General features: G+C 31.9%; 114 protein-coding genes and 1 pseudogene (2 of these 115 running past the window's edge). 16 read left to right on the forward strand and 99 right to left on the reverse strand.

What is annotated here, in order from left to right; all coding sequences use genetic code 11:
* Positions 1–248, reverse strand: partial view of a glycoside hydrolase family 25 protein gene (locus NLG42_RS01390; protein ID WP_257682796.1) — the start only. The gene continues 610 nt to the left of window position 1, outside the view; 248 of the gene's 858 nt are visible here — the first part of the coding sequence; it begins with the start codon at positions 246–248; its stop codon lies beyond the left edge, outside the window.
* A gap of 10 nt (positions 249–258) precedes the next feature.
* A complete protein-coding gene (locus tag NLG42_RS01395) occupies positions 259–975 on the reverse strand; it encodes a CDP-alcohol phosphatidyltransferase family protein (protein WP_257682797.1) in 717 nt (238 codons plus the stop codon).
* A gap of 192 nt (positions 976–1,167) precedes the next feature.
* Here NLG42_RS01395 and NLG42_RS01400 point away from each other — a divergent pair, with 192 nt between their 5' ends.
* Both NLG42_RS01400 and NLG42_RS01405 read left to right on the forward strand, forming a co-directional pair.
* The gene (locus NLG42_RS01400) at positions 1,168–2,235 is read left to right on the forward strand and encodes a putative type IX sorting system protein PorV2 (protein ID WP_470303273.1); all 1,068 of its coding nucleotides are present in this window, start codon (positions 1,168–1,170) and stop codon (positions 2,233–2,235) included.
* A 37-nt stretch (positions 2,236–2,272) separates the two neighbouring features.
* Positions 2,273–3,409, forward strand: a complete 1,137-nt coding sequence (locus NLG42_RS01405; protein ID WP_257682798.1) for a DUF4105 domain-containing protein — start codon at positions 2,273–2,275, stop codon at positions 3,407–3,409.
* Here the strand turns inward: NLG42_RS01405 and NLG42_RS01410 are convergent, their stop codons facing one another.
* The 49 genes and pseudogenes from NLG42_RS01410 to NLG42_RS01650 all read right to left on the reverse strand — a co-directional run bounded on the left by NLG42_RS01410 (position 3,410) and on the right by NLG42_RS01650 (position 57,747).
* On the reverse strand, positions 3,410–4,804 hold the full coding sequence (locus NLG42_RS01410; RefSeq protein WP_257682799.1) for a sugar transferase: 1,395 nt from the start codon (positions 4,802–4,804) through the stop codon (positions 3,410–3,412).
* A gap of 66 nt (positions 4,805–4,870) precedes the next feature.
* Positions 4,871–6,208 carry an O-antigen ligase family protein gene (locus NLG42_RS01415; RefSeq protein WP_257682800.1) on the reverse strand — a complete coding sequence of 446 codons (1,338 nt, stop codon included), beginning with the start codon at positions 6,206–6,208 and terminating at the stop codon, positions 4,871–4,873.
* 4 nt (positions 6,209–6,212) lie between these two features.
* The gene (locus NLG42_RS01420; RefSeq protein WP_257682801.1) at positions 6,213–7,283 is read right to left on the reverse strand and encodes a glycosyltransferase; all 1,071 of its coding nucleotides are present in this window, start codon (positions 7,281–7,283) and stop codon (positions 6,213–6,215) included.
* A complete protein-coding gene (locus tag NLG42_RS01425; protein WP_257682802.1) occupies positions 7,280–9,112 on the reverse strand; it encodes a glycosyltransferase in 1,833 nt (610 codons plus the stop codon). The genes NLG42_RS01420 and NLG42_RS01425 overlap by 4 nt, the downstream gene beginning before the upstream one ends.
* A 1-nt stretch (position 9,113) precedes the next feature.
* The gene (locus tag NLG42_RS01430; protein ID WP_257682803.1) at positions 9,114–10,493 is read right to left on the reverse strand and encodes a CDP-glycerol glycerophosphotransferase family protein; all 1,380 of its coding nucleotides are present in this window, start codon (positions 10,491–10,493) and stop codon (positions 9,114–9,116) included.
* A 9-nt stretch (positions 10,494–10,502) separates the two neighbouring features.
* A complete protein-coding gene (locus NLG42_RS01435; protein ID WP_257682804.1) occupies positions 10,503–11,384 on the reverse strand; it encodes a hypothetical protein in 882 nt (293 codons plus the stop codon).
* On the reverse strand, positions 11,384–12,817 hold the full coding sequence (locus NLG42_RS01440; protein WP_257682805.1) for an MBOAT family O-acyltransferase: 1,434 nt from the start codon (positions 12,815–12,817) through the stop codon (positions 11,384–11,386). The genes NLG42_RS01435 and NLG42_RS01440 overlap by 1 nt, the downstream gene beginning before the upstream one ends.
* A gap of 148 nt (positions 12,818–12,965) precedes the next feature.
* Entirely contained in the window at positions 12,966–13,628 is a 663-nt protein-coding gene (locus NLG42_RS01445) for an acylneuraminate cytidylyltransferase family protein (RefSeq protein WP_257682806.1), read from the reverse strand.
* A 1-nt stretch (position 13,629) separates the two neighbouring features.
* Entirely contained in the window at positions 13,630–14,721 is a 1,092-nt protein-coding gene (locus tag NLG42_RS01450) for a glycosyltransferase family 4 protein (protein WP_257682807.1), read from the reverse strand.
* Positions 14,722–14,774: 53 nt separating this feature from the next.
* Positions 14,775–15,776 (reverse strand): glycosyltransferase family 2 protein, encoded by a 1,002-nt coding sequence (locus tag NLG42_RS01455; protein WP_257682808.1) that lies wholly within the window; start codon positions 15,774–15,776, stop codon positions 14,775–14,777.
* Between the two features lie 4 nt (positions 15,777–15,780).
* Positions 15,781–16,725: a glycosyltransferase family 2 protein gene (locus NLG42_RS01460; RefSeq protein WP_257682809.1), complete on the reverse strand. Its 945-nt coding sequence runs from the start codon at positions 16,723–16,725 to the stop codon at positions 15,781–15,783.
* Positions 16,726–17,589, reverse strand: a complete 864-nt coding sequence (locus NLG42_RS01465) for a hypothetical protein (protein ID WP_257682810.1) — start codon at positions 17,587–17,589, stop codon at positions 16,726–16,728.
* Positions 17,582–18,874, reverse strand: a complete 1,293-nt coding sequence (locus tag NLG42_RS01470; protein ID WP_257682811.1) for an ABC transporter ATP-binding protein — start codon at positions 18,872–18,874, stop codon at positions 17,582–17,584. The genes NLG42_RS01465 and NLG42_RS01470 overlap by 8 nt, the downstream gene beginning before the upstream one ends.
* A gap of 39 nt (positions 18,875–18,913) precedes the next feature.
* On the reverse strand, positions 18,914–19,780 hold the full coding sequence (locus NLG42_RS01475; protein WP_257682812.1) for an ABC transporter permease: 867 nt from the start codon (positions 19,778–19,780) through the stop codon (positions 18,914–18,916).
* Positions 19,781–19,874: 94 nt separating this feature from the next.
* Complete coding sequence (locus NLG42_RS01480; RefSeq protein WP_257682813.1) at positions 19,875–21,842, reverse strand: polysaccharide biosynthesis protein; 1,968 nt, start codon at positions 21,840–21,842, stop codon at positions 19,875–19,877.
* Between the two features lie 83 nt (positions 21,843–21,925).
* Positions 21,926–22,810, reverse strand: coding sequence for a glucose-1-phosphate thymidylyltransferase RfbA (gene rfbA, locus NLG42_RS01485; protein ID WP_257682814.1), 885 nt, complete (start codon positions 22,808–22,810; stop codon positions 21,926–21,928).
* 110 nt (positions 22,811–22,920) lie between these two features.
* Positions 22,921–23,766, reverse strand: a complete 846-nt coding sequence (gene rfbD / locus NLG42_RS01490; RefSeq protein WP_257682815.1) for a dTDP-4-dehydrorhamnose reductase — start codon at positions 23,764–23,766, stop codon at positions 22,921–22,923.
* A complete protein-coding gene (gene rfbC, locus NLG42_RS01495; RefSeq protein ID WP_257682816.1) occupies positions 23,766–24,314 on the reverse strand; it encodes a dTDP-4-dehydrorhamnose 3,5-epimerase in 549 nt (182 codons plus the stop codon). The genes rfbD and rfbC overlap by 1 nt, the downstream gene beginning before the upstream one ends.
* 15 nt (positions 24,315–24,329) lie before the next feature.
* Positions 24,330–25,457, reverse strand: a complete 1,128-nt coding sequence (locus NLG42_RS01500) for a DegT/DnrJ/EryC1/StrS family aminotransferase (RefSeq protein WP_257682817.1) — start codon at positions 25,455–25,457, stop codon at positions 24,330–24,332.
* Positions 25,457–25,879 carry a WxcM-like domain-containing protein gene (locus tag NLG42_RS01505; RefSeq protein WP_257682818.1) on the reverse strand — a complete coding sequence of 141 codons (423 nt, stop codon included), beginning with the start codon at positions 25,877–25,879 and terminating at the stop codon, positions 25,457–25,459. Before NLG42_RS01505 ends, NLG42_RS01500 begins: the two co-directional genes overlap by 1 nt.
* Positions 25,869–26,840, reverse strand: a complete 972-nt coding sequence (locus NLG42_RS01510) for an MraY family glycosyltransferase (protein ID WP_257682819.1) — start codon at positions 26,838–26,840, stop codon at positions 25,869–25,871. The genes NLG42_RS01505 and NLG42_RS01510 overlap by 11 nt, the downstream gene beginning before the upstream one ends.
* The gene (locus NLG42_RS01515; protein WP_257682820.1) at positions 26,840–27,739 is read right to left on the reverse strand and encodes an NAD-dependent epimerase/dehydratase family protein; all 900 of its coding nucleotides are present in this window, start codon (positions 27,737–27,739) and stop codon (positions 26,840–26,842) included. The genes NLG42_RS01510 and NLG42_RS01515 overlap by 1 nt, the downstream gene beginning before the upstream one ends.
* Positions 27,740–28,531 carry a glycosyltransferase gene (locus NLG42_RS01520; protein ID WP_257683969.1) on the reverse strand — a complete coding sequence of 264 codons (792 nt, stop codon included), beginning with the start codon at positions 28,529–28,531 and terminating at the stop codon, positions 27,740–27,742.
* Positions 28,532–28,649: 118 nt separating this feature from the next.
* Positions 28,650–30,095, reverse strand: a complete 1,446-nt coding sequence (locus tag NLG42_RS01525) for a glycoside hydrolase family 55 protein (protein ID WP_257682821.1) — start codon at positions 30,093–30,095, stop codon at positions 28,650–28,652.
* A complete protein-coding gene (locus NLG42_RS01530; protein WP_257682822.1) occupies positions 30,092–31,003 on the reverse strand; it encodes a hypothetical protein in 912 nt (303 codons plus the stop codon). The genes NLG42_RS01525 and NLG42_RS01530 overlap by 4 nt, the downstream gene beginning before the upstream one ends.
* On the reverse strand, positions 31,000–31,833 hold the full coding sequence (locus NLG42_RS01535) for a glycosyltransferase family 2 protein (protein ID WP_257682823.1): 834 nt from the start codon (positions 31,831–31,833) through the stop codon (positions 31,000–31,002). Before NLG42_RS01535 ends, NLG42_RS01530 begins: the two co-directional genes overlap by 4 nt.
* 9 nt (positions 31,834–31,842) lie before the next feature.
* Positions 31,843–32,595, reverse strand: a complete 753-nt coding sequence (locus NLG42_RS01540) for a glycosyltransferase (protein WP_257682824.1) — start codon at positions 32,593–32,595, stop codon at positions 31,843–31,845.
* An 86-nt stretch (positions 32,596–32,681) separates the two neighbouring features.
* Positions 32,682–33,731, reverse strand: coding sequence for an EpsG family protein (locus NLG42_RS01545; protein WP_257682825.1), 1,050 nt, complete (start codon positions 33,729–33,731; stop codon positions 32,682–32,684).
* A gap of 369 nt (positions 33,732–34,100) precedes the next feature.
* On the reverse strand, positions 34,101–35,159 hold the full coding sequence (locus NLG42_RS01550) for a glycosyltransferase (RefSeq protein ID WP_257682826.1): 1,059 nt from the start codon (positions 35,157–35,159) through the stop codon (positions 34,101–34,103).
* A gap of 42 nt (positions 35,160–35,201) precedes the next feature.
* Positions 35,202–35,939, reverse strand: a complete 738-nt coding sequence (locus NLG42_RS01555; protein ID WP_257682827.1) for a glycosyltransferase family 2 protein — start codon at positions 35,937–35,939, stop codon at positions 35,202–35,204.
* A 237-nt stretch (positions 35,940–36,176) separates the two neighbouring features.
* Positions 36,177–37,385: a glycosyltransferase gene (locus tag NLG42_RS01560; RefSeq protein WP_257682828.1), complete on the reverse strand. Its 1,209-nt coding sequence runs from the start codon at positions 37,383–37,385 to the stop codon at positions 36,177–36,179.
* Between the two features lie 3 nt (positions 37,386–37,388).
* Entirely contained in the window at positions 37,389–37,802 is a 414-nt protein-coding gene (locus tag NLG42_RS01565) for a GNAT family N-acetyltransferase (RefSeq protein ID WP_257682829.1), read from the reverse strand.
* 1 nt (position 37,803) lies between these two features.
* Positions 37,804–38,898, reverse strand: coding sequence for a DegT/DnrJ/EryC1/StrS family aminotransferase (locus tag NLG42_RS01570; RefSeq protein ID WP_257682830.1), 1,095 nt, complete (start codon positions 38,896–38,898; stop codon positions 37,804–37,806).
* 15 nt (positions 38,899–38,913) lie between these two features.
* Complete coding sequence (locus tag NLG42_RS24395; protein WP_307774297.1) at positions 38,914–39,429, reverse strand: acyltransferase; 516 nt, start codon at positions 39,427–39,429, stop codon at positions 38,914–38,916.
* A 49-nt stretch (positions 39,430–39,478) separates the two neighbouring features.
* Positions 39,479–40,828 (reverse strand): oligosaccharide flippase family protein, encoded by a 1,350-nt coding sequence (locus NLG42_RS01580; protein WP_257682831.1) that lies wholly within the window; start codon positions 40,826–40,828, stop codon positions 39,479–39,481.
* Positions 40,829–40,890: 62 nt separating this feature from the next.
* Positions 40,891–41,961 carry a GDP-mannose 4,6-dehydratase gene (gene gmd, locus NLG42_RS01585; protein ID WP_257682832.1) on the reverse strand — a complete coding sequence of 357 codons (1,071 nt, stop codon included), beginning with the start codon at positions 41,959–41,961 and terminating at the stop codon, positions 40,891–40,893.
* A 72-nt stretch (positions 41,962–42,033) separates the two neighbouring features.
* The gene (locus NLG42_RS01590; protein ID WP_257682833.1) at positions 42,034–42,984 is read right to left on the reverse strand and encodes a GDP-L-fucose synthase family protein; all 951 of its coding nucleotides are present in this window, start codon (positions 42,982–42,984) and stop codon (positions 42,034–42,036) included.
* 9 nt (positions 42,985–42,993) lie between these two features.
* A complete protein-coding gene (locus NLG42_RS01595; protein WP_257682834.1) occupies positions 42,994–44,076 on the reverse strand; it encodes a lipopolysaccharide biosynthesis protein in 1,083 nt (360 codons plus the stop codon).
* Positions 44,077–44,088: 12 nt separating this feature from the next.
* Positions 44,089–46,593 (reverse strand): SLBB domain-containing protein, encoded by a 2,505-nt coding sequence (locus NLG42_RS01600; protein ID WP_257682835.1) that lies wholly within the window; start codon positions 46,591–46,593, stop codon positions 44,089–44,091.
* A gap of 49 nt (positions 46,594–46,642) precedes the next feature.
* Complete coding sequence (rfbB, locus tag NLG42_RS01605; RefSeq protein ID WP_257682836.1) at positions 46,643–47,692, reverse strand: dTDP-glucose 4,6-dehydratase; 1,050 nt, start codon at positions 47,690–47,692, stop codon at positions 46,643–46,645.
* Positions 47,693–47,698: 6 nt separating this feature from the next.
* A complete protein-coding gene (locus NLG42_RS01610) occupies positions 47,699–48,706 on the reverse strand; it encodes a mannose-1-phosphate guanylyltransferase (protein WP_257682837.1) in 1,008 nt (335 codons plus the stop codon).
* Between the two features lie 30 nt (positions 48,707–48,736).
* The gene (locus NLG42_RS01615) at positions 48,737–50,050 is read right to left on the reverse strand and encodes a nucleotide sugar dehydrogenase (protein WP_257682838.1); all 1,314 of its coding nucleotides are present in this window, start codon (positions 50,048–50,050) and stop codon (positions 48,737–48,739) included.
* 272 nt (positions 50,051–50,322) lie between these two features.
* The gene (locus NLG42_RS01620) at positions 50,323–50,787 is read right to left on the reverse strand and encodes a UpxY family transcription antiterminator (protein WP_257682839.1); all 465 of its coding nucleotides are present in this window, start codon (positions 50,785–50,787) and stop codon (positions 50,323–50,325) included.
* An 85-nt stretch (positions 50,788–50,872) separates the two neighbouring features.
* A complete protein-coding gene (locus NLG42_RS01625) occupies positions 50,873–52,264 on the reverse strand; it encodes a UDP-glucose 6-dehydrogenase (RefSeq protein WP_257682840.1) in 1,392 nt (463 codons plus the stop codon).
* A gap of 22 nt (positions 52,265–52,286) precedes the next feature.
* On the reverse strand, positions 52,287–53,270 hold the full coding sequence (locus NLG42_RS01630; protein WP_257682841.1) for an SDR family oxidoreductase: 984 nt from the start codon (positions 53,268–53,270) through the stop codon (positions 52,287–52,289).
* Positions 53,271–53,278: 8 nt separating this feature from the next.
* Positions 53,279–55,729: pseudogene (locus NLG42_RS01635) on the reverse strand (polysaccharide biosynthesis tyrosine autokinase).
* Positions 55,730–55,744: 15 nt separating this feature from the next.
* The gene (locus NLG42_RS01640) at positions 55,745–56,536 is read right to left on the reverse strand and encodes a polysaccharide biosynthesis/export family protein (protein WP_257682842.1); all 792 of its coding nucleotides are present in this window, start codon (positions 56,534–56,536) and stop codon (positions 55,745–55,747) included.
* A 65-nt stretch (positions 56,537–56,601) separates the two neighbouring features.
* The gene (gene recR, locus NLG42_RS01645; RefSeq protein WP_129054127.1) at positions 56,602–57,222 is read right to left on the reverse strand and encodes a recombination mediator RecR; all 621 of its coding nucleotides are present in this window, start codon (positions 57,220–57,222) and stop codon (positions 56,602–56,604) included.
* Between the two features lie 159 nt (positions 57,223–57,381).
* Positions 57,382–57,747: a CoA-binding protein gene (locus NLG42_RS01650; RefSeq protein ID WP_089055315.1), complete on the reverse strand. Its 366-nt coding sequence runs from the start codon at positions 57,745–57,747 to the stop codon at positions 57,382–57,384.
* Between the two features lie 153 nt (positions 57,748–57,900).
* Between NLG42_RS01650 and NLG42_RS01655 the strand changes: the two genes are divergently transcribed.
* Entirely contained in the window at positions 57,901–58,530 is a 630-nt protein-coding gene (locus tag NLG42_RS01655; protein ID WP_089055316.1) for a MarC family NAAT transporter, read from the forward strand.
* Between the two features lie 79 nt (positions 58,531–58,609).
* Here NLG42_RS01655 and ctlX read toward each other — a convergent pair whose 3' ends face one another.
* The 37 genes from ctlX to rpsL all read right to left on the reverse strand — a co-directional run bounded on the left by ctlX (position 58,610) and on the right by rpsL (position 82,209).
* On the reverse strand, positions 58,610–59,545 hold the full coding sequence (gene ctlX / locus NLG42_RS01660; protein ID WP_257682843.1) for a citrulline utilization hydrolase CtlX: 936 nt from the start codon (positions 59,543–59,545) through the stop codon (positions 58,610–58,612).
* A 69-nt stretch (positions 59,546–59,614) separates the two neighbouring features.
* Entirely contained in the window at positions 59,615–60,529 is a 915-nt protein-coding gene (locus NLG42_RS01665; RefSeq protein WP_257682844.1) for a dimethylarginine dimethylaminohydrolase family protein, read from the reverse strand.
* Between the two features lie 63 nt (positions 60,530–60,592).
* Positions 60,593–61,870, reverse strand: a complete 1,278-nt coding sequence (locus NLG42_RS01670) for a citrate synthase (RefSeq protein WP_089055319.1) — start codon at positions 61,868–61,870, stop codon at positions 60,593–60,595.
* A 156-nt stretch (positions 61,871–62,026) separates the two neighbouring features.
* Positions 62,027–63,319, reverse strand: coding sequence for a phosphopyruvate hydratase (eno, locus tag NLG42_RS01675; RefSeq protein WP_089058807.1), 1,293 nt, complete (start codon positions 63,317–63,319; stop codon positions 62,027–62,029).
* A gap of 102 nt (positions 63,320–63,421) precedes the next feature.
* Positions 63,422–64,540, reverse strand: coding sequence for a glutamine-hydrolyzing carbamoyl-phosphate synthase small subunit (gene carA / locus NLG42_RS01680; protein ID WP_257682845.1), 1,119 nt, complete (start codon positions 64,538–64,540; stop codon positions 63,422–63,424).
* Positions 64,541–64,783: 243 nt separating this feature from the next.
* The gene (gene rplQ, locus NLG42_RS01685; RefSeq protein WP_257682846.1) at positions 64,784–65,275 is read right to left on the reverse strand and encodes a 50S ribosomal protein L17; all 492 of its coding nucleotides are present in this window, start codon (positions 65,273–65,275) and stop codon (positions 64,784–64,786) included.
* 62 nt (positions 65,276–65,337) lie between these two features.
* Positions 65,338–66,330 (reverse strand): DNA-directed RNA polymerase subunit alpha, encoded by a 993-nt coding sequence (locus NLG42_RS01690; protein WP_008464329.1) that lies wholly within the window; start codon positions 66,328–66,330, stop codon positions 65,338–65,340.
* A gap of 21 nt (positions 66,331–66,351) precedes the next feature.
* The gene (gene rpsD, locus NLG42_RS01695) at positions 66,352–66,957 is read right to left on the reverse strand and encodes a 30S ribosomal protein S4 (protein WP_029272055.1); all 606 of its coding nucleotides are present in this window, start codon (positions 66,955–66,957) and stop codon (positions 66,352–66,354) included.
* A gap of 89 nt (positions 66,958–67,046) precedes the next feature.
* Positions 67,047–67,430: a 30S ribosomal protein S11 gene (gene rpsK, locus NLG42_RS01700; protein ID WP_053470832.1), complete on the reverse strand. Its 384-nt coding sequence runs from the start codon at positions 67,428–67,430 to the stop codon at positions 67,047–67,049.
* Between the two features lie 8 nt (positions 67,431–67,438).
* Entirely contained in the window at positions 67,439–67,813 is a 375-nt protein-coding gene (gene rpsM / locus NLG42_RS01705) for a 30S ribosomal protein S13 (RefSeq protein ID WP_012022478.1), read from the reverse strand.
* Positions 67,814–67,815: 2 nt separating this feature from the next.
* Entirely contained in the window at positions 67,816–67,932 is a 117-nt protein-coding gene (ykgO, locus tag NLG42_RS01710) for a type B 50S ribosomal protein L36 (RefSeq protein WP_002987490.1), read from the reverse strand.
* A 12-nt stretch (positions 67,933–67,944) separates the two neighbouring features.
* Complete coding sequence (infA, locus tag NLG42_RS01715) at positions 67,945–68,160, reverse strand: translation initiation factor IF-1 (RefSeq protein ID WP_007136545.1); 216 nt, start codon at positions 68,158–68,160, stop codon at positions 67,945–67,947.
* A gap of 7 nt (positions 68,161–68,167) precedes the next feature.
* Complete coding sequence (gene secY / locus NLG42_RS01720) at positions 68,168–69,514, reverse strand: preprotein translocase subunit SecY (protein ID WP_089055323.1); 1,347 nt, start codon at positions 69,512–69,514, stop codon at positions 68,168–68,170.
* A 13-nt stretch (positions 69,515–69,527) separates the two neighbouring features.
* Positions 69,528–69,980, reverse strand: coding sequence for a 50S ribosomal protein L15 (gene rplO / locus NLG42_RS01725; protein ID WP_026982954.1), 453 nt, complete (start codon positions 69,978–69,980; stop codon positions 69,528–69,530).
* A gap of 11 nt (positions 69,981–69,991) precedes the next feature.
* On the reverse strand, positions 69,992–70,174 hold the full coding sequence (gene rpmD, locus NLG42_RS01730; protein WP_056068811.1) for a 50S ribosomal protein L30: 183 nt from the start codon (positions 70,172–70,174) through the stop codon (positions 69,992–69,994).
* A gap of 11 nt (positions 70,175–70,185) precedes the next feature.
* A complete protein-coding gene (rpsE, locus tag NLG42_RS01735; protein ID WP_085950926.1) occupies positions 70,186–70,710 on the reverse strand; it encodes a 30S ribosomal protein S5 in 525 nt (174 codons plus the stop codon).
* A 3-nt stretch (positions 70,711–70,713) separates the two neighbouring features.
* The gene (gene rplR, locus NLG42_RS01740) at positions 70,714–71,064 is read right to left on the reverse strand and encodes a 50S ribosomal protein L18 (protein WP_089058805.1); all 351 of its coding nucleotides are present in this window, start codon (positions 71,062–71,064) and stop codon (positions 70,714–70,716) included.
* 11 nt (positions 71,065–71,075) lie between these two features.
* Positions 71,076–71,618: a 50S ribosomal protein L6 gene (gene rplF, locus NLG42_RS01745; protein ID WP_089058804.1), complete on the reverse strand. Its 543-nt coding sequence runs from the start codon at positions 71,616–71,618 to the stop codon at positions 71,076–71,078.
* An 18-nt stretch (positions 71,619–71,636) separates the two neighbouring features.
* Positions 71,637–72,035 carry a 30S ribosomal protein S8 gene (rpsH, locus tag NLG42_RS01750; protein WP_029272051.1) on the reverse strand — a complete coding sequence of 133 codons (399 nt, stop codon included), beginning with the start codon at positions 72,033–72,035 and terminating at the stop codon, positions 71,637–71,639.
* Between the two features lie 104 nt (positions 72,036–72,139).
* Positions 72,140–72,409 (reverse strand): 30S ribosomal protein S14, encoded by a 270-nt coding sequence (rpsN, locus tag NLG42_RS01755; protein ID WP_031456037.1) that lies wholly within the window; start codon positions 72,407–72,409, stop codon positions 72,140–72,142.
* A 3-nt stretch (positions 72,410–72,412) separates the two neighbouring features.
* Positions 72,413–72,964, reverse strand: a complete 552-nt coding sequence (gene rplE / locus NLG42_RS01760; RefSeq protein WP_017495015.1) for a 50S ribosomal protein L5 — start codon at positions 72,962–72,964, stop codon at positions 72,413–72,415.
* A 2-nt stretch (positions 72,965–72,966) separates the two neighbouring features.
* A complete protein-coding gene (gene rplX, locus NLG42_RS01765; protein ID WP_007803650.1) occupies positions 72,967–73,281 on the reverse strand; it encodes a 50S ribosomal protein L24 in 315 nt (104 codons plus the stop codon).
* Between the two features lie 11 nt (positions 73,282–73,292).
* Positions 73,293–73,661 (reverse strand): 50S ribosomal protein L14, encoded by a 369-nt coding sequence (gene rplN / locus NLG42_RS01770; RefSeq protein ID WP_007803649.1) that lies wholly within the window; start codon positions 73,659–73,661, stop codon positions 73,293–73,295.
* 2 nt (positions 73,662–73,663) lie between these two features.
* The gene (rpsQ, locus tag NLG42_RS01775; RefSeq protein WP_007803646.1) at positions 73,664–73,924 is read right to left on the reverse strand and encodes a 30S ribosomal protein S17; all 261 of its coding nucleotides are present in this window, start codon (positions 73,922–73,924) and stop codon (positions 73,664–73,666) included.
* 17 nt (positions 73,925–73,941) lie between these two features.
* A complete protein-coding gene (gene rpmC, locus NLG42_RS01780; protein WP_008464297.1) occupies positions 73,942–74,133 on the reverse strand; it encodes a 50S ribosomal protein L29 in 192 nt (63 codons plus the stop codon).
* Positions 74,134–74,145: 12 nt separating this feature from the next.
* Positions 74,146–74,571 carry a 50S ribosomal protein L16 gene (gene rplP, locus NLG42_RS01785; protein ID WP_017495016.1) on the reverse strand — a complete coding sequence of 142 codons (426 nt, stop codon included), beginning with the start codon at positions 74,569–74,571 and terminating at the stop codon, positions 74,146–74,148.
* A 19-nt stretch (positions 74,572–74,590) separates the two neighbouring features.
* Positions 74,591–75,349, reverse strand: coding sequence for a 30S ribosomal protein S3 (gene rpsC / locus NLG42_RS01790; RefSeq protein WP_012022487.1), 759 nt, complete (start codon positions 75,347–75,349; stop codon positions 74,591–74,593).
* A 5-nt stretch (positions 75,350–75,354) separates the two neighbouring features.
* On the reverse strand, positions 75,355–75,768 hold the full coding sequence (gene rplV, locus NLG42_RS01795) for a 50S ribosomal protein L22 (RefSeq protein WP_007803631.1): 414 nt from the start codon (positions 75,766–75,768) through the stop codon (positions 75,355–75,357).
* 6 nt (positions 75,769–75,774) lie between these two features.
* The gene (gene rpsS, locus NLG42_RS01800; RefSeq protein ID WP_012022488.1) at positions 75,775–76,053 is read right to left on the reverse strand and encodes a 30S ribosomal protein S19; all 279 of its coding nucleotides are present in this window, start codon (positions 76,051–76,053) and stop codon (positions 75,775–75,777) included.
* A 6-nt stretch (positions 76,054–76,059) separates the two neighbouring features.
* Complete coding sequence (gene rplB / locus NLG42_RS01805) at positions 76,060–76,884, reverse strand: 50S ribosomal protein L2 (protein ID WP_035650459.1); 825 nt, start codon at positions 76,882–76,884, stop codon at positions 76,060–76,062.
* 9 nt (positions 76,885–76,893) lie between these two features.
* Positions 76,894–77,184, reverse strand: coding sequence for a 50S ribosomal protein L23 (rplW, locus tag NLG42_RS01810; protein ID WP_012022489.1), 291 nt, complete (start codon positions 77,182–77,184; stop codon positions 76,894–76,896).
* 7 nt (positions 77,185–77,191) lie between these two features.
* Positions 77,192–77,821 carry a 50S ribosomal protein L4 gene (gene rplD, locus NLG42_RS01815; RefSeq protein ID WP_065450855.1) on the reverse strand — a complete coding sequence of 210 codons (630 nt, stop codon included), beginning with the start codon at positions 77,819–77,821 and terminating at the stop codon, positions 77,192–77,194.
* Positions 77,821–78,438 carry a 50S ribosomal protein L3 gene (gene rplC, locus NLG42_RS01820; protein WP_057124294.1) on the reverse strand — a complete coding sequence of 206 codons (618 nt, stop codon included), beginning with the start codon at positions 78,436–78,438 and terminating at the stop codon, positions 77,821–77,823. The genes rplD and rplC overlap by 1 nt, the downstream gene beginning before the upstream one ends.
* A gap of 403 nt (positions 78,439–78,841) precedes the next feature.
* On the reverse strand, positions 78,842–79,147 hold the full coding sequence (rpsJ, locus tag NLG42_RS01825; protein WP_007803605.1) for a 30S ribosomal protein S10: 306 nt from the start codon (positions 79,145–79,147) through the stop codon (positions 78,842–78,844).
* A 10-nt stretch (positions 79,148–79,157) separates the two neighbouring features.
* Positions 79,158–81,314 (reverse strand): elongation factor G, encoded by a 2,157-nt coding sequence (fusA, locus tag NLG42_RS01830; RefSeq protein WP_089058803.1) that lies wholly within the window; start codon positions 81,312–81,314, stop codon positions 79,158–79,160.
* 10 nt (positions 81,315–81,324) lie between these two features.
* The gene (rpsG, locus tag NLG42_RS01835; protein ID WP_071635232.1) at positions 81,325–81,801 is read right to left on the reverse strand and encodes a 30S ribosomal protein S7; all 477 of its coding nucleotides are present in this window, start codon (positions 81,799–81,801) and stop codon (positions 81,325–81,327) included.
* 24 nt (positions 81,802–81,825) lie between these two features.
* Positions 81,826–82,209, reverse strand: coding sequence for a 30S ribosomal protein S12 (gene rpsL / locus NLG42_RS01840; RefSeq protein ID WP_007136570.1), 384 nt, complete (start codon positions 82,207–82,209; stop codon positions 81,826–81,828).
* Between the two features lie 182 nt (positions 82,210–82,391).
* Between rpsL and NLG42_RS01845 the strand changes: the two genes are divergently transcribed.
* The 7 genes from NLG42_RS01845 (at position 82,392) to NLG42_RS01875 (ending at position 92,018) form a co-directional block, all read left to right on the forward strand.
* On the forward strand, positions 82,392–84,089 hold the full coding sequence (locus tag NLG42_RS01845) for a BamA/TamA family outer membrane protein (RefSeq protein WP_257682847.1): 1,698 nt from the start codon (positions 82,392–82,394) through the stop codon (positions 84,087–84,089).
* A 439-nt stretch (positions 84,090–84,528) separates the two neighbouring features.
* Positions 84,529–87,726, forward strand: a complete 3,198-nt coding sequence (locus tag NLG42_RS01850; protein WP_257682848.1) for a SusC/RagA family TonB-linked outer membrane protein — start codon at positions 84,529–84,531, stop codon at positions 87,724–87,726.
* Between the two features lie 16 nt (positions 87,727–87,742).
* Positions 87,743–89,170: a SusD/RagB family nutrient-binding outer membrane lipoprotein gene (locus NLG42_RS01855; protein ID WP_089058800.1), complete on the forward strand. Its 1,428-nt coding sequence runs from the start codon at positions 87,743–87,745 to the stop codon at positions 89,168–89,170.
* A 114-nt stretch (positions 89,171–89,284) separates the two neighbouring features.
* The gene (locus NLG42_RS01860; RefSeq protein ID WP_165768075.1) at positions 89,285–89,809 is read left to right on the forward strand and encodes an immunoglobulin-like domain-containing protein; all 525 of its coding nucleotides are present in this window, start codon (positions 89,285–89,287) and stop codon (positions 89,807–89,809) included.
* 15 nt (positions 89,810–89,824) lie between these two features.
* A complete protein-coding gene (locus NLG42_RS01865) occupies positions 89,825–90,358 on the forward strand; it encodes a lipid-binding protein (RefSeq protein WP_165768074.1) in 534 nt (177 codons plus the stop codon).
* 85 nt (positions 90,359–90,443) lie between these two features.
* Positions 90,444–91,178: a 23S rRNA (guanosine(2251)-2'-O)-methyltransferase RlmB gene (gene rlmB, locus NLG42_RS01870; RefSeq protein WP_129054140.1), complete on the forward strand. Its 735-nt coding sequence runs from the start codon at positions 90,444–90,446 to the stop codon at positions 91,176–91,178.
* 39 nt (positions 91,179–91,217) lie between these two features.
* Complete coding sequence (locus NLG42_RS01875) at positions 91,218–92,018, forward strand: DUF2490 domain-containing protein (protein ID WP_099720383.1); 801 nt, start codon at positions 91,218–91,220, stop codon at positions 92,016–92,018.
* Positions 92,019–92,020: 2 nt separating this feature from the next.
* Here the strand turns inward: NLG42_RS01875 and NLG42_RS01880 are convergent, their stop codons facing one another.
* Together NLG42_RS01880 and NLG42_RS01885 are read right to left on the reverse strand one after the other, a co-directional pair.
* Positions 92,021–92,524, reverse strand: a complete 504-nt coding sequence (locus NLG42_RS01880) for a hypothetical protein (RefSeq protein WP_257682849.1) — start codon at positions 92,522–92,524, stop codon at positions 92,021–92,023.
* Positions 92,525–92,575: 51 nt separating this feature from the next.
* A complete protein-coding gene (locus NLG42_RS01885; RefSeq protein WP_257682850.1) occupies positions 92,576–93,352 on the reverse strand; it encodes a rhomboid family intramembrane serine protease in 777 nt (258 codons plus the stop codon).
* A 159-nt stretch (positions 93,353–93,511) separates the two neighbouring features.
* Between NLG42_RS01885 and NLG42_RS01890 the strand changes: the two genes are divergently transcribed.
* Entirely contained in the window at positions 93,512–94,789 is a 1,278-nt protein-coding gene (locus NLG42_RS01890) for a replication-associated recombination protein A (RefSeq protein WP_089058793.1), read from the forward strand.
* Between the two features lie 13 nt (positions 94,790–94,802).
* On the opposite strand, the gene NLG42_RS01895 is transcribed toward NLG42_RS01890, so the two are convergent.
* Genes NLG42_RS01895 through radC form a run of 3 tightly spaced genes read right to left on the reverse strand, consistent with a single transcriptional unit; the run spans position 94,803 to position 96,931 of the window.
* A complete protein-coding gene (locus NLG42_RS01895; RefSeq protein WP_089058792.1) occupies positions 94,803–95,549 on the reverse strand; it encodes a hypothetical protein in 747 nt (248 codons plus the stop codon).
* Between the two features lie 2 nt (positions 95,550–95,551).
* Positions 95,552–96,238 (reverse strand): YjjG family noncanonical pyrimidine nucleotidase, encoded by a 687-nt coding sequence (locus NLG42_RS01900; protein WP_257682851.1) that lies wholly within the window; start codon positions 96,236–96,238, stop codon positions 95,552–95,554.
* Positions 96,239–96,241: 3 nt separating this feature from the next.
* Positions 96,242–96,931: a RadC family protein gene (gene radC, locus NLG42_RS01905; protein WP_099720379.1), complete on the reverse strand. Its 690-nt coding sequence runs from the start codon at positions 96,929–96,931 to the stop codon at positions 96,242–96,244.
* A gap of 159 nt (positions 96,932–97,090) precedes the next feature.
* Between radC and NLG42_RS01910 the strand changes: the two genes are divergently transcribed.
* A complete protein-coding gene (locus tag NLG42_RS01910) occupies positions 97,091–97,723 on the forward strand; it encodes a DUF1287 domain-containing protein (RefSeq protein ID WP_257682852.1) in 633 nt (210 codons plus the stop codon).
* A 104-nt stretch (positions 97,724–97,827) separates the two neighbouring features.
* Here the strand turns inward: NLG42_RS01910 and NLG42_RS01915 are convergent, their stop codons facing one another.
* Positions 97,828–99,183, reverse strand: a complete 1,356-nt coding sequence (locus NLG42_RS01915; RefSeq protein WP_257682853.1) for a UDP-N-acetylmuramate--L-alanine ligase — start codon at positions 99,181–99,183, stop codon at positions 97,828–97,830.
* A 214-nt stretch (positions 99,184–99,397) separates the two neighbouring features.
* Between NLG42_RS01915 and NLG42_RS01920 the strand changes: the two genes are divergently transcribed.
* The gene (locus tag NLG42_RS01920; RefSeq protein ID WP_257682854.1) at positions 99,398–105,880 is read left to right on the forward strand and encodes an alpha-2-macroglobulin family protein; all 6,483 of its coding nucleotides are present in this window, start codon (positions 99,398–99,400) and stop codon (positions 105,878–105,880) included.
* A 76-nt stretch (positions 105,881–105,956) separates the two neighbouring features.
* Here the strand turns inward: NLG42_RS01920 and NLG42_RS01925 are convergent, their stop codons facing one another.
* From NLG42_RS01925 to hpt, 5 genes are all read right to left on the reverse strand, one after another.
* Positions 105,957–108,101 (reverse strand): S46 family peptidase, encoded by a 2,145-nt coding sequence (locus tag NLG42_RS01925; protein ID WP_257682855.1) that lies wholly within the window; start codon positions 108,099–108,101, stop codon positions 105,957–105,959.
* A gap of 174 nt (positions 108,102–108,275) precedes the next feature.
* Positions 108,276–109,277, reverse strand: coding sequence for a GTPase ObgE (gene obgE, locus NLG42_RS01930; protein ID WP_089058785.1), 1,002 nt, complete (start codon positions 109,275–109,277; stop codon positions 108,276–108,278).
* A 218-nt stretch (positions 109,278–109,495) separates the two neighbouring features.
* The gene (locus tag NLG42_RS01935) at positions 109,496–110,770 is read right to left on the reverse strand and encodes a hemolysin family protein (protein ID WP_089055343.1); all 1,275 of its coding nucleotides are present in this window, start codon (positions 110,768–110,770) and stop codon (positions 109,496–109,498) included.
* Between the two features lie 220 nt (positions 110,771–110,990).
* The gene (locus NLG42_RS01940; protein WP_089058784.1) at positions 110,991–111,563 is read right to left on the reverse strand and encodes an adenylate kinase; all 573 of its coding nucleotides are present in this window, start codon (positions 111,561–111,563) and stop codon (positions 110,991–110,993) included.
* A 74-nt stretch (positions 111,564–111,637) separates the two neighbouring features.
* The gene (gene hpt / locus NLG42_RS01945; RefSeq protein ID WP_089058783.1) at positions 111,638–112,168 is read right to left on the reverse strand and encodes a hypoxanthine phosphoribosyltransferase; all 531 of its coding nucleotides are present in this window, start codon (positions 112,166–112,168) and stop codon (positions 111,638–111,640) included.
* A 97-nt stretch (positions 112,169–112,265) separates the two neighbouring features.
* On the opposite strand from hpt, the gene NLG42_RS01950 reads away from it, so the two are divergent.
* The 3 genes from NLG42_RS01950 to NLG42_RS01960 form a co-directional block, all read left to right on the forward strand.
* Positions 112,266–112,817: a hypothetical protein gene (locus NLG42_RS01950; protein WP_257682856.1), complete on the forward strand. Its 552-nt coding sequence runs from the start codon at positions 112,266–112,268 to the stop codon at positions 112,815–112,817.
* A gap of 214 nt (positions 112,818–113,031) precedes the next feature.
* On the forward strand, positions 113,032–114,183 hold the full coding sequence (locus tag NLG42_RS01955) for a 5-(carboxyamino)imidazole ribonucleotide synthase (protein WP_257682857.1): 1,152 nt from the start codon (positions 113,032–113,034) through the stop codon (positions 114,181–114,183).
* Positions 114,184–114,265: 82 nt separating this feature from the next.
* A protein-coding gene (locus tag NLG42_RS01960; RefSeq protein ID WP_257682858.1) for an AAA family ATPase crosses the window boundary here: on the forward strand, positions 114,266–115,343 show its 5' portion. 233 nt of this gene lie beyond the right edge of the window; 1,078 of the gene's 1,311 nt are visible here — the first part of the coding sequence; it begins with the start codon at positions 114,266–114,268; its stop codon lies beyond the right edge, outside the window.

Genomic DNA, 115,343 nt, shown 5'->3' on the forward strand with positions numbered 1-115,343 from the left:
TTATGATTTTCAAGAACTTGAATATTTCTAACGTCTGAAAGGTGTTTATCTACCGCATCTTCTTCTAAAACTTTATCTGACTTAAAACCTAAATAATAAGCCAATCCTGAACGATAATGATAAATTGTTCCAATGAAAATTAATCCTAAAAAACTAAATATAATGAAACGGAATAATTTACTAAAAACAGATCTGGCAGGTTTCGTTTTTCGTGTGTAAGAAGTTCGTCGTGTCGTTTTTCTTGCCATTCGAATAAAACTACTTTTTCAAAAACATATTATTTATGATCGATAATAGCACATAAAAAATAATGATTAAGGGAACCGCTCCAAATTGAAACAATAAAAGTAATACCAAAGAAATAACTAAAAATCCAACTTGCAATGCATTATCTTTAAGATTGAATTTCTTGAATTTTAAAGAAAATAACGGAATTTCGGCATTCAAAATATAGGCACTGCATAAAGTAATTGCAAGCAAAACCCATTGATTACTCAGAATTTCTAACAGCATTAAAGAATCTGAAAATTTAAGAACCAAAGGGAGACTCAAAATAAAAAGAGCATTTGCTGGTGTTGGCAAACCTATAAAAGAATCTGTTTGTCTTGTATCAATATTAAAATTTGCTAAACGGTAGCAAGAGCCTAATGTTACAATAAATCCTAAAAAAGGAATAAACTCGGATCCAATTATATCATGTGGATGTGCACTTTTTACAAACAAAGAATACATTACATATCCTGGAGCAACACCACTGGTTACCATATCTGCAAGTGAATCTAATTGAAGTCCAAGCGGACTCGAAACTTTAAATAATCTGGCAAAAAAACCATCAAAAAAGTCAAAAAAGATTCCTAAACAAACCATATAAAAAGCCATTTCATAATTAGCTTTAGAAATAAAGACAACAGCTATACAACCACAAAAAAGATTAATTAATGTAATTAAATTTGGAATGTGCTTTTTAATATTCATGTTTTATAAATTTTGATAATCTTGGTCAACAAATTTAGCATAATATGTCCATGAAAAACGTGTTTTTACAATTGTTTTTTAATACAAATTAAAGCTTGATCAATATTTCTCGAAACGAAGAAATTAGATGCATAAATTATCATATTTTTGAAAAAAAATAAAAACAGGCTCTCGTCTGCAAAAAAATATCAGTTGAAGAAACTTTTAGCGTTTTTACTATTTTGGAGTTTTACTTCTCAGTATGCACAAACTGTTCGAAAATACTCGAATGAGTTTATGAATATTGGTGTCGATGCGGCGGCGTTAGGAATGTCGAGTGCTGTTACTGCGTCTACAAATGATGTTAATGCGGTTTATTGGAATCCTGCTGGTTTAACGCATCTAGAAGATCATCAGATTTCATTGATGCATGCCAGCTATTTTGCCAATATTGCTCAATATGATTTTATAGGTTATGCAAGCCCAATTGATGATCAAAGTGCTTGGGGAATTTCGATGATTCGTTTTGGTGTTGATGATATTCTTGACACAACACAGTTAATCGATAATCAGGGAAATATTGATTATAATCGAATTCGTTTATTTTCTACGGCTGATTATGGTTTTACTTTTTCTTATGCCAGAAAACTGCCTGTTGACGGGTTCCAATATGGTGTTAACGCAAAAATAATTAGACGAATTATTGGAAAATTTGCAAATTCTTGGGGTTTTGGTTTTGATGTGGGATTGCAATTCGAACGCAATAATTGGAAATTTGGTTTAATGCTTCGCGATATTACTACTACTTATAATGTCTGGAATATTGATGAAGATGAATATGCCAAAATTGCAAATGCTATTCCGGGCGAAAACAATGAATTACCAGAAAGTACTGAAATTACTTTGCCAAAAGCGCAATTAGGAGTTTCTAAAAAATTTGAATTCCATAATGATTACAGTCTTATGGCGGCGGCCAATTTAAATATGCGCTTTGAGCAGACAAATGATATTATTTCATCAAAAATTGTTAGTATTGATCCCGCAATTGGTTTTGAATTTGGCTACACTAATCTGGTTTTTCTAAGAGCCGGTGCTGGAAACTTTCAAAATGTAATGCAATTAGATAATACTGAAAAATTAAATTTTCAGCCTAATATTGGACTGGGTTTCAAATACAAAGGCATTCAGATAGATTATGCTTTAACCGATTTAGGAAATCAAAGCGCAGCTTTATACTCAAATATTTTTTCACTAAAAGTAGATTTAGGTATCTTTAGATAATTTTCTCAAACCGTTCAACTTTTTAAAATTTTAAATCATGAAAAATGTCCTTTTCAAAAAAACACTTTTTAGTTTACTATTATTACTAAGTTTTATTGGTTACAGCCAAAATATTCCTTTATCGAAAGATGCTAAAGTAAGTGTGATTACTTGTGGTTTAGGTAATGAAACCTATTCTTATTTTGGACATACTGCGATTCGGATAGCTGATCCTGCCAACAATATTGATGTTGTTTACAATTTTGGCGCTTTTGATTTTAGAACTCCAAACTTTGTAGCAAAATTTGCGAAAGGTGATTTACAGTATTTTGTAATTACACATTCTTTTTCAGAATTTCTAAACGAATACAATGAGGACAAACGAAGTGTTTTTGAGCAAGAGCTTCTTATTTCTCAAGATTTAAAACAAAAACTTTTTGATAAACTAAATTCTGTTCTATTATCTGAAGAGCGTTATTATACCTACAAGTTCATTGATAAAAATTGTACTTCGATGGTGGTTGATATTATCAACTCAACTTTAAATGGAAATGTTATCGTTAAGAAAGAGGACACAGATAAAACATATCGTTCTATTTTATTCCCTTATTTTAATGGTCATTTTTATGATCAATTAGGAACTAGCATTATTTTTGGAACTAAAGTTGATCAATTGGGAACCAAAATTTTTCTGCCTTTTGAATTAAAAAATAGTTTAGCGAAAACTACTTTTCAAAATCATCCTTTAGCAAAAGAGAGCCAAACTCTTTTGAGTTTTGAAAAAGAAACACCATCCTCATGGTGGAATAATATTTATACTTATATAATTATTTTAGGTTTTGTCGTTTTAGCTCATAACAAAATTGTTGATAAAATCTATTTATTCATTTTGTCTTTAATAGGAGTATTTTTTGTTGTAATGGGCTTTTATTCATTTCACCAAGAACTGGCAATGAATTACAATGTATTGCTGTTTAGTCCGCTATTATTGATTTTAATTCTTTTTTCAATTGCAAAAAACAAAAGATGGACTTACCGATTTGCGATTTTACATTTAATCTTCTTGATTGTTTATGCAATTTTCCTAATCAATAAAGCACATTTTTTAATTGTTTTACCAATGATAATTACAAGTGGTTTTGTGCTGGTTCGAGTTGCGATAAGAAACAAAAAACGCATCCCGATAATAATCTAATTATTGTCCGCGATAAAATAAAACGGTAGTTATAGTTTTGAAAGTGATACTTAAATCTAGAAAAATACTTCGGTGTTTAATATAGTATAAATCATACTGCAGTTTTATCAAACTCTCGTCTATAGATTCTCCATAAGAATAATTAACTTGTGCCCAGCCAGTAAGACCCGGTTTTATAACATGACGCGTTTCATAAAAAGGCATTATTTGAGCGATTTCCTTAACAAAAAAAGGTCTTTCTGGTCTTGGACCAATTACTGCCATATCTCCTTTTATAATATTGATAAACTGCGGCAATTCATCAATCCTTGATTTACGCATAAATTTACCAAATGGAGTTATCCGTTCATCATTTGAAACTGCAAAAACTGTGCTTTGCATTTCTTGAGCCTCAACCATGGTTCTAAATTTGTAAATTTTAAAAACGGTTCCATTTTTTCCTACTCGTTCTTGCGTATAAAACAGACTTCCTTTATTTGCAAAAAAATTGGTCAAAGAAATAAACGGTATAAAAACAATGCAGATTATTAAACCTGCAAATGAAAAAACAAATTCTAAAAGACGGATTAAAGACAAATACAATTTATTGCTATTGCTGCGGCTAAACGGAAAAAAACGATAGAAGTCTCTTGCAATATAATGCAATGGTATTCGCTGTGTTTTACTTTCATAAACCTGTGTATACTCTCTAATACTATTTCCAGATTCTAGTAAATGGAGCAACTGTTGATACAAATCGGTATTGATTCCATCTGTTTTTTGAGATGCAATAACAATTTCAGAGATACTGTGATTCGCGACGAAATCTTCTAGTTCATTTTTCTTAATTTCTTTTACGTAATGAAAACCTGTATTCTCCTCAGAAACAGAATCAGAATTAACGAAACCTACAATTTTATAATGCGGATCGACATTTTCGAGTCCTAAAACCAATTCTTCAACCTGATTTTGACCGCATATCAATACAACATTTTGTGAAAAACGATGAGACGCTAAAAAGAAGGCATAAAAAAAGCGCCACAGTAATACGGTAATTAATATTGTGAAATAAAAGATTAAGATAACCAGTCGCTGTTTTGAAAGTTCAGGCGATAAAATCGGCGTGAGAATATAAGTTAAAACTGTAATTGAGACCGCTCGAATAACATTTTTAAATATTTGAAACGGATTACTCGCCACCTGCAAATTATAAATCTCAAAGACTACTCCAAAAACAGAGAGATAAGTGATAAGAATTATGGGATGATAGAAGGACTTTTTTTGAAAAGCAAGATAATTACAATCAAAAATGTTGTTTAATAAATATAAAGCTGTCAAAACAAAAAAGATATCAAAAACAAAAAGTAATACTTTTCGTTCTGAAATTTCAAAGTGCATTTTTTTATTTGAGGGCATTTACTTTTTAGCAGATTTAAAAACTTTACTTCGAAGCAAATGTACCGCAAAAACATAAACTTTATCTTACAAATGTGTTGTTTTTTCTGGAAGTTTTATTTGTACAAATAAAAGTGTTAAAGCATATATAAATGCAGGAGCTGCTGTTCGCATGGCCGCATGATTTATTGTAAGAAACCAAAAAATAAAAAAAGACAAAAAATACAGATGTTGTCGATTGTTGACATATAATACAAACGGAGTAATAAGTAGTATCAAAAGTCCAAATATGCCAAATACACCATGTTCGCTTAGCATTCTTGTTATTTCGTTATGAGAAGCAACTTCTTGTCCTAATGAATCTTTTCGCAATTCTTTTCCCATTCCTGCTCCTACTCCAGTAATGGGGTTGTCAAAAAACATTTTAAGATCTGCACTCATAACTGCTTCTCTCCCACCAAATCGATCTGTTTTCTGTCTTCCTTTAGCATCTTGATTAGCATATCTTTTTTCGATTAATCCGCTGGTTTGCGAAATAGTATATCCCCAAATACCTATTCCTAAAAGGCAGGCCAAAATTACAACTAAACCAACTTTAGCTTTTCCAAGAGAATTCGAGATGTAATAAATTACAACCATAAGACAGACAATCATGGCAATTCCAGTAATAACACCACCTCTCGAAAAGGTAACAATTGCTCGATAGCTTACCAAAATCAGAAGAATTCCATTTAAAATAATTTTCTTTTTTGATTTTGAAAACAAAAGCAATTGAGAGAAAAAGACAAACATTCCTAATCCTAAAATAGTAGAAACTTGATTAGGTCCAAATCCTCCTGAAGTTTCAAAATTAGACTGCGTACCCGTAACAACATCTTTTACGCTTGGATTATACAAGAAAAGATAAACTACTGTTGAAATAATAGGAAGTCCCATTACTAAAATAATATTTTGAAGATCTTTAAACAGAATTTTTCTTTTAAACATATAGATTGAAGAAACTGCTAAACACACTGGACCTGATAAATTAAATACTAAAGCTTTTTTAATATCTATATTGAAATCAGCTGTACTTACAGAAACAAAAATCCCAGGTATTAACAACAATAAATAAAAGAAATAAACGAATGATTTAGTTGAAACAGTACTATAAAACATGCCTGTTAACATAAAAAAGACAACCAGCGTTTTTACATATTCGTTACTGAAATTACCTCCTGTCATTCGCAAAAAAACTTCAACACCTATGAAGTAAGCACTTACATAAAGAACTTCGTTATTCTTATTCTTGCTTCGAAAAACAACAAAGAGGCCAACAACTGGAATTAAAAGAGCATAAAGCATTGACAAAAAAGGTAACACAAAAACCATCAATGCAATTATAACATGGACTAAAATAAGATAAGAAAATGAGATTCTTTTCATTAATTTAATTTTTATAAAACTGTATTACTTTTTTGATTACAGCTGATTTTGAATATTTCTTTACAGCTGATTTCGAAAAATTTACTACTAATGTAGTTCTCAATGCTTCATCGTTAGTTAGTAATTTTAACTGATCCTTTAATTCTAAATAGTTTAACGGGTCAAATAACAATCCGTTAAAACCATTTTCAATAATTTGCGAACAATATCCAATATTTGAAGAAAGAACTGCCAATTTTTCTGATGCGTACTCTAATAAAGTTATTGGGAATCCTTCGTTTGTCGAAGCCAAAACTCCAACTGAAGATTGTGATAATATATATTTGATATCGTTCCTCTCTCCGTACAAATGAATATAGCTTTCTAATGAATTAAATCTTATAAACTCCTTTAAACAAACTGAATAAGAGTCGAAATAATCTTTTCCAATTAAATGTAAAGTCCATCCTGATTCCTGTAATCTTAAATTTTGAAAAGCTTTAAGCATCAGAATGTGATTTTTGGGTTCTTTTAAATTTGCTAGAAAAACTATTCGCCTGCCTAGAATTCCTTTTAGTTTTGTTGTTTGTAAATTATCTTTTGTATCTAAAATGAAATTTGGAATAAAAAAAACGTTTTTACAAAACATATTTTTTTTGCTCCAATCTTCTAATTGCAGATTTGCTGCAAAAATGGAAGCAAAAAAGAAAGAACAAAAAATCAACATTTTATTCTTACTCTTCGATTCAACAGCTCTATTTCCAAAATGATCGTGCCAGAAAATCTTAGTTCTGGGCAATGTCAATTTTACTAAAACTGCGCTAAAAAAAGAAGTACTGTGCGCATGGATAATTTCGATTCTATTATTTAATATATACCTTCTTAACTTTAAAACAGCTTTAAAATCAACTTTGCCCTTTTTGTTTAAAAACAAATACGAAACATTTTCATTTATCTGATCAAACAATTGTCCCTCTTTTCGAGTTACAATCAACCCTGAAAAAGTCACTTCTTTTGATAAAGCATTGGCATAATTCACCGCCATTCTTTCGGCACCACCCATTTGAAGTGAATCTACAATTTGCACCACTCTCATTTCTCAAGTACCTTTTTAAGTTCTGTTTCGAAGATTTCAATTGTATAATACTGTGACCAATCAGCAGCTCTCCTACTAATTTTTAGAAAAAGTTTTTCATCTAAAAAATCAATTATTTGATCCCGATCTTTCTCTAAATTCATTCTCAATACTATTCCTCTTTTTCCATAATCTAGCATAAATGGAACACACGAAACTTTTGTCGCAATAGGTATACAGCCCCAAAACATTCCCTCGGCAATAGCTTTTGGCCATCCTTCACTCTTTGAAGGTAAAATAACAAAATGGCTTTTTTTGTAGACTTTTTTTAATGTTTCTTTATCTTGATTACCATGCAAAAAAACAATATTTTGGAGTTGATTTGCTACAATATATTTTTCTAAAGAATCTCTTTCATTTCCTTCTCCGTATAAATTTAAAACCGCTTTATTTCCTTTTTTCATAAGTTGTTCGATTAACTTAACAGCATATATAGGATTTTTACCTTCAACTAAACTGCCTGCAAATACAAACTCAATTGTTTGATCTAAACTCTTTTTTGTGATCAATTCTTTTTCAGACTCTGAATAAGTTGCGGTAAAAAACGGTCTTATATTTTTTGATTGATTTTCCCAGTCTCCGTAAACCAAAACCTGTACATTCCTGCTCAAAAAAGTATTAGTTAAAATATACTTTTGTAAACGGTATGTCCAAGGCTGTTTACTTTGAGGGTCCCAATTCCCTGCATACTTCGCCGATTTTATTTTATTTGGAAAAAGTATTTGAACAAAACAGCCCAATAATCCAATATTTCCTGGACATCGCAAATGTATATGATCAGCATCTTTCATAGCCCAAAAGAGTTGCCAAAGGATAAATGGAATTTTGAAAATCGATAAAAAACTGTTTTTAAAACTAGTAAAGCTAAAGTTGGAAACGCTCCTAAAATCAATCTTGCTATGTTGATAAGCGCTGTCAATTTTTGTTATCCTGTTTTTTTTTAATGGAGCCAAAATAATAACCTCATCAACAGGAATATCTTCAAAAGGAATCGCTCCGTGAAAATGAATATGTCTTGCTAATTGTCCTAATTGAGATAATTCCTTTTCTTTAAGCATCTGTATGTAAGAGCTTCCATCTGGAAAAAACCAATCTCTTCCATAAATTTCTAATGAAACATTAGGAAACTTTTTATTTACTAACGGAAAAGCCTGAATCAACTGCCGGATTCCTTTTTTCTCGCAAACCGTCCCAACAAAAACAATTTTGTTCTGAGATTCATTTTCATTTACAGGTTTAAAAAAATCCGTATCAATAGGGTTACTTAAATATACTAGTGGTTTGTTATTGTAACTCAAATACTTTTCGGTATGATTTTTTACATAATGAGAAACTGCTATAAATGCATCACTTTTTTTGAAAGATCTTTTTTCCTGAAACCCTTTCCATTTGTCAATTTTTCTTTTTTCACTTTCTGCAAAAAAATGATGACCTCCATGCAGACGTATCACATATTTTACATCTGGCAGCTTATTTATAAAAGAGAGACCAAGCTCAGATGATTCAACAATTTGTATTGAATTACTTTGATGTATTTCTTTGATTTTATTATTTATAGATTTAGAGTTTAAATACCACGTAAAGCCTTTTACTGTATTTTTCTTTAATCTATAAATTTCTACACCCTCAACAATTTCAGTTTCTTCTGTTGCAATGTAATTTATCCCAACAACTGACACTTTCATTCCTTGTTTGACTAGTGCTGGTGCCAATGTTCTAACAAAACTTCCTATTCCTCCATGTGGGAAACCTTGTTTCGGAAATTCGTTTGTTATAAAACAAATATGCATCTTAAACAGCAATCAGCTTTTGTCTTATGTTATTTGATGCGTTTTTATAATCACCAAGTATTTTCACTTTCCATTCTTCCATAGCAGCATTTTGACTTGTCTCTAAAACTATTTTTTTTGAAATTTCTTCTTTGCTGTTCAGCCAAATAACCGCTTTTTTATTTGGCATACTCTTAAAATGCTGAAACTGATAGATTGTCTTTACGGACCAATTTTTTTCTTTTTTATTTTGCTGATCGTAATTAATGAAGATGCAAGGTTTATTAAACATCCAAAAATCAAATGCCATTGTTGAACCAACATTTACAACTAAATCAGAATAAAAAACGGTGCTGACAAGCAGTTTTACATCTTCGAGAGATGGATAGACAGCATTCCATTCCTTTGATTTACTAAAATACCATGATGGTGAAGCTTCTTTTATTAGATCTTTAAATTCATTTACAACTTCATCAAATCTTCCTGAAAAATCAACTGGACATCTTCTAAATAGTATTTGATACTGGTGCTGTAAATTTGCTTTAATAATTTCTTGAGCAAGATCTTTTAAGTAACTCGGATCATCTGGAGATGTTTTTAGATCATCTCCTGAAAAACATATTATTTTCTTATTTGGATCTAAATTATATCTTTTATAAAAGATCTCTTTTTCAATTATATTTTCTGCTTTTTGATAAAACTCAAACTGAGGTGTTCCTGTGACAGAAATTTTATCCACAGAAATTTCAGGATAATATGTATTCAGCTCATTTTTCATATAATTTGACCAAACTAAATAATTATCGGCTCTTAAAGCTAAACGGGCTTTGGGCAGATTATCCCAAGAATAAATTACTGTTGTTGTTGGAATTCCTAAATCTGATGCCGCAGCAAATATTGCTGCTGCTTTTAAAGCTCTTTGATGGGAACAGAAAACAGCACTAGGCCGCTCTTTTTTTAGAATTGTTTTTACCTCATCGTAAAGAGGATTTTGACGAAGGGCATTCTGATATCTTTGTTCTAATTTTAAAATGCTGGAATACTTTTTAAAAAAAGGAGCAATACACTCAATTACTTTGTAGAAAATCTTTTTAGAAAATGTCTTTTGATTCCAATTCCAGTTACTTAACAAAGTTGGATTCTTCACCTGTTTCTGATTGTAATACAATCTTGATAAACAAATTAATTCCCTCAGAAATTTTTCCTTTACAGACTCTTTATAATCAGGAATTACAATTTCACTTTCTATTGCAACATTCTTCTTAATTTCTATTATGGTCTCTGGATCAAAATTATGAAACAGAATCAATTCTTCGTTTATATTAATAAATGTGTCTGAATAAAGGTAATTTCTAATTCCAATTCCATCGGGAAAGAATAGTAAAATTTTATTCCTCTTCATTAAAAAAACCTACTTATTAAAAAAGTCTTTCAAAATTCTAGCCGTAAAAATTTTAGCACCTTCATCTGTCATATGTCCGCAAGACGAGAAGTACTTATTTTCGATCACTATGTTCTCGTAATTATGAATCTCGGGATAAGCTTTTTTAACTTTCTCAAAATAATTCATTCCCACAACGTTTTCGCACATTGGCGTCATTACTGCAATAAAATTAATGTTGTTTGCTTTGCAGATATTTTTAATTTCTTCGTAATATTTATTATGAAGAAGCGGATTTAAATTGACAATATTATTTTTCATATTGCCGTTTTTATGTTTTTCTAATGGATAATATCCTAGGTTATCTAATGCATTTGTTTTTTCATTTTTAATGATTTTACAAACTTCTCTAAAACCAATTTTGCTATCAAACTTTATGAATCTATAAAATGGAATATAATAGAGTTCATTAAAATTTTCTTGAGATTTAAACTGATTTTTTATTACTTCCGAATTATGAATGTAAGGTAAAAACTTTGCCGAAACGCCATCAGATTCTTTGTCGTTTGACAAATTTAAATCGGCTTCAAGAACAACATTTTTAATTTTGTATTTTCTTTCAATCATTAATTTCAGCATCAATGAAGCTTCAAATAAATGTCCGCCGCTCATACCATAATTAAAAGTTTTTAGCCCTTTTTCTTCAAACATTTGCGAAACAAAATGATTGTTTGCTCTTGAGGAACCTAGAATAACTACATCATAGTTTTGAGGTTTAGAATTGACAACTGTTTCAATTTTTCCGCGATTTTTTGATTGAAAAAAAACTGCTGTATAAAGTCCATCCAAGACAACTGCTATTAGAGTTGTTATTAGAATAATTTTAGCGGTATAGGTTAAAAAACGTTTCATTAAAATTGAAAATATATAAATTCTTTATAATCAGAGAAAGTTCCAAACGCAAGTATTGCTGTAATAGCCAATGCAATTTTAAGCATACTATTTCGTCCTGAAAGCGGTTCGATCTTAGCACGGCTATTCCACTCTACTGCAACAAACAATACTACTAAGAGTATTAATTCATAATTATATCTTTCGTTATCTAAATATTGAAAACTAAAATCTTGATTTAAAACTAATCTTTTCAGATACAACAAAGCATCTGATATCGTTCTTGCTCTAAAAAACACCCAAGCGATACATGTAATTATAAACGTTGATAAAATACTAAGGATTACTTTTACAGAGTCTAAATCTCTTTTTAAAACTATTGTATCAATGTTATTTCTGTTACTTTTTGCCAGAAGCAGCGGTAAAAAATAAACAGCATTTATGAATCCCCAAGCTATATAAGTCCAATTTGCTCCATGCCAAAATCCGCTGACAATAAAAATTATAAACGTATTTCTAATTTTCATCCAAAGTCCGCCTTTACTTCCTCCTAATGGGATATATAAATAATCTCGAAACCATGACGAAAGCGATATGTGCCATCTTCTCCAGAACTCAGCAATATCTCTAGAAAAATAAGGGTAATTGAAGTTTCGCAACAAATCAATTCCAAACAATTTTGAAACCCCTAAAGCAATATCTGAGTAACCTGAAAAATCTCCGTAAATTTGAAATGCAAAATAAACGGCTCCCAATATCAATGAAAAAGAGTTCATCGTTGAATAATTATCGAAAATGGCATTAGCATAAGTTGCGCAAGTATCGGCAATAACTACTTTTTTGACTAATCCCCAAATAATTTGACAAACTCCATCTTTTGCAGTTTGAAAATTAAATTCGCGTTTTATTTTTACTTGCGGAAGCAAATGTGTAGCTCTCTCAATTGGACCGGCAACCAGCAAAGGAAAATAACTTACAAACAAGGAGTAATCTACAAAGTTGTATTCGGCTTTAATTCGTTTATAATAAATATCTATTACATAAGACAGTCCATGAAAAGTGTAAAACGAAATACCGACCGGAAGAATCACATTTAACAAAATTGGACTTGCTTTAAATCCTGCTGCACTTAACAAATCTGCAAAAGAGGCTGCGAAAAAATTATAGTATTTAAAGATTCCCAAAAATCCAAGATTAACAATAATACTTAACCAAAACCAAAATTTCCTGCTTTTTTCCGATTTCCCTTTCTCAATTTGAATTCCTGTATAATAATCTAAGAAGGTTGAAAAAACTAATAAGAATAAAAACCTCCAATCCCAGCAGGAATAGAAATAATAACTAGCAATAATTAATACAAAATTTTGGGTGCTTTTGTTTTTATTAAAAACGAACCAATACAATAAAAATACTATTGGTAAAAAAACAGCAAAAGCTATGGAGTTGAAAAACATAAGTGCTTAAAAGTGGAAATTAATAACGAAACATATTTAAATATCTCTAAATTGTTTTTGATGATTGAGCGGACAAATATCCGATTTCTGCAGACAACTAAGAAATAATTTGGTAATATTTCTATATACAGACTCATTGAGATGTAAATCAATACATATTTTTAAATAAAAATGCAGCGTAATCAAAATCCTCTTGGGTATCAATATCAACATTCGCGAACGTATGGTTTACTTCGAATGGTAATGCATCTTTTGAAATAATTATATCTTCAAAAATTAATCTTGCTTTTGTAATATAAAGTAATCCATTTTCAAAGAAAAGAGGTTCCAAATCTTGGCTCCTTTGTCCGATTTTATAAGTAAACGGAATAAATTTATTATCAACTATTTTTCCAAACTTTTTATCATTCCCAGTAACCGTAAATAAACTATCATACCGCTCTCTTTCATATGCCCTAAAAGCATCTTTCAATAAATTTTCTGGTCTTAATGGATTTGTAGGCTGCAGTAAAATAACATTTTCAATATCAACATTTATTGTCTCTAAAACATGCTTCAATGCAGTTACGGTTGGTTCTAAATCTCCTGATAGCGATTCTGGTCTGTCTATAACTTTTGCTCCAAATTGTAATGCAATCTTTTTTGTTTCTGCATCATTAGTCGAAACATAAATTTCATCAATTATTTCACTATTGGCTTGTGCATACAAAATACTATGCACCAGTAAAGGAATACTGCCAATTAGTTTTATGTTTTTTTGATACAGCCTTTTGGAACCTCCTCGTGCTGGAATTATGGCAATTGTTTTCACTCTAAGGCATACTGTTTTTAGCTTTGGTTATAAGTTCATTCATTCTAATATTCCATTTTTCTGAAGAATACAATTCTGAAGAAAATTCAGGAAGCTCAAATTTTCCATCCAAAAAATCATTTATTGCATCGACCCATTCTGAAACAAAATCTGGATTTTGGATGAGTCTTCCCAGCTTTCCATATTGTAAAACTTCTGGGACTCCTCCCATTGCAGAGGCAATGCAATAATTACCGCAGTGCAAAGCCTCAATTAAACTTAGGCCAAAACCTTCTTGGCATAACGTTGGAAAAAGATAACAATCTGACGCTTGGTAATATTCTGGAAGATCATGATTTGGAATTTTACCCAAGAATTTTACGCCATCTATATCTTCTTGAGCTTCGCAACCAATAACTATTAGGACTATATTTTTTTCTGTTTTATATATTTTTTTCCATGCTTCTAAAATAATATGTAATCCTTTTTTGGGTCTGTCTTGAGAACACCATACAAAGGCTTTTTTATCATCAAACTCGTATTTCTGTTTTAGTTCTTGCTTTTTTAAAATCGAAACTTTTTTAAATTTATTAGTATCGATGCCATTATAAAGTATAGAAAAATAGCTGGGAAGAGTAGTAATTGTTTCTTTATGCTGTTTATAACTATCATTTGTTAATACGATCAATTCATTTATCAATTCATAAAAATTTGATTTTGAATTTAGCTGAGCATATGGGGAGAAACCATGATAAAAGAACTGAATGTAACAATTCTTTGAAACTCCTTTTGAAAGAAGATACTCTTTAAGTGGTTTAACCATTCCGTAATTATCAACAATTTGAATTATATAGTTTTCGTTTCGAACTATTATCTTGTCTAAAGCGCTTAAATATTCTATGTTTTTTTTCTTGAAAACTTTGTTCTGAATGCTGCTCCAAAGTGTTGCTTGTATAAAACTATATTTTACTCCCTTAAACAAATCTTCTGACTTAGGGCAAACTATATAATCTATTTCATTATTTTTCTCTAGGTAATTATTATATAGGGTTGTCCAACTTCCAATCTTTGAAAAAGGCAGCGGAACTTGCGAAAGTAAAATCACTTTTGCCATTAAACTTTTCTCATTAATCGTTTCGACATTTTTGCACTACATTATATAATTATTTAGTCTTTAATTCTAATATCAAATCTTTTCAGATGTATTAAACGAAAACCTTTTTTGGTTAAAATAATTGTCGTAATTCCAACATAAAGTCTTACTGCATCATAATAGTTAAGATTTACATCCTTTAAGTTTTCTAAAATGAATTTAAAATTTCTTATGCTTTTATTAAATTTTAACAGCAATCTTATCTCGTAGAAAAAATGCAATTCTCTGTATATTATATATTTCTTAAGCTTTTTGATTTTATCTTCTTCTATATTACATTCATTGGAATTTAAAACTTTATAAACTTTTTGAAAATAATCAAGTTGTGATTGCAAACTGATTGGATTAGTTGATGCTTCGGAATCAATACTTTTATGTCCTCTTCGCACAAAAAACAATACGTCTTCAATATAGTAAAACCTCACATTTTCGACCAATCTTCTAAAGTTAAAATCAGTTTCCTGAGCATTTGACAAAGTCTCATCAAAGAGTTCTTTATTATTTAGTACTTCTCTTCTCCAAAGTGAAGATGGTGTTAAAAAATAAAGCTCACCTATTATAAAATGAAATAAGGCATTTTTATCGTAAATCATTTGAGGGATAAAGTCCTCATTAGCATCGTGAATTGTTTTTGTGAATATTTTCGAAAACGCTGCACAAAATCCTAATTCCTTATTTTTATTTAAAACACCAACTTGTTTTTCGAGAAAATCAGAACTCATAATATCATCGCTGTCAAACCATTTTATATATGCCCCCTTAGATAACTCGAAACCAAAGTTCCTACAGGCATTTGCACCTTTTATTCGATCTATTGGTCTTTGATGATATTGAAAACGTTTATCTTTATATATGTAGCCAGCAATCAAACTAGCTGTTTGATCAGTGCTTCTATCATCAATAATAAGGCATTCCCAGTTTGTATAAGTTTGGTTTACTATACTGTTTAACGTTTCAACTATTAAATCTGCTCGATTAAAGGTTGGAATGATTATAGAAACTAACTTATTGTGCATTTGATCAAAAGATAAAAAGAGCGCATTTTGTAACTTTCATGTATTTCTTAACAATCTTTGTAAAGTGGTATGCAACCGATTTTATAAACTTCAAATAATTTATAAAGGAATTATAATTGAAGTAGAGCCAACTTATTTTTAAGAAATAAACGATTTGCTTTTTTTCATTTATATAACAATTTGAAATTTTGGAAACTAAAATTTGTCTTTGCTTTTTTGAAAAACAATTTGTTCTTCTCGTCAAAAGAAAATAATAAAATGTAAACTTTGCTTTGTTCTTGATTCTTTCTTTTGTTACATCTCCGGAAATACTTAGAGATGAAAATCTCACAAAAATGACTGCGTTATTAATGCTATAGACATTTTTAAATTCAGAAAACTCCAAAACGGCCGTGTCGTCACTATACCACGCTATTGGATAATCTCTAAAACCAATCTCTAAAGCCTTTTCTTTCTTAAAAACATACTCACTTAATGAACTGCGAGTTTTATTTGTTATTTTTCTAATCAGGAAATCGGTTGATTTTTCTATTTCTGGATGTGTATGTACATCCGAAATGGTTTCATTTCGCTCATTGATTAATTGTGTCGAGTACCTTATAACATTAATCTTTTCATCGATTTGGGACAGACTTTTATAGAACTCCGCAATAGCATTATTACCCAAAACATCGTCATCGCCCAAAACCATAATCCATTCTTCATTTTCTGAAAAATCAATACAGCGCTGCCACTGTTTTGTTAATGACTTACTCCCTAAATTTTCATTAAAACGATAATAGTTAACATCAAACTTATCCCGATATTTTTCGATTATTCTTTTTGGACACTCAGGACTTGCATCGTCTCCAATATAAACCTTAAATCTTTTATCCGATTGATTAGCAAGTGATTGAATTGTTTCTTCAAAATAAGCTAATTTGTAAAAAGGAATTATAATAGCCAACATTTACTTAAGCCTTATTAATCTTTTTAAACCGGCTTTAAAAACCATTTTATTTGATAACAATAGTGGAATTTGACCATTATTAATTTCAAATTTTGCGATAAAATCATCAATAGAATTTGACGGCATAAATTCTAACACATTCCATACTTTTGGTGTTATGGGGTGAATATCTTTAAACTCTTTGTAATTAGAACTATTTAAGCCTTTCCAAAACTGAAAATATATTTCAGTATCAAAATCATCTCTATGTCCCCAATTTTTAATCTTTAAATGAACTTGTTCTTCACTTCTAGCCCAAGATTGATGAATTACTTTAATATTCGAAAAATGATTTTTGATTTTATTATTTCCTCTTGTATGTGTATTTATTGTCTGATTTGTAATAAACGGAAATTTCTCTTCATTATCAATATACAAATAACCATCTGGCAATTCTCGAAACAAAGTAATCAGATTTCCTTGAAAACAAATTGGTGTAAGTTTAGGAAACAAATTCAGATACCAATACTTGTTTAAATACTTCGTGATCTTTTTAAAATCATAAATGTATTCATCAACATCCAACTGAATTTTCCAACCTTTCCCTAATTTCTTCAGTACCATATTTCGTTCTCTCGATTCGCATTCCATTGGGGTCAAATCTGACATATAAAATTGATCAAAATAGAATTGAATTTTATCCTTCTTATCAAAAATTTTAACTTCATCAAAAAAAGAATCGGGTATTTTAAATGTATTTCCACTCCATGTTTTACTTTCACTGTCTATTGCTAAAACAATTTTATCGACATCATCATACAATTGTTTAATAGAGGTAAGCAACATAGCATAATCATAAGAGACTAAATAACTCACACTAATCATTCTCTGTAACTTTTGAGTTCCACTTTGTGGGTAAATACATTTTCGAATGTTTAGGCAACGGTTTTGTCCTTTTTGTGAAACTGCTTTGTTCTAAATAAAATCCCACTAAGTTTTTAATGGTATAAAAAGTATCAAGCTGACCACTTCCAATCCAAAGATTAATAGTATAAAAACCAGGAATAAATAACAAGTGATCTGTCTTAACGTGAATTGTAATTTCCTTTCCTTTTTCTAACTTCTGAAACAGCAAACCATCATCTTCATTTGTAATATGAGCTACTAACTCTTGATTTGCATTTAAAACATCCATCGCAATAGATAAATCTGTAACACGATCTAAAATCTTAAAGTTAATTTCAAATTCTAATTTATCTCCCAATTCAATAATCTGACCTTGTAAAATTGGAATATTATTATTTGTGACTTTAAAATAATTAAATTCTATTCTATTTAAACGAGATTTATGAATACACTCTGACAAGAGTTCTTCTGTTGTTATTTTTGAATAAAAATCTATGCTTTCGCTAATTTCACCTTCAAAAACAACCTTTCCGTATTCTAAAACAATTCCTCTTGTGCATAGGCTCTTTATGGCAGCCATATTATGGCTTACAAATAAAACAGTTCTGCCTTCGCCTTTTGCAATATCTTGCATCTTACCGATTGCTTTCTTCTGAAATTCTACATCACCAACTGCCAATACCTCATCAACAACCAAAATTTCAGGCTCTAAAAAGGCTGCTACAGCAAATGCCAAACGAACATTCATTCCAGAACTGTATCTTTTTACGGGAGTATCTATATAACGTTCACAGCCTGAGAATTCAATAATTTCATCAAGTTTTGAAATGATCTCTTTTTTGGTCATTCCAAGAATTGCTCCATTTAAAAAAATATTTTCTCTTCCTGTCAATTCTCCATTAAATCCAGTACCAACTTCCAATAATGAAGCGATACGTCCTCGAGACTTTATTCTGCCTGTAGTTGGGGCAGTAACTTTTGATAATATTTTAAGAAGTGTCGATTTCCCTGCTCCATTTTTACCAATAATTGCTAAAACTTCTCCACGTTTAACTTCAAAATTTATATTTTGCAGTGCCCAAACATAATCTGAAGTTCCTTTAACAGAGCGATAATTAGTTTCTCCTATTTTTAAATAAGGATCCTCCTTGCCTCTTATCTTGAGCCACCAACGATTTAAATCATGGCTTATGGTTCCGGTACCAACTTGCCCTAGACGATATTGTTTAGAAATATTCTCGACTTTTAAAATAATGTCTTTCAATTTTTGAATAAACTAGATTTAATAAATATCGAACTCTTTTTAAACTGTATCTATAAAACTTTTCTCGGTTCTATTAAAAGTTAAAAGACCAATAAAAAAAATAACAATCGTAACAGCAACGGTATAAATTAATCCTAAAGCTGATACTTCACCCACATTTAAAAGAATGTATCTTGAAGTTTCAATTATAAATGCCAGCGGATTGTATTCAACAATCCATCCATATTCTGGCAGTTTATTTTTTACTAATCCCATTGGATACATTACAGCTGACAAATACATTAATAATTGGATTCCAAAACTTACCAAATAACTAAAATCTCGATATTTAGTAATCATCGAAGAAATCAACATTCCTAATCCAAGCCCTAAAATCCCCATGATGATAATTAGAAAAGGAAAAAACACTGCAAATCCATTTAAAATTAAATTCACATCTTTTAAATAATAAAATATATAAAATGCAATAAAAATTAAAAATTGGATTCCGAATTTAATTAAGTTAGAAATCACAATTGATAATGGAGTAATAATTCTTGGAAAATAAACTTTTCCAAAAACACTTGCATTCACTTTAAAAGTATCAGAAGTTCCATTCAAGCAAGCTGTAAAATAATTCCAAATCGTAATTCCTGTCAAATTAAATAAAAAAGGCGGTACAGAACCCGTATTAATTCCGGCTACGTTATTAAAAATGATGGTAAAAGTAAGCGACGTAAATAATGGTTGTATCAAATACCATAACGGCCCCAAAACAGTTTGTTTATAAACCGTTATTATGTCTCTTTTTACAAAAAGAAATAATAGATCTCTATATTGCCAAACTTCTCTAAGATTTAATGATAGAAATTTGTTCCTTGATTTTATAACAAATAACCAATCCTCTTGCTCATTTTCACTGTCCATTATCAAAAATATTTAACAATGGAAAAAGGCGCTAAAAAAGCACCTTTTTTCTTACAAATTATATTTGTAGATAACATCCTATAGTTTATCCATATTATTTATCCAAAACTTCAAAAGTTGAATTCATACTCTTAAATTCAGGAACAATCTTTTTCATCTTAGCGACAATATCGTCATTGTCATAAAAATCAGCAATTCCAATTAGCTCATCGATATCAATATGCAAATTTTCGTATTCATCTTGTATTTCTTGAGCAATCATAATTTTATTATGATAAGTTGGCAGCGTTTTAGAAGTATCATTCAATAACTCTTCATATAATTTTTCGCCTGGTCTTAAACCTACTATTTTTATTTTGATTTCTTTATCAGGGATAAAACCTGCAAGCTTAATCATTTTTCTAGCTAAATCAATAATTTTGACTGGTTTTCCCATATCAAAAATATAAATTTCTCCACCATTACCCATTGCTCCAGCTTCTAATACTAACTGACAAGCTTCTGGAATAGTCATGAAATATCTAATAATGTCTTGATGTGTAATTGTAACTGGGCCGCCTTCAGCAATTTGCTTGGTAAATAAAGGGACTACAGATCCATTAGAACCTAAAACATTTCCAAAACGAGTAGTAATAAACTTTGTTACCCCTGGAATATTTTCACTTTGATTTTTTAAGAATAAAGACTGCACGTATTTCTCTGCAATACGTTTACTTGCCCCCATAACATTACTAGGGTTAACTGCTTTATCTGTTGATACCATGACAAATTTTTTGACATGATACTTACAGGATAAATCAGCAAGATTCTTAGTTCCTTTTATGTTAGTTAAAATAGCTTGCGAAGGGTTGTCCTCCATTAATGGCACATGTTTGTATGCTGCCGCATGAAAAACAACATGCGGATTATGGTTTTTAAATACCTTCTCTAATGCTTTTTTACTTTTTACATCAGCAATTACGGCAATTATTTTTGTGTCTGAATTCATGGCTAATGTCTCCAAACATAAGTTATGAAGCGGCGTTTCAGCATGATCCAAAACAATCACAGCCTTTGGATTAAAACCAAGAACCTGTCTCACAATCTCACTTCCTATTGAACCAGCGGCTCCAGTAATAAGAATTGTTTTGTCTTTTAATTGCTTAGAAATTGATTTACTGTCTAGAACAATTGGTTTTCGTTCCAGCAAATCTTCAATTTGAATATTTTTTACTTTTTGCGAAATCTCTTTTTGATTTTCCCAATCTGAAATCAATGGAACAGTATAAACTCTATAATTAAACTCCAAACATTGATCAACAATGATTAACTGTTCTTCCTTAGACAAACTTTTATCTGCAATAATCACACCTTCTGCAGCTACAGAACGCATTAATGCAGGTAATTTTTTTCGTAAAATCAATATCGGAAGATCCAACATTCTCTTAGATGCATTCTGATTATTTTTATCGACGAAACCTACAATTTTAAATCTAGAAGGAGTTTCAAACTTCAAAGCATTGGCAACAGAGATTGCATTTGCATCTGTACCATAAATTACTGTTCGAATAAGTTTAGAATTTGTCTTTTCTGAAAAGTACATTTCAAAAGTTTGTTTTACGACTACTCGGTACAAAAACAAACTACAAAAAGACAAAACCAAATTAATAAAGAGTCCTGTATTCAAAAAAGCCTTATGTCCTGTATACAATTCAAAAACTAAATTGAAAAACAAAAAGAAAACTAAAACTGACATTTGAGAAAACAACAGTTTTATAGCGTCAATAAAAGAAGAATGCCTAATAATACCTGAATAGGTCCTAAACAACCAAAAGAAAAATATGTTTACAACCAACAAACTAACAACAAAATAAGATTGATGCGATGTAATAATATATCCTAATCCTGTTCCTTCAAAAAGCATATAGGTAAAGGTGAAGGAAAAAATCAGTACCATTACATCAATGGCAATAATAATCCATCGAGGCAAATAACTAAGGCTATTGATATTTGCTCTCAAATTCCTTGGTGAAAAAGAATTGTACAATATAGAGGCTATTTTGGTTGGTTGATCTGTCTCCAATTTGGTCTGATTTCGTTCTGTAAACTTTGTATGTCTTACAAAAATACAAATTAAAGGGTTTAAAAATTTATTTCTAGAATAAATTAAACTTTAACTCCTCTTTTCTTTTGTTTTAAAAATTCTATTAAATACGCCCCGTATCCCGATTTCACCAACGGTAATGCTAATTTCTCAAGTTGAGCATCATCGATGAATCCTTGTCTCCAAGCAATTTCTTCAATACAACCAACCTTTAGACCTTGCCTTTCCTCAAGTACTTGAACAAATTGACCTGCTTGCATCAAACTATTAAAAGTCCCTGTGTCTAACCAAGCCGTACCTCTACTTAATATTCCAACTTTTAGCTTTCCTTTTTCAAGATAAACTTTATTAACATCTGTGATCTCATATTCACCACGAGCACTAGGTTTAATATTTTTAGCAATTTCAACTACAGAGTTATCGTAAAAATACAATCCTGGAACAGCGTAATTTGATTTAGGCTCCAATGGTTTTTCTTCAATTGAAATCGCTTTTTTGTTTTCGTCAAATTCAACAACACCATATCTTTCAGGATCAGAAACATGGTACGCAAAAACAACCCCTCCTTCTGGATCAGCATTATCTTTAAGCAATTGTTGCATGTTTGTTCCAAAGAAAATATTATCCCCAAGCACTAAAGCGACCTTATCTTTACCTATAAATTCCTCTCCAATGACAAAGGCTTGTGCTAACCCATTTGGATCTGGCTGTTCAGCATAACTAAACTTGCAGCCAATTGAACTACCATCTCCTAAAAGTTTTTTAAAATGGGGTAAATCGTGAGGGGTAGATATAATCAAAATTTCACTTATTCCTGCCATCATCAAAGTTGACAACGGATAATAAATCATTGGTTTATCGTAAACTGGCATTAGTTGCTTGCTCACCGCTAATGTTAATGGATGTAATCTCGTGCCAGAACCTCCAGCTAATATAATTCCTTTCATCTTTTGTGATTTTAGATTTTAGATTTTTAGAAGCAAGATGTTAGAAGCAAGACTTTTGACTTTTACCTTCGTTAGAACATTAATGCTAAAATCTATATATAATCTTTTCTTTAAGTAAACATTTTTTTTAAACTCTCTTTGTAATCCGGCACCTCAACCTTGTAAACGGACATTATCTTTGACTTATCTAATAGTGAAAATTCAGGACGTTTTGCTGGAGTTGGATAAGAAGACGATGGAATTCCTCCTACTTTGCAACTGTAATTTCCAAGTTCTTTAATACTTAACGCAAATTCGTACCAGCTAATTTCACCTTCATTTGAGTAATTATAAATTCCTGGAATCCATTTAGAAGATTCAACTATATCCATCATTGCAAGTGCTAAATCTGCTGCATACGTTGGCGAACCAATCTGGTCATAAACCACATTAATTTCATCTCTTTCCTGCATTAATCGTTGCATCGTTCTTACAAAATTATTTCCAAACTTACTATAAACCCAAGAAGTTCTAATAATAATAGATTCGGGATTTTCTTTTAAGCAAGCTATTTCACCTGCCAACTTACTTTCTCCATAAACATTTATAGGGTTAGTTTCTGCTTTTTCATCCAAAGCAATTGACGAAGTTCCATCAAATACGTAATCAGTTGAAACGTGAATTAATTTGACATTATTTTCGAATGCATATTTTGCAATTAACTCAACTGCCAAATGATTTATAGTAAAAGCTAATTCTTTTTCCGTTTCCGCTTTATCAACTGCCGTATATGCACCACAATTTAGAATTATATCTGGTTGAATTTCGCCTAACTGTATTTTCAGAATCTCTAAATTATCTAATGTGATTTGAGTTCTATCCGCAAAAAACCAATTGCATTGTGTGTATTCTGACGATAAAGCTGATAATTCAGATCCTAACTGCCCATTGGCACCTGTTACAAGAATTTTTCTCATTAAAATAAACTATTACAATTTTCAATAAAAGGGAGAATTTGATCTTTTTCCGAGACAATAGCCTCCTCAAGATTCATTCCCCAATCAATATTCAAAGATGGATCGTCATATTTGATTCCTCCTTCAGAAGCTTTGTTATAAAATTGATCACATTTATACATAACCGAAGCCGTTTCACTAATAACTGAAAACCCGTGAGCAAATCCCTGCGGTACTAATAATTGTTTTTTATTATCTGCTGATAATAAAACACTAAATGATTTCCCATATGTAGGAGAATCTTTTCTTAAATCTACTGCAACATCAATAATTTCTCCTTCTAAAACACGAACTAGTTTTGTCTGTGCGAAAGGAGGATTTTGGTAATGCAACCCTCTTAAAGTTCCCTTTTTTGAGAATGATTGATTATCTTGAACAAATTCAATATTAATTCCTAAATCTTCAAATTTAGTTTTACTATAAGATTCAAAAAAATAACCTCTTTCGTCTCCAAATACTGTTGGTTCTACAACTACTAAGTCTTTTATAAATGTTTCCTCAATTTTCATTTTAAAATTTTATATTCATTTAAAGAAATTAATGATAACTTCTTTTATTCTATTTTTATCGGTATTCGTTAAATTTGATCCTGATGGCAAACATAATCCTTTTTTAAATAACTCTTCAGAAATCTTATTACCATAATATGGATATTCTTTAAAAATTGGCTGCAGATGCATCGGTTTCCATAATGGCCGACTCTCAATATTAGCTTTTTCAAGAGTGAGTCTTAAACTCTCTTTCATTTCTTCTGTTTCTAGTAGTATTGCATTAAGCCAATAATTAGAAAAGAAAACATTCTTTATGTTTTCAAAAAGTTTTACATTTTCAACTTCTTGAAATATCTTTTTATAAAATAAATGATTTGCTTGTCTTAAATTAATATTCCTTTCTAAGATTTTAATTTGTCCAAGACCAACTCCTGCGCAAATATTACTCATTCTATAATTATAACCTATTTCGCTATGCTGATAATGTACAGCTATACCTTTTGATTGGGTAGCATAAAAGATAGCTTTCTTTTTTATTTCATCTGAATTCGTAATTAATGCTCCTCCGCTAGAAGTAGTTATAATTTTATTTCCATTAAAGGACAAAATACCAAAAAAACCAAAGCTACCACATTTTTTACCTTTATAAGTACTTCCAAGAGCTTCTGCACTATCTTCAATAATTGGTATTCCATATTTATCAGCAATTAAATGTACATCATCTACTTTATAAGGCATGCCGTATAAATGAACTGCTATAATTGCTTTTGGTTTTTTTCCTTTTTTTATTCGATCTTTTATTGCTATTTCAAGATTTTCAGGACAAATATTCCATGTATCAATTTCACTATCTACAAATATCGGACATGCATTCTGATATAAAATTGGATTTGCTGAAGCCGAAAAAGTCATGCTTTGACAAATAACCTCATCACCAGCTTTTACATCTAACAAAATTAATGCTAAATGTATCGCAGATGTACCAGAATTTGACGCGACAATAAAATTTTCATTTTCAAAATACCTCTGAAGTTCATTTTCAAATTCATCTACATTTGGCCCTCCTGAAGTAATCCAATTTGACTTTAGAGCTTTCTGAATATATCCTTCCTCAAACCCACTTTCTTGAGACAATGATAAATAAATTCTTTCGTTTTTCATTATTTGAAAAGCCAATAATCTAATGGATAACGAACATCATCATCGCTTACATTTGCTAATGGCAATGTAGAAAAGGATATTAGTTTTGAATTTTCTTCAAGAGATTCTATTGCATTTGCATAGCCCGCAGGTATATGAACAATTTTGCTTTCAGATTCAGAAACAAAAACAGTCTCAATAATTAAATCTTTCGAAGGATTCTCCCAATTATCAATTTTTATAAAATGAATATTAAAAGAACCTGAAAGACAATAAAAATTTTTAGTATCTAATTTATGCCCCTGCCAAGCTCGGATTGGATTTTCCTTCGAATTACTTATAATATAAAACCTTTCGATATCGGCAAAACTAAAATCGTTTACATACGATATACTTCCTCGATGATCTAAAAATTTTCCTCCTTGAATTATTTTAGACGCCATGATTCAATCGCGAATTACTTTTGTTTATTAAATAAAATTTTGATGAATAAAGCAACAATAAGGGCAAAATTACAATTAAGAATACAAGTGAATCTTGAACTTTTTGATAAAGAAAAATCACTACTAAAGAAATTCCTGTCTGAACTAAAGCGTAAAGAAGAGATACTAATCTATGCTGTATTTTATATTCATTGCTTAATATTTGATATAAGTGCAATCTATGTGCCTCAAAAATATTCTGCTTTAGATAAAGCCTATGTAGAATTGTACAAACCGCATCAACTCCATATACTGCTAAGAACAATAGCCAAATAAGTGATTCTGTAACAAGAATTAGTTTTACAATCAAATAAATTATCCAAAAAGCGACGGCAATACTTCCAACATCTCCAGCAAAACATTTTGCTTTTTTTCTATAATTAAAAAACAAAAAAATTAAACTGGCCACCATTACATATTTTATAAACATTCCATCAGTAAAAAACTGGACTTTTGTATTGACATACAACAATGATCCCATTACTACTAAAGTATACAGTCCAGTAATTCCATTGATTCCATCCATGAAATTATACGCATTTATGAGTCCAATAGCCAAAATATATGCAATGCCAACTCCCCAGATAGGCATTAAATGGAATAAATTCAAATCGACAAAAATCAAAGTGATTGCAAAGAAGTGAATTGAAATTCGGATCTTGTTTGACAAATTTTGAATATCATCCCAAAAACTAACTAAGCTAACTAAAGTAATACCAGTAAAGAAAAAATAATTATTTTCTATATGTTGCATAAAATAAAGTAGCGCTGAAAACCAAAATATGATCCCGCCTCCTCTCAATGTTATTTCTGTATGCGAACTCCTTTGGTTTGGTTTATCAATTATATTAAAATGATTTGCCACTTTAAAATAAACTAGCAATATAATTATTAATACTATTCCTAAAATTGTGTATTCCATTATTTATTTATAAAACTTTTTATAGTTTTTTCAAGTCCTTGCTGAGCTGTATTAGGTAACTTTTCAACTCCAACAGCTTTTTTTATTTTCAGATTAGAAACCCTATAATTCTCTGTTAATTTTTGAATGGTTTCTGAATTTAAAGGAAATTTAATAAAATCTCCCAGCTTAGCCATACCATTAATTAATCTCTTAGGAATTGCAATGGATACGTTTTTCTTGTTTGAAGCCAATGCAATTATTTTAACCAACTCGTTTGTCGACAAAACTTCATCATCTGCAAAATTATAAACACCTGAAATAATATTTTTATTTTCAAGAATTTCTTTAATCATGAAATTCAAATTGTCAATTCCTAAAAATGATCTTTGATTTTCAAAAGCTGCTAAAGGATAAGGAACTCTTTTCTTTACTAAATTATAGAGCAAGTTTAAATTTCCTTTATTCCCCGGACCATGAATCATGCAAGGTCTTATTATAAAAACTCTTTTACCGTCTGGAATTTCTTTTGATAAAATATACTCTTCTGCTTTTAATTTAGATTTTCCGTATGCTGTTTTAGGATTCGGTTTAACATTTTCATACAAAATTTCAAACACATCATCAGCAACAGCTTTTACACTACTAAAATAAATAAAGTCTTTAATATCACTTTTTAAAAATGCATTAAATAATTCTTCGGTCAAATCTGTATTTACTTTAAAATACTCCAAAGTATCGCTGGTTCCTTTTGTATCATGAGCTTTACCGGCGAGATGAATAATTGCATCAGCTGTAAAATCATTTTTCCAATTTAAATTTCTTAAGGAAATTTTATCAACTAAAAAAGAATAATTAGTTAAATAATCAGATAGATTTTTGCCAACAAAACCAGATGAACCTGTAATCTTTATTTTCATTTATTTGAATTGTTCTAATGCTTTTTTATTTATTTTCTTTCTTTCTGAATCAAAAAACCATCCCCATTTATTAAAATAAGTAATAGCAGAATTTACAAATATTTTAAAAAGTCTTTTACTTTTATTTGCCCCAGATTCATATTCATGGACAACTGAAACATTGGGAAAATAAATCGTTTTATAATATTGGTGTATTCTTCTAGACAAATCCCAATCTTCAAAATACATAAAAAAATCATCGTCATACATGCCAACTTTTTTAACAGCATCGAGGTTTAGTAGCGTAAAACAGCCTGAAAGTACTGGTGCATTATAAATAAAATCTTTCGGAACTTTTCTTAGTTCATATTCATCTATAAATTTCTGATAGGCTTTTAATGGCCACTTAAGTTTTCTCCAAAATATACTAAAAGGAGACGGCAAAAGCTTAGGTAAATACTGAATACTTCCATCCATATTCAAAACCTGAGGCATCATCATTCCAATTTTAGCATCTCTATCCATATATTCGATCATACGTGTAATTATATTATTCTCAAAATAAACATCTGGATTAATGATAAAATGATACTTCGATCCTAATTCTATTGCTTTTTGAATTGCTACATTATGAGAAGCACCGAATCCAGGATTCGATGGATTATGAAAATATGAAATTCTGTCATCTGTTTTTAAAATTTTCAAACAATCAATTGGTGAATTATCAACTAAAAACAAATGAACTTCTAATTCAGAACTTAAAAAGGATTTAATTATTTCTTGTAACATATTGACATCATTATTAAATAACACAATACATGACGTTACTCTTATTTTCAAAATAATATTTTTAATTTATATAGTTATTTTTTCGATCAAACATAAGCACTAATAATCGATTATAAAACTTCTTGTTTAGTGCAGAAAAAATTTAATTTAAAATTTTAATCAGAGGTTTTTTCGTCTTATTCATTAACTTTATATTCTTAATGTTTTTATCAACATTAATTTGCTTTAAATTAACTTTTTCTACCTCATAATTTCCATTATGAACTGAAGATGAAGGTAGCATAAAATTTAAATTTTCATTACCAGTTTTCCCTATGACTTCACCAATTAGCACATTTTGCATTCCATAAAAATCTACTGAGTGGCTTTCTAAATTTAACCTATCAATTTTTACAGTTGATAAGATTGAATTATCCAATAAAGCAAATTGGGCAGCAGAAGATTTATAATTTCCAGATAATTTAAAATTTTTAATTAAAATATCACATTTACCCAGTAGAGAACCTCTTAGTCCCTTATTTAAACAACCTTCTCTCCCACTTTCAATATCTAGATTATTAATAGTGACTTTCCCTCCTGCAGAGTAAATATGTATTGCTGAACTATCGAAATTAGAATCTCTTTTATCTCTCGAAGTTATCTTAATTTTTAGATTGTCAATTGTTGCAGTTTCACATCTTTCAAACCACATCCCCCCAGAGGGATTGTTTGAAAAAACAAGTCCGGAATAGTTGTATATTTTGATTTTGTCTGCAGTAAAATTTTTATTTCTATCTGCGGTAACAGCAGTTGACCCATAATTGACAACTTCTAAATTATGAGCTGTATAATTTCCATGGCTGACAATAAAATTAAATGAAGCTTGTGGCATCATTTGCAAGCTAACTCGATCATAAAATTTTCCATCAACCTGAAGTTTAACTGGTAAAACTCCAACGTTTTCTGCATATGCATTTGAAACAATTGTCTCTCCTCCAGAAGTTTTCCCATCATCTATCGAATGGTAAACATGAAATGTTTTATAACTAAGATTTTTAAAATACAAATCATTAAGCATTACTTTTCCTAAACTATAAATAGTTATTGCCGACATGGCATGAAGATTTTTTACTGAAAATTTATTTACCTCTATATGAGCCTGGTTATCCATTGCATAGAAATAAAAAAAATCTGGTCTACTTGGGCAAATACTTTTTACATTGTTTTCAGTACTAAAAACATTCCATTTCTCAATATCATTTGTAGTATCTCTTTGTCCATCAACAGTAATATTTGTTAAATTAGCTGTATTTGTGATAATGTGAAAATTTCCTTGCTTATCATAAGTTTTACCGACAACAAACCTACAATTAATTAAATTCATTTCTTTTAAAGTTACATCTACTGTACCTTCAACTAAATAAACGAATCCTTCTCCATCTAACAATTCACCTTCCTGGCATGCTAATAATGCCTTCTGAATAGCTTCTGTATCGTCAGTCACAGCATTACCTTTTGCACCGAAAGATTTCAATGTCCTTGTGACTGCAAATAAGGAAAATGAACTAACTAGCAGAAGTAAAAAAAAAATATTTTTAATGGCACTCACTTTCCAATCTCATTGATTATATTAGGATTATCACAAGTCAATCTTATATCCCCATGTTTCAAAATCCAACGTTTAAATCCGTTATCAAAATAATTATTTTTTCCAAATTTAAAAACTGACTTATCTTCTAAAGTAACAGCTAAATTGTACCCAAGCTTTTGGACTAATTTAGAGATTTTAATTTCTCCGTCTCTTATTAGCAATCTTTTATAAACAATACCTTTTCCAGGAAATTTCCCTCCATTTTTAGCAACTATTTCATTTAACACCTCTATAGTTGTCAGTAAAAAAAAACTTTGTAAGTGTGGCGTAAAATTGTTTCTAATGATTGATTGCCATATTTTGGAACAGTAGGAAACTCCCATCATTCCAACATCAGGATTCGCTTCCATATAGGAAATATAATTTTCTAAAAATTCCGTCTGAATAACGTTGACAGAAGTATTGCATAAAAGTACATATGCATTTGGTTTGTCCTTTACTAGATTATAAAATTCAGAATAACCCGAAAAATCCATACCTTCATTACTCACTGATACAATCTTATCGACACTTTTTTCAATTTCTATTTTATTTTTAAAAAGAGATATTTCAGAAATCGTTAAATAAATCTCGCTTTGTATCTTTTTACTGACTTTTGAAAATCTTTCTAGGTGTGCTTGTAAACCACAAGCAAATTCTTTACCTGTTTTAATTTTTTTAATTCTCGTAGAGGGATAACCGCCCCATTCATGTATGTTAATATAAATCATCTTGGAATCAATACCAGATCTTATCTTTTTAACTTGAGATGCATTTTTATTACTAATTTCATTTTTAAACCATTCCCAAAAGTATAAAAATGGGAAAAACAAAAGTTCTAAAAAAATAATTAAGAAAAATTTAAATTGCTGCGATAGTTTTTTCATAACTTTCTCAGGATGGTGTAATACAATTTATAATAATAATACTGAAACGCATTTAAACCATTAATTTTTTTTAAAAATTTTATATGTTGTGAATGGCCTTCCAATGTTTTTTGTAGATCCTTTATTTTATTAAAAAAATAATAGAATGAAATATTTCGAGCACCAACTTCATTATTCCCATGTTGTCTATATAGAATTGTTGCAGCTTCGAGATGCTTAACTACTCCTCCTTTTTTAATCGTTTGCAAAGCAATCCACCAATCATGCATTGGTGCCTGATCTACATATGGAAAGGTAATTCCTTTTACCTCTTTATTAAAAATCATTGTACAGCCCGTTACACAATTAAATACCTGGATTAAATTCTCATTTTGAATAATCTTAGGCTTAATGGCAGACATTTTCCAAAAAGAAGGTTTTATAACCTCTAAATTTCCATTTACAACTTTTAAATCAGTATGAACTATTACAGGTTTATTCGGATGGTCAAATTCTGCTTTAATAATATTTGCTAACGATATTTCAATCTTATTAGGAAGCCAAACATCATCATGATCACAAAACATATAATATTCAGCATCGACATTTTCTAATAGATAAAAAAAACTTTTCATTGCCCCTAATCCTTTATTAGAATCGTCCAAAACAACTATGTTAGGATACTGCTTTTTATTTATTTCAATAATATTTAATGTATTGTCGGTCGAGCCATCATCCCTTATGTATAAAATCCAATCTTTATTAGTTTGATTTTGTAAAGAGGCTAACTGCTCTTCGAGAAACTTTTGGCTATTATATGTTGCTAAAAGTATAGCGAGTTTACTTTTCATAAAGGTATATTATAGATAATACTTAACATAATAATCAAATATTATCTTTTTTCTTGTTTGTAATATTAGTTTAATTGTTCTTATGAGTGCTATACGTCCATAATAATAGTTATCTTTCCAATTTGTTCGATCGAAATTTTTAACATCTGTTAGAAATATTTTAAATCTTGGAAGTATATTATCTAAATTGGTTTCAAATAAAGAAAAATCTTGTTCAATCTCAAGATTTAATACATAAAAACGAGTTCCTACTTTTTTTTTAAATCTTTCAATAAATTGAAAATCCGCTCCGTCCACTTTAATTTTTTCATTATAACAGCCCGCAAGAAAGTAATCACTTAAAGAAATACACAATCCACTATTTACAGGTACATAATTATCTAAAGAATGTACTCCATGCGATATATAATCTATTAATTTTCCCCACTTTTTTGTATATAAACAAGGCGACATAATCTTTCCACCTTGAATTTTCAAAATAGGTGCAAACAACTTAAAATCATTATTATTAATACTTTCTAAATAAACATTAAGAGAATTCAAAGGAAATTCAGTATCTTGATCTAATAATAGCAAATATTTTTTATTATTATTTTTTGCGTGAGAAGCAGCCTGATTATATGCCTTACTTAATCCACTATTAGTTAAGTCACTTTCATAAGTAATATTCCAATATTGGTTAAATAATAATTTTTCTTGTTCATATGGACTATTGTCATAAACATATAAATCCGCTTTAGAAAATTGTTCTTCATTTTTCAAAGCTTTTGTAAGAGAAAGAAATGTCACTGAATCTTTGAGCTCACATTTATAGAGAACAATTGTAAACTGTATATCTGAAATTAAGATCATTCGAATATTAATAAAGTTTTAGCACGATAATGAAAAAACAGTAGAATAGCAGAAAAAACGATTAAAAGCAACCTTAAAAAAATTCTGTTTTTGGGTTCAACAGTGTATAAGATTAGAGGCAAAACTACAAACTCCACTGTTAAAAAAAACTCGTTAAAACGTAATGCGATTGCTGAAGTTTTCGACATAATTATAAGAATTGATATCGCAATTATGTAAATTTTCACCAAAAGAATTGCATATTTGTTTGCAAGGCTAATAACATCTATATTTCTTAAAATATAAATGATAAAAAGAATCCTCAATAACACCAATGTACTAAAAACATTTACTTTGTCATCTTCATTTGCTTCCTGCAATAGTATATATGTTTGCACTTTAGCTTCTATCCCAGCAATTGGTATTAACTTATAAAAATCAATAGGTGAAATAGACAAGAAAAGAAGCGCGTAACTCATTGGTATTACCAAAATCCAAACCTTCTTATTTATTTTATCACTCTTTAAAAAATATATCGGCAACAAAACAAAAGCACTAAAGTGAAACAAGATTGCGCAAAAAACTATCCCAAAAAATTGATACTTATTTTTATTTTGTAGGGGTATTAAACTAAACAGCATTAAACCAGAAGCTACACCTGCTCTAATTTGTGTTAAATCATGAAGAATATAAATACTGCTGAAATAAAGTAATAAACTAAGAAATATATAATCTGTTAATTTGGTAATACTATAAGTTTTAATAGTAATACCTAATATTGCAAATATCAAAAAAAGCAACACAACAGAATTGGCGAAAAATCTCACGAAATAGGTGATAAATACAAACCCAGGCTCAACAAAATACGTACTATTTTTATCCAACGATAAAAATATTTCTTTATATGTAACATAATCCCAATCGAGACCTTCTCCTCTAAAACCCGAAATTAGTATTAGAATAAAACTAATTATTACGAGAATAAAATTTTCAACAACTCTATCCTTAATCTTAAAAAGAGAAAAGAATGAAAGAATTAAAAATATTAAAAAAAAAATTATAACCATTTATAAAACATCATAAAAAAATAATCCCTTTTTTAAGGATCCTATTAGGTTTACAAAACCAAATCTCTAAATACAATTCATAAGACGGCGTAAAGTATCGATATCTGAAATAGTCTTCACTATTTTAGATTAAAGCATCCTATATTATTGAAAGTATCTTTATTAAATAAGTTACGGAAGAGGTCTTTCTCTATTATTTACTATAATACCATAATTTCGAACTAAAGAATTAAACTTCAAGGATAAAAAATTTACCACGTCAAATCAGAATTTTCTAAATTAAATAAACCTACAAACTACATTACTAATTCTTATTCTCAAGTGAAATTCGATTTAAACTAGAAACAGGTAAAAACAATTTTAAATATCTTACAATTCTAACGAATCAAGCAAAGTAGCCCACTGAAAATCAGTCGCTTGGCTTTCAGCAGCATCTCTCATAACTTCTAATTTAAAATCATCAATACCATCCAAATAATTCTTCCATTCATTAAAGATCACAAACTCAATACTCTTAGAGTCTTTAAACACATTTTGCAACTCCTTCAAAGGGGTTGAAAGCACTGGTATTCCTGCGGTAATATAAAATGATACTTTTGTTGGATAACATAAATTATAATAGAACTTGGTATTGTCATATGGTAAAAGCCCAATATCACATAAAGAAGCAATTCTATGAGCTTCATGTTCCTCAAAATTACCTAGATAAAAAATATTGTCAGATAAAGAGCAATCTTTTAACCAATTTCCATCGGTTCCTATTAAAATTAAAAACAAATCGTTTTTCTTCTCAAAAAGAGAAATTAAATCTCTAATATTTCTTCCTTCATTTAAACTCCCTGCGTAAATAATCTTAATTTTATTTGTCTGTTTAAAAACATCATGAATCATTGCATTTTCTGCAATTAATCTGGGCCCTCCATTAATCAGAACCTGCGTAAAAGATAAATCTATTTTGTATTTTGAACATACAAAATCTCTCATAAAATTTGACGCAAAAATATAATTTGTGTCTTTAAGGGAATAAATTAGATCTTCAAAAATAATATACTCTTTCTTTACTTCTAATTGCAAATCTATAGCTTGCTCGTGTGGTAAATCGTTTACTTCTATAAACAGTTTATTTTTTTTTGATACATATTTTAGAAAAACAAAAAATACTTTTCTAAACAATTTATATCCAAATAAAGAAATAGGAAATAAAATAAGTATAGATCCCTGATGTAAAAAAATTTTTTTCTCCCTCGCAAATGTCATCAACAATACTGCTCTGAAAAAGAATAAAACTCTACGGATTTTATTCTTGTTATAAACATGATAGATATTCTTTGTAATAGATTTAAATCTAATAAAAAACGCATAATTTCTTGCCATACCTCCCTCATATACTTTATCGGTGAGATACGCAAAATAATAAATACCAGGCATTTTTTTTTGTAAGTAATTAATATGTAAAAATTTATTAATGAATTAAGACAAACGAGTTACGTTATGAAAAAACTGACATCTTAAAAAAAATAGGCTAACTTTTAGTTTCTTTAAAAGACCTACTGTATTCATTAAAGATACTTTTTTATATTCTTTTATTAAATGACTATGATTCTGAGCCGAAAAACCATTATTATCATACCTACAGATGATTTCATCAATATCTCTAAAAACTGCTTTAGCTTTTTTAAGTTCATGATATTGTTTATAATCTGCCGCAATTTTAAAAGAAATATCAAACAAATTTAATCTTAATAATTCCCTTTTTATGATTACACTTTGATGGCAATAAGGCATCGTTCTCCAATCAATATCTCTAGATTTTGATTGGAGAATTACCTCTTTATTATCAGAAATCATACAGGTGTCTCCATAAATAACATCCTCATCATTTGATAACTTAATAATATTATTTAATGTCTCCTTACTATAAAACTCATCACCCACATTTAGGAAATAAACATACACTCCAGAGGCTGCAATAATTCCCTTATTCATTGCGTCATAAATTCCTTTGTCTGGTTCACTAATCCAATAAGAAATTTTGTCTTGATATTTCTTAATGACTTCTAATGTACCATCAGTGCTCCCTCCATCAATTACGATAAATTCGTAATTCTCGAAATTTTGATCAATTACATTTAATATAGTCTGTTCAATATTTTTAACAGTATTATAAGAAACCGTTATTATCGAGATTATAGGAACGTTATTATTCAATTGTTTTTTATTTAATAAATTATTATAAATCTTTACCGTTTTAACTTACCAAATTCTTGTGAGAGAATTAATCGATTTTTCAAATATTTAATTGTGAATCCTTTTTTGAATAAATAACTTAAAAAGATTCAGGAGCTAATAAAAAAACTCACAAGATAAAGAATTAAGTAATCAGATTATCTATACATCAAATAGAATCAAATTAATTTTAAATATCAACATTTCCATCGCTTGAAATTAGTCTAGAATAGTCTGAATAATTTGTTGCCCCATACTCAGCATTCTTTTTTCGTTTCGCATTTTTAACTCTTCAAATGTATACTTAACGTTATTCTGTTTATAAACAATTTTCATTTTAGATGCTAAATCTTCAAAGGAACCTGCATTAAAAAAAGTAACACTTTCATCATCTAATTCAAGATTTACGGGTATATCTGAAACTATAGATGGTATTGCATATGCTACGGATTCGTATACAGCTCCACCACCAGGGCCACCTTCGAATAAAGTTGGCTGAATAACTGCTATTGAATCTTTTAAGATTTGAAGCTGATGCTTTTTAGGAATATATCCCACGATAATAATTCTCTCGCTCAGACCTAAATCTTCTATTAATTGTTCTAATTCTGAAAAATAATTTGGGAAACGATAATCTATAACCTGGCCTGAACATACTAGACCAATTTCATTATCTCCAGTTTCATCAATAAACACTTTAAAAGCTTTAAAAGCAGTTCTGTGATCTTTATGTATCCAAAATTGATTTGAAATCATAAAGTATTTAGCTGGCAAATTATATTTTGTTACATCAAAATGTTCAAAAAAATCGTGATTCAAAACAGGACAAAATGGTAATGTCATCACCTTTGCATTCTTGAATTCAATAAATTTTTCAACATCATTTTTTACAGCTTTGGCATTAACTATTATTTTTTTTGCCTCTTTCATCATTGTAGAAAAATGTTCATCTCTCACTTGAATTTCTTCATTTGTAAAAAACTCCGGATAGTATTTATGCTGGAAGTCATAAATATAACCTGCCCACTGAACTGGAAAATCAGCGGGAAGTACACTAAACAATGGAAGTAAAAAACTAATATTATCTTTTACAGTTTTCTTGGCTAAATCCTCTTTTGTCCCATTGTACTTAACAATAGTAATTGAAGAATTTACTGCTTTAAAAGTATTAATTATTGATGTCAAATCGATATTCGTCTTATTTAGCAAATACTTACTTGAAAATAAAGGGTTAATCAATTTTTTAATTAAATTTTTGAATCTAATTTTCAAATTCGACTGAACGGGAACGTAAACAAACAAATTTATTTCGTATTCTTTTTTTCTTTGTACAGAAGTTAGCCCGTTCAAAATTAACCTAATAAAATCAATACCACCGCCCCAAGTGATAAACTGTTCTGCTGCAATTCCAATTTTAAGGTTTTTCATAAATTAAAGATTAGAAGCTAAAAATAAAACATCATTTACTTCATCGATTTGTGAAAAACCAAATTTCTTATATAATTTAATCGCGGGGTAATTATCTCTGTCAACTGATAAATTAATTTTTGACAAATTTAATTTATATGCCTGCGTCATTAAATAGTCCATTATCAGATTTCCCCCTCCTTTACCTCTATAATTTTCCGAAATTGCAATCCCAAGCCAAATTTTATCACCATCACGATCTAAGTGGCCATAGCCAACTGGTATCTCATTTACAATCAACAAAATAGTAACTAAGTGATTTTCAACACTGCTTATTGTTCGTTTATTATAATAACGAAATGATTCATTACTATTTCCCATAGAAGAAATAAAATCTTCTAACAGTTCAATATTTTCATTTGTAACTTCAACAAACATATTAAGAAACTACTTCTTTTATTTTATCACATATAAATCGGATATCCTCATCAGTTAAACCTGGATAACTAGGTAAATTAATTCCTCTCCAACCTATATTCTCTGCAATTGGGTGTCGCTGGTATTTATCAGAATACATAGGCATTGTATGGACAGGATAAAATAAAGGGCGAGTTTCTATACCATTTTCATCTAAATGTTTACGTAAATTCTCTCGTTCTTTAGCATCTTTTAGTAAAATGGAACACATCCAATATGAATGATAAACATCTTTACTACCTGAATCATGAAACTCAACTGAAGTATCTTTAAGTAGAGACTTATAAGTATCAGCAATTTTTGCTTTTTGCTTTAGAACTGTATCAATATTCTCCATTTGAGCCAAACCAATTGCAGCACAAATATTAGTCATTCTGTAGTTATATCCAATTACATCGTGCCAATACTGTCTATGCTTAGCTAAACCTTGTCCTTTAAAGTGTACAGCACGATCATATAGAGTATCATCATTAGTTACAACCATACCTCCTTCACCTGTTGTAATGGTTTTATTTCCAAAAAAACTAAAAGTAGAAATATCTCCAAAAGTTCCCACATGTTTTCCTTTATAAGTAGTACCTATCGCTTCTGCACAATCTTCTATAAGGAATAGGTTATGCTCTTTACAGATAGCTAATAAAGCATCCATATCACAAGGATGTCCATACAAATGCACTGCCATAACCGCCTTTGTATTTGGAGTAATTTTTCTTCTCACATCTTCTGAATCAATTTGCCAACTATCCGCAAGAGAATCTACAAATACAGGCTTCGCACCTGTGTAAGCAATTGAATTTACAGATGCAATGTAAGTTAAGGTAGGAACAATTACCTCATCACCTTCCCCAATTCCTAATGCCAATAAAGCAAGATGTATAGCTACAGTACCATTTGAAACTGTAGTAGAGTGTTTTACGTTAATGTATTCTGAAAAAGAATTTTCAAAATCATTTATAAACCTCCCTTTCGAGGAAATCCAAGTTGAATCTAGACACTCATTAACATACTTTTTTTCATTACCATTAAGCAACGGTTGATAAACTGGTATTTTAAACATAATTCTTATTTTTTATTATTCTAGGATTTTAATAACTTTAGCAGGATTTCCCCCAACAATAGAATTTTCAGGTACATTTTTGGTAACAACTGAACCTGCCGCAATTACGGAATTGTCTCCAATTGAAACTCCTTTTAATATTATTGCTCGTTCTCCAACCCAGACATTATTACCAATTGTAACCGGAGCATTATCGACTTGGTAGTATCTATTAACGACTCTGTTGCTCCAAAATTTTTTTGTCGAATTCAATCTTTCAATTGGGTCAACTGGATGCTCATTACTATCACTGATATATACATCTCTACCGAACATACAAAAACTACCTATTTCAACACTATTTGCACATACTATTTGGGTTCTTAAGCTTGTCCAATTATAACTGCCAATTTTTACAATTCCTTTTTCAAAACATCTTATATGAAAATCATCACAAAATTCATTATTATCTCCAATTACGATACTACTAATAGATCCATGATTTTCAATACAAATCTTATTTGGCAATAGAACATTACTCCCCACTATCATATTATGGTTTTGTCTTCGGGACAAAAAAAATAATTTTCTATATATAAACTTACTTATTCCATATACCCTTTGCAACATTCTTAATTATTTTTTTATATTGAATAAAACAAATTATAGCTCCGATACTTAAACATATAAAATTAGATGCTGGCATTGCAAAAATGCCAAATTTTAAAACACGAACAAAAAAAATAGATAGTGGTATATTTACAATCCCCATAACAATTGCACATATAATCTGAATACGAATCTTTCCAACTCCATTAAGAAAACTAGCAAATATACTATTCCAGTTAAAGACAACAATATATAAACAAATAGACAAAGACAACGGTAAAGAAACAATAACTGCATTTCCAACCCAAAGTTTAATAATGTATTTCGCATAAAAAATCATAATAATTAAGACAATTATACTGTAAAACCAATACTTTATCAAAGTATTGATAGTCTTCTCAATCCAAACATATTCATTTTTAAAAAATGCCTCAGTAAAAGCAGTCCAATATGGAGCTATTAGAATCGTAAAAAACATACTTACAATATTGAAGTATTTATAAGAAATATTAAAATCAGTTACATCCGAAGGATGAAAAAGCTGTGCGATTAAAATATTATCTGTCTGAAAAACAATTAAAGTTATAATTTGTAATATAAAGAACTGGGAACCTAAACTCATTATACTTTTAGATTCTTTAAAATCAACCGCTTTTAGAGATGGGGAAACAAGCTTAAAATTTTTCTTGAATAAATAGAAAGTTGCTACAAGGGAAATTACTACAGGGAAAAAAGATAAACACAACGCTAACAAAACTAAATTAGCATGTGTTGTTTTAGTTAATATCCAAACAGCTCCTGTCAGAGCAACATTACTAATAAATAACAATATAGAACTAATTGAGACCATTTGAAATGAGGCTGCAACTATATTAATAATATCAGTAACAAATTTCAACAAAAAGCAAAGAGAAACAACGGTAACTACTCTATAAAGTTCTTTTTCCGGAATAAAACTAGAATTAAAAACATTTTGCCAACTAACAAATGGACTTACCAAAAAGTACAAAACAATAAAAATTATCGCAATTATGCCAATTATTGCGTAGGTAGTACTTACATAAATACGAGCTTTTTTAAAATCATTCTTTGCTAAACTCTCTGATAGTTTATTTCTTAAACCATTTCCAATTCCAATGTCAAATATAGCAATCCATCCAACTAGAGAGGATACGGTCAACCACACACCATATACATCAGGTTTAATGTAATTAACTGTTAAAGAAACCAGAACTAATTGTAATGCAATACTTCCTCCTTTAAAGAAGATAGACAGTATAATATTAAAATTAGCTTTTTGAGAACGATTTAAATTATTTCTTCTAAAATATTTTTTAATCACTGACTGTTTTATTCAAAAATAATTCAAAGAAGTTTACTTACTTCAAACTATTAAATTTTCATTTAGTATAATTTCAAATCGCTTTCTATCATTTCTTTAACTAATGAAGCTAAATCATATTTGGGTTCCCAACCTAGTTTTTTAGATTTGGTTGGATCACCAATTAGCAAATCTACCTCCGTTGGACGATAATATTCTGGATCTACGCGAACAACAACTTGGCCTATTTCTAATTGATATAAAGGATCACTACAAGACACAACTTTAGCTGTTTCATTTTCATTTTGACCTTCGAACATTAATTCAATACCTACTTCAGCAAAAGCCATAATAACAAAATCTCTGATATAAGTAGTAACACCTGTTGCAATTACGTAATCTTCTGCTACATCTTGCTGTAAAATTCTCCACATTGCTTCCACATAGTCTTTTGCATGTCCCCAATCTCTTTGCGAATTTAGATTCCCTAGATATACACATTCCTGCTTGCCTTTAGCAATTGCTGCAGTTGCCATCGTAATTTTACGCGTCACAAAAGTTTCACCACGTCTTGGAGACTCATGATTGAACAAAATACCATTACAAGCATACATATTATAAGCTTCTCGATAATTTTTCGTTATCCAAAATCCATATATTTTTGCTGCACCATAAGGAGATCGAGGGTAAAATGGTGAGTTCTCATCATAAAAACCTTTTTCATTTTTATTTTCTGCCAAACCTCCGTAAAGTTCTGAAGTTGAAGCTTGATAAATTTTAGTCTTTTTTTCCAGTCCTAATATTCTTACCGCCTCTAAAATTCGTAATGTTCCTAACCCATCAACATTTGCAACATATTCGGGTGAATCAAAAGAAACTTTAACATGAGACATAGCTCCCAAATTATAAATTTCATCAGGCTGTACTTCCTGAATAATTCTTATAATATTCGTTGAATCAGTTAAATCACCATAATGCAATTTAAAATTCACATGTGCTTCATGTTGATCCTGATAAATGTGATCAATTCTCTGTGTATTAAAAGAAGATGCACGTCGTTTAATACCATGCACTTGATATCCTTTTTCTAATAATAATTCAGCCAAATAAGATCCATCTTGACCTGTAATTCCAGTAATAAGAGCTATTTTCATTTTTATTTATATCAATACGTTATAATTTCTAGAGCACATTATAAATTAATCGCTTTATTATATAACACTTTTTTACAATTTAACTTCTTTATATTTTCCTTCGTTTTCTAAAAACCAATCATACGTTTTTTGAATTCCTTTCTCTAAAACAACTTTATGTTTCCATCCCAACTGTTGCATTTTTGAAACATCCATCAATTTTCTTGGTGTACCATCAGGTTTAGTATTATCCCATACTATTTCTCCTTTATGTCCTACAATTTTTTGAATAATTTCTGCTAATTCTTTAATTGTTAAATCAACTCCAGTACCTACATTATATAAATATTCAGGCAATTTATTTTCTAGTGCAAAGACTACAGCTTCTGCCATATCATCTACGAATAAAAATTCTCTCATGGGGGTACCACTACCCCATAATAATACAGGCGCATTCGCATTTAATTTTGCATCGTGAAATTTACGAATCATGGCAGGCAAAACATGAGAGGTTTTCAAATCAAAGTTGTCATGTGTCCCATAAAGGTTAGTTGGCATTAAACTTACATAGTCCTTTTCAAATTGTTTACGAATTGCTTGACAAGCTTTTACTCCAGCAATTTTAGCGATAGCATACCACTCGTTAGTTGGTTCCAAATAATCAGAAAGTAAATACTCCTCCTTTAATGGCTGCGAAGCTAATTTTGGATAAATGCAAGAACTGCCAAGAAAAATAAACTTTTCAACTTCATTTTTATGAGCTCCATCAATTAAATTATTTTGAATTTGCATATTCTCCATTATAAATTGATACGGATAATCATTATTTGCTAATATTCCACCAACTTTTGCTGCTGCATCAACGATAACTTCTGGTTTTTCTAAAACAAAAAAAGCATTAACATCCTGTTGATTTCGCAAATCCAATTCTTTACTGGACCTTCCAATCAAATTTCTATATCCTTTTGATTCTAATACCCTCCAGATTGCACTTCCTACCATTCCGTTATGACCAGCAATATATATTTTCTTATCTAAATTCACTTCCAAAAACTATTTAAAAATTTGTTTTAATCCTCTTTTAACAATCAATATAAAAATCGCTACAAAACCAAATAAAAAGCCACCTAAAACTATTCCTTTAGCTTTAGCAAACCTTTTTTTCTCTAAAGGTAAAATTGGCCTATCAATTACTTGAATCAAAGGTGTTTCTTTTCTTAAAGTCACTTTTGCTAATTCCGCTTGTTTAACTAATTCAGTTAATATTGCTGTATTAGCTTGTACATCCACTTGTCTTCTCGCTGAAGGCGCACGACGTACATTAAGAGCAGGATTTAAGTTAAACGTATTATCATTAGCAATGGCTACTCCTGTAATTGCACCATTAAGTTCGCCTCTAATAGAATCAACTTGATGTTCTAAAATCGCCATATTACTTCTAGCTTTTTGACTTTTCGTTTCAATATAAAACTTTCCAACCTGTTGTGCTAAAGTCTCACAAAAAAACTTCGAAAAAAGCTCATTCGAAGAAGAAACATCAATACTAATTATATTAACTTTCTTATCCTTTTGACCAACATCCAAAGTTCCTTTTAATAAATCTTCATAAATGGCTCCCAAAATACTGTCTTGCAAACGAGTAAAAAGTTTGCGATCTTCTCCTGGCAAAAATTGTATATTTTTATATTTAGGGTTTTCGTTCCATTTTTTTCGTAATCCATTATTTTGAATATACATTTCAGCTAATGAAATTGTTTTACCATCAACTGTAACAGGTCTCATCAAACTTGCTTCAACCATTGTTCGAGATTTAAACAATTCTGGAAGATTAGATCCTGTAAAAATTCCGCCACCACTACCTCCTAAATCTAAACCAAAAGAACTAGCTAAACCCAATGCACCACCAAGCCCCCCACCATTTTTCTCATCTTCCAATGCAAAAGACAGTGAAGCTGTATACATTGTTTTTTTTAAAATGGAATATGTAAGTCCCATAATTGCTCCCGTAATTCCAGCCAATACAATAATTTTCCATTGTAAAATTAAATATGAAAACCACTCTCCTATTGTTTGCAGTAATTTTTTTAACGACATTTCATCGTTATCATAAGCGTCATCCCTATGTTTTTTTTCCATTAAGAACCTAATTTATTTAAAAGCAGTTACAATTAACAATGCTAAACTTGAAATTACACTTCCTATACCAACCCATTCCCCCGCAGACATTTTCTTAGTTAATGGCTTCTCAGGAACTACAATTTGAGAATCCGGTTCCACCTTTGGGTAAGACCTAAAAAATAAAAATGATCTCGTTACCGCCGCTTTTCCATTTGGGTAAATAATATAAGCTTTTTTCTTCCATCCTTTATTGTCAACACCTCCAACAGAGTTTATATAATATTTGAATCCTTTTCCACTTCTGTAGGGAATCTCAGAAGTTAACAATACATTACCTGTTACTTTTACCCCTTCGTTATAAATTGCAACTTCGATTTCATCACCTGGGAACAACGTAACATTTGAATAATGATTTTTATCTTTAACAATTTTTTCCCAATTTACTGGAATCGTAGCATACTTTAACTCATCTCTCAATTTTTTAGACAATTTTGAACTAAGCGTGTCTCTTTCTTTTACAGTTTCTTTTACATTTATTTCTTTTCCCTCTTCTGTAAGTTGCTTTTTATCAAGATTCAAATTGATACTTTCTAATTGTTCAATTTGCTCTTCTTTAATTGGTCGTTTAATTTTCATCCCATCTAGATTAGCAATTGACGTAAGCCCTCCAGCTCTCATTACTACATTATAAACGGTTTCTTTTTTATTAGCCAAAACATATTTTCCTGGATAGGTAACTGCACCGCTCACTTTAACCATTTCTGGTTTTTCGTACACTGCCATTTTACGAATGTTAATCACGTCAAAAGGCTTCAAAGCAAAATTCTTAACCTGTTCATTATTCTCTGCCGTAATTTCAAGCTCAACTAATTCTATTTTCTTTGGATCAGCGTCATCTATAACATCCGACTTTACCATTCTGGCAATCTCCACTCTCTTAGAAGCCGAACCTGTTAAACCACCAACTTGAACTACTAAATCGTTTAGCGTTAAATTATCAAAGTAGTCATATTCACCAGGATTCTTTACTTCACCATCAATCGTAACTTTATATTCTTCTCTAAAATCTAAAATAGAATATACTGTAACAACATCTTCTCTTTTTAATTCAATATCTGCATCTAAATCCCCTGATAACGCTGCACTTAAATCTACATTTACAATTTCTGTGGTTAAATTTGTTTTTAAACGAATAATTCTAGCTCGTTTTGTATAAGCATCTTCTTTTAAGCCTTCCGCTCTTGTAACAAGATCTGAGATTCTCATTCCTACATTGTAAGAATAATAATCGGGTCTAAAAACAGCTCCTTCAATTTTAATACGATTTTCAAATCGATTTAAGATTTTGGTCACTTTAAAGACATCTCCTGATTGAGGTAAGTATGAATTATACTCACTTTCGTTGATATCATGCACTTTAAATTCTTTTCCCGTTTTTTGCAATACATTTACTGATGCAGTATAAGCAAATTCATTAAATCCCGAAGCAAAACTCAATAAATCAGAAAATTTTTCACCTTTTTTCATTTCGAATATTCCAGGTCTCTTCACTTCTCCTTCAACAGTTACTCTTTGTGTATAAGCCGGGATTCGAATCACATCGTTATCTCTTAAATTTACATTATCAGACTGATCTCCTTTTACCAAAAACTTATAGATATCTATACTTCGATACACTTTGTTATTTCGAATTAATTCTATATTTCTATAACTCCCATTTTTCCCTGGTCCTCCAGCCAAATGCAAGGCGTTATAAACAGAAGCAAGAGAAGAAATAGAATAATTTCCTGGCTGTTTCCCCCCAACAATTGTGACTTTAATTGTTCTTATATCACTTAAAATAACACTTACCTGGGATTGCCCATATCGAACCGTAGTATATACCCTGGCAATAGCTGCCTTAATTTTTTGGGTAGCGGCTTCAATTGACATGCCTCCAACTGCTATCTGACCAACATTTTGAATATTTACTTTACCTTCAAAATTTACAGAAATGGTATCATCAAATTGTTGAATACCATATACACTTACTTCTAATTTATCACCTGAACCTAGAATATAATTTACAGGCGTTGCCATTTTTAAATCAGGTTCAAAATTAAGCGTTGGATTATCAAACAGTTCAGACCCGAAAATTAATGCATTTAAAGAATCTTTTATTTTTTCATTTTTAATCTTTTCTTGTTTTCTGCCAAACTCAGTATCCTTATCCGTTTTTTTTGATTGAGCCTCTTGATCCTTATTTTTATTTTTATCTTTATCTGGACTATTCTTCTTTTCGTAGGTTGCAATACGAGTTCTCAACTTATCAAACTCTGCTTGGCTCATCCCTTTTGATAGTGCCATTGATTCAACATCGTTAATAGTGGCATTGTTACTTTTCAATTGCGAAATAATTTTAGCAATCTCATCATCTGATAAATAATCTACTTTAATGGTGCTTAAATCCTTAGATTTTATAATATCCTGGGCATTAACATCAACTGTTAGCAACAAAACAAAAAAAAGTGTAATAACGTATAGTATCTTTTTCATATTTGGAATAAAATTTAACCCTTGATTGGTTTAAAAAACATTTTAAAGTTTACGAATATTGCTTTTGATAATAATCTTTGTAGGCCCCTGAGGTAACATTCTGTAACCATTCTTCATGAGTCAAGTACCAATTAATAGTTTTCTCTAATCCTTCTTCAAAAGTTACAGTTGGTTTCCATCCTAATTCTTTATTAATTTTGGAAGCATCAATTGCATATCGTAAATCATGACCTGGTCTGTCTTTTACATAAGTAATTAACTCGTGAGAAGTCCCTTCTTTTCTTTCTAACTTTTTATCCATTATTTGGCACAATAATTTTACCAAATCAATGTTCTTCCACTCATTAAATCCTCCAATATTATAGGTTTCATGATTCTTCCCTTTATGAAAAACTAAATCAATGGCAATAGCATGATCTTCTACAAATAGCCAATCACGTGTATAATTACCATCACCATAAACCGGAAGAGACTTATTATTTATAATATTATTGATAAAAAGCGGAATTAATTTTTCAGGAAAATGATATGAGCCATAATTATTTGAGCAGTTTGTTAGAACATAAGGCAAGCCATATGTTTCTCCATAAGCTCTTACAAAATGATCTGAACTCGCTTTTGACGCTGAATAAGGAGAATTGGGATCATAAGGAGTTGTTTCTGTAAAAAGTCCCTCTGCCCCTAGCGAGCCATATACTTCGTCTGTACTAATATGATAAAAACGTTTACCTTCAAAATTGCCTTTCCATTGCTTTTTTGCAGCGTTTAGCAAATTCATTGTACCAATTACGTTTGTTTTTACAAATGCTAAAGGGTCTTCAATAGAACGATCTACATGAGATTCTGCTGCTAAATGCAAAACTCCGTCGAAACTATGAAGGCTAAAAAGTTCATTTATAAAATTTTCATCAACAATATCGCCTTTTACGAAAGTATAATTTGAATTATTCTCAATATCTTTTATATTCTCCAAATTTCCAGCATACGTCAATGCATCTAAATTGAAAATTTGATATTCTGGATATTTAGTTACAAAACGCCTTACTACGTGAGAACCAATAAAACCAGCACCGCCAGTGATAAGAATTTTTTTTGCCATTTTATTTTAATTTAATAAATCTGAATTTTGTTTTTCCAATTCATTATACACATCCTTAACGTCTTGTGAATTTTCTTTATGAAGAATTAGATTAGCTGTAGGAGTATGTACAAAAATAGTGTTTTTCAATCCCAAGAAAGTGGTATGACTATCACATCCGATCACCATGTTACCATTAGTATCAATTGGATGTCCTTTTGAAATTAAGTACTCATATATCGATTCAAAAGAACCTAAATCAGACCATGAAAAGGAAGCTGGAACCACTTTAATTTTTTTACTTCGCTCCATTACCGCATAATCAATACTAATAGATGGTATTTGCATGGAGAGGTCAAAATCTAAAAATCCCTCTTTCGATGCTTCCCAAACTTCTTTAGCTTTTTCGTATACATCTGGCTGAAACTTCTGCAATTCTTCTAATAAAACATTTGCTTTAAAACAAAACATTCCACTATTCCATAAGAAATTACCTTTTGCAATAAATTCCTTAGCTGTAGTTTCGTTTGGTTTTTCACGAAAAGAAATAACATTATCGCCTTTTGCTTCAATGTAACCATAGCCTGTTTCTGGCTTAGTTGGTATAACACCGAAAGTAACTATAAAACCTTCATTAGCCTTCGCTACTGCTTCAGAAATAGCTTGATTATAATTTTCCATTTGATCAATAATATGATCTGATGGAGTTATAATTAAAATGTCTTCTGGATTTGATGCAAATGCTGCAAAAGCAATTGCCGCTGCTGTATTTCGTGGAGTTGCTTCAACAATATTTACATAAGAAGTATTGGTTTTATCCATTACTTTTCCGCTCAATTGATGATTATCAATATTCCCAACAACCATTACTTTATTAGCTAAATGGCTATTGCGCTCAACAGTCATTTCAAACAAAGATTTCCCTTCAAATATTTCAAGGTATTGTTTTGGACGACTTTTACGAGAAAGCGGCCATAAACGACTTCCAACTCCTCCTGTAAGGATTACATGTGTAATGGATTTATCTGAACTCATATATTTTAAATAAGAAAAAGAATTCTAGAATTAAAGCCTATTGTCAGCTAAAGATCCTAAAACTCCTTTTACATCATAAATTAAACTTTTCTCTTTTTGCAAATTTGAAAACTCTATTTGAAGAAACTCAGAATGAGCTACCCCTAATACCAATGCATCAAATTTTTGCTCAGGAATATAATTAATAGTCTTTAAGCTATATTCTCTATTAACTTCCTCTGGACTAGCTAAAGGATCAAAAATAGTAACCACTATTCCGTATTCTTTTAATGCTTTTATTACGTCAACAATCTTTGTATTCCGAACATCGGGACAATTTTCTTTAAACGTAATTCCAAGCATTAATAACTCTGCTCCGTTGACTGAAATGCCTTTTTTTATCATCAGCTTCACTATTTGTGAAGCCACATATTCTCCCATGCTATCATTTAAACGTCGTCCAGCCAAAATTATTTCAGGATGATATCCAAATTCTTGTGCTCTTTGTGCTAAGTAATAAGGATCTACACCAATACAGTGCCCTCCAACAAGTCCTGGTTTAAATGGTAAAAAATTCCATTTTGTTGCTGCTGCAGCCAATACTTCTTGCGTATCAATATTCATTAAATTGAATATTTTGGCTAATTCATTAACAAATGCAATATTTATATCTCTTTGAGAATTTTCGATAACTTTAGCTGCTTCTGCAACTTTAATGGTTGGGGCTAAGTGAGTACCTGCCGTGATTACAGATTTGTAAAGAGAATCAACTTTCAAGCCTATTTCAGGGGTTGAGCCAGAAGTTACTTTTAAAATTTTTTCAACAGTATGCTCTTTATCGCCTGGATTGATTCTTTCTGGTGAATATCCTGCGAAAAAATCATCATTAAATTTTAATCCAGAGATTTTTTCTAAAACCGGAACACATTGTTCTTCAGTTACACCAGGATAAACCGTTGATTCGTAGATTACAACATCTCCTTTTTTTAACACTTTACCAACCGACTCACTTGACTTATATAAGGGTGTTAAATCTGGACGATTATTTTTATCGACTGGAGTAGGAACAGTTACGATGAAGTAATTACAATCTGAAATATCCTCTAGTGAATCTGTGCAGAATAGACCAATTTCATCAGCAGGTTTATCTAACAGTACTTTTTTTAAAGTATCAACATCAACTTCTAAAGTTGAATCTATTCCAGAGTTTAAACTTTTGACCCTTGATTTGTTTATATCAAACCCAACAACCGAGTATTTTGTAGCAAATAGTCTCGCCAGTGGCAAGCCAACATAACCTAAACCAATAACAGCTATTTTTATGTTTTCTTCCAATTCTACTCCTTTTTTATAAGTTTCATTCATCACAAATCACGGCTTCGCCACTCTGAACCACATAATTTTGGCACAGATACTCTAATTTCATTTTCGGCAAATATAAGATAATAAGTCAATTTATTCAATACGGTTTCCCGTAATACTAATAAATCTGACAAATAAAAAGTTACTTGTTTTTTCAATCAACTACTAATCAGCCTATAAGGAATTATATTTCAAAAAAAGCAGAAGATAAAACTTCATTTTTGAAGTTTCAACTCCTGCTTTTCATTATTCAATTACTTAACTTACGACCTATTCTACTTGTACTTAATCTTCAATACACAACCTAAAGATTCAAGAACCAAAATATAATGCGTATTCGATACTTCTTGAACTATTGCACTTTGATTACTAAAAGCCCCTGATTCTAACTTTATACGATCTCCAACTTGAATTGAACTCACAGAAACTTCAGCAATATTAGAAGCCTTAAGACTATCTTTAATACTTTTTATTTCTTCGTCACGAACGATTGCTGGCTTTCCCAGCCAAAACAAATACCTAACTACTCCCGCAATCTGAAAAACAGAATTTCGATCAGAATCTTTTAACTGCACAAAAACATACGAATTAAAAAGCGGCACTTCAACTTTTTTCTTTCTGTCTGACCATTGTTTTACTTGAGTAATTATAGGGCAATAGCACTCAACTCCAATTTGAGTGAGCTTTTCTGCTACCTTTTTTTCCCACTTAGGTTTTGTATATACTACGTACCAATTCATAATTTTTCTTTAAACTGAAACAAAATATTCAAAACCAACATTTATATTCATTATCTTCTATTCTTACCGCGGTTCCAATACTCAATTAAGAACCAATTCCTCTATAAATAAATCCAATTGCTTCTAATTCTTTTGCGTTTAATATATTTCTTCCATCAAAAACAAAAGCCGGTTTATGCATAGAGCCATAAATTCTCTTCCAATCGTAAGCTGTAAATTCATCCCATTCGGTTAAAACCGCAATGGCATGTGCTCCATTACAAGCGTCGTAAGCATCGTCAAATACAGTTAAAGCAGTATTATTTTCTTCTGCAGTTCTTGTTTCTAGATAATTTAAATCACTCAACATTTTACTTTGTGAGACTTTAGGATCAAAAACCGAAATTTTGGCTTGCTCATTAATTAAGTCATCTGCCACATAAATAGCCGCAGATTCACGAGTATCATTGGTATCTTTCTTGAATGCCCAGCCTAAAAATGCAATTTTCTTGTCTGCAACTGTATTGTATAGTGTTTGAACTATTTTATTTGAAAATCTTCTTTTTTGATGATCATTCATAATAATCACCTGCTCCCAATAATCTGCCACCTCATTTAAGCCATATGACTTTGCGATATACACTAAGTTCAAAATATCTTTTTGAAAACAAGAACCTCCAAAACCAACTGATGCTTTAAGAAATTTTGATCCAATTCGGCTGTCCATACCAATTGCTCTTGCAACTTCATTAACATCTGCGCCTGTTTTTTCACATAGCTCTGACATTGCATTTATTGATGAAATACGTTGTGCCAAAAATGCGTTTGCTGTTAATTTAGATAATTCTGACGACCATACATTTGTCGTTAAAATTCTATCTTTACTTACCCAATTTGCATAAACATCAACAAGAGCATTAATAGCTGCTTGACCTTCTGCAGTCGTATCTCCTCCGATTAAAATTCGATCTGGATTCAATAAATCTGTAACAGCTGTTCCCTCCGCTAAAAACTCAGGATTTGACAATATTTGAAACTGAACTCCATTTCCTGTATTATCTAAAATACTTTTTATTGCTTCAGCTGTTCGAACTGGTAAAGTCGACTTTTCTACAACTATTTTATTTTGTTTAGCCACTTTTGCAATTTGTCTGGCGCATAATTCAATATATTTTAAATCTGCCGCCATTCCTTTACCTTTACCATAGGTTTTAGTTGGTGTATTTACAGATATAAAAATAACCTGAGCTTCATCAATTGCTTTTTCAACTTCTGTTGAGAAGAAAAGATTTCTTCCTCTGGCTTCAGCAACAATTGCCGAAAGTCCAGGTTCATAAATTGGAATGTTATCTGTATTTGGATCATTCCAATCTTTAATTCTTTGTTCGTTCAAATCAACAACTGTAACTTGAATATGTGGACATTTTTGTGCAATTACAGCCATTGTAGGCCCTCCTACATATCCGGCACCAATGCAGCAAATTTTTGTAACTTCCATTTACTATTTTATTTTCTATATTTTATTTTAAATTATTCCAATACCAGCTTACTGCTTCTTTTAATCCTTGTTGCAAAGAGAATTTCGGATTATATCCTAATATGTTTTTTGCTTTTTCTATACTGGCTAATGAATGAGGTATATCACCCGCTCTATTTACTCCATATATAATTTCAACATCAGCAATCTTGGCATCAAATTCAGACAAATATTCTTTTAAATACTTAACTAAATCATTCAGCGTATTACGATCTCCAAAAGCAGTATTATAAACCGTATTTAAAGCCTTTTCATCCTGAATCGTCATCGCCAATTCATTCATCTGAATTACATTATCAATATAAGTAAAATCTCGTGAATAATTACCATCACCATTAATTACTGGACTTTCATAATTCATTAACTGGGTCACAAATTTAGGTATAACAGCCGCATAAGCACCATTTGGATCTTGTTTTCTTCCAAAAACATTAAAATAACGCAATCCTATAGTTTCTAAACCATATGTTTTACTAAAAATTTCCGCATATAACTCGTTTACATATTTAGTGATTGCATACGGAGATAATGGTTTCCCAATAACATCTTCAACTTTTGGAAGACCTTCAGAGTCTCCATATGTAGAAGAGCTTGCCGCATAAATAAAACGTTTTACTTTTGCATCTCGAGAAGCAACTAACATATTTAAGAAGCCAGAAACATTTACATCATTTGTTGTAATTGGATCATTTATTGACCTTGGCACAGATCCCAGTGCTGCTTGATGCAAAACATAATCAACCCCAACAACTGCCAAATTACAATCTTCAATATTTCTAATATCTCCTTCGATTAATCTGAAGTTTGGATTCTCTAAAAAATCTTTTAGATTATGACGATGACCTGTTGAAAAATTATCCAAACAAACCACCTTATGTCCCAATCCTAAAAAATACTCAGATAAATTTGAGCCAATAAAACCTGCTCCACCAGTTATTAAAATTGTATTCTCACTTGAAGTTTTCATACGTATAATTATTTTTTCTTAATTTTATTAGAGATTGCACTCAAAATTCCATTCTGCTTATCTTCATCATGATATCCATTGGCATAAGCACCATAGCCGTAACCATATCCATATGTTGAACCATATTTAGCCTTGTTTTCATAGCTGTTCAAAATAATACTGGCGTTACTTATCTCTCCTCTTTCGATTCTATTATTCAGCAACGTAATCATATCTTTTTTAGTATAGTTTTGTCTGACAATATACAAAGTAACATCAGCATATTGAACTAATTCTAACGCATCTGACACCAAACCAACAGGAGGCGTGTCTAGAATAATATAATCATACTTTTTCTTTAACTCCTCAATCAATTCTCTCATTGAATCACTTAAAATCAACTCAGAAGGATTTGGTGGGATAGGTCCTGAAAGAATTACATCTAAATTTGTGATTTGCGTTTTATTCACAATTTCATCTAGTGTATTCTGTTTTATTAAATAGCTTACTACACCCAACTGATTATTCCCTAAATTAAATTCATCAGCCAATTTTGGCTTTCTTAAATCCAAACCAACAATAACTGTTTTCTTTTCGCTTAATGCAAATACTGTAGCAATATTTATCGAACAAAATGTTTTTCCTTCACCGCTTATCGAAGAAGTAACCATGAGTGTTTTCGAACCACTTACTTGTTGTCTTTTATACAAAAACTGTAAAGAAGAACGAATTCCTCTGAAAGCTTCTGATAGAGCAGATTTTGGCTTATCAAAAACTGCAAGTTTTACATCATCTTTATTAACTCCTATAGCCCCAATTACGGGAATAGCAGTCAATTTAATAATATCTTCAATATTTTGGATAGAATTATTCAAAAAGAAAATTCCTAACACAAATAATAAAGGAATCAAAATACCTAAAAACAATGCTAATATATAATTTATAGAAGTTTTTGGACCAATTAATCCTTCGCCAATATCTTTTGCTGGGTCAATAAAATGAATATCTGATAAATTTGATGCTTTTACAATTTCTGCTTCATTTCTTTTTTGAAGAAATTCAGTATAAATATTATCATTTAAATCATATTTTCTTTTAATTTTTAACAGCTCCTGTTGCTCTTCTGGAAGTCTTTTCACAGTACTTTCAGCCTGACTTATTTTACTATTTACTAACGACAAATCATTTAACAATAAAGCATTTGCAGATAATATATTTTCAAGTAAAACACTTTTTACGGCCTGCATTTGGTTATCAAAATCTCTAAAAATCTTATCACTTTTTACCACATACGCCATTTCTGAACGCTGTGTCGAAAGCATAATAAGCTTTGATACATTAGTAACAATATTCGGGTCTTCGATTCCAGCAACTGATGGAGCTGGAAGCTTGGAATAATCTGTACTATTATTCAAATATGTTTTTAAAGAATTATAATAAGAGATTTTTCTGGTGACTTGATCTTTTTCAACATCAAAATCCATTATTTTATTTGAGACTTTTACCCCGCCATCTTCAATATTATATATATTTTTATCTTTTCTAAAAGATTTTAATTCATTACCCGTTTCTTTCAATTGATGCTCCATTGCGACAAGCGTACTATCAATAAAAGCTATTGTATTGTTAGCAAATTGATTTTTACCATCGAGCTGCATTTTAATCAGCATTTTCACTGTCGAGTTTAAATACTCAACCATTCTTGCTTTATTTGTACCCTGCATCCCTAAGGTCAATATAGACCCGCCGCCTTTATCACTATCAATGCTTATTCTTTTATAATTTGATACCGTACTGTCAAAGTCATTAAACTTTACAAAATATTCTTTCCCTTTATAAAAACCTGGATTGTCATTAATTTGTAATTTCCAATTTAAAAAAGGCAAAGCTACCTGTTCTCCAGCTTTATATTTTTTTACAAATGTAACTGGCTCCACAGAGGTAGTTTCATACGAATTACTAGAGTATTTAATTAATGAACCTGAATTATTTTCAAAAGGAATTTCAATTTGATATTCAGTTTCGCTTAAAAATTTAATTCCTATTAAAGTATTAGCAAGCTGCCCCTTCGTTTTATCAATACTTACATAAAAAGGGACAGCTCCGTAAGAATCTATTAAATTGTACTTTCCTTGTTGTAAATAGTCGATATAAAATTGTAACTTATCAACAACCTGCTCATTATGTGATCTTGACAGCAGGACTGTAGAAATTCCATTTACCTGATCTGAAATACCACCCCAATTAAATACTAAACTTGTATTTGAAGTAAAAAAGGGATTTCTTTCTTCTTTAATTGAGATCATTGTCTGCAATCCGTATATTTTTTCTTTTCGAATATTAACCTGATATGCAATTGTGAAAGCAATTATTAAACTAGCTAGAAACCATTACCAATAACTTGCAATTTTTAATAAAAAACCTTTAAAATCAAAACTTGCATGATTCTCGAAAAAGGAAAAATCTTTTATATCTAGCATCTACTGAATTATGTTTTAATTTTTTATAATTAAATATACCGTAGTTGCCAATGACAGCAAGGCAATAATAGTTCCAATAGACTGGATTCCTGTTTGACCAGTTCCCCAAGTTTTTTGTTTAAGCGGCTTGACATATATATAATCGTTTGGCTGTAAATAATAGTAAGGTGACTTCATTACATTTTTATCTGTCAAATCAATATCATTCATCTCAACACCTGTTGCAGTCTGACGAATAACGGTTACTGATTTTCTATTTCCAACGGTTGTAATATCTCCTGAATTAGCAATAGCTTCCATAATATTTACATGATCCTGAAACAACGTTTTTGTTCCCGTGCTGCCCACTTCTCCATTTATAGTATATCTAAAACCAGCCAATTTTGCAGTTACAAAAATATTTGCATCACTTTTAAAATACTCTTCAAGCAGTTGTTTTTCAATTTTAATACGAACTTCTTCTAGAGTATAACCTATTACATTAATTTCTCCCAATACAGGCACTCGAATATTTCCATGATCATCAACCGTAAAACCATCAAAATACAACGATGATTCAGATTTTACAGCATCCACATTATTTTCGGTTGTATTAAAAATCGACACCAGTCTAGGATCAATTGCTTTTATGTTAATTTTTAAAATATCATTTACTTGGAGTCGATAAGGTTTTGATTCTACAACTGCAACTTTACTTTGTTCAATAGATGTGTTTTTATCTTGCAGATAAGTAAGGTCTTTCACCGGGATACAGGATGTAAATAACACGCTCAGTGATAACAATAAATAAAAGAACATTCTTGTCATTATTTTTTTTATCAACAAATATAGCTTTTTCTACAGCTTTATTGATAGAATTAACAAGAATTAACTTAATTATTTTTAAATGTTTTTTCGAACGGAACTCGATGCAAAATACTTCTGCCTAGTGTAATCTCATCGGCGTATTCCAATTCATCTCCAACAGATATTCCTCTTGCAATCGTAGACAAAACGATTTCTGAATCCGCAATTTGTTTATAAATATAAAAATTCGTCGTATCTCCTTCCATAGTTGAACTTAATGCAAAAATAATCTCGATCACTTTCCCCGATCTTACTTTTTCCACTAAACTAGAAATATTTAACTGACTAGGTCCAACTCCTTCGATTGGAGAAATTTTACCGCCTAATACATGATAGATCCCTTTATATTGTCCCGTATTTTCAATTGCCATAACGTCGCGAATATCTTCGACTACACAAATTGTCTGATGGTTTCTCAGCTGATTTGCACAAATTTCACAAACCTTTGTATCTGAAATATTATGACAGCTTTCACAAAATTTAATATCCTCACGCATATTTATCAAAGCTTGAGACAAAAAGCCTGTCTGCTCTTTAGGTTGCTTTAATAAATGAAGTACCAATCGTAATGCCGTTCGCTTACCTATTCCAGGTAATTGCGACATTTCATTGACTGCTTTTTCTATTAATTTTGATGAAAATTCCATGATGACAAAAGTAATGGTTTAGTAATTTTTGGAAAAACTAAATCCGATATTTATGTTTATCTATTAACTGTTCTGATATTCTTTATGCCTCAGACAAACAATACATCTAAGATATTCAGAATTAAAACTTTAAACAACTCTATTAAGCACTATAAGAAACTAGTATTGATTTGTAGCCAATAATACTAACGTACAAGCAACTTCTGCCTTTATATTATTTAATTCTAACAATTGATACAATTCAGGATTTTCGGTTCCGGGATTAAAAACTACTCTTTTTGGTTGCGCTTCAATAATATAATTGTAATAATCGCGCTGACGAGCTGGATTTAAATAAAGTGTAACTGTATCTATATTCTTAACAGGTATCGCTTTAGTATAAATTTTCACCCCCGCAACTTCACCTGTATTTTGACCAATTGCTAAAACGGTATGTCCTTTTTGAACGAGCATATTTATCGCTTTAAAAGCGTAACGTTCTGGTTTTGTAGTTGCTCCCAGAACTAGTGTTTTTTTGTTTTTCATTGATTTTTAAATATGTTACAAAAGTAATTAAAAAGAACGAGGTTCGCTTTATGATATTGATTTAGAATTACTACTATTAAAAACAATATCATAAAGTTAATATGTTTCAAAATACTAAATTTTGATTATTTTTACTTCACTAACCCACACTATATGGATTTATTCATTTATTTATTTGCCGCCCTTTTTTCTGTATTAAACCCAATTGGTACTGTCCCTATTTTTGTTGGACTAACACAGCATGATTCTCAAGAGGAGCGTTCTCGAATTTCGTTATGGACTGCTATAAATGTTTTTATAATTTTAATTGTTTCCTTTTTTATTGGCCAATATGTCTTAAGCTTTTTTGGAATTAGTATTGATGCACTTCGGATTGCTGGAGGTATTGTGATTGTAAACTCGGGATTTTCATTACTTTCTGGAAAAATTAATAAAAAACGAGGAATCAACAAAAAAGTTGAAACCGACGCCCAACAAAGAAATGATGTTGCTCTTACTCCATTAGCAATCCCAATGCTTGCTGGCCCAGGTTCTATCTCTTTATTGATTGCATTTTATCAAGAGCATCATGAAATGACAGAAATTATCATTTCATGTCTAGCTATTCTAGCAATTGCCGTTGCCATTTTTTTAATTTTAAAAAGCGCACATTATCTAGCACGAATCCTTGGAGCATCAGGAATTGTTGCAATCTCAAGAATTGTAGGTTTTATAGTTATCTCGATCGGAATTCAATATATTGTAAGCTCTATAATAAACATTGTAAAAGGAAATTTGATGTAACTTTTGGTTCAAATACATCAAAAAAAGGGATAAAAACAAAAACTGTTTTTATCCCTTTTTTTTAAAACTTTAAAGCAATTTATTTTCTCGGTAGAAAAACTTCAGCCATCATACATCGTGCACTTCCACCACCGCAAGCTTCAATAGTATCTAAACTAGAGCTTAAAATCTCGGCATGCTTCTCTAATTGCTCAATTTGCTTAGGAGTTAAACTCTGATGTGCAGAAGCACTCATTACGATATATTTCTTATCGTTTGTACCTCTAACTTCCAACATATTGCCTGCAAAATTATTCACTTGAGCTTCTGTAATTAAAATGATTTCCTTTTTATCAGCTTTTAGATTTTCAAGAACCATTTTACGCTCTTTTTTATCATCAATTGAATCTGCACAAATTACAGCAAAGGTTTCTCCTAAACACATCATCACATTGGTGTGATAAATCAACTTGCGTTCACCATCAACAGTTTGAAAAGCTTCAAAAATTACTGGAGCATAATCAAAATCTTCACAAAACTCAATAAACAATTCTTCATCAGCTCTAGGCGATAAAGCACAATATGCTTTAGCATTGGCACGATCTAAAAGTAAACTTCCTGTTCCTTCTAAGAAATAACCATCATCTTCTGCAGAAGTATAATCCATTATATTAGAAATCTCAAATCCCTTTTCTTCAAGAGTATCCAAAATATCTTCACGACGCTCCTGGCGACGATTTTCAGCAAACATAGGGTAAAGTGCTACGTCACCATTTTCATGAAATGAAACCCAGTTGTTTGGAAAAATACTATCTGGCGTATCTGTTTCTAAAGTATCCTCTATAACCGTAACATCGACTCCTACATTTCTAAGCTTTTCTACAAAAGTATCAAATTCTTGCTGTGCTTTTGCATTTACTGTACTTGGCAAAAGTCCATCTAATACTTTTTGGTAATAATTATTTACAGCAGTTTGTTCATTCATTCTGAACGCAACCGGCCGAATCATTACAATTGCATTTGTTGTTTGTTTCATTTTTATATTTTTTTTTGCTTCGGGTTTCAAGCTTTAGAGAACGTGAAACTTTAAACTTTAAACAATTACTTAGTCTCTAATTAAGGGAAGTGTTGAACATCTCAAAAGTCCTTCTTGTTTTGCAATTTCAGCATAAGGTATTTCTTCAACAATAAATCCGTTTGATCGAAGCCAATTATTTAATCGAGTGAAATTTTTCTCAGAAACTACTACATTTTCATCTATCGAAAACACATTCGAAAACATATTGTACATTTCGTTTCTTTCAATATGAAATAAATTTTCTTTTCCAAAAAGATTTACTAAATAAGTATAATCAGCCTCTTCACGAAAACCTCTCTTGTAAATAATTCCTTTATCTTTTCCAACAGGTTGAAAACAGCAATCTAAATGTAATGCGTTGTCACGTGCTTCTAATTTTGATTTCACCAAATCAAATTCTTTGACAATTTTATTAGGAAACAATTCTTTAATAAAGTTTACACCGTGCATATTGGTTCTAGCAGTAATGTAGTCTTTATAATCACTTCCTTTATAAGTTCCAATAAAAATATGATCATTCCATAACATAACGTCACCACCTTCAATATGAACTTCTTCGGGCGGGCGAACTACTTTTAATGGATCTATTTGATCAATTATGTATTGAATAGCATCTAATTCACGCTCTCTATCAGGTAAAATATTTGATTTAACAAAAGTATCATCAATCACAAAACCAATGTCTCTCGCAAAAATCTGATTGTAATTTTCAATCATTTCTGGTCGATAAACTTTTACATCGTACTTTTGAAAAACAGCATTAAAAGCTTCCATTTCAGCAACCATATCTTTTTCAACTGGATATGTCCCTGCCTTAATATGTTCCAATGATTTAGGATCATAGGCTTCATCTAAAGTTGGAGTTGGCCCATTATGAACCGCAGAACCCAAAACTACGGCACGCAGTCTTGAAGTTTCGTTCTTTATATTTAATTGCAACATAATTCTATTATATTTTAAACAAAGATAAAAAAAGCTTTACAGTTAAGTAAAGCTTTAGTTTTTTTATTTATTAGACTTGAAGTCTCTTAAAGGGTGTCCAGTATAAATTTGTCTAGGCCTTCCAATTGGTTCTTTGTTTTCACGCATTTCTTTCCATTGTGCGATCCATCCTGGTAATCTTCCAATTGCAAACATTACCGTAAACATATCTGTCGGGATTCCTAATGCTCTGTAAATAATTCCAGAATAGAAATCTACATTTGGATATAAGTTTCTTGATTTGAAGTATTCATCTTCAAGAGCTGCTGCTTCCAGTTTTTTAGCAATTTCAAGAATTGGATCTTCAACACCTAAAGTTTCTAAAACTTCTTTAGCAGCTTTTTTAATGATTCTTGCTCTTGGATCAAAGTTTTTATAAACTCTATGACCGAATCCCATTAAACGGAAAGGATCATTTTTATCTTTTGCTTTAGCTAAGAATTTATCCGTATCACCACCATCTTTATTAATTTCTTCTAACATTTCAAGCACTGCTTGGTTTGCACCACCATGAAGCGGCCCCCATAATGCTGAAACTCCTGCAGAAATTGAAGCAAATAATCCTGCATGAGACGAACCAACCATTCTTACAGTTGAAGTAGAACAGTTTTGCTCATGATCTGCGTGAAGAATAAACAATTTATCTAATGCATCAACTACAACAGGATTTGCTGAATAAGGTCCTGTAGGCAATTTAAACATTAATTGCATAAAGTTCTCTACATAACCTTGTGTATTATCGTAATAATTCAATGGATACCCCATTGATTTTCTGTAAGTCCAAGTAGCAATTACAAGAAATTTACCCATTGTTTTGCAAATCGCCTCGTACATTTCTTTCTCATTCTCAACGTTTACTGCCTTTGGATTAAATGCTGTCAAAGCACTTGTCAATGCAGACAATACTCCCATTGGATGAGCTGTTTTTGGAAAACCATCAATGATATTTTTCATTTCTTCGTTTACCAAAGTATGTTTTTTGATACCATTTTCAAACTGCTCCAACTGTTGAGCAGTTGGTAATTCGCCAAAAATCAAAAGATAAGAAACCTCTAAAAAATTAGCTTTTTCAGCTAAGTCTTCGATTGAATATCCTCTGTAACGCAAAATCCCTAATTCTCCATCCAAGAAAGTGATTTCACTTGTACAAGATCCAGAATTTTTATAACCTGGGTCAATTGTAATAACACCAGTTAAATCACGTAATTTGTTAATATCGATAGCAGATTCATTTTCGCTTCCAGTAATTACAGGAAGTTCAATTTTCTTACCATCTACTTCTAATGTAGCTATTTTTGACATAATATAATCGGAAATAATTCTTTAAAATAATAATTTATCAAATCTAAGGAATTTAACACTAATTAAAAAAAGAATACTGCTATGAATTTGTTAAAACTCCAAAAAAAAACCATCCGCCGTGGCGGATGGTTTGAAATCAATATATAACTCTTACAATTATTTAATCTTGAAAGCGTTTAAGCCAGGGAAATAAGCAGTACTTCCTAATTCTTCCTCAATTCTTAATAATTGGTTGTATTTTGCCATACGATCTGAACGAGAAGCTGAACCTGTTTTAATTTGACCACAGTTTAAAGCAACAGCTAAATCTGCAATTGTATTATCTTCAGTTTCTCCTGAACGGTGAGACATTACTGAAGTATAACCTGCATTTTTAGCCATGTTTACAGCAGCAATCGTTTCTGTCAAAGTTCCAATTTGGTTTACTTTTACAAGGATTGAATTTGCAATTCCTTTTTCAATACCTGTAGACAAACGAGCAACGTTTGTAACAAATAAATCATCACCTACTAATTGTACTTTATCTCCAATTTTTTCAGTTAAATATTTCCATCCATTCCAGTCATCTTCATACATACCATCTTCAATAGAAATAATTGGATATTTAGCAGCAAGTTCAGCTAAATAATCAGCTTGCTCCTCAGAAGTTCTGATTTTTCCAGTTTCTCCTTCAAATTTAGTATAATCGTATTTACCGTTTACATAAAATTCAGAAGCAGCACAGTCAAGAGCGATCATAATTTCGTCTCCGAAAGTATATCCCGCTTTTTCAACAGCAAGTTTGATAGTATCTAATGCATCTTCTGTACCTCCAGCTAAGTTTGGCGCAAAACCACCTTCATCACCAACAGCTGTACTTAAACCTCTATCGTGTAAAACTTTTTTCAAGCTGTGGAAAATTTCAGTTCCCATTTGCATAGCATGTGTAAAAGAAGTTGCTTTTACAGGGAAAATCATAAATTCTTGAAATGCGATAGGCGCATCAGAGTGAGAACCACCATTGATAATGTTCATCATTGGAACTGGTAACGTATTTGCAGAAACACCACCTACGTATCTGTATAATGGCAATCCAAGTTCATTAGCAGCGGCTTTTGCAGCAGCCAAAGAAACACCCAAAATAGCATTAGCTCCTAATTTAGATTTGTTTGGAGTACCATCTAAATCAATCATTAATTGGTCAATTGTGTTTTGCTCGAAAACAGAAGTTCCAACTAATTCTTCAGCAATAACAGTATTTACATTATTCACTGCATTCAAAACTCCTTTTCCAAGATAAGCTTTACCTCCATCACGTAATTCAACAGCTTCGTGCTCTCCAGTTGAAGCTCCAGATGGAACCGCAGCTCTACCTAAAACTCCATTTTCAGTTACTACATCAACTTCAATAGTAGGATTACCTCTAGAATCAAGAATTTGTCTTGCGTGAACTTTAATTATAATACTCATTATTTTTATTTTTTTATTAATAAATTATATTTTTTTTTCGAAATTATAAAAATATTTAATACTTAAAACGGATTTAAAATAATAAACAGCTTTATTTATTAACTACATCGTTTTAGACGAAGCTAATTCTATATTCTCTACAAATTGATCGAACAAATAAGATGAATCATGTGGTCCAGGACTAGCTTCTGGATGATATTGTACTGAGAAACAATTTTTATTTTTCATTCTCATACCCGCAACTGTCCCGTCATTTAAATGTAAATGAGTTATTTCTAAATCAGGATGATTATCTAATTGCTCTTTATTGACAGCAAAACCATGATTTTGAGAAGTAATTTCTCCTTTACCCGTAATAACATTTTTTACAGGATGATTAATTCCACGATGCCCGTTAAACATTTTATAAGTCTCAACGCCATTTGCCAAAGCAATAACTTGATGACCTAAACAAATTCCAAATAAAGGTTTATCGTTTGCAAGAATCTTCTTAGCAACTTCGATCGCTCCAAAAAGTGGGTCTGGATCTCCAGGTCCGTTTGATAAGAAATATCCATCAGGGTTAAATGATGCTAAATCCTCATAAGTAGAATTATATGGAAAAACTTTTATATAACAGTCTCTCTTAGCAAGATTTCTTAAAATGTTCTTTTTGATACCTAAATCTAAAGCCGAAACTTTATACTTAGCACTTTCCTCTCCAAAATAATAAGGTTCAGTTGTTGACACTTTAGAAGCCAACTCTAATCCTTCCATATTTGGAACACCAGCTAATTCTTTCTTCAAGTCTTCTATAGAAGTTCCATCAGTACAAATAACAGCATTCATAGCACCATTATCACGAATATAACTAACAAGAGCTCTAGTATCTACATCAGAAATACATATCAAGTTTTGTTTAGCGAAATAATCTTCTAAACTCTCAGAAGCTCTTTCTCTTGAAAAGTTAAAGCTAAAGTTTTTACAAACTAAACCAGCTATTTTAATGCTTTCAGACTCTATCTCTAAATCATTTACACCATAATTACCAATATGTGCATTAGTAGCCACCATTATCTGACCAAAATAGGAAGGATCTGTAAAGATTTCTTGGTATCCAGTCATTCCAGTATTAAAACATACTTCCCCGAAAGTTTTACCGCTTATACCGATAGATTTTCCATGAAAAATAGTTCCGTCACTAAGTAATAAAATGGCGCTTTGTCGTGTTGTGTATTTCATTCTTTAATTTGTATTGTTTTTAATCGTATTATGAAACCTTTAAAGTTTCACCTGTAATTAGATATTTTGCAAATTTACTTCTTTAAAAGAGTGCTGCCAAGATTTTTTAAAAATTTCATTAATAAAAATAAAACCAAGACATTTAAAAAAGTTAAATTTTAATTTCCTCTAAAAAAATCAAAAAAAAAGGATAAACTAAAAATTAGTTTATCCTTGATTTCTATAGAATCATTACTTTCATAATTATTCAGAAGCTTCAGTAGTCGTTTCTGTTTCAGCAGCAGGAGCTTCTGGAGTAGTCTCCTCAGCTTTTTTAGCTTTACCACCACGACGGCTTTTTGCTTTTTTAACTTCTTTTTTACCACCATTGTAAAGTTCATTGAAATCTACAAGTTCGATCATTGCCATATCAGCATTATCTCCCAAACGATTTCCAACTTTAATGATACGAGTGTATCCACCTGGACGGTCACCAACTTTAGCAGCTACGTCTCTGAACAAGTCAGTTACAGCATATTTGCTACGTAAGTAAGCAAAAACAATACGACGATTGTGAGTCGTATCTTCTTTTGATTTAGTGATTAAAGGCTCAACAAATTGTTTAAGCGCTTTAGCCTTAGCAACAGTAGTGTTAATACGTTTGTGCTCAATAAGAGAACAAGCCATATTAGCCAACATAGCTTTTCTATGTCCAGTCTGTCTGCTTAAGTGGTTGAATTTTTTTCCGTGTCTCATGACGTGTTTTTTTTATCTTCATCTTGCTACAATCCACTATGGAGAGCAAAATATGAAGTAAATTATTCTTTATCTAATTTGTATTTAGCTAAGTCCATTCCGAAAGTTAAATTTTTAACTGCAACAAGTTCATCAAGTTCAGTTAAAGATTTTTTACCAAAATTACGGAATTTCATTAGGTCATTTTTATTGAACGATACTAAATCACCAAGTGTATCAACTTCAGCCGCTTTCAAGCAATTTAATGCTCTCACAGATAAATCCATATCAACAAGCTTAGTTTTAAGCAATTGTCTCATATGCAATGACTCTTCATCATACGATTCTGTTTGTGCAATTTCGTCAGCCTCAAGTGTAATTCTTTCGTCAGAAAACAACATGAAATGGTGAATTAAAACTTTTGCAGCTTCAGTAAGAGCATCTTTAGGATTAATAGATCCATCAGTTTTAATTTCAAAAACCAATTTTTCGTAATCTGTTTTTTGCTCTACACGGAAGTTTTCAATTGCATACTTTACATTTTTTACCGGAGTAAAAATAGAGTCAGTAAAAATTGTTCCAATTGCAGCATTCTGTTTTTTGTTCTCCTCAGCAGGAACGTATCCTCTACCTTTTTCGATCGTTAAATCGAAGTTCAATTTGATTTTAGAATCTAAATTACAGATAACAAGGTCTGGATTCAAAACTTGGAAACCTGAAATAAATTTTTGAAAATCACCTGCTGTCAATTGATCTTTACCAGAAACAGAAATAGTAACTGATTCATTATCGATATCTTCGATCTGACGTTTGAAACGTACTTGTTTTAGATTAAGGATAATTTCGGTAACATCTTCAACAACACCTGAAATAGTAGAAAACTCATGATCTACACCTTCGATACGAACAGATGTAATTGCATAACCTTCTAATGCTGAAAGCAAAACTCTTCTAAGTGCATTACCAACTGTCAATCCATAACCAGGTTCCAAAGGTCTAAATTCGAATTTACCTTCAAAATCGGTTGAATCGATCATGATAACTTTATCGGGCTTTTGAAAATTAAATATTGCCATAAATTTCGACTAAGTCAATTATTATTTGTTGTACAACTCTACGATTAATTGTTCTTTAATGTTTTCTGGAATTTGAAGTCTTGCAGGTACAGAAACAAAAGTTCCTTCTTTAAGATCATTGTTCCAAGTAATCCATTCATAAACATGACTTGAATTTGATAAAGAACGTTCGATAGCTTCTAAAGATTTAGATTTTTCACGAACTGCAACTTTATCACCAGGCTTAAGGTGGTAAGAAGGAATATTTACAACCTCACCATTAACAGTAATGTGTCTGTGAGATACTATTTGACGAGCACCTCTTCTAGATGGAGCAATTCCCATTCTAAAAACAACATTATCTAATCTTGCTTCACATAATTGTAATAAAACCTCACCAGTTACACCTTTAGTTGCTGATGCTTTTTCGAATAAATTTCTGAATTGTTTTTCTAAAATTCCGTAAGAATATTTAGCTTTTTGCTTCTCCATTAACTGAACAGCATACTCAGATTTTTTTCCTCTTTTTTTAGCCATCCCGTGTTGTCCAGGTGGGTAATTTCTTTTTTCGAAAGATTTATCATCTCCGAAGATTGCTTCGCCAAACTTACGAGCGATTCTTGTACTAGGACCAGTATATCTTGCCATTTTAAATTGTTTAAGATTGAGATTATGAATTCAGGTCTTATCCTTCGATAATCTATATTCAATCTAGGTTATACTATAATTTTTGAGTATTAAACTCTACGTCTTTTAGGAGGACGACATCCGTTGTGAGGCATTGGAGTAACATCGATAATCTCAGTAACTTCAATTCCACCGTTATGAATAGAACGAATAGCAGACTCACGTCCGTTTCCTGGTCCTTTTACATAAACTTTTACTTTTTTAAGTCCTGCCTCAAGAGCTACTTTACTACAATCTTCTGCTGCCATTTGAGCTGCGTACGGAGTATTCTTTTTAGAACCTCTGAAACCCATTTTTCCAGCTGAAGACCAAGCAATAACTTCACCTTTCTTATTTGTCAAAGAAATGATAATATTGTTAAAAGTCGAAGAAACATGTGCTTCACCCGTTGATTCAACGATAACTTTACGTTTTTTTGCAGTTGCTTTAGCCATATTACTTATTATTTAGTTGCTTTTTTCTTGTTAGCAACAGTTTTTCTTTTTCCTTTTCTTGTTCTAGAGTTATTCTTAGTTCTTTGACCTCTTAAAGGAAGTCCAGATCTATGACGAATACCTCTATAACAACCAATATCCATCAAACGTTTGATGTTTAAAGAAACTTCAGAACGTAATTCTCCTTCAATTTTGTAAAATGATACAGCGTCACGAATCGCTCCGATTTCGTCATCATTCCAATCTTGAACTTTTTTATCTTGGCTAACTTGAGCTTTCTCTAAAATCTCAATAGCTCTACTTTTTCCTAATCCGAAAATATAGGTAAGTGCAATAACACCTCTTTTGTTTTTTGGGATATCTACCCCTGCTATTCTTGCCATAATTATCCTTGTCTTTGTTTAAATCTAGGATTTTTTTTGTTTATTACGTACAATCTCCCTTTTCTACGCACGATAATGCACTCGGCACTTCTCTTTTTTACTGATGCTCTAACTTTCATAGTGAATATCCTTTAATATCGATAAGTAATTCTTGCTTTTGACAAATCGTAAGGACTCATTTCTAGTTTCACTTTATCACCAGGTAATAACTTGATATAATGCATTCGCATTTTTCCAGAAATATGAGCAATTACAATATGTCCATTTTCTAACTCCACACGGAACATCGCATTTGATAATGCTTCAATGATTGATCCGTCTTGTTCTATTGCTGATTGTTTTGCCATAAATATATTAAGCTACCGCTTTTCTATTTTTACCAGTCTTCATTAAACCATCATAATGCTTGTTTAACAAGTATGAATTGATCTGTTGAATAGTATCTATTGCAACTCCAACCATAATTATTAATGAGGTACCTCCAAAAAACATTGCCCAAGATTGTTGTACATCCATAATACTTACAACAATAGCTGGGAACACAGCAATCAAAGCAAGGAATAAAGATCCTGGGAAAGTTATTAAAGACATCACCTTATCAAGAAATTCAGAAGTTTCAGCTCCTGGACGAACGCCCGGAATAAAACCACCGCTTCTCTTTAAATCATCAGCCATCTTGTTAGTAGGTACGGTAATTGCAGTATAAAAGAATGTAAATACAATAATTAAAGTTGCAAAAACAAAGTTATACCAAAAACCAAACATATTACTAAATGCACCAACAATTGATTGTGATGTATCTGATTTAGACAATCCAGCTACAGCTGCAGGGATAAACATAATTGCCTGAGCAAAAATGATTGGCATAACTCCAGAAGCATTAAGCTTTAAAGGAATCCATTGTCTATTACCTCCTGCTAAATCTTGCTCATAATCACCAGTTGTTGTACGACGAGCGTATTGAACTGGGATTCTACGTACTGCCATTGTAAGCAATACACAAGAAATGATTACCAATAGCCACACAATAATTTCAATAACTAACAACATTGGACCTCCATTGTTATTGGTAACTCTCGTTGTAAACTCTTGTATAAAAGCTTGTGGTAAACGAGCTAGAATACCAACCATAATTAATAATGAAATTCCATTTCCAATACCTTTATCTGTAATTTTCTCACCAAGCCACATAGCAAAAATAGTACCAGTTACTAAGATGATAACAGACGAGAACAAAAATTCAGGAGAATTAAAGCCTAGTAGAAATGCACTACTAGGCAATGTTCTGTATAAATTATAGATATAAGTTGGACCTTGAACCAGTGTAATAGCTATAGTCAACCAACGAGTGATTTGATTAATCTTTTTTCTACCACTTTCTCCATCATTCTGAAGTTTTTGCAAATATGGAATCGCAATTCCCATTAACTGAACAACAATAGATGCAGAAATATAAGGCATAATACCTAAAGCAAAAACTGAAGCTTTAGAGAAAGCACCTCCTGTAAACATGTCTAGGATAGATCCTAAACCATTTTTAGTTTGTCCCGCTAATCCTGTTAATTGAGTTGCGTCAATTCCAGGAAGCGTAACGTGTGCACCAAAACGATATACTAAAAGCAACCCTAATGTAATTAAGATTCTGTTTTTCAGTTCTTCGATTTTCCAAACATTACTTATTGATTCAATAAATTTCTTCATCTTAATAGATAAGTTATATAGTTACAGCTTCTCCACCAGCAGCTTCAATAGCAGCTTTTGCAGTAGCAGTAAATTTGTGGGCAGTTACTTTTAATTTTGCTTTCAATTCTCCTCTACCTAAAATCTTAACGATTTCATTTTTAGTAGCTAGACGATTTGCTACGAAATCTGTCATAGAAACAGAATCAGTAATCACACCATTGTCTACTAACAATTGAAGCGTATCTAAATTAACACCTTCGTATTCTTTACGATTGATGTTTGTGAAACCAAACTTAGGCACACGTCTTTGAAGTGGCATTTGCCCTCCTTCAAAACCAATCTTTTTAGAATAACCAGAACGAGATTTTGCTCCTTTGTGACCTCTTGCAGCAGTGCCACCTTTTCCAGAACCTTCTCCTCTACCTAATCTTTTATTTTGATTGTGTGTAGATCCTTCAGCAGGTTGTAAGTTACTTAAATTCATAACAGTATTTGTTATTTAGCTTCTTCAACAGAAACTAAGTGTTTAACTTTGTTTATCATCCCAAGGATAGCAGGATTTGACTCATGCTCCACAACTTGTCCCATTTTACGTAGACCTAAAGCTTCTAAACCTCTCTTTTGAGAAAGAGGACAGTTGATCTTGCTTCTTACTTGTTTTACTAATAATTTAGCCATAATTTCCTTGATTAACCTTTAAAAACTTTTTCTAAAGAAACTCCTCTTTGTTTTGCAACAGTGTGAGCGCTTCTCATTTGTAATAAAGCATCAAAAGTTGCTTTAACTACGTTATGTGGATTTGATGATCCTTGAGATTTTGATAATACGTCGTGAATACCTACTGATTCAAGAACCGAACGAACAGCTCCACCAGCAATAACTCCTGTACCATGAGAAGCAGGAATTAAGAATACACGTGCACCACCAAATTTTCCTTTTTGTTCGTGAGGAACAGATTGTCCATTCAAAGGAATTTTTACTAAATTTTTCTTAGCATCTTCTACTGCTTTCGCAATTGCTTCAGAAACGTCTTTAGATTTTCCTAATCCATGACCAACTACTCCATTTTCATCACCTACAACTACAATAGCAGAAAAACCGAAAGCTCTACCACCTTTTGTAACTTTAGTAACACGATTAACACTTACCAGACGATCTTTAAGTTCAAGACCACTTGGTTTTACCAATTCTACATTTTTGTATTTAGACATAATATATTAGAATTTAAGTCCAGCCGCTCTTGCGCCTTCTGCTAATGATTTAATACGACCGTGATATAAATATCCACCTCTATCAAAAGTGATGGTATCAATCCCAGCTTTTAACGCTTTCTCTGCAACTAATTTTCCAACAGCAGCAGCGATTTCAACGTTAGTACCTTTTCCTATTTCTTTTTCTCTTGAAGATGCAGCTAATATAGTAACTCCATTTACATCATCAATAAGTTGAGCGTAAATTTCTTTATTACTTCTAAATACAGATAGTCTTGGGTTAGCAGCAGTACCACTAATCGATTTTCTAATTCTGAATCTAATTCTCTGTCTTCTATCAGATTTTGTTAATGACATAATCTTATTTTTTAAGCTGATTTACCTGCTTTTCTTCTTAATACTTCACCCACAAATTTAACACCTTTTCCTTTGTATGGCTCTGGCTTACGGAAACCTCTGATTTTCGCAGCAACTTGACCTAAAAGTTGTTTATCAAATGATGTTAATTTTACGATTGGGTTCTTACCTTTTTCAGATATCGTCTCTAATGCTACTTCCGGAGCAATTTCTAAAACAATATTGTGAGAATATCCAAGAGCTAAATCTAATTTTTGACCTTGGTTTGAAGCTCTATAACCAACTCCAACTAATTCTAGTTCTTTAGTAAAACCTTCATTTACTCCAACAATCATGTTATTGATTAATGATCTGTATAATCCGTGTTTTGCTCTTTGGTCTTTATGATCAGATGATCTTTCAACTGAAACTTGATCACCTTCAACTTTCACAGTTACGTCCGAAAACTCCTGGGTTAGTTGACCTTTTTTTCCTTTTACTGTAATAATACCGTCTTTAACTTCAACAGTTACACCAGCAGGGATTACAATTGGGCTTTTACCTATTCTTGACATCTTATCTAGTGTTTAAAATTAGTATACGTAACAAATTACTTCACCACCTACATTCAACTGCTTAGCTTGTTTTCCAGTCATCAAACCTTTTGATGTAGAAACAATAGCAATTCCTAATCCGTTAAGGATTCTAGGTAATTTGGCAGCACCAGCATACTTACGTAAACCTGGTTTACTAATTCTTTGGATATCTTTAATCACAGGCTCTTTAGTATCTTTATCGTACTTTAAAGCAATCTTGATAGAACCTTGAACAGTGTTCGTCTCAAATTTGTAACTCAAGATGTAACCTTGATCAAATAAGATCTTAGTTATTTCTTTTTTTAGATTAGAAGCTGGAATTTCAACAACTTTGTGGTTTGCAGCCACAGCGTTACGAACTCTAGTCAAATAATCTGCAATAGGATCTGTATACATATGTATTTGATTGCGATTATGGTTTTCGGGAGACACCCGTCTCCCGAACCTTTAATCAATTAAAATTATTTTTTGGTTTGCAAAAGTAATAACTTATTGCGAGATTACCAAGATGCTTTTTTTACTCCAGGAATTAACCCATTATTAGCCATCTCACGGAAAGTTACACGTGAAATACCGAATTGACGGATATAACCTCTTGGTCTACCTGTTAATTTACAACGATTGTGCAAACGAACTGGTGAAGCATTTTTAGGTAATTTTTGTAAGCCTTCATAATCTCCAGCTTCTAATAAAGCTTTTCTTTTTTCAGCGTACTTAGCTACCGTTTTCTCTCTTTTAACCTCACGGGCTTTCATTGATTCTTTAGCCATGTCTTAATTCTTTTTAAAAGGTAATCCTAATTCAGCCAATAATGACTTTGCTTCCTTGTCTGTTTTTGCAGTAGTAACAAATGTAATATCCATTCCTGAGATTTTGTTTACTTTGTCAATATCAATTTCTGGGAAAATGATTTGCTCCAAAACTCCAAGATTGTAGTTACCTCTTCCGTCGAAACCAGTAGCTTTGATACCACTAAAATCTCTAACGCGCGGTAAAGCAGAAGTAATAAGTCTATCTAAAAACTCATACATTCTTTCACCACGTAAAGTAACTTTTGCTCCAATAGGCATCCCTTTTCTCAATTTGAATGACGCAACGTCTTTCTTTGAAATTGTAGATACTGCTTTTTGTCCAGTGATCTTTGTCAACTCATCAACTGCATAGTCAATAAGTTTTTTATCAGATACAGCTGCACCAACTCCACGGCTCAAAACGATTTTTTCAAGTTTAGGAACTTGCATTACGTTTGTATATCCGAACTCTTCTTTAAGAGCAGAGATTACTCTACTCTTATATTCTTCTTTTAGTCTAGGTGTATATGCCATTACTATAGTACTTGATTAGATTTTTTTGAAAATCTTACTTTCTTATCTCCTTCTACTCTAATACCTACTCTAGTTGTTTCCTTAGTTTTAGGATCAATTAGAGAAATGTTAGAAATTTGAATAGAAGCTTCTTTCTTAACGATACCACCTTGAGGGTTTTTAGCACTTGGTTTTGTATGTTTTGAAACCATGTTTACACCTTCAACTATCGCTTTATTTTTCTCACGGTAAACACGTAAAACTTTACCTTCAGCACCTTTATGGTCTCCAGCAATAACTCTTACGATATCTCCTGATTTTATTTTTAGCTTTATCATCTTAAAACGAATTAAAGCACTTCTGGTGCTAATGATACAATTTTCATGAATTGTTTTTCACGAAGTTCTCTTGCTACCGGACCAAAAACACGAGTCCCTCTCATTTCACCTGCAGCGTTCAAAAGAACACATGCATTGTCATCGAAACGGATATAAGAACCATCAGCTCTTCTCACTTCTTTTTTGGTACGCACAACAACTGCAGTTGAAACAGCTCCTTTTTTCACGTTACCGTTTGGAGTTGCATCTTTAATAGATACTACAATCTTGTCACCAACAGAGGCATACCTTCTTTTGGTACCTCCTAAAACACGGATAGTTAAAACTTCTTTTGCTCCCGTGTTATCTGCTACTTTTAGTCTTGATTCCTGTTGTACCATAATTATTTAGCTCTTTCTAAGATTTCAACTAATCTCCAACATTTTGTTTTACTTAAAGGACGCGTTTCGCTAATTCTTACAGTATCTCCAATGTTACAGTCGTTTGTTTCGTCGTGTGCAACATATTTCTTAGTTTTCAACACGAACTTACCGTATAATGGGTGTTTTACTTTTCTTACTTCAGCAATAACAATAGATTTATCCATTTTATTTGAAGTAACAACACCTATTCTTTCTTTTCTTAAATTTCTTTTTTCTTCCATCTTTCAGCAGAATACAATTATTGTAACTCTCTTTTAGTTAACTCTGTAGCCAATCTTGCAACTGTTCTTCTAACACTTCTAATTTGAAGCGGATTAGCAATTGGAGAAATAGCGTGAGCCATTTTTAGGTCAGCATATACTTTCTTAGTTTGACTAAGTTTTTCTTGCAACTCCGCTGCAGAAAGATCTTTTATTTCTGATTGTTTCATAATAAATATTAATTATGCTTCGAAATCTCTAGCAACGACGAACTTAGTTTTTACTGGAAGTTTTTGAGCTGCAAGACGTAAAGCCTCTTTTGCAACTGACAATGGAACTCCTCCAACTTCAAACATAATTCTTCCTGGTTTAACAACAGCAGCCCAATACTCAACTGCTCCTTTACCTTTACCCATACGTACTTCAAGAGGTTTCTTAGTGATAGGTTTGTCTGGAAATATTTTAATCCATAATTGTCCTTCTCTCTTCATGTAACGAGTTGCAGCAATACGCGCAGCTTCGATTTGACGAGAAGTTAAGAACATTCCATCTTCATGTACAGATTTAATACCAAACATTCCATTAGAAAGTTCATGCCCTCTTTGAGAGTTACCTTTCATTTTACCTTTTTGTACCTTACGGTATTTTGTTCTTTTAGGCTGTAACATTTTTCTTTAGTTTAAAAATTTACTTTCTTTTACGAGCGTCTGGCTTTCCACCTTTATTAAAATTAGATTTACCTCTAGGGGCATCTCCACCTTTACCACCACCAGTTCCAGATTGTTTTTTATCCATTCCTGCAAGCGGAGAAAGATCTCTCTTTCCATAAACTTCACCTTTCATGATCCATACTTTGATCCCCATTCTACCATAAGTAGTATGAGCTTCAGCCAAAGCATAATCAATATCAGCTCTGAAAGTTGATAGAGGAATTCTACCTTCTTTGAAACCTTCTGAACGCGCCATCTCAGCACCATTCAAACGACCAGAAATCAAAACTTTGATACCTTCAGCGTTCATACGCATAGAAGCAGCAATAGCCATTTTGATTGCACGTCTGTAAGAAATACGGCTTTCGATTTGACGAGCGATGCTTGTCGCCACAAGATAAGCATCTAACTCAGGTCGTTTAATTTCAAAGATGTTAATTTGAACCTCTTTGTCAGTAACTTTCTTAAGTTCTTCTTTCAACTTGTCTACCTCTTGCCCACCTTTTCCGATAATAATACCAGGTCTAGCAGTAGTGATAGTAACGGTTACAAGTTTCAAAGTTCTCTCGATGATTACTTTTGATACACTAGCTTTTGATAAACGAGCGTGGATATACTTTCTGATTTTGTGATCTTCGGCAAGTTTATCACCGTAGTCATTTCCACCATACCAGTTTGAGTCCCACCCTCTGATGATACCAAGTCTATTTCCAATTGGATTTGTCTTTTGTCCCATGCTGCTTAAGAATTGCTTTGTGTGTTATTGATAGCTCCAAGCACGATTGTAACGTGATTAGAACGTTTTCTTATTCTGTGTGCGCGACCTTGTGGAGCTGGACGAAGTCTTTTCAACATCATTCCACCATCTACTCTGATCTCTTTAACAAATAATCCAGCTTCTTCTAAATTACCTTCACTATTTTTTTGCTCCCAGTTGTTGATTGCAGATAACAATAGTTTCTCTAATTTTCTTGAAGCTTCTTTAGAACTGAATCTTAAAATGTTAAGTGCTCTTTCTACCTTCTGACCTCTTACCAAGTCCGCTACTAAGCGCATTTTTCTAGGTGAAGTAGGGCAGTTATTCAATTTTGCGAAAGCAATAGACTTATTAGCCTCTTTTCTCGCATCTGCTGTTTCTCTTTTACGAACTCCCATTGCTTCTTATTTTTTACCTTTATTTTTTGCTCCAGCATGACCTCTAAAAGATCTAGTTGGTGAAAACTCTCCTAATTTGTGACCTACCATGTTTTCTGTTACGTAAACTGGTACAAATTGACGACCGTTATGAACTGCGATAGTTTGTCCAACGAAATCCGGAGTAATCATAGAAGCTCTAGACCAAGTCTTTACCACACTATTTTTACCACTTTCTACGTTTTCTTGAACTTTCTTGTCTAATTTATAATGAACGAAAGGTCCTTTTTTTAATGAACGTGCCATATCTTATTATTTCTTTCTACGTTCTACGATATACTTGTTACTCGGGTTTTTCTTAGAACGAGTTCTGTAACCTTTAGCTGGCAATCCGTTTCTTGAACGTGGGTGCCCTCCAGAAGAACGTCCTTCACCACCTCCCATAGGGTGATCAACTGGGTTCATCGCTACTGGTCTAGTTCTAGGTCTTCTTCCTAACCATCTTGTTCTACCTGCTTTTCCAGATACAACTAATTGGTGGTCAGAATTAGAAACAGCTCCAATTGTAGCCGAACAAGTTAACAAGATCAATCTTGTTTCACCAGATGGCATTTTAATAGTAGCGTATTTCCCGTCTCTTGCCATTAACTGAGCAAAAGTTCCAGCTGAACGAGCAATAACAGCTCCTTGTCCTGGACGTAACTCAATACAAGATATAACAGTTCCAAGAGGAATTCTGCTTAAAGGTAATGTATTACCAATTTCAGGTTGAGATTCTGGACCAGAAACTAATTTCTGACCAACTTTCAATCCGTTTTGAGCAATTACATAAGTTTTCTCTCCATCAGCATAAGCTAATAAAGCGATAAATGCAGTACGATTTGGATCGTATTCGATTGATTTCACTGTAGCTGGAATTCCATCTTTAGTTCTTTTGAAATCAATAATACGATATCTCTGCTTGTGACCACCACCCGTATAACGCATGGTCATCTTTCCTTGACTATTTCTACCTCCAGAGTTTTTTATCGGCGCTATCAAAGAGCGTTCCGGCTTATCAGTTGTAATGGCGTCATAACCATTCACAACTCTAAATCGCTGACCTGGGGTAATAGGTTTTAATTTTCTTACTGACATTTTTCTATCTTAGATATTGTTGTAAAAATCAATTGTTTCTCCTTCTTGTACTTGAACAATTGCTTTTTTGATTGCATTTGTCTTTCCACTGATTAAACCACTTTTAGTGTATTTAGTAGATCTATCTGGTCTCACATTCATTGTGTTAACAGAAACGATAGTTACTCCATAAGCAGCCTCAACAGCTTTCTTAATTTGAACTTTGTTCGCTTTTTTGTCAACAACAAATCCGAAACGGTTTAGAACTTCACTTTCTTTGGTTACTTTTTCAGTTACTATAGGTCTAATTATGATACTCATACTCCTATTATTTACTTAAATTTTCTTCAATTAACTCCAAAGAACCTTCTAAAAGCACCAAGTTATTAGTGTTTAATATTGCGTAAGTGCTTAATTCTGAGCTAGTTACGACATTAGAAGCCTTTAAATTGCGTGACGACAAATATACATTTTTATTTGACTCTCCCAACACAAATAGAGATTTTTTATTTTCTAACCCTAAAGCTTTCAAAACGTTAATGAAATTTTTAGTGTTTGGCGCTTCAAAATTAAAGTCTTCAAGAACGATAATATTCGACTCTTTTGCTTTGATTGAGAAAGCTGATTTTCTTGCCAATCTTTTTAAGCTTTTATTCAATTTAAATGAATAACTTCTTGGTCTTGGTCCGAAAATTGTTCCACCACCTTTAAACAATGGATTTTTGATACTTCCCGCACGAGCCGTACCAGTTCCTTTTTGTTTTTTAATCTTACGTGTACTACCAGTCACTTCAGCTCTTTCTTTAGCTTTATGAGTACCTTGTCTTTGATTAGCAAGATATTGCTTAACATCAAGATATACAGCGTGATTGTTTGGTTCAATTGCGAATACTGAATCAGAAAGTTGAACTTTTCTACCAGTATCTTTTCCGTTGAAATCTAATACTTTTACTTCCATTACTTCTGAATGATTACATAAGAGTTTTTGTGACCAGGAATACACCCTTTAACAACAAGTAGATTCTTTTCAGCAACTACTTTTAAAACTCTAAGGTTTTGAACTTTTACATTATCTCCTCCCATTCTTCCAGCCATACGCATTCCTTTGAATACTCTAGATGGATAAGAAGAAGCTCCCACAGAACCTGGCGCTCTTAAACGGTTGTGCTGACCATGAGTAGCTTGCCCAACACCACCAAAACCGTGACGCTTAACAACACCTTGGAAACCTTTACCTTTAGATACACCTTGTACATCTACAAATTCTCCTTCTTCAAAAATAGAAACATCAATAAGATCCCCTAATTTTTGTTCAGTTGCAAAATCTTGGAATTCAACGACTTTTTTCTTAGCAACAGTTCCAGCTTTTTTAAAGTGACCTAAAGCCGCTTTAGTAGAATGTTTCTCGTTTTTGTCATCGAAACCTAGTTGCAACGCTTCGTACCCGTCAACACCTTTGGTTCTGACTTGGGTAACAACACACGGCCCAGCCTCGATTACTGTACAAGGAATGTTTTTCCCGTTTTCGTCGAAAATACTAGTCATGCCGATTTTTTTACCAATTAACCCAGACATAAATATTAATTATTAATTACTAAAATTCCCTTCAATTTGAAAATAACAGAAATTTCCAAACAGGGAGTGCAAAAGTAGACATTAAAATTGAATATACCAAACAGTTACAAAAATTAAATCGCTCATTATCAAAATCCAAGGATCTAACTCACTAAAAACAGACTATATTTCAACAAAAAAAATACACCTCAAAACACAAAAACAAAATAAAGTTATCAACAAAAATAGACCAGGCAATTAAAGAAAAAACACTGGCAAGTACCTAAACAAAAGACCTTTCAATAAAAAACACAACATTAAATCAAAACTCAAACAACAAAAACACAACGAGAAATTAAAGAAAACTGCAACAAAAAAAGCGAGACATTTCTGTCTCGCTTTTTATATATAAAATATAACAAAATTATACTTTTATTTCTACTTCAACTCCACTTGGCAATTCAAGTTTCATTAAAGCATCAATAGTTTTCGATGAAGATGAATAAATATCAATCAATCTCTTGTATGACATTACTTCAAATTGCTCTCTCGCTTTTTTGTTTACGTGCGGAGAACGTAACACAGTGAAAAGTTTTTTGTGAGTTGGCAACGGAATTGGACCTGTTACAACTGCTCCAGTAGTTTTTACTGTTTTCACGATCTTTTCAGCAGATTTATCTACCAACATGTGATCGTAAGATTTTAGTTTTATTCTGATTTTTTGACTCATTTTCTTAAAATTAAGCGTTACCTTTTGCTTTTTTGATTACCTCTTCTGAAATATTAGAAGGTGTTTCTGCATAGTGAGAAAACTCCATTGTTGAAGTAGCTCTACCAGAAGATAAAGTTCTTAACGTAGTTACGTATCCAAACATTTCTGACAAAGGCACATCAGCCTTAATAGTTTTAGCACCATTTCTATCACCCATGTCATTAACTTGACCTCTACGACGATTCAAGTCACCTACGATATCACCCATATTTTCTTCTGGAGTAATAACTTCGATTTTCATGATTGGTTCAAGAATAACAGCTCCAGCAGCACGTCCTGACTCTTTATAACCCATTCTCGCAGCTAATTCAAAAGATAATGCATCAGAATCCACAGGGTGGAAAGATCCATCAGTCAAAGTAACCTTTAAACTATCCACAGCATAACCTGCCAATGGACCAGTTTTCATAGCCTCTCTAAATCCTTTTTCAACAGCCGGGATATATTCTTTAGGAACGTTACCACCTTTTACAGCATTGATAAATTGTAATCCAACTGGAACTTTACCATCAACTTCATCAGCAGGCTCAATTGTAAATACGATATCACCGAATTTACCACGACCTCCAGATTGTTTCTTGTAAGTCTCTCTATGTGTCGCAGATCTTGTAAACGCTTCTTTGTATTCAACTTGAGGCTCACCTTGGTTTACTTCAACTTTAAATTCACGTTTCATACGATCTACTAAGATATCTAAGTGAAGCTCACCCATACCTGAAATAATAGTTTGCCCAGAAGCCTCATCAGTTCTAACTGTAAACGTAGGATCCTCTTCAGCTAATTTAGCTAAAGCCATACCCATTTTATCAACGTCAGCTTTTGTTTTTGGCTCAATAGCAATACCAATTACAGGATCAGGGAATTTCATAGATTCCAAGATAATTGGATTCTTTTCATCACATAAAGTATCTCCTGTTTTAATATCTTTAAATCCAACAGCTGCACCAATATCTCCAGCCTCAATAAATTCGATTGGATTTTGCTTATTAGCGTGCATCTGATAAATACGAGAAATTCTTTCTTTGTTTCCAGAACGAGTATTTAAAACATAAGAACCAGCATCTAAACGTCCAGAATATGCACGGAAGAAAGCTAAACGACCTACGAATGGGTCAGTAGCAATTTTAAATGCTAAAGCAGCGAACGGCTCTTTAACATCTGGCTTACGTAAAATTTTAGTCTGATCTTCTTCTAATAAATCAGCATCATCAGGATGAATACCTTCGATACCTTCTTTATCCAAAGGAGATGGCAAATATTTACAAACCGCATCCAACATAAATTGAACACCTTTGTTTTTGAAAGATGAACCAGCAAGCATTGGAATAATTGCCATATCAATAGTGGCAGCTCTTAATGCATTATTGATTTCTTCCTCTGTAATAGAGTTTTCATCTTCCATATATTTATCCAAAAGATTCTCATCATAAGTAGCAATCTCTTCGATAAGAATTGAACGATAATGCTTCACATCATCAATCATATCTGCAGGAATCTCAACAATATCAAAAGTAGCTCCTTGAGTTTCATCATGCCATACAATAGCTTGATTTTTAACTAAGTCAACGATACCTTTAAAATCAGCTTCATCACCAATAGGCAAAGTAATTGCAACCGCATTCGATTTCAACATATCTTTCACCTGCCCACAAACTGCCAAGAAGTTAGCCCCTTGACGATCCATTTTATTTACGAATCCCATACGAGGAACTCTATATTGATCAGCAAGTCTCCAGTTAGTTTCTGATTGAGGCTCAACACCATCAACAGCACTAAATAAGAAAACTAAACCATCTAACACACGTAAAGAACGATTTACCTCTACAGTAAAATCAACGTGCCCAGGAGTATCAATAATATTAAAGTGGTACGGTAATGATTCTGGAAGAACTTTACCTTGCTCAGTTGGAAAATTCCAAGTACAAGTTGTAGCCGCAGAAGTAATTGTAATACCTCTTTCTTGCTCTTGTGCCATCCAGTCCATTGTCGCTGCACCATCGTGCACCTCACCAAGCTTGTGTGACTTTCCAGTATAAAAAAGAATACGCTCTGTTGTTGTTGTTTTACCAGCATCAATATGAGCAGCAATCCCAATATTTCTTGTATATTTTAAATCTCTAGCCATTTCTTACGAATTAAAATCTAAAGTGAGAGAATGCTTTGTTAGCCTCTGCCATTTTGTGAGTATCCATTCTTTTCTTAACCGCAGCACCTTCTTCTTTAGCAGCAGCTAAACATTCTGACGCTAAACGTTGTGCCATAGATTTTTCATTTCTTCTTCTAGAATAAAGTATTAACCACTTCATTGCCATAGAAATTTTTCTATCTGGACGAATCTGCATTGGAATTTGAAATGTAGCTCCACCAACTCTACGACTACGTACTTCTACGTGAGGCATAACATTTGTTAAAGCATCTTTCCAAATTTCTAATGAAGTTTTCTCTGAATCTTGTTTCTTAGACTCAATGATGTCAATTGCATCATAAAATACTTTGAAAGCTGTAGATTTCTTACCATCCCACATTAAGTTGTTCACAAAACGCGTTACTAATTGGTCGTTAAACCTCGGATCTGGTAAAAGTGGTCTTTTCTTTGCCGCTCTTTTTCTCATGTCTTTTTCTTAAAAGTTTTTAAATTACTTTTTTGCTTCTTTTGGGCGTTTAGCACCGTACTTAGATCTTCTTTGCGTTCTTCCTGCAACTCCTGACGTGTCAAGCGCTCCACGAACGATATGATATCTAACACCTGGTAAATCTTTTACCCTTCCGCCTCTAACTAATACTATCGAGTGCTCTTGTAGATTGTGTCCTTCTCCAGGAATGTAAGCATTCACCTCATTACCATTTGTCAAACGCACACGCGCAACTTTACGCATTGCTGAGTTTGGTTTTTTTGGTGTAGTAGTGTAAACACGCGTACAAACCCCTCTTCTTTGAGGACAAGAATCTAAAGCAACCGATTTACTCTTCTTAGTTATCTGAGTTCTTCCTGTTCTTACTAATTGTTGAATTGTTGGCATAATTAATACTAAAAATTATTTATGTATATTAAAATCCCGCTTTTTACGGGGTTGCAAATGTATAAAATATTTTTCACTATACAAACGTTAATTCATTAATTTTCAACAACATTATTTATCGCTATGTTTTTACGAACAAACAATAGATATTTGTAACGCATTTAATCAACACAAAATAACACTTGAAACAATTTATCCTTATATTTTTCTTCAGCCTAAGTTTTTCTTGTTATGCCCAAAGTCTTCACTTAACCATTAGTGGATCAAACCCTCTCGAAACTCAAACTATTGACTCAACAAATTACTCAAAAACCCACAAAAACACAAAATCCCTTCTTAACGAAATAAGAATCACATCGCAGAAATTATCAAAAAAAGGATACATAGACAACCAAACAACAACAGCCACAAAAATAAACGACAGCACTTATAACACCTTAATAATCTTAAAAAAACAAATCACCAGCATACATATAAATATAAAATCAAACAATTCCATTTTCAATTTAGAAACAAAAAAAAACGACAGTATATTCATTCCATACAATGAAATAGAAAACTTTTTAAACAAAGTAACACTTGACGCCGAAAAACAAGGCTACGCATTAAACAAACTTAAACTTGAAAACATCCAACGAAAAAACAAAACAATATACTCCGATTTAAAATTTGAATCAGAAAAAAAGCGCACCATAAACTCGATCATCACAAAATACCAAAATACCACCAAAGCAGATTATTTCCCAAAAGGACATCTAAAACAGCTAAACAAAAAATACACAAACAAAACCTTCAATCAAGAAACACTAAAAGAACTTTACACAGATATTAACAACTACGAGTTTCTTAATCAAACAAAATATCCAGAGATTCTATTCACAAAGGACTCTACTAAAATTTACACCTATATAGAAAAAAGAAAAGCCAACAGTTTTGATGGCTACATTGGCTTCTCAAATGAAGAGAGCAAAAAAATCAGACTCAATGGATACCTTGACATCACCCTGTTAAACACATTACACTCAGGAGAGCAATTTTCGCTATACTGGAAAAGCGACGGTAACCAACAACAATCCTTTAATACAAAAATTGAAATACCATACATTTTCCAAAGCCCACTTGGAATAAAAGCTCAATTAAACATATTCAAGCAAGACAGCACTTTTCAAAACACCAAAACATCTATTGATCTAGGTTATTTTTTAAAATACAACTCTAAAATCTACCTAGGCTACCAAGCCACAGAATCAAGTGACATTCAAAATACAAACAATTCAATCATTAGCGACTACAAGAACTCCTTCACAACACTAACCTTTGATTACAAAGAAAACGACAACAGTAATGATCTTTTTTACAAAAAAGCTACTATTTATTCCACAATTGGTTTTGGAAAAAGAAACACATCTAACTCACCAACAACAAAAACAACTCCACAATTACTCCTCAACTTAAATCTATCTTACAACTTTGAACTCAATAAAAAAAACTACTTCTACGTAAACCTTCAAAGCCAGTACCTAAAAAGCGAAAACTACATAACAAATGAACTATTCCGTTTTGGAGGATTAAAATCAATTCGAGGATTTGCCGAAAACAACCTTCAGGGCAACAATGTTAATCTACTCCTAACAGAATACAGATACCGAACAAGCCAAAACTTATATATACACAGCATACTCGACAGCGGACTATACCAAGACCAAACCTCTCAAACAAATCCCAAAAAAATCAACACATTATTCTCTGCCGGTATTGGACTAGGGCTATTAACAAAAAACGGACTTTTAAAAATCACAATAGCTAACGGAAGCACAAACAAAACAGAAATAAAACTAAACAACAGCATGCTAAACATAAACTACAACGTTAAATTCTAACAACAACCTGCCCTTTAAAAACTTAACCTTTATTTCACATTACTCAAAAAACAAACCCACAAAAGCACACAACACTAAACAAGAAATACCCAACTTTTAACCGCATTATAAATAGCTTAACATACAACAATTCAGTAATTATCCTAATTTTAACAGAAAACAACACACCAAATACTCTCTTTTTTAAGACAAAAGTTATAAAAAAAACATTTAAATAGTCTGCTTGAATAAATTTAACATTTACCCCATTGCTGATATTTTTAATTATTCTCAATTTTAACACAAAAAAATACGGATTTGCAATTTTAAGCATGTTTTTTCAAACAAAACAACAAATTACGTGTTCAAAATTATAATTTAACTAAAAAAAAAACGCCTTATATTAGGTAGATTAACAAATTATTAAGATTTTTGTCAAACTAATTCAAAATATTTAAAAATGAAACTAAAGTTCAATGGATTCTTAGTACTTTTATTAGTACTAGTTGCGCAACTTTCTTTTGCGCAAGAAAGAGCTGTCTCTGGAACAGTTTCTGACAATGCAGGAATGCCTTTACCAGGTGTTAGTGTATTAGTTAAAGGAACTAAGACAGGAACGCAAACAGACTTTGATGGTAAATTTTCGATCAAAGCTTCTTCAAGCCAAGTTTTGGTATTTAGCTACATCGGGATGAAAACCCAAGAAGTAGCTGCGACTTCTGCGAATGTTAATGTAAAACTAGCTGATGCTGGCGCACAAGAACTAGAAGGTGTTGTTGTAACTGCCTTTGGTATTAAAAGAGAGAAAAAATCTCTTGGTTACGCAACAACAACCTTAAAATCAGAACAACTAACAGCGGTAGTAAACACTAACCCATTTGAAACACTTTCTGGTAAAATTGCGGGGGTAGATATTACTGCCCCATCTCAACCTGGAGCATCAACTAAAGTGATTATTCGTGGTTTAAACACTATTACTGGAAACTCTGGCCCTCTTTACATTGTAGATGGATCCCCTATTAACAACACAGCAACAGGTACAGGAAACGATGGAATTGGTACTGTAACAAGATCATATGATGCTGGTAACGGTATTAGTGACCTTGATCCTAACAACATCGAAAGCATGACCGTACTTAAAGGAGCAGCCGCATCTGCTTTATACGGTTCAAGAGCTGGTGGTGGTGTAATACTTATTACCACTAAAAAAGGAAAAGCAAACACCGGAATTAAAGTTGACATGTTAGCATCAACAGAATTCAGTGAAGTAGCAAGAGTTCCTCATCTACAAAACCAATTTGGTCAAGGATGGAATGGAGCTGGTTATTCAAACCCAAACACTTTCAGCAACGAAAACGGTTCTTGGGGACCTGCATTCAACGGCGAAGTAAGACCTTGGGGAACTATATACAATAACACTCAACAAATCAAACCTTATGTTGGATTAAAAAATAACGTAAGAGATTTTTACAACACTGGTTCGTTAGCTACACAATCTGTAAACTTAAGCGGAGGTGGCGACACTTCAGATTTCTCATTAGTTTTCTCTAATGTAAACAGTGATGGAGTTGTTCCTTCTGATGCTGATTTGTATAAAAAACAATCTGTAGGTTTTAATGGTGGATTAAAATCAAACAAATTCACTTTAAGAACATCTATAAACTATGTTTACAAAAATCAAGCAGTTGTAAATACTGGACAAGGTGATGATGCTGGACAAGGATCCACTTTACAACAGGATTTACTTCAAATACCTAGAGATGTCAGCATTGTAGACTTACATGATTACAAGAATAACGTTTTCAACACACCTGATTACTATTTCACTCCTTATGCTGCAAATCCTTATTTTTCAATAAATGAAAACAGTACTAAAGTTTATGGTAATAACATTTTTGGAAATGTAAACTTAAGCTACAAAATTACTGACAAACTTACTGCATCATGGCAAGTCGGAGGTAACTTAAGATCTGAGAGATTAAAAAGTTACGGAGCTGTTGTAGATTATGCCCCAGGCACTCCACAAGCTATTGCAGCAGCAAACAGAGTAGTTGGTGGAGTTACAGAAGGAAGATCAGAGTTCAGCGAATTCGACACCTTCTTTAACCTTAACTATAACACAAACTTAAGTGAGGATTGGACATTAAATCTTTTAGGAGGTCTAAATTACAACAAAAGAGAATCTGATGAGTTAACTAATACAATTACACAGTTAGGTATTAAAAACTTCTACGAACTTTCAAATTCTGCGCAAAGACCAGTAATCACACAGAATAACTCTGTAAGAAAAAATGCTGCTGTTTATGCTTCTGCTGAATTTGCATACAAAAACAGATATTTTGCAACTATTACAGGTAGAGAAGATGTAACTTCTACATTGCCAATTGGCAATAATGCTTACTTCTACCCAGCTTTATCTCTTGGTGCTATAGTAATTGACAACGGAAGTACTTTCTTAAAATTAAGAGGAGCTGCTTCTAAAATTGCAAATGACACTCAACCTTACGTTACTGAAAATTCATATATCCCAGGTTCTGCTGCTGCAAACGCTGGTATAATTGCATCGCCGATTGGAGGAGTAAGCTATTATGAAGCATCTGGAAGACTTGGAAACTCAGAATTAAAACCAGAATCTACAGTTGAATATGAAATTGGAGCTGAAGGGTCTTTCTTAAAGAACAGAATCAGCTACGATGTTGCATTTTATCACAAAACCACTTCTGACCTAATTGTTAATTTACCTTTAGATCCTTCAACTGGATTCCTAAGTAAATACATTAATGCTGCAGAAATTATAAATAAAGGTATTGAACTTTCACTTACTGGAAGCCCAATCAAAAACAAAGACTTTTCTTGGAGTATTACCTATACTTTCACTAAAAACTTAAATGAAGTTACAGAATTAGCACCTGGATTCAAGGATATTGACTTAACAAGCTCATATGGAGTAACTTACAGAGCAACTAAAGGACAACCTATCGGAACATTCTATTCTCAAGCGCCAAAAACAAATGCTGCTGGACAATATATTGTAAATCCAGCTTCAGGAATGTATGAAGTAACTGATGACATCCAACGTTTAGGAAACTCACAACGTGATTTCGTTATGGGACTACAAAACACTTTTAAATACAAAAACTTTAACTTAGGCTTCTCATTAGACTGGAAACAAGGTGGAGAATTCTATTCTTATACTAAGAGACTTTCTCATTTCGTAGGAAACGGTATCGAAACTGTATTTAATGATAGAAACCCATTTATCATTCCTAATTCTGTTAACGAGCATGTTGACTCAAATGGCGCTGTAACTTACACAGAGAACACTACACCAATTGCTTATGACAAAGTTGCATCGTTCTACAATACTACAAATAATCCTGGTATTGAATCTACTCACGTAATTGACAAAACTTTTATAAGATTAAGAGAAGTTAATTTTAACTATGATTTCCCTTCTTCAGTAAGCAAAAATATGGGAATAAACAAAATTACACTTGGAGTTTATGCAAGAAATCTTTTCATGTGGACTCCTGGATCAAACCCATATACAGATCCTGAAACTGGAACATTCGGAACAGGTGTAATTTCAGATTTTGGAGAATTTGCATCTAACCCATCACAAAGATCAATTGGTGGAGTCTTAAAATTATCATTCTAATAATAAATATAGAAAAATGAAAAAAATAGCAACATTAGTAACAGCTCTTTTCTTATTAGTGTCATGTGACGATACATTTGACATTAATAGAGATCCGGATCTATTACCTCCGGGACAAGCATATAGCACCATTCTACCTGCTGGTATTGCAGGAGTAGCAGGAGCTCAAGGATCTTACTATGCAATTATAGGCGGATTTTGGTCACAATTCTGGACACAAAATAATACTTCTAATCAATACAAAGACGTAGATCAATATAGTATTGGAACCAATGATTATCAACAAGGTTGGACAGCAATGTATGATGCTTTAAATGACATTAGAGTTGTAAAAGCAAAAGCAAAAACTGAAGGCAACTGGAATTACTTTTTAATCGCGACGGTTCTTGAAGTACAAGCTTCTCAAGTAATGACAGATTTATATGACGACATTCCTTATGCAGAAGCAAACAACCCACAAATACTTCAACCTAAATTCAACACAGGAAAAGAAGCATATGATTTAATGATCGCAGATTTAAAGTTAGCACTATCAAAAGATCAAAGTGCATCAGTAGGTGATGTTCCATCTAAAGATGATTTCATCTTTGGAGGAAACATGGAAAACTGGACAAAGTATGGTAACACTTTACTGCTAAAATTACACTTGAGATTAACTCAAGTAAACCCAGCACTTGCCGAATCTGGAATTAAATCTTTAATTAATTCAGGAGCTCAATTTTTAGATGTTGATGCCGCTATGACTCAATTTGAAGATGCAGCCGACAGAAGCAATCCTTTGTTTGAGTCAGATAGAAGACAATTGAATACAACGCAAAATTTGAAAGCTAGTAAAACTATGTACAACTATCTTCAAGGTAAAGCTGACCCGCGTCTTGCTAAGTATTACGGAGCTGGGGTACCAAATAACCAAGGAGATTTTGAAAACACAACACCAGGACTTTCAACAGTAATCCTAAATGCGAAAACTCCAGTATATTTCATTAGCGCTGAGGAAAGCTACTTTTTACAGGCAGAAGCTCTTACAAGATATTATGCTGGTGCTGGAGCAAAAGCAAAATATGATTTAGGAGTAGCAGCAAACTTCACTAAATATTCTCTTGATGGATCTACTTTTACTGCTGCAGCTGGTAAATATGAATTCCCTGCAACTGGAACAACTGCACAGATCGAGGCAATTATTACACAAAAATGGATTTCAAGCTTCCCTGGTAATGGATACGAATCATTTGTAGAACAAAACAGAACTGGTTTCCCTAAAGAATCATCTGTAGCTCAAACTGATCCAGCATATATTGCAGGTCAATTAGCTATGTCTGTAGAAAATGTAACTGGAAACAAATTCCCTAGAAGAGTGGTTTTACCTAATACCGTAAAATCAAGAAACCCTAACGCTCCTACTTTAAAAGCGATCACTGTACCTGTATGGTGGGATGTTAATTAAAAAAAATAAACGATGAAAAAAATACTTATATTAGCAATAGTAGCTTCAGGGTTATTATTTACATCTTGTGAGGCAGATAGCGATAATGTTTCAAAAGTTACAAAGTACGCTAACATGTCTATTAATGGTGACGCACTTGTTGTCATGACACAAGGAGAAACCTATACAGAATTAGGTGCCAAAGCCGAAGCTGGAGGACAGCAACTTGAAGTTAAAACTGCTGGAACCGTAGACACTAGTAAACCTAGCATGTACAAAGTTAACTACTCTGCAGTGAATAGTGACGGATTTCCAGCCACAGTAACACGTACAGTTGTTGTTTTAAGTAACAAACCAAGCACAATAGACCTAACTGGTACTTTTCTTAGAAATGGCAACCCTAACGTTGTAAAAAGCTTAGGAGGAAGAAAATATACCTGTGACAATGCAACAGGTTACAATGTGGCCGATGACATGTTAACTATGGTATTCTATAACATAGATGACAAACAAGTATATGCACCATACAACCCTAACGCTTCTGTATCTGGAATTTCAGCCGAAAGTAACATTGGAACCATTACCGACAAAGACAACTGGAGATGGGTAATTTATGCTTCAGCTGTATTTGGTACTGCGGAAAGAATATTTAAAAGATAATTTAATAAAATGAAAATGAAAAAATTAAAACAAAATATAACACGTATACTTGCTGCAATGCTAGTACTTACGTCATTTTCAGCTTGTGACGAAGTTGGAAACACCGATGCTGGAGGAACATCGACACAGGCTCTTGCCGGGGATTGGTTTGTCCAAACATCACTTAATGGCAAAGTAGTAATTGGTTATAAACGTATTTCTACTTACAATACATCAGCAAATGATGGAAAAGATATGTGGATTGATGATCACGGTACTATTTGGTTGTTTAAGTGCAAAACTCCTGTAAATCTTGGCGCATCGACATTTGCAGGAAATAAATTAGTAAGTAGCGTTGTAGACGACGATCCTGATACAAAAGACGTTGTTGAAACATATGACATTACTGTAAACATTACAGACGGTAAAGTCGTTAAAAATGGAACAAAATCTACTGGAGGTCACACTGTTGACGCCATCTCTTTTAAAGCTGAATTCTCAGATGATCCAGGAAAAATCTATGAAATAGCAGGTTATAAGAGAACTGGTTTCGCTGAAGACGAACACTAAGCTAAATAAAGATTTTTATTTCAAAACCATCCCATTCATTTGGGGTGGTTTTTTTTTATATAAACAATATACCTATATTTGTCCTATGGAAAAAGAACATCAAATATTTGGCATTAGAGCCATTATAGAAGCAATACAAGCAGGTCAGGAAGTAGATAAAGTATTTATACAAAAAGATATTTCTGGTGAATTAATGAAAGATTTAATGAAGGTAATGAAACGTGCCAACATTAATTTCTCTTATGTTCCTGTTGAAAAACTAAACCGACTAACTCCAAACAATCACCAAGGTGCAGTAGCTACTATTTCACCGATTGGTTTTATCGATATAGAACACCTTGTAGAATCAACAATTGCTTCTGGTTCTAAGCCATTATTTTTAATACTAGATCAAATCTCAGACGCTAGAAATTTTGGTGCAATTATTAGAACAGCTGAATGTACTGGTGTAAACGGAATTATAGTACAAAAAGCTGGTTCTGCTCCCGTAAACGGCGATACTGTTAAAACATCAGCTGGTGCTGTTTTTAATGTGCCTATCTGCAAAGTAGAACATATTAAAGATGCAATATTCTATCTTCAGGGATCCGGAATTAAAACTGTTGCAGCAACTGAAAAAACAGATCAGAACATTTATGATTTGTCATTAAATGAACCCGTAGCAATCATCATGGGATCTGAAGACAGAGGAATTAACCCATCTGTACTTAAGATCGTTGATGAAAAAGCAAAATTACCAATGTTTGGATCAATAGGATCTCTAAATGTATCTGTTGCCTGCGGTGCTTTTTTATATGAAGCCGTTCGCCAAAGAAGCTAAAAAATTTTGAAATAGGGTGGCAACTTAATACAATATTGAATGTCTTTAAAACCTGTTTATAAAATAATACTTAACAAACGTAGCTTAATCGTTGCAGTACTCTTCACTGCGACGATTAACTATGGACAAACAACAAAGTACAATCAATTTTGGGGCGAAGTTCAATTTAACAGAACACTCAGCGAAAAATGGTCTACCGAATTAAACATTGGCACAAGCTACAGCAGTACCGAATCTTCTCCCAATATATTTGACGAAAACACACAAAGATCTCTTCGCGGATGGGCACATTATTACCTATCACCACGCTGGAAATTATCCTCTTTTGTCGCATTCTACAACAACAAAGATGTGCCTGAAATAGGTCAATTTCAATCTCCAGAATGGAGATTTGCTTTACAAGGCATTTATTATTTTCATAAAACAGGATATACACTCAGTACACGATTAAGAACTGAGCTTCGACATATGAAAAATCAAGATGATACTTTTGAAAATGTACTACGATATAGACAGCAAATTAAATATATCAAACCAATAAATAGTAAAATTTTAAGAGAAGGAGTTGTCTACGCCATCGCATCTGATGAACTTTTTTTCAAATCTGGTACAAAAGTAACCGGACAAAGTTTCTTCGACAGAAATAGATTAAATATAGGAGCAGGATACTTATTCACAGAAGACACACAAATTGAACTAACTTATGCCAATGAATACTTACCTAGAAATGACAATAATCAAATTGTAAATGCGGTATCATTAACCTTAACATTCAATAACCTTCTGAAGAATATAGATAAAAAGATTTTACATAAACCTGAAGCTCCACACGAAGATTAACCTCACTTCTCCTCTTTTTTCAAAAAGCATGCAAGCTGCTTCATAATTGCATCTTTATGAAGTTTAAAGTTATAATCGCGTACAAATTCCGTTCCCTTCATATTGATTGCTGCGACAACAGCTTCAAACTTAGAAAATGCCTCTAGATCTTTATTGTCTATTAAATACAAAACCTGCATAATCGAATCATTTTCTAAATACTGTGTGTCATAATGAGTTAACTTATACTCTTTATGATCTGCCAGCTGAATAACTAAATCGTCTTTAATTTTTTTTCCTTCTTTTTTTTGAGGAAAAGGAGTTGGCTGAAGCGCCACAAAATAATTCTCTTTGTCAGTAACAATATTAATTTTTAGAGATTTAGACTTTGTTGTATAAAAAACAGCAGGATCAAAATAATATACCATAGATCCATCAGCCAGCACCCTATTTTTAACATCACACTGCGCATAAAAACTAGAACTGTAAAACAGCAAAACCAAAACAGCAAATAATACTTTTTTCATAATCTCAAATAAATAAATGTGCCAAACAAAAATAACTAATTTCCACGAAAACTAATTATCATTCTCCTGATTATCTACTGATTCAGTTTTAGTTACGATATAACGCACATCAATATCCGAACTAAAATAAGAGCCAAACTCATCAATCTCATCTTCATTCTTTTCAGTATTTACAAAATTTCCATTCTCATCAAAATGCTTCATAAATGGATCTTCAAGAGGATCAAAATCAGGCTTCTGCCATTCATAAACAATAGGCCTTGAATATTCAGGTGTTTTATAAAATAAACTAAGCGCAAATCCCGTTAAAAGACCCGCTAGATGACCTTCCCAGGAAACTTTAGCATCGACATCAGGAAAAACATACCAAATCATTCCGCCATAAAGTAAAATCACCGACAATGAAAGCGCAACTAACCGATAATATTTTGTTTGAATTCCTTTAAAGAAAATAAAACTTACCAAAACATAAATTAAACCACTTGCCCCGATATGAAAATTTTCTCGACCAATAATCCATGTAATTAATCCCGAAAACAAAATACCATAAACAATAACAGGAATGGTTTGTTTGGGATAAAAATATTGCAACGCTGCCAACAGAACCAAAAGCGGAATGGAATTATTATATAAATGCTCTAAATTTTCATGAATAAATGGACTAAAGAAAACGCCCTGTAATCCATAAAAATCACGTGGATAAATTCCATTCTTATAAAAATCGAAATCAAATCTAATCTGAACCCAATAAACAATCCACAATAAGAGGACAAAAATTACTGGAAGGCCAATAACAGCATTAGAAAACTTAAAGTGGTTATCATTCATCTATATCAAATTGTAGTCTAATAATTCACATCAAAAAACTATCCAGTTACAATTTACTGATAATTTGTCAGTCAGCAAAAATTTCTTAAATCTTACTTCTTACTAAGTTCCGAACCTCTAAATAATAAAAAATACATTTGAAAATAGTAATTTTACAAAATGGAAGCACCGTTAGCCGAGCGTATTCGCCCACAGAAACTAGAAGATTATATTAGTCAAAGCCACTTAGTAGGCCCTAATGGTTCATTGACACAACAAATTTCTAAAGGAATAATTCCCTCTTTAATTTTATGGGGCCCGCCGGGAACTGGTAAAACTACCTTGGCACAAATTATAGCCCAAGAATCAAAACGCCCGTTTTATATTCTAAGCGCTATTAATTCTGGTGTTAAGGATATTCGTGATGTAATTGAAAAAGCCAAGCAAAGCGGCGGCTTATTTACAGCCAAAAACCCAATCTTGTTTATCGATGAGATTCACAGATTTAGTAAATCTCAACAAGACTCTCTTTTAGCGGCTGTTGAAAGAGGCTGGATTACTCTAGTTGGTGCTACTACCGAAAATCCAAGTTTTGAAGTTATACCTGCATTACTGTCACGTTGTCAAGTTTACATTCTCAATGCTTTTACAAAATCAGATTTGGAAGCACTATTACACCGTGCACTAAAAAATGATAAATACTTAGCCTCAAAAAATATTGTATTAAAAGAAACAGAAGCATTATTACGTCTTTCTGGTGGTGACGGCCGAAAATTATTAAACATTTTCGAACTTGTAATCAATGCCGCAGCCACCGAAGAAGTTATTATTACAAACGACCGAGTATTTGAGTTAGTCCAACAAAACACAGTCTTGTACGATAAAAGCGGTGAACAGCATTATGATATTGTTTCAGCCTTTATAAAATCAATTCGAGGAAGTGATCCAAATGGAGCTGTTTACTGGCTGGCAAGAATGATTGAAGGCGGTGAAGATGTAAAATTTATTGCACGCAGAATGTTGATTCTTTCAAGTGAAGACATTGGAAACGCAAATCCAACAGCGTTTATTATGGCAAATAATACCTTTCAAGCAGTAACCACAATTGGATATCCTGAAAGCCGAATAATTCTTAGCCAATGTGCCATTTATCTTGCTACTTCTCCAAAAAGTAATGCATCCTATATGGCCATAGGAAATGCACAGCAATTGGTAAAACAAACAGGCGATTTACCTGTTCCAATTCATTTGCGAAATGCTCCAACAAAACTTATGAAAGAGTTAGGTTACGGTGACGATTATAAATATTCACACGATTATGCAAATAACTTTGCTGAACAAGAATTCCTGCCTGATGCCATAAAACAAACGGTTCTTTATAATCCAGGAAACAATTCGAGAGAGAATAGTAACCGTGAATTCTTAAAGAACCGTTGGAAAGATAAATATGGTTATTAAACCATATATTTATTTAAAATTTTACTGAAATCTTTTCAGAAACTAATTTGTCATTTTGATAATATTCAAAATACCATTGATTGTCTTTTGCATTCAAACTTCCTTGAACACCATCTTTAATTGCAATAAACGAATCTGGACGTGAAGTTTTCAAAAGCTTCATAACAACTTTTGGCGTTTTATCAATTAACTGATATCCGTTCTCCATTGGCTGTGCGTATAATAAATTAGGATCAGAAACATCTGCCGTTGGCGTTGCTGCAATTCGTACAGCAGGAACTAAAGCTGTTGCGGCAACAACATTCTGCGCATTATTAGAAACAGGCGCAGCAGTTTTTCCACTGTATTTATATTTCAAAGCATTAACCGATTTAAAAGCATCTTCTAAACTTTCCTTATAGGCTGCCTCATAATCTTTTTCTTTACTTCTTCCTGTTTCAGATGTATAAATTACTTTTCCATAACAATCTTTAAACTCAATAAAAAGTTTAGTTACTAAAAATGCGTTATCTCTTTTTACATCAATATATAAAAGATCACATCTATCGCTAAAACCTGCAGGAATTTCTTCATTTGCATAAAAAGCCTGAAATCCAGCCTTAACTAAATTCGATTTAGTAATCGTTGCTAATCTATACTGATTATCTGTTTTTATAAAATCATATTTAAGCGGTATAATAACAGCCTTATAATCGTTAATCGATTGTGCAAATCCAAAGACTGAACAAAGAAGCAAAGTCAACAAAACTTTTAGTTTCATAATTATAAATATTTTTTAAGTTCTAATAAATGATTAATTTGTTTATATTTTTGAGGCACCTCAATGTTTTTAACATTAAAAAAAATAGCATCCAGACCAGCATTCAAAGCACCATTTACATCAGCATCAAAATCATCACCAATCATAATACTGTTCTCTTTTGATGTTTGTGCCAAATTGACTGCATAATCAAAGATAATACTATTTGGTTTTTTGACACCCGCCGATTCTGAATTTGTAATAGTAGTAAAATAACTGCCTAAAGCTGCATTACTAATCTTTCGATCTTGCACGTTTGCAAAACCATTTGTTATGATGTGAAGCTTATACTTTGGTCTCAAATACTCTAAAACCTCAATAGTTCCATCAAAGAGATAATTATTGTCTGGTAAAAAATCTATATAATCATTAGCAATCTGATTGATGCGCTCATCAGAAATGGTATAATTTAGAGCTTCAAAAGAAAGCTTCAATCTATTGTAACGTAATTCTTGATGTGTAATTTTATCTTCTTGATATAATTTCCAGCAAGCTTGGTTAATAGGAGCATATTTTTCGATAAAATCTCCAATTCTAACTTCAGAATACTTCTCGCTAAAAATTCGGTCAAAAGCCATTTCTGAGTTTTTATCAAAATCCCAAAGCGTATGGTCTAAGTCAAAAAAAATGTCTGTAATATTGGTATTCATAAATTAAAATATTCCTTCATCTACAAAACTATAATATTTTGTTTCAGTAATAATCAAATGATCTAAAATTTTAACATCTAAAATCTCTCCAGCCGCTTTTATCCTCCCAGTTATTTCTTTATCTGCCTCGCTTGGCAGTAAATTACCTGAGGGATGATTATGACACAAAATCAAGCCAGTAGCTCGATTTTCTAATGCTAGTCTAAAAATTAATCGTGCGTCGACAATTGTCCCTGAAATTCCGCCTTTACTTAACTGTATTTTAGAAATCACTTTATTTGAATTATTCAGAAAAAGCACCCAAAATTCCTCGTGAGGTAATTCTCCAATAATAGGCCGCATAATTTCGAAAGCAATTTTACTTGATGTAATCTTTTTCAACTCAATGATATCCTCTGCCCTGCGTCTGCGACCTAACTCTAAAGCCGCAATAATAGTAATCGCTTTTGCCTCTCCAATACCGCGGAAGTTAATTAACTGAGAAATATCCAATTTTCCTAATGAATTAAGATTGTCAACACTCGCTAAAATACGTTTACTCAAAGCTACAGCAGATTCATTACGACTACCAGAACCAATTAAAATGGCCAACAACTCCGCATCACTCAAAGCATCCCTCCCTTTCAGCATTAATTTTTCGCGTGGCTTATCATCATCTGACCAATTTTTAATAGGAAAATGATTTGATTTCATAAAAAGCATTATTTATCAATTAACTGAAAAACTAAATCAGCTTATTTTTCAGGAGGACGAATATATTAAAAAATAAGAAAAATCATTCATAAAAAATCTATTCTATTTATTTTATGTGTAATTTTAATTCGCTTTAAATAAAAAACAACTGTATTAAAAATGAGATCAATTTATACCATCATAATCTTACTTACACTCTTGTCTTGCAATCAAAAACAAAAAGATTCTTTAAAGACTCAAAATCTACAAGAAACTGCGAAAACTTTTGATCAAAGATTATCAAGCGCAGCTATATCTATAATTGATTCATCAATAGATTATGATCCTGCCTATTTTGCTATTCAATATCCAAATGGAGATGTGCCAGCAAATAAAGGAGTTTGCACTGATGTAATAATACGTTCGTATAGAAAACTAGGAATTGATCTTCAGAAAGAAGTACATGAAGATATGATTGAAAATTTTAAAGCGTATCCAAATTTAAAAAAATGGGGAATGACTAAAACAGATACTAATATTGATCACAGAAGAGTACCCAACCTTGAAGTGTTTTTTGAAAGAAAAGGTATAAGTCTACCAGTAACTCAAAATCCATCAGATTATAAAACAGGAGAAATCGTAACATGGATGATCAATAACAAATTGCCTCATATTGGAATCATAACCCATAAAAAATCAAAAGATGGAGAACGAAATTTAATCGTTCATAATATTGGCGGCGGACAAGTTCTAGAAGACTGTTTATTTGATTATAAAATTGTGGGACATTATAAATTTCAATTAGAAAATTAGATAATATGTCAAATTGATTATTCAAAAATAAATTCAAAAAAAATGCCGATTGTTTTACAATCGGCAAAATATCTCATTATCAAATTAACTAATTGACATATTATCTAATTAATCAAACCTTTTACTTCATCAAAATTCAAGCCTCCGTAATTTCCAGAACTCATTAATAAAAGTGCTGAATTATCAAGATTTAAGTTAAATAAATACTCCTTAAATTCAGCTGGGTTAGTGTAAATAATTAAATCTTTTCTATTAAACGAAGTTGCAATCTGCTCATAAGTTACTTCTTCCAATTGTTTAATTTTCACCGCATCTGGAGAATAAAAAACAACAGCAACATCAGCATATTCAAGTGCTCCCTCATATTCTTTTAAGAACTCTGCATTAAGACTGCTGTAAGTGTGTAATTCTAAACAAGCAACCAAAGTTCTATTTGGATATTGCTCTTTTACTGCTTTTGTTGTCGCAGCCACTTTACTTGGCGAATGAGCAAAATCTTTATAGGCAACTTTTCCTTTTCCTTCTGCAATTTTCTCCAAACGTTTAGAGGCGCCTTTAAAACTTGCAATTGCTTCGTAAAAATCAGCTTCGTCCACACCCATATTTTGACAGATCCATTTTGCTCCAGCCAAATTATTTAAATTATGTGCTCCAAAAACTTCAATAGGCATATCGCCTTCTGGTGTTTTCAAAAGCGTTACACCATCAGCAACAGAATATTCTGGAGTATGGTAAGCCATTTTACGAATTGGGTTTGTCGCAGCTTCTGAAACTCTTTTTACTTCAGGATCATTTTCATTATATACTAATATCCCGCCATTTGTTATCTTCGAAATAAAAATCTCAAACTGCTCTACATAATTTTCATATGTTGGAAAAACATTAATATGATCCCAAGCAATTCCAGAAATTAGAGCAATATTTGGCTGATATAAATGAAATTTCGGACGACGATCTATTGGAGAAGACAAATACTCATCACCTTCTAAAACCATAAAATCATTCTCTTCAGTTAAATGAACCATAGTGTCAAAACCTTCTAACTGTGCTCCTACCATATAATCTACCTCAATATTATGATAATGCATTACATGCAAAATCATCGAAGTAATTGTCGTTTTTCCGTGTGAACCACCAATAACAACACGAGTTTTGTTTTTAGACTGCTCGTATAAAAACTCCGGATACGAATAAATTTTCAATCCTAATTCCTGCGCTTTCAACAATTCAGGGTTATCCGCTTTTGCGTGCATTCCTAAAATGATGGCATCAATATCAGAAGTTATTTTCTCAGGAAACCAGCCCATTTCTACAGGAAGAATTCCTTTCTTTTCTAATCTTGATTTTGAAGGTTCAAAAATAGCATCGTCACTTCCAGTAACCTGATATCCTTTATTGTGTAATGCCAATGCAAGATTATGCATAGCGCTCCCGCCAATAGCGATGAAATGTGTTTTCATTTAAAATGTTTAATCGTTAAACTGTTTCATTGGTTAATCGAAATAGCAAGTAACTAACAAAACTCAATTATTATTCTTCAAAAATAAGGAAATATAGATTGTATAATTTGGTTTTGAAGATAAATTGCTAATTTGTGCGAAAATTATCTTTAAATAATTTGAACTATTAACAGGCTTAAGTAAAATTTGAACCTTTATAGATTAAAACTCTTCCATGAAAAACATATTATTTGTATTCTTATTAATTTCTACGATTCTTTTTGGACAGCAAAATGACAAAAAATGGGATAAAGTTATTGCTCTTGAAAAAGAAGGTAAAGTAAAATCTGCCAACTCGATCGTTAACAAAATTTACAAAAAATCAGTTACCGAAAAAGATGAAGTTCAAATGATAAAATGCTTTTTCTATCAATCTAAATTTTTACAGGTCGTTGATGAAAATGCACAAACCAAAATTTTAAACAATCTTAAAACAGATATTAATCGTGTTTCAATACCATCAAAAGCAATTCTGAATTTGGTATATGCAAAATGTCTGAATGATTTTCACAAAAAAGAACCTTACTTTTCGTATAATAGGACAGATACAACTTTTCAGGATGACAATTTTAAAACTTGGACCGACGCTTTTCTTAACAGCCAAATTATAAATTGCTACAAGAATTCTCTTGAAAATGAAACCATTTTAAAAAGCACTCCACTTACAGATTATGAAACTATTTTTGATTATTCGATTATAAATGATTTTAAAAATCAAACTTTATATGACTATGTTTTAACCGAAAATATAAATTATTTTTCATCAAAAATTTATGTCGGAGAAATTTCAAAGAATGAATTCTATATTTATAAAAAAGACTTACTTGGCAGCTCAACCGATTTTGTAAATCTAAATTTCAATTTTATAAAAAATACAGAACTGAAAAATGTATTAATACTATATCAAAAACTAGAAAAAACAAGTCCAACACTAGAAAATCAATGGAATAGAATACGGTTTTGTAAAAATAACATGATTACTTACAATACTGATTATCTCTATTTTTTAAACAATTTTCAAAAAAACACTGACAATCAAAACTTAATTCAAAAAATTCAATTAGAGAAAGCCTTGTTTTATTCTAGGTTTGCTTCCAAAAAAAAACATCCTGATTATAAAATTAAGGCCGTCGCTTCACTTGACAGTATTTTGGCTTCAAATATTCATTCGAATACATACAAACTTGCTTTACAAGAAAAAACACAAATACAAGCTAAGTACTTATCCGTTCAACTTCAAAAAAACAATTATATAGGCGAAAACACAAGAGCGCTTATTTACTACAACAACGTCAATAAATTAAAAATATCCTTCTACAAAATCAATCAAAATCAATTATCAGAATTAAAAAGTTTCCCTTATAATGTAGACATTCGTTCGCATAAAATACTCGAAAATAAAAAACCAGTTGTTACTCAAGATTATATACTTCCTGAGAAAAAAGATTATTTTCAGTATTCAACAGAAGTACTTTTACCAGCATTAGAAAAAGGCTCTTATGTAGCATTTATCGAAAGTGATTCTGACACAAAAACACAAAAGGCTTTCTCTGCAGATTTCATAAACATTACCAATATTGCAGTTTCAGCCCAAAAAGGAACTTCAAAGGACTTGTTGCAAATCTTGGACAGAAAAACAGGAATGCCTTTAGAAAATGTAACGATAAAACTGCCAACCCAAACTCTTAAAACCGACAAAAATGGTTTAGCATTTGCCGAAAAAACCGAACCAAATTATTATGTCGATGATTATATACAATTTGCAACCTCAAACGACACACTTTCAATTAACAAAAGATCCTTAAACTATCTCTATGGTTCAAATAATCTAGAAGAAAAGCCCAAAGGAAATGTAAAACTATATTTAGACAGAGCAATCTACAGACCTGGACAAACGATTTATTTTAAAGGGATTGCTTTTCAAAAAGACAAAAACATAACTTCTGTTGTAAAAAACACGTTTTTTAAAATTGTAATTATTGACCCAAACTATAAAAAAATCAAAGAATTTGAGGTTACAAGCAATGAATTCGGTTCTTTTTCGGGTGAGTTTCTTTTACCAAAAAATGGAAGAACTGGTAATTTCAACATAAAAATTGCTTCTCCTAAAGACTATCAATATGGTTTTGAATATGATATAAAAAAGCAAGAATATGCATTTTGGAACAATGCTGATTTTGAATATTCCCAAACTGATTTTAAGGTTGAAGAATATAAACGACCTAAATTCGAAATTAAATTTGATCCTGTAAAAGAAACCTATCAAATTGAAAAAGAAGTCAAACTAACAGGCTTAGCAAAAGCATTTGCAGGAAGTTCTATTTCTAATGCCAAAGTTGAATACCAAATCAGCGCAAAGTCTTTCGTTTTTGAACATGGCGGTTATTATCACAAAAACGGAAGAATTGAACCAATTTCTGAAGGAAAAACACAAACAGATTTATCAGGGAAATTTGAAATAAATTTTATTGCTAAAACTTTTGAAGCTCTTTCTAAAGAAGATTTACCAATTTTAGAGTATATCATTAAAACTACTATAACAGATATTAATGGCGAAACTCAAACGGCTAAAACAGCGATAAAAGTAGGTTATCATGAACTCGTTTTAAATGCTTCTGTACCCAACTTTATAGTAACTAAAAACGAGAATAAAATTAAGATAACAAGTACCAATTTAAATGGCGAGTTTATTCCTGCCAATGGTGATCTTAAAATATATTTAACCAACCCATTTTCAAATAAATTCAAAGAAAGAATATTTCAACAACCAGAAATAGAAACAATCTCAAAAGAAGAATTTGAAAGATTATTTCCGTTTGAAAAAATTGAAAATATAAAAACCGATGAACTTGGGACTTTAGTTTACAGCAGAAAATTTAATACCGAAAAGGACAAAGAAATCGCTTTAGATTTTATGTCCGAATATAAATCTGGAAATTATGTTGTTGTACTAGAAGCCTTCGATACTTTAAAAAACAAAATCGTATCTAAAACCAAATTCTCACTTTCTCAAAGTAAAGACAAACCTAATCCTTGGATGCTTATTACTGCACAGCAAATTAATAAAGATGCTAAAAAAGATGGTTTTGCAATTGTAAAATTAACCTCGACAGTGCCAAATCTTTTCATTAATATCTATGGCAGTTATCATAATATCTCTTATTATGAAGACAATATCAATTTACAAAACAATCAATACACTATTAAAGTTCCAATAAAAAATTATTTTGAAAACGCAATGAACATAAGTTTTCAAAGTGTTTATGACAATCAGCTGCACAGCGGTCAAATAGATATTCCTTTAAAAACAGAAGAAAAAAAATTAGAGATAGATATTGAAACTTTTAGAAGCAAAATAGACCCTGGAAAAAATGAAAATTGGTCGTTTAAAGTAAATGCTGTTAATACTTCAAATGAAGCTGAAGTTTTAGCTTCGATGTACGACAGTTCTTTAGATCAATTTAGCGAACAGAAATGGACGCTTCTACAATTTTACCACTTAAACTACAGCAGCGGTACTTTTAAAAGTGATATCGCTTCTGGTATCACAATAAATACTTTACAAAATTTAAATCCAATTGATGCAAAAATTCAATTGAACAACGAAAGTAACCCCAAACTAATGTGGTTTGGTTTTAACTTTAATGATTCGTTTACAGCTTACCAGCAAAGGGAATATCAAAAAGAATTGAATAAAAAACTAAAGAAACCATCAAATACTAAACTGGTTTTTGGAGTAATTACTAATACTAAGAATTCACCAATTCCAAAAGCATCAGTTCAAGTAAAAGGAACGCAACGAATTCAAATCTCAGATAATGATGGTTATTATGAAATAGAAGCTGGATCAAATGAAGAACTAGTCTTTAGCAGCATTGGTTTCAAAGAACAATCTATCTTTCCTGAAAACAAAAAAAACATAAACATTAAACTTATAGAAGACGTAAATAATTTAAACGAAATTGTAGAAGTTGGATATGGAGCACTACGATCAAAAAAACCATTACCTTATGAAACTCTAGTAGAAGAAGATAACAGCGTTTACAATACTGCAGGAATTGATATAGCTTTAGAATTTGGAAAAATAAAAGAGAACAAAATTAAAGGCTTTGCCTCTGGAAATGCCCCGGCACCTCTATACATTCTTGATGGAGAATCAGTAACACAAAATGATATTCAAAATCTCGATTCAAATGATATTGTTGAAATTGAAATTGTAAAAGATAAAGATGTCAGAGCGCAATATGGAGCTAAAGGCGCAAACGGAGTAATACTTATTACTACCAAGAAAGCTATTGAAGCTCTAAATCAAGTAAAAGCTAGAAAAAACCTTTCTGAAACTGCGTTCTTTCTGCCTAATTTAAAAACAGATTCTAAAGGAAAAGTAAGTTTCAATTTTACTTCGCCTGAAGCTTTAACTGCTTGGAAACTTCGTTTATTGGCTCATAATAAAGAAGCCGTTTCTGCTTATTTGGAGAAAAATGTAATTACGCAAAAAGAGCTCATGATTCTGCCAAATTTCCCTCGCTTTTTTAGAGAAAAAGATACTATTGTAATCAGCGCTAAAATTTCGAATGTTACTGCCGAAGCAAAAACAGGAATTGCCAGTTTACATTTTTTTGATGCCGTTACCATGACACCAATTGATGTTAAGATGAGTAATGTAAAAAACATCAAAAACTTCACTGCCGGCGCTTTTGGAAACACAACAGTAACTTGGAAAATTTCTATTCCTGAAAACCTGCAAGGTATTCAATATAAAATACTAGCAAAATCAGGTCGTTTTTCTGACGGAGAAGAAAACATTATTCCAGTTCTGACAAACAATATGCTCGTTACAGAAAGCATTCCAATTTGGGTACGCGAGAATTCCACAAAACAATACACGTTCGAGAATTTAAAAAATAATACTTCTTCGACTTTAAAAAATCATCAACTTACTTTAGAATATACTTCAAATCCAACTTGGATTGCCATTCAATCTTTACCGTATTTAATGGAGTATGAACATGAATGTTCTGAACAGACTTTTGCTCGTTTCTATGCAAATGTTTTAGCTTCAGAAATCATTTCAAACAATCCGAAAGTTGAGGCTGTTTTTGAAAATTGGAAAAAAAATGGAACACCAATCTCTAAACTAGAAGAAAACGAAGAACTAAAATCAATACTTCTTGCCGAAACACCTTGGCTAAATGACACGCAAACCGAAGATCAAAAGAAAAAAAATCTGGCTCTTTTATTTGATTTAGAAAAAATGAAAACTTCTCAGGAAGCCACTTTCGAAAAATTAAAACAAAAACAAAAACCTTCAGGAGGGTTTTCATGGTTTGACGGAAGCGAAGAAAGCGAATATATAACCAGACATATTCTGGCAGGTTTAGGGCATTTATCAAAATTGACTAAAACCAGCGATGTCAATAATAAAACGGATCAAATTGCAAAAAATGGAATTCCTTTTCTAGACACTAAATTTTTAGAACACTATAAAAACAAAATCAAAGACTTAAAACTTTCGGAGAAACTAATTTGGGTCAATCCAGATTCTGATCTTCATTATTTATATACAAGAAGTTTTTATTTAGAAAAATATCCTCTTTCAGATACTTTAAAAAAGGCAGCCAAACTTTATTTGGAAACCGCTAAAAATGATTGGATAAATTATTCTATTTACGAGAAAGGGTTAGCAGCATTGACTTTGAATCGTTTTGACGAAAAAGAAACCGCTAAAAAAATCATTGAAAATCTAAAAGAAACATCATCAAACAACGAAGATTCGGGAATGTACTGGATTGCTAATAAATCGGGCTGGTATTGGTATCAGTCTCCAATAGAAACTCAGGCATTATTAATTGAGGCTTTCGCCGAAGTGAATAACGATAAAAAATCTGTTGATGCGATGAAAATATGGCTGTTAAAAAACAAACAAGCCAAAAACTGGCCAACAACAAAATCGACAACTGAAGCTGTTTATGCTTTATTAACGCAAGGTACTGACTGGCTTTCCGTAAAAGACAACACGGTTATAAAATTAGGAGATGAAAAAATCGTAACTAAAAAACTGGCAGAAAATGAAAAAGAAGCCGAAACGGGTTACATCAAATTAAACTGGAAAGCCGAAGAAGTTAAAAAAGAAATGGCATCAATAAACATTCAAAACAAATCTAAAGTTCCAGGATTTGGAGGCGTTTACTGGCAGTATTTTGAAGATTTGGATAAAATCAAAAGCAATTCAGGATCTGTTTTATCAGTTTCGAAAGAATTGTATTTAAAGAAAAGCACATCAAAAGGAGATCAATTAGAAAAAATCACTTCAAAAAATCCTTTAAAAATTGGCGACTTAGTTACTGTTCGATTAATCATTACTTCGAAAGAAGACGCAGAATATATTCATCTAAAAGACATGCGTGCTTCTTGCTTTGAACCTATAAATGTACTTTCTAAATATCAATACAAAGATCGCTTAGGATATTTCACCAGTACAAAAGATGCTGCAACACATTTCTTTTTTGATCAAATCAACAAAGGAACCTATGTTATAGAATATGATATTAGAGTAAATAACGGTGGCGAATTCTCTAACGGAATTACAACAATTCAAAGCATGTATGCTCCCGAATTTGCAAGTCATACTAAAGGAATTCGAGTAAAAGTTCAGTAGAAATTCTAAAAAAATAGTCATAAAAAAACCCGACAAGTTTTAACTTGTCGGGTTTACTTTTATAAATAAATTGAGATTATTTCACAATCGTCAATTCGTCAATAATGTTTTTAGCTCCAGCGTATTTATCAATAATCCAAAGTACATAACGAATATCAACATTGATAGTTCTTTGTAATTTAGGATCAAAAATAACATCTCCAGCCATCGCTTCGATATTTCCATCAAAAGCAATTCCAATTAGTTCACCTTTTCCGTTTAATACAGGCGAACCAGAGTTTCCTCCTGTAATATCATTATCAGTTAAAAAGTTTACTGGCATATAACCTGCTTTATCAGCATATTGTCCGAAATCTTTTTTCTTGTTCAACTCTAACAAACGAGCTGGTAAATCAAACTCTTGATCTCCTGCTTTATACTTTTTCACCATACTTTCCATGGTAGTATAATTATTGATCTTAGCATCATTACGAGGATCTGCAGGTAAAGCACGAACTTTTCCGTAAGTCAATCTCAAAGTAGAGTTTGCATCAGGATATTGAATCGCATTTAGTTTTGATTCTCTTAAACCTTCAACTAATTTACGGAAAGCAATTGCAAAACCATCATCAGCTTTAGCCTGATCGTCAGTTTTAGCACGGTATTTTGTCAATAAATCATTAGAAATGATATACAAAGGATCATGTACAATCGCTAATGGTTTTGGATTAGCCATAAATGCTAATACTTTTTCTTTAGTTGTAAAATAACTAATTTCAGTTGCTTTTGCTACATCCTTAGTAAAGTCTCCGTTATTTTCAGATTTCATTTTAGCTATTTGTGGAGCTAAACCATATTCAGCCGCTTTAGAAGAATATAAATTCAATTGAGCAGTCAATACATCTTTCTCTAATGGAGCATAAAATTCGCCATAGATATTATCAATCATTGCGTTAATCTTAGGAAGCATTTCCGCTTTTTTCGCATCATTTTCATTATAATATGCAATTAAAGCATTTCCTAAATTAGCTGGTCCAGTTGCATAGCTTGAAGTACGCAAAAGTTGTGTAAGATAATTATCATGAGTCGCTTTTAAATTCGTTTCTCTGTAATAATCGTTGATAGTAGGAATTACATTCTCATACTTTTCTTTATTAGCAGGTTTAGTTGCCCATTCGTAGAACTTATCTTCTTGTTCTGTTTTTGTTGCTACTGTTCCAGCTTTTGTCAAAGCATCAATCATACCTTGACGATTTTTCCAGTAGTTGGCAGTAGAAGCATATTTAGACGCATATTGCAAACGAACTGTTGCATCTTTGTCCATATACTTTTTCATTACATCCATTCCAGTTTTAGCACCTTCAACCCATGCAGGATAAGCAAACTTAATGTTTTGCTCGATTCCGCCAGCAGGCATCCAACGGTTTGTACGCCCAGGATAACCTAAAATCATAGCAAAATCATTCTCTTTCACACCTTTAATGCTTACAGGTAAGTAGTGTTTTGGCTGTAACGGCACATTATCTTTTGAATATGCAGCAGGATTTCCATTTTTATCAGCATATACTCTAAACATAGAGAAATCTCCTGTTTGACGAGGCCATTCCCAGTTGTCAGTATCTCCTCCAAATTTACCAACACTTTCTGGCGGCGTTCCAACTAAACGAACGTCTGTATAATCTTGGTAAACGAAATAGTAATATTCATTTCCTTGAAAGAAAGGACGAACAGAAACAGTGTATTTTCCACCTTCGTTATTTTCCTTTTCAATCAAAGCGATTTCTTGCTGAATGATTTTGTTTCTTTCAGCTTCGGTCATTTGATCATTTACTTTTGACAAAATCCTTTTTGAAACATCATCCATACGAACAAAGAAACGAACATACAATGATTTTGGTTTCAATTCGGCACTTCTTTGCTTTGCCCAAAATCCATTTTTCAAATGATTTTGTTCTGCAGTCGAAAGTTCTGCAATCGCACTATACCCGCAATGGTGATTTGTTAACACCAATCCTTCTTTAGAAACAATCTCAGCTGTACAACCTCCATTAAATTGTACAATAGCATCTTTTAAACTATGGTGATTAATACTGTAAATTTCTTCGGCTGTTAATTGCAAGCCCATTTTTTCCATATCTCTATGGTTCAATCTTTCGATAAACATCAAAAACCACATTCCCTCATCAGCTCTTACAGGAAAAGCCATTAGGCACATGGTCAAGAATAAAGCTACTTTTTTCATGTTATTTTGTTTAAGTTCTGCGAATATAATTCATTTTGACAATTATTTCATCCTAAAGAATATCAAAATTGAACATGATATCAATTTTGCACTCGTTTATTACGAATTTAACATTCTAAAAACAAAAAGGCGTTCTATTTCTAGAACGCCTTTCCTATTATTTAAAAATGTAGATTATTCATTAAGCATTTTCCAAAGTTTATCTTTTAAATCTGTTAAACCTTGTTGTGCAACAGATGAAATAAACATATATGGAACGTCTTTAAAAGACACATCTAATTCAGCTTTCAATTCAGCCTTAAGTTCATCATCCAGCATATCACATTTTGAAATCACTAAAAGACGTTCTTTATCTAACATTTCAGGATTGTATTTTGTTAATTCATTTACCAAAATATCGTATTCTGCTTTAATGTCTGGCGTATCAACCGGAACTAAAAACAGCAATGTTGAATTACGCTCAATGTGACGTAAGAAATAATGTCCAAGACCTTTACCTTCAGCAGCACCTTCAATAATTCCAGGAATATCAGCAATTACAAAAGATTGAAAATCTCTGTAAGCCACAATTCCTAAATTCGGTTTTAAAGTTGTAAAAGGATAATCGGCAATTTTTGGCTTAGCCGAAGTCAAAACAGACAACAATGTTGATTTTCCAGCATTAGGAAAACCAACTAAACCAACATCTGCCAAAACTTTAAGTTCTAGAATAACATCCATCTCAACACCTGGTAAACCTGGCTGAGCATATCTTGGAGTTTGATTTGTAGAACTTCTAAAATGCCAGTTTCCTAAACCACCTTTTCCACCTTTTGAAAGAATTCTTTTTTCTCCGTGTTCAGTAACTTCAAAAAGAGTTTCTCCAGTTTCTTTGTCTTTTACAACAGTCCCTAACGGCACTTCGATAAATTTATCATCACCATCTGCTCCTGTACTACGGTCTCCTCCACCGTCTCCACCGTGTCCAGCTTTAATATGACGCGCAAACTTTAAATGAAAAAGTGTCCAAAGACCTTTATTTCCAACTAAATATACGTGTCCGCCACGACCTCCATCACCACCATCAGGACCGCCTTTTTCAATAAATTTCTCTCTATGTAAATGCGTAGATCCCTTTCCTCCTTTTCCGGAAGAAACATATATCTTAACGTAATCTACAAAATTCCCTTCTGTCATTTTTTTGAATTTCAGATTTTAGATTTTAGATTTTAGATTACACTAAACTCTATTTCTAAACTCTATTATTTTAAATACTTAGTCTCGCTTTTCAGTACAAATTACAGCCGTACATTGCAACTGAAAGCTATTTTTTTATTTGTGTTTCAGACTTTCAGATTTCAAGTTATGTGTTATACAACTTGAAACTTTAAACTTGAGACTTGAAACAAATTTCCTTACTCTTTAAGCGTTTTTACAAGCACTTTATCAATCTTTACTCCATCCATGTCGATAACCTCTAAGACAAATTTCTGCCAAATCAGTTTCTCTCCTTCTTTCGGAATATGAGAGAGTTCTGTCATAATCATCCCGCTTACCGTGTTTACTTCGTAATCATTTGTCAACTCATCCAGTTCAAAATAAGTTAAGAAATCATGCAATGAATAATGTCCGTCAACCAGCCACGAACCATCTTCTCTTTCTATAAGCTGAAACTCATCTTTATAAAACTCTGATGCATCACCAACTAAAGCTTCCAAAATATCATTCAAAGTAATCAATCCTTGAAAAACTCCGTATTCATCTGAAACTAAAGCATAGTGAACTCCTGTTTTTTTGAAGTTCTCTAATGCTTTGTATGCAGTAGTTTGTTCCATTAAATATGGAGCATCTGTCATTATTGCTCGCAAATCGAAATTATCCTTCTCAATATTGGCAAAAATATTTTTCAAAGTAACAACTCCGGCAATATCATCATAATTCTCATTATACACTGGATAAACAGCATGCAAATCCTGAACCACCAACTCTTTAACTTTGATTTTATCAGCATTCAAAGGCAGCATATCAACAGATTTTCGGTGTGTCATTAAAGAACTTACTTTTCTGTCTCCAATATGAAAAACACGCTCCACAATATCTTGTTCAATCTCTTGAACTTCTCCAACCTCTGTTCCTTCTTTTATAATAGCCTTAATTTCTTCTTCCGTAACTTTTCCGTCAGCTGTTGGTTTTATCTGCAAAACATTCAATAAAAAATCAGTAGACGTTGTTAAGAGCCAAATAAAGGGCGCCGTGATAATAGAAACTATTTTCATTGGCATCGCAACCATTTTTGCAATCGCCTCTGGATAATTTAATCCAATACGTTTTGGTAATAACTCACCAAGAACTAGAGAGAAAAAAGTTAAAACAACAACTACAATTCCAACTGCTATAGAATGTGCATAAGGTTTTAAAACTTCAAATCCGCTTACAAATACTTCTACATCCATTGTGATTTTATCACCGCTGTAAATACCCGTCAAAATTCCAATTAAGGTAATTCCGATTTGTACCGTTGATAAAAACTTATTTGGAGAATTAGCCAGATCCAGAGCAATTTTGGCACTATTGTTCCCTTTTTTCGCTGCTGTTTCCAGTCTGTTTTTTCTAGCCGAAATCAATGCAATTTCTGACATCGAGAAAACTCCGTTTAATAGTATTAGAAAAAATATTATTAGTATTTCCAATGTTTTAGTAGATTCGTTACTTGTTTGGTTATTTAATTTTTATTGTAATCTTGGTATTCTTTTAGCCCGAAGCTAAAAAAACTAATTTTTCCCGCCAGAAAACAGTTAACTCCCAAAGCGTCGGGAGAAGCTCGTTTTATAGAAAAGAAAAATAGTTTTTTTAGTGTCCCGACAACTATCGGGATAAATCATCAGTTAGTCCCGAAATCTCGGGAAGTTTCTACAAATTATCTATAACTGATGTTAAGCGCTCTGTAATTCCTTCAATAGTTCCAATACCATTTACAGCGTGGAATTTATTTTGTTCTTTATAATAACCAATTAATGGAGCTGTTTTTTCATTGTACTCCTGATATCTTACACGAATTTTTTCTTCGTCCTGATCATCTGCTCTTCCGCTTGTTTTTCCTCTTTCAAGTAAACGTGCTACCAAAATCTCGTCATCAGCCTCTAAAGCAATTGTAGCTGTTACGCTTGAACCAATAGTTGGTAAAAACTTATCTAAAGCCTCAGCTTGATCAATTGTTCTTGGGTAACCGTCGAACAAAAATCCTGCTGTATTAGGATGCTTATTTACTTCATCTATTAACATTGCAGTAGTAACTTCGCAAGGAACCAATTCTCCATTGTCCATAAATACTCTTGCTTTTTTACCTAAATCTGTATCATTCTTTAAATTAAAACGAAAAATATCTCCAGTCGAAAGATGTGTTAAATTGTATTTTTCTTTTAAAAATTCTGCCTGAGTTCCTTTTCCTGCTCCCGGCTTTCCAAATAAAACAATGTTAATCATAATAAGTGTGAGTTGTGTGACTTCTTAATTTTCGAAGAAGTTTAAAATGAATATATAGTTGTGTGTCTTTTAAATTATTCTGCTAGTTTGTAAACTTCTGCAAGATTTCGTCCTAAACCATCATAGTCCAATCCGTAACCTACAATAAATTTATTCGGAATTCTAATTCCGATGTAATCTATTTTTATGTCTTTTTTATAAGCTTCTGGCTTAAAGAACAATGTTGCCACTTTAAAGTGTTTTACATTTTGTGCTTTAAACAAATGTTTTAATTCTTCCAGCGTATTTCCTGTATCGATAATATCCTCAATGACAACAACACTTCTACCAGTCAAATCCTGATTGATTCCGATTAATTCTTTAACCGAATTTGTTGTTTCAGTTCCCTCATAAGAGGCCATTTTAATGAATGAAACCTCGCAAGGTTTTTTATATTTTTTCAAAAAATCGGCTACGACCATAAAAGCGCCATTCAAAACTCCAATAAAAATTGGAGTATCATCTCCAAAATCATCTTCTACCTGCGCAGCTAATTTAGTCAAAGCAAAATCAATTTCTTTAGCCGAAATAAACGGAACAAATTGTTTATCGTGAAGTTGTATCATTATTTTTAAATTTAAAATAATGGACAAAGATACAGATTTCGAATTTGAGAACCGAAAATTGAGCCTAAATTTGTATTTTTAAATCAAATTCAAAAAAATGCTTTCCGAACTGCAAGAAAAACTGGATTATGTTACGGCTCATAGAGAAAATCGCTTAAAGTGCGCTCAGTTCATTCTTGAAAACCCTCAATTTTTTAACGAATTAGTTTCTATTTGTTTTACGCCCGAAGACAAAAACAATCACAAAGCCTGCTGGATTCTCGAATTTGTGTCTTATGAAGAGCTGCTTTGGCTGCAGCCTCACCTTGATTTTTTCTGTTCAAATTTGAAAGTCCTTAAAGACGAAAGTTCCATTCGTCCAATTGCAAAAGTGACACAGCTTTTAGTAAAATCACATTATAAAAAAGATGAAAACAGCATTTTTATGTCCGAAGAAAATCTGCAAAATTGTATTGAAGCGAGTTTCGATTGGCTGATAAATGATGTAAAAGTGGCCGCAAAAGCATATTCAATACGAACTTTATATGTTCTGGGAAATCATTATGATTGGATTCATCCCGAACTTCAAATTATTTTAAACAAAGATTACGGAGATCATTCCGCAGCTTATAAAGCCGTCGCTCGAGAAGTTTTAAAAAAAATTGAATAGTTTTTTTAGCCGCGAATTACACCAAATTTTCACTAATTAATTTTAAAACTGAGTTACAAACAAATTCGTGAAAATTTGGTGTAATTCGTGGCCGACAAAAAAATCCTTTTTAATCCTTTTAATCTGTGGCGAAACTTTATTAATTCGTGGCGAAAAAAACTAAATTTTGGCTAAAAAAAGATTAAAAGGTATCTTTGCAAAAACACAACACAAAATGAATTATTTTTCTTCTGATTTTAAATTAGGAATCTTAGGCGGAGGACAATTAGGCAAAATGCTTTTGTTCGACACCAGAAAATTTGACATACAAACTTATGTTCTTGATCCAAGCGACGAAGCGCCGAGTAAAATCGCCTGTAACAAATTCTTTCAAGGTGATTTAATGGATTATGAAACAGTTTATAACTTTGGAAAACAAGTTGATGTTCTTACTTTTGAAATCGAATTAGTCAATCTTGAAGCATTGACACAATTAGAGAATGAAGGTTTAAAAATATATCCTTCACCAAAAACTCTAAAAGGAATTCAGAATAAAGGCGTTCAAAAAGAATTTTACGCTAAAAATAATATCCCAACTGCTCCATTTGAAAGATTTGAGAATCTTGAAAATCTAAAATCTAAAATCAGCAATCTGCAATTACCTTTTGTATGGAAATGTACTGAATTTGGTTATGACGGAAATGGCGTAAAAGTTATTCGTCAGGTTTCTGATTTAGACACTCTTCCAAATGTTGAATGTATTGCAGAAACTATGGTTCCGTTTAAAAATGAATTAGCGGTAATCGTGGTAAGAAATCCATCAGGAGAAATAAAAACATATCCGGTTGTAGAAATGGAATTTCATCCAGAAGCAAACCAAGTTGAATACGTAATCTGCCCAGCTAGAATCGACGAAAAAGTAGCCGAAAAAGCCAGAGCAATTGCTTTGAATGTTTCTCAAAACTTCAATCACGTTGGACTTTTGGCTGTTGAGATGTTCCAAACTCAAGACGATGAAATTTTAGTGAATGAAGTCGCTCCTCGCCCGCATAATTCAGGACATTATTCTATCGAAGCAAGTTACACTTCACAATTCGAAAATCATTTACGCGCTATTTTAGATCTTCCGCTAGGAAACACAGACAGTAAAGTTGCCGGAATTATGGTAAATTTAGTGGGTGCCGAAGGATTTTCTGGAGATGTAGTTTACGAAAATATCGAAACCATTTTAGGTTGGAATGGCGTTACACCACATATTTACGGTAAAAAACAAACACGTCCGTTCAGAAAAATGGGTCACGTTACTATTGTAAATGAAGATATGGCTGAAGCAAGAAGAATTGCTGAAGAAGTTAAGAATACTATTAGAGTGATTAGTCGTCAATAATTTTTTAGTGATCAGTTTTTAGTCGCAACTTTCAATATAAAATAGCAATCGTTTTTTAATTAGCTTTGTAAAAATTCAATAAATGAAAATTTCAAAATTACATATCGATCAGTTTAGACATTTAGAAAATCTAGAGTTTGATTTTACTTATCCTGAAGATTTCCATATTGAAGAAAAAAGAGGAAAGCCTTTAGACAAAATATGTTTTATTGGACAAAGTGCTACTGGGAAAACTGGTTTGCTAGATTTTATTTATAAATGTAATTTAAATGCTTTGAATGCTTTACTAATTGGAGGAAAGTTATTCAGCAGACTTGAAAGTTTCATGTCAAACATGAATGGTGAAGTGGAATTTATAATAAAGAATGAAAAATATAGACAAAAAAAAGATTGCATTTATTATAAAGGAGTAGAGTATAAACATACTCCAAAAATCAGTGGACTCACAAACGAATTAATTTCTAGTAGCGACAAAAAAGATGTAGTTTTTTTTAAAGCTAATCTTATATCAGACAAAAACTTAGAGATTTTCACTAAGAGTCCTATTGATTTAATTGAAAAACATGGCTCACAGCTTTCAGAAATTGAAATAGATTTTCAAAGTAGAGAAAAATATGGGATATTATTTGATGATAATGCCAATTTGGAAATTTGGTTATTTCTATTGATGGAAATACTGAATTATAGAAAAGATTTCACGCAAAAAATATCTGAATTAATTCATGGTATCAAAACGGGATCTGAGGAATATTTGAAATTAGGATCTAAAGTTCAAAAATGGCAACAAGAAAACCCTAATAAACTACAATCTTTTGCAGAAAAAATAAATCCAATTTTAGAAAAATTAAATTTAGAAGTTGATTTAGTTAATACTGAATATTCTATTCCAATTAAAAACAAAAAAACTGAAGAGATTATTTCAATTGAAAATACCAGTACAGGCACAAAAGGATTATTACTTTCCTTATTCCCTTTATTTCAGTTAAACACTATAGATTCAATTATTTTAATTGATGAACCTGAACGTTCATTATATCCAGATATGCAAATGGATTTAATGGATACTTATCAAAAACTTGCTCCAGATGCACAATTTATTATTGCAACTCATTCTCCTTTTGTAGCTGCTTCTTTTGAACCAGACGAACGTTTCATTCTAT

Source organism: Flavobacterium plurextorum (assembly GCF_024638035.1).
GTDB lineage: Bacteria > Bacteroidota > Bacteroidia > Flavobacteriales > Flavobacteriaceae > Flavobacterium > Flavobacterium plurextorum.

Coding starts and splice junctions, on each gene's coding strand:
- NLG42_RS01455 (WP_257682808.1), bottom strand. CDS start 15,776: ATGCACAATAAGTTAGTTTCTATAATCATTCCAACCTTTAATCGAGCA.
- NLG42_RS01395 (WP_257682797.1), bottom strand. CDS start 975: ATGAATATTAAAAAGCACATTCCAAATTTAATTACATTAATTAATCTT.
- NLG42_RS01465 (WP_257682810.1), bottom strand. CDS start 17,589: ATGATTAGTGTGAGTTATTTAGTCTCTTATGATTATGCTATGTTGCTT.
- rlmB (WP_129054140.1), top strand. CDS start 90,444: ATGGAAAAAGAACATCAAATATTTGGCATTAGAGCCATTATAGAAGCA.
- rfbB (WP_257682836.1), bottom strand. CDS start 47,692: ATGGCAAAAAAAATTCTTATCACTGGCGGTGCTGGTTTTATTGGTTCT.
- eno (WP_089058807.1), bottom strand. CDS start 63,319: ATGAGTATTATAATTAAAGTTCACGCAAGACAAATTCTTGATTCTAGA.
- rplC (WP_057124294.1), bottom strand. CDS start 78,438: ATGTCTGGGTTAATTGGTAAAAAAATCGGCATGACTAGTATTTTCGAC.
- NLG42_RS24395 (WP_307774297.1), bottom strand. CDS start 39,429: ATGATAGTGGGGAGTAATGTTCTATTGCCAAATAAGATTTGTATTGAA.
- rpsQ (WP_007803646.1), bottom strand. CDS start 73,924: ATGGAAGAAAAAAGAAATTTAAGAAAAGAAAGAATAGGTGTTGTTACT.
- NLG42_RS01925 (WP_257682855.1), bottom strand. CDS start 108,101: ATGAAAAAAGTAGCTTTATTCTTGACCATGTGCCTAATGGCTTTTCCT.
- rplR (WP_089058805.1), bottom strand. CDS start 71,064: ATGTCATTAACAAAATCTGATAGAAGACAGAGAATTAGATTCAGAATT.
- rplN (WP_007803649.1), bottom strand. CDS start 73,661: ATGGTACAACAGGAATCAAGACTAAAAGTAGCAGATAACACGGGAGCA.
- rpsL (WP_007136570.1), bottom strand. CDS start 82,209: ATGCCAACAATTCAACAATTAGTAAGAACAGGAAGAACTCAGATAACT.
- NLG42_RS01650 (WP_089055315.1), bottom strand. CDS start 57,747: ATGAAAAACAAAAAAACACTAGTTCTGGGAGCAACTACAAAACCAGAA.
- NLG42_RS01545 (WP_257682825.1), bottom strand. CDS start 33,731: ATGGTTATAATTTTTTTTTTAATATTTTTAATTCTTTCATTCTTTTCT.
- rfbD (WP_257682815.1), bottom strand. CDS start 23,766: ATGAGAAAAATTCTTGTAACAGGTGCCAATGGGCAGTTAGGATCTGAA.
- NLG42_RS01570 (WP_257682830.1), bottom strand. CDS start 38,898: ATGTTTAAAATACCAGTTTATCAACCGTTGCTTAATGGTAATGAAAAA.
- NLG42_RS01430 (WP_257682803.1), bottom strand. CDS start 10,493: ATGAAGAGGAATAAAATTTTACTATTCTTTCCCGATGGAATTGGAATT.
- NLG42_RS01530 (WP_257682822.1), bottom strand. CDS start 31,003: ATGAAAAAACTATCGCAGCAATTTAAATTTTTCTTAATTATTTTTTTA.
- NLG42_RS01880 (WP_257682849.1), bottom strand. CDS start 92,524: ATGAAAAAAGTATTATTTGCTGTTTTGGTTTTGCTGTTTTACAGTTCT.
- NLG42_RS01440 (WP_257682805.1), bottom strand. CDS start 12,817: ATGTTTTTCAACTCCATAGCTTTTGCTGTTTTTTTACCAATAGTATTT.
- carA (WP_257682845.1), bottom strand. CDS start 64,540: ATGAAATACACAACACGACAAAGCGCCATTTTATTACTTAGTGACGGA.
- rplW (WP_012022489.1), bottom strand. CDS start 77,184: ATGAGTATCATAATTAGACCTATAGTAACTGAAAAAGTAACCAAAGAA.
- rplD (WP_065450855.1), bottom strand. CDS start 77,821: ATGGAAGTAAAAGTATTAGATTTCAACGGAAAAGATACTGGTAGAAAA.
- gmd (WP_257682832.1), bottom strand. CDS start 41,961: ATGAAAATAGCTCTTATTACTGGAATTACAGGTCAAGATGGATCTTAT.
- NLG42_RS01420 (WP_257682801.1), bottom strand. CDS start 7,283: ATGAGAGTGGTGCAAATTGTAGATTCACTTCAAATGGGTGGTGCCGAA.
- NLG42_RS01615 (WP_257682838.1), bottom strand. CDS start 50,050: ATGAATGAAACTTATAAAAAAGGAGTAGAATTGGAAGAAAACATAAAA.
- rplV (WP_007803631.1), bottom strand. CDS start 75,768: ATGGGAGTTCGTAAAAGAGAAACAGCAGATGCGAGAAAAGAGGCTAAT.
- NLG42_RS01850 (WP_257682848.1), top strand. CDS start 84,529: ATGAAACTAAAGTTCAATGGATTCTTAGTACTTTTATTAGTACTAGTT.
- NLG42_RS01475 (WP_257682812.1), bottom strand. CDS start 19,780: ATGGACAGTGAAAATGAGCAAGAGGATTGGTTATTTGTTATAAAATCA.
- NLG42_RS01565 (WP_257682829.1), bottom strand. CDS start 37,802: ATGTTTGTTGAAGTTACAAATGAAAATATTGAACTGTTAGAAGATTTT.
- NLG42_RS01560 (WP_257682828.1), bottom strand. CDS start 37,385: ATGAAAAACCTTAAAATTGGAATTGCAGCAGAACAGTTTATCACTTGG.
- radC (WP_099720379.1), bottom strand. CDS start 96,931: ATGAAATCAAATCATTTTCCTATTAAAAATTGGTCAGATGATGATAAG.
- NLG42_RS01900 (WP_257682851.1), bottom strand. CDS start 96,238: ATGAATACCAATATTACAGACATTTTTTTTGACTTAGACCATACGCTT.
- NLG42_RS01865 (WP_165768074.1), top strand. CDS start 89,825: ATGAAAAAATTAAAACAAAATATAACACGTATACTTGCTGCAATGCTA.
- rpsG (WP_071635232.1), bottom strand. CDS start 81,801: ATGAGAAAAAGAGCGGCAAAGAAAAGACCACTTTTACCAGATCCGAGG.
- rplE (WP_017495015.1), bottom strand. CDS start 72,964: ATGGCATATACACCTAGACTAAAAGAAGAATATAAGAGTAGAGTAATC.
- NLG42_RS01910 (WP_257682852.1), top strand. CDS start 97,091: ATGAGATCAATTTATACCATCATAATCTTACTTACACTCTTGTCTTGC.
- NLG42_RS01655 (WP_089055316.1), top strand. CDS start 57,901: ATGGATTTATTCATTTATTTATTTGCCGCCCTTTTTTCTGTATTAAAC.
- NLG42_RS01885 (WP_257682850.1), bottom strand. CDS start 93,352: ATGAATGATAACCACTTTAAGTTTTCTAATGCTGTTATTGGCCTTCCA.
- NLG42_RS01610 (WP_257682837.1), bottom strand. CDS start 48,706: ATGAGTTCAGATAAATCCATTACACATGTAATCCTTACAGGAGGAGTT.
- rpsD (WP_029272055.1), bottom strand. CDS start 66,957: ATGGCAAGATATACTGGTCCTAGTACAAGAATCGCTCGTAAGTTTGGC.
- NLG42_RS01515 (WP_257682820.1), bottom strand. CDS start 27,739: ATGAAAATAAAGATTACAGGTTCATCTGGTTTTGTTGGCAAAAATCTA.
- NLG42_RS01630 (WP_257682841.1), bottom strand. CDS start 53,270: ATGAAAACTTCAAGTGAGAATACAATTTTAATAACTGGTGGAGCAGGT.
- rpsS (WP_012022488.1), bottom strand. CDS start 76,053: ATGGCACGTTCATTAAAAAAAGGACCTTTCGTTCATTATAAATTAGAC.
- NLG42_RS01500 (WP_257682817.1), bottom strand. CDS start 25,457: ATGAAAAACGAAAGAATTTATTTATCATTGTCTCAAGAAAGTGGGTTT.
- NLG42_RS01860 (WP_165768075.1), top strand. CDS start 89,285: ATGTCTATTAATGGTGACGCACTTGTTGTCATGACACAAGGAGAAACC.
- NLG42_RS01450 (WP_257682807.1), bottom strand. CDS start 14,721: ATGGCAAAAGTGATTTTACTTTCGCAAGTTCCGCTGCCTTTTTCAAAG.
- rpsN (WP_031456037.1), bottom strand. CDS start 72,409: ATGGCTAAAGAATCAATGAAAGCCCGTGAGGTTAAAAGAGAGAAAACG.
- NLG42_RS01505 (WP_257682818.1), bottom strand. CDS start 25,879: ATGGCGTCTAAAATAATTCAAGGAGGAAAATTTTTAGATCATCGAGGA.
- NLG42_RS01405 (WP_257682798.1), top strand. CDS start 2,273: ATGAAAAATGTCCTTTTCAAAAAAACACTTTTTAGTTTACTATTATTA.
- rpmD (WP_056068811.1), bottom strand. CDS start 70,174: ATGGCTAAATTATTAGTAAAACAAGTAAGAAGCAAGATCAACTGTCCT.
- rplP (WP_017495016.1), bottom strand. CDS start 74,571: ATGTTACAGCCTAAAAGAACAAAATACCGTAAGGTACAAAAAGGTAAA.
- NLG42_RS01855 (WP_089058800.1), top strand. CDS start 87,743: ATGAAAAAAATAGCAACATTAGTAACAGCTCTTTTCTTATTAGTGTCA.
- NLG42_RS01895 (WP_089058792.1), bottom strand. CDS start 95,549: ATGAAACTAAAAGTTTTGTTGACTTTGCTTCTTTGTTCAGTCTTTGGA.
- NLG42_RS01550 (WP_257682826.1), bottom strand. CDS start 35,159: ATGCCTGGTATTTATTATTTTGCGTATCTCACCGATAAAGTATATGAG.
- recR (WP_129054127.1), bottom strand. CDS start 57,222: ATGGAATTTTCATCAAAATTAATAGAAAAAGCAGTCAATGAAATGTCG.
- NLG42_RS01535 (WP_257682823.1), bottom strand. CDS start 31,833: ATGAAAAGTAAACTCGCTATACTTTTAGCAACATATAATAGCCAAAAG.
- hpt (WP_089058783.1), bottom strand. CDS start 112,168: ATGATACAACTTCACGATAAACAATTTGTTCCGTTTATTTCGGCTAAA.
- NLG42_RS01625 (WP_257682840.1), bottom strand. CDS start 52,264: ATGGAAGTTACAAAAATTTGCTGCATTGGTGCCGGATATGTAGGAGGG.
- NLG42_RS01920 (WP_257682854.1), top strand. CDS start 99,398: ATGAAAAACATATTATTTGTATTCTTATTAATTTCTACGATTCTTTTT.
- NLG42_RS01415 (WP_257682800.1), bottom strand. CDS start 6,208: ATGAAAAGAATCTCATTTTCTTATCTTATTTTAGTCCATGTTATAATT.
- rplQ (WP_257682846.1), bottom strand. CDS start 65,275: ATGAGACACGGAAAAAAATTCAACCACTTAAGCAGACAGACTGGACAT.
- NLG42_RS01890 (WP_089058793.1), top strand. CDS start 93,512: ATGGAAGCACCGTTAGCCGAGCGTATTCGCCCACAGAAACTAGAAGAT.
- NLG42_RS01940 (WP_089058784.1), bottom strand. CDS start 111,563: ATGATTAACATTGTTTTATTTGGAAAGCCGGGAGCAGGAAAAGGAACT.
- NLG42_RS01460 (WP_257682809.1), bottom strand. CDS start 16,725: ATGTTGGCTATTATAATTCCTTTTTACAAATTAGCTTATTTTGAAGAA.
- rpsJ (WP_007803605.1), bottom strand. CDS start 79,147: ATGAGTCAAAAAATCAGAATAAAACTAAAATCTTACGATCACATGTTG.
- secY (WP_089055323.1), bottom strand. CDS start 69,514: ATGAAGAAATTTATTGAATCAATAAGTAATGTTTGGAAAATCGAAGAA.
- rpsH (WP_029272051.1), bottom strand. CDS start 72,035: ATGTATACAGATCCTATTGCAGATTATTTGACTAGAGTTCGTAACGCT.
- rpsK (WP_053470832.1), bottom strand. CDS start 67,430: ATGGCTAAAGCAACTGCAAAAAAACGTAAAGTTATCGTTGAATCAACG.
- NLG42_RS01595 (WP_257682834.1), bottom strand. CDS start 44,076: ATGGAAAAAAAACATAGGGATGACGCTTATGATAACGATGAAATGTCG.
- NLG42_RS01690 (WP_008464329.1), bottom strand. CDS start 66,330: ATGGCAATATTTAATTTTCAAAAGCCCGATAAAGTTATCATGATCGAT.
- rfbC (WP_257682816.1), bottom strand. CDS start 24,314: ATGAAAATTGAGGAAACATTTATAAAAGACTTAGTAGTTGTAGAACCA.
- rpsC (WP_012022487.1), bottom strand. CDS start 75,349: ATGGGACAAAAGACAAATCCAATTGGAAATAGACTTGGTATCATCAGA.
- NLG42_RS01665 (WP_257682844.1), bottom strand. CDS start 60,529: ATGTTGCAATTAAATATAAAGAACGAAACTTCAAGACTGCGTGCCGTA.
- NLG42_RS01915 (WP_257682853.1), bottom strand. CDS start 99,183: ATGAAAACACATTTCATCGCTATTGGCGGGAGCGCTATGCATAATCTT.
- rfbA (WP_257682814.1), bottom strand. CDS start 22,810: ATGAAAGGAATTATATTAGCTGGAGGTTCTGGCACGAGATTACATCCA.
- NLG42_RS01950 (WP_257682856.1), top strand. CDS start 112,266: ATGCTTTCCGAACTGCAAGAAAAACTGGATTATGTTACGGCTCATAGA.
- NLG42_RS01435 (WP_257682804.1), bottom strand. CDS start 11,384: ATGAAACGTTTTTTAACCTATACCGCTAAAATTATTCTAATAACAACT.
- NLG42_RS01620 (WP_257682839.1), bottom strand. CDS start 50,787: ATGAATTGGTACGTAGTATATACAAAACCTAAGTGGGAAAAAAAGGTA.
- ykgO (WP_002987490.1), bottom strand. CDS start 67,932: ATGAAAGTTAGAGCATCAGTAAAAAAGAGAAGTGCCGAGTGCATTATC.
- NLG42_RS01640 (WP_257682842.1), bottom strand. CDS start 56,536: ATGACAAGAATGTTCTTTTATTTATTGTTATCACTGAGCGTGTTATTT.
- rplO (WP_026982954.1), bottom strand. CDS start 69,980: ATGAATTTAAGTAACTTACAACCTGCTGAAGGATCTACACACAATCAA.
- NLG42_RS01425 (WP_257682802.1), bottom strand. CDS start 9,112: ATGCATATTTGTTTTATAACAAACGAATTTCCGAAACAAGGTTTCCCA.
- ctlX (WP_257682843.1), bottom strand. CDS start 59,545: ATGAAACAAACAACAAATGCAATTGTAATGATTCGGCCGGTTGCGTTC.
- NLG42_RS01875 (WP_099720383.1), top strand. CDS start 91,218: ATGTCTTTAAAACCTGTTTATAAAATAATACTTAACAAACGTAGCTTA.
- rplB (WP_035650459.1), bottom strand. CDS start 76,884: ATGTCAGTAAGAAAATTAAAACCTATTACCCCAGGTCAGCGATTTAGA.
- NLG42_RS01510 (WP_257682819.1), bottom strand. CDS start 26,840: ATGGAATACACAATTTTAGGAATAGTATTAATAATTATATTGCTAGTT.
- NLG42_RS01600 (WP_257682835.1), bottom strand. CDS start 46,593: ATGAAAAAGATACTATACGTTATTACACTTTTTTTTGTTTTGTTGCTA.
- rpsM (WP_012022478.1), bottom strand. CDS start 67,813: ATGGCAAGAATAGCAGGGGTAGATATCCCAAAAAACAAAAGAGGTGTT.
- NLG42_RS01670 (WP_089055319.1), bottom strand. CDS start 61,870: ATGTCAAAAATAGCTACATTAGAAGTAGATGGTAAGAAAATTGAACTT.
- rplF (WP_089058804.1), bottom strand. CDS start 71,618: ATGTCAAGAATAGGTAAAAGCCCAATTGTAATCCCTGCTGGTGTAACT.
- rpmC (WP_008464297.1), bottom strand. CDS start 74,133: ATGAAACAATCAGAAATAAAAGATCTTTCTGCAGCGGAGTTGCAAGAA.
- obgE (WP_089058785.1), bottom strand. CDS start 109,277: ATGACAGAAGGGAATTTTGTAGATTACGTTAAGATATATGTTTCTTCC.
- infA (WP_007136545.1), bottom strand. CDS start 68,160: ATGGCAAAACAATCAGCAATAGAACAAGACGGATCAATCATTGAAGCA.
- NLG42_RS01955 (WP_257682857.1), top strand. CDS start 113,032: ATGAATTATTTTTCTTCTGATTTTAAATTAGGAATCTTAGGCGGAGGA.
- rplX (WP_007803650.1), bottom strand. CDS start 73,281: ATGATAAAGCTAAAAATAAAATCAGGAGATATCGTAAGAGTTATTGCT.
- fusA (WP_089058803.1), bottom strand. CDS start 81,314: ATGGCTAGAGATTTAAAATATACAAGAAATATTGGGATTGCTGCTCAT.
- NLG42_RS01410 (WP_257682799.1), bottom strand. CDS start 4,804: ATGCCCTCAAATAAAAAAATGCACTTTGAAATTTCAGAACGAAAAGTA.